At 65.0% G+C, this 114435-nt stretch carries 104 protein-coding genes and 1 other RNA gene (2 of these 105 running past the window's edge); 43 read left to right on the plus strand and 62 right to left on the minus strand.

What is annotated here, in order from left to right:
* From J2S32_RS05950 to J2S32_RS05990, 9 genes are all read right to left on the minus strand, one after another.
* Positions 1-867: the 5' portion of a UDP-N-acetylmuramoyl-L-alanyl-D-glutamate--2,6-diaminopimelate ligase gene (locus J2S32_RS05950; protein WP_253518161.1), read on the minus strand. The gene continues 606 nt to the left of window position 1, outside the view; 867 of the gene's 1473 nt are visible here — the first part of the coding sequence; the start codon lies at positions 865-867; the stop codon falls past the left edge of the window.
* Positions 864-2567 (minus strand): peptidoglycan D,D-transpeptidase FtsI family protein, encoded by a 1704-nt coding sequence (locus J2S32_RS05955; RefSeq protein WP_253522971.1) that lies wholly within the window; start codon positions 2565-2567, stop codon positions 864-866. Before J2S32_RS05955 ends, J2S32_RS05950 begins: the two co-directional genes overlap by 4 nt.
* A 65-nt stretch (positions 2568-2632) precedes the next feature.
* Positions 2633-3136 (minus strand): hypothetical protein, encoded by a 504-nt coding sequence (locus J2S32_RS05960; protein WP_253518165.1) that lies wholly within the window; start codon positions 3134-3136, stop codon positions 2633-2635.
* Entirely contained in the window at positions 3136-4074 is a 939-nt protein-coding gene (gene rsmH, locus J2S32_RS05965) for a 16S rRNA (cytosine(1402)-N(4))-methyltransferase RsmH (RefSeq protein WP_253518169.1), read from the minus strand. The genes J2S32_RS05960 and rsmH overlap by 1 nt, the downstream gene beginning before the upstream one ends.
* The gene (locus J2S32_RS05970) at positions 4071-4496 is read right to left on the minus strand and encodes a division/cell wall cluster transcriptional repressor MraZ (RefSeq protein ID WP_253518174.1); all 426 of its coding nucleotides are present in this window, start codon (positions 4494-4496) and stop codon (positions 4071-4073) included. Before J2S32_RS05970 ends, rsmH begins: the two co-directional genes overlap by 4 nt.
* 406 nt (positions 4497-4902) lie before the next feature.
* Positions 4903-5661, minus strand: a complete 759-nt coding sequence (locus J2S32_RS05975) for a GldG family protein (RefSeq protein WP_253518177.1) — start codon at positions 5659-5661, stop codon at positions 4903-4905.
* The gene (locus tag J2S32_RS05980; RefSeq protein ID WP_253518179.1) at positions 5636-6001 is read right to left on the minus strand and encodes a hypothetical protein; all 366 of its coding nucleotides are present in this window, start codon (positions 5999-6001) and stop codon (positions 5636-5638) included. Before J2S32_RS05980 ends, J2S32_RS05975 begins: the two co-directional genes overlap by 26 nt.
* Before the next feature lie 31 nt (positions 6002-6032).
* Positions 6033-7049 (minus strand): cysteine synthase A, encoded by a 1017-nt coding sequence (locus J2S32_RS05985; RefSeq protein WP_253518183.1) that lies wholly within the window; start codon positions 7047-7049, stop codon positions 6033-6035.
* A gap of 42 nt (positions 7050-7091) precedes the next feature.
* Positions 7092-7409 (minus strand): 2Fe-2S iron-sulfur cluster-binding protein, encoded by a 318-nt coding sequence (locus J2S32_RS05990; RefSeq protein ID WP_253518186.1) that lies wholly within the window; start codon positions 7407-7409, stop codon positions 7092-7094.
* Positions 7410-7499: 90 nt separating this feature from the next.
* Here J2S32_RS05990 and J2S32_RS05995 point away from each other — a divergent pair, with 90 nt between their 5' ends.
* Together J2S32_RS05995 and J2S32_RS06000 are read left to right on the plus strand one after the other, a co-directional pair.
* Positions 7500-8117, plus strand: a complete 618-nt coding sequence (locus J2S32_RS05995; protein ID WP_253518189.1) for a DNA-3-methyladenine glycosylase family protein — start codon at positions 7500-7502, stop codon at positions 8115-8117.
* A 23-nt stretch (positions 8118-8140) separates the two neighbouring features.
* Complete coding sequence (locus J2S32_RS06000; protein WP_253518192.1) at positions 8141-8947, plus strand: SDR family oxidoreductase; 807 nt, start codon at positions 8141-8143, stop codon at positions 8945-8947.
* 3 nt (positions 8948-8950) lie between these two features.
* On the opposite strand, the gene J2S32_RS06005 is transcribed toward J2S32_RS06000, so the two are convergent.
* Positions 8951-9244: a 4a-hydroxytetrahydrobiopterin dehydratase gene (locus tag J2S32_RS06005; protein ID WP_253518197.1), complete on the minus strand. Its 294-nt coding sequence runs from the start codon at positions 9242-9244 to the stop codon at positions 8951-8953.
* Between the two features lie 56 nt (positions 9245-9300).
* Between J2S32_RS06005 and ccmA the strand changes: the two genes are divergently transcribed.
* The gene (ccmA, locus tag J2S32_RS06010) at positions 9301-9882 is read left to right on the plus strand and encodes a heme ABC exporter ATP-binding protein CcmA (RefSeq protein WP_253518200.1); all 582 of its coding nucleotides are present in this window, start codon (positions 9301-9303) and stop codon (positions 9880-9882) included.
* The gene (locus tag J2S32_RS06015; RefSeq protein WP_253518204.1) at positions 9879-10532 is read left to right on the plus strand and encodes a heme exporter protein CcmB; all 654 of its coding nucleotides are present in this window, start codon (positions 9879-9881) and stop codon (positions 10530-10532) included. Before ccmA ends, J2S32_RS06015 begins: the two co-directional genes overlap by 4 nt.
* On the opposite strand, the gene map is transcribed toward J2S32_RS06015, so the two are convergent.
* Positions 10529-11356, minus strand: a complete 828-nt coding sequence (map, locus tag J2S32_RS06020) for a type I methionyl aminopeptidase (RefSeq protein ID WP_253518208.1) — start codon at positions 11354-11356, stop codon at positions 10529-10531. The two genes, J2S32_RS06015 and map, sit on opposite strands and share 4 nt — an antisense overlap.
* Positions 11357-11396: 40 nt before the next feature.
* Entirely contained in the window at positions 11397-12203 is an 807-nt protein-coding gene (locus J2S32_RS06025) for a DUF3298 and DUF4163 domain-containing protein (protein ID WP_253518211.1), read from the minus strand.
* 46 nt (positions 12204-12249) lie between these two features.
* On the opposite strand from J2S32_RS06025, the gene J2S32_RS06030 reads away from it, so the two are divergent.
* From J2S32_RS06030 to J2S32_RS06070, 9 genes are all read left to right on the plus strand, one after another.
* Positions 12250-13638, plus strand: a complete 1389-nt coding sequence (locus tag J2S32_RS06030) for a leucyl aminopeptidase family protein (protein WP_253518214.1) — start codon at positions 12250-12252, stop codon at positions 13636-13638.
* Between the two features lie 75 nt (positions 13639-13713).
* Positions 13714-14061 carry a hypothetical protein gene (locus J2S32_RS06035; protein WP_253518217.1) on the plus strand — a complete coding sequence of 116 codons (348 nt, stop codon included), beginning with the start codon at positions 13714-13716 and terminating at the stop codon, positions 14059-14061.
* Entirely contained in the window at positions 14058-14996 is a 939-nt protein-coding gene (gene argC / locus J2S32_RS06040; RefSeq protein ID WP_253518221.1) for an N-acetyl-gamma-glutamyl-phosphate reductase, read from the plus strand. The genes J2S32_RS06035 and argC overlap by 4 nt, the downstream gene beginning before the upstream one ends.
* 170 nt (positions 14997-15166) lie before the next feature.
* Positions 15167-15505 (plus strand): P-II family nitrogen regulator, encoded by a 339-nt coding sequence (locus J2S32_RS06045; RefSeq protein ID WP_067462894.1) that lies wholly within the window; start codon positions 15167-15169, stop codon positions 15503-15505.
* 55 nt (positions 15506-15560) lie between these two features.
* Positions 15561-16970 (plus strand): type I glutamate--ammonia ligase, encoded by a 1410-nt coding sequence (glnA, locus tag J2S32_RS06050; RefSeq protein WP_253518226.1) that lies wholly within the window; start codon positions 15561-15563, stop codon positions 16968-16970.
* A 231-nt stretch (positions 16971-17201) separates the two neighbouring features.
* Positions 17202-20654, plus strand: coding sequence for an autotransporter domain-containing protein (locus tag J2S32_RS06055; protein WP_253518231.1), 3453 nt, complete (start codon positions 17202-17204; stop codon positions 20652-20654).
* Positions 20655-20920: 266 nt separating this feature from the next.
* Positions 20921-21373: a lysozyme gene (locus J2S32_RS06060; protein ID WP_253518246.1), complete on the plus strand. Its 453-nt coding sequence runs from the start codon at positions 20921-20923 to the stop codon at positions 21371-21373.
* A gap of 88 nt (positions 21374-21461) precedes the next feature.
* Positions 21462-22325 carry a hypothetical protein gene (locus tag J2S32_RS06065; RefSeq protein WP_253518249.1) on the plus strand — a complete coding sequence of 288 codons (864 nt, stop codon included), beginning with the start codon at positions 21462-21464 and terminating at the stop codon, positions 22323-22325.
* A 22-nt stretch (positions 22326-22347) separates the two neighbouring features.
* Positions 22348-22902 carry a fasciclin domain-containing protein gene (locus tag J2S32_RS06070; RefSeq protein WP_253518252.1) on the plus strand — a complete coding sequence of 185 codons (555 nt, stop codon included), beginning with the start codon at positions 22348-22350 and terminating at the stop codon, positions 22900-22902.
* A 7-nt stretch (positions 22903-22909) separates the two neighbouring features.
* On the opposite strand, the gene J2S32_RS06075 is transcribed toward J2S32_RS06070, so the two are convergent.
* The 4 genes from J2S32_RS06075 to J2S32_RS06090 form a co-directional block, all read right to left on the minus strand.
* Positions 22910-27106 carry a translocation/assembly module TamB domain-containing protein gene (locus tag J2S32_RS06075; protein ID WP_253518256.1) on the minus strand — a complete coding sequence of 1399 codons (4197 nt, stop codon included), beginning with the start codon at positions 27104-27106 and terminating at the stop codon, positions 22910-22912.
* On the minus strand, positions 27106-29259 hold the full coding sequence (locus tag J2S32_RS06080; RefSeq protein WP_253518259.1) for an autotransporter assembly complex protein TamA: 2154 nt from the start codon (positions 29257-29259) through the stop codon (positions 27106-27108). Before J2S32_RS06080 ends, J2S32_RS06075 begins: the two co-directional genes overlap by 1 nt.
* Positions 29249-30091, minus strand: a complete 843-nt coding sequence (locus J2S32_RS06085; protein ID WP_253518262.1) for an arginyltransferase — start codon at positions 30089-30091, stop codon at positions 29249-29251. The genes J2S32_RS06080 and J2S32_RS06085 overlap by 11 nt, the downstream gene beginning before the upstream one ends.
* A gap of 172 nt (positions 30092-30263) precedes the next feature.
* Entirely contained in the window at positions 30264-31517 is a 1254-nt protein-coding gene (locus tag J2S32_RS06090; RefSeq protein ID WP_253518281.1) for a threonine ammonia-lyase, read from the minus strand.
* A 109-nt stretch (positions 31518-31626) separates the two neighbouring features.
* Here J2S32_RS06090 and J2S32_RS06095 point away from each other — a divergent pair, with 109 nt between their 5' ends.
* Complete coding sequence (locus J2S32_RS06095) at positions 31627-33276, plus strand: amidohydrolase (RefSeq protein ID WP_253518284.1); 1650 nt, start codon at positions 31627-31629, stop codon at positions 33274-33276.
* On the opposite strand, the gene tatC is transcribed toward J2S32_RS06095, so the two are convergent.
* The 9 genes from tatC to J2S32_RS06140 all read right to left on the minus strand — a co-directional run bounded on the left by tatC (position 33261) and on the right by J2S32_RS06140 (position 40483).
* The gene (gene tatC / locus J2S32_RS06100) at positions 33261-34055 is read right to left on the minus strand and encodes a twin-arginine translocase subunit TatC (RefSeq protein WP_253518288.1); all 795 of its coding nucleotides are present in this window, start codon (positions 34053-34055) and stop codon (positions 33261-33263) included. The two genes, J2S32_RS06095 and tatC, sit on opposite strands and share 16 nt — an antisense overlap.
* Before the next feature lies 1 nt (position 34056).
* Entirely contained in the window at positions 34057-34509 is a 453-nt protein-coding gene (gene tatB / locus J2S32_RS06105; RefSeq protein ID WP_253518291.1) for a Sec-independent protein translocase protein TatB, read from the minus strand.
* Between the two features lie 24 nt (positions 34510-34533).
* Positions 34534-34761: a twin-arginine translocase TatA/TatE family subunit gene (locus J2S32_RS06110; protein ID WP_253518294.1), complete on the minus strand. Its 228-nt coding sequence runs from the start codon at positions 34759-34761 to the stop codon at positions 34534-34536.
* A 61-nt stretch (positions 34762-34822) separates the two neighbouring features.
* A complete protein-coding gene (gene scpB, locus J2S32_RS06115; protein ID WP_253518297.1) occupies positions 34823-35440 on the minus strand; it encodes an SMC-Scp complex subunit ScpB in 618 nt (205 codons plus the stop codon).
* On the minus strand, positions 35440-36249 hold the full coding sequence (locus tag J2S32_RS06120; protein WP_253518300.1) for a segregation and condensation protein A: 810 nt from the start codon (positions 36247-36249) through the stop codon (positions 35440-35442). The genes scpB and J2S32_RS06120 overlap by 1 nt, the downstream gene beginning before the upstream one ends.
* The gene (nagZ, locus tag J2S32_RS06125; protein ID WP_253518303.1) at positions 36246-37268 is read right to left on the minus strand and encodes a beta-N-acetylhexosaminidase; all 1023 of its coding nucleotides are present in this window, start codon (positions 37266-37268) and stop codon (positions 36246-36248) included. The genes J2S32_RS06120 and nagZ overlap by 4 nt, the downstream gene beginning before the upstream one ends.
* Before the next feature lie 79 nt (positions 37269-37347).
* Positions 37348-38043 (minus strand): SPOR domain-containing protein, encoded by a 696-nt coding sequence (locus tag J2S32_RS06130; protein WP_253518307.1) that lies wholly within the window; start codon positions 38041-38043, stop codon positions 37348-37350.
* A gap of 2 nt (positions 38044-38045) precedes the next feature.
* The gene (gene argS, locus J2S32_RS06135; protein WP_253518310.1) at positions 38046-39785 is read right to left on the minus strand and encodes an arginine--tRNA ligase; all 1740 of its coding nucleotides are present in this window, start codon (positions 39783-39785) and stop codon (positions 38046-38048) included.
* A 47-nt stretch (positions 39786-39832) separates the two neighbouring features.
* A complete protein-coding gene (locus tag J2S32_RS06140) occupies positions 39833-40483 on the minus strand; it encodes a hypothetical protein (RefSeq protein WP_253518313.1) in 651 nt (216 codons plus the stop codon).
* 96 nt (positions 40484-40579) lie between these two features.
* Here J2S32_RS06140 and ispH point away from each other — a divergent pair, with 96 nt between their 5' ends.
* From ispH to rnhA, 3 genes are read left to right on the plus strand one after another with little or no spacing between them, the layout of a single operon-like run.
* On the plus strand, positions 40580-41563 hold the full coding sequence (ispH, locus tag J2S32_RS06145; RefSeq protein WP_253518317.1) for a 4-hydroxy-3-methylbut-2-enyl diphosphate reductase: 984 nt from the start codon (positions 40580-40582) through the stop codon (positions 41561-41563).
* Between the two features lies 1 nt (position 41564).
* On the plus strand, positions 41565-42521 hold the full coding sequence (gene thrB / locus J2S32_RS06150) for a homoserine kinase (protein ID WP_253518320.1): 957 nt from the start codon (positions 41565-41567) through the stop codon (positions 42519-42521).
* The gene (gene rnhA / locus J2S32_RS06155; RefSeq protein ID WP_253518338.1) at positions 42518-42961 is read left to right on the plus strand and encodes a ribonuclease HI; all 444 of its coding nucleotides are present in this window, start codon (positions 42518-42520) and stop codon (positions 42959-42961) included. The genes thrB and rnhA overlap by 4 nt, the downstream gene beginning before the upstream one ends.
* Here the strand turns inward: rnhA and J2S32_RS06160 are convergent, their stop codons facing one another.
* The 3 genes from J2S32_RS06160 to J2S32_RS06170 form a co-directional block, all read right to left on the minus strand.
* On the minus strand, positions 42962-43138 hold the full coding sequence (locus J2S32_RS06160) for a YegP family protein (RefSeq protein ID WP_253518342.1): 177 nt from the start codon (positions 43136-43138) through the stop codon (positions 42962-42964).
* 84 nt (positions 43139-43222) lie between these two features.
* Positions 43223-44320, minus strand: coding sequence for an NAD(P)/FAD-dependent oxidoreductase (locus J2S32_RS06165; protein ID WP_253518346.1), 1098 nt, complete (start codon positions 44318-44320; stop codon positions 43223-43225).
* Positions 44317-45282: an alpha/beta fold hydrolase gene (locus J2S32_RS06170; protein WP_253522974.1), complete on the minus strand. Its 966-nt coding sequence runs from the start codon at positions 45280-45282 to the stop codon at positions 44317-44319. The genes J2S32_RS06165 and J2S32_RS06170 overlap by 4 nt, the downstream gene beginning before the upstream one ends.
* Before the next feature lie 87 nt (positions 45283-45369).
* On the opposite strand from J2S32_RS06170, the gene J2S32_RS06175 reads away from it, so the two are divergent.
* The 7 genes from J2S32_RS06175 (at position 45370) to J2S32_RS06205 (ending at position 52828) form a co-directional block, all read left to right on the plus strand.
* The gene (locus J2S32_RS06175; RefSeq protein WP_253518360.1) at positions 45370-46086 is read left to right on the plus strand and encodes an A24 family peptidase; all 717 of its coding nucleotides are present in this window, start codon (positions 45370-45372) and stop codon (positions 46084-46086) included.
* A 91-nt stretch (positions 46087-46177) separates the two neighbouring features.
* Positions 46178-47272 carry a Flp pilus assembly protein CpaB gene (gene cpaB, locus J2S32_RS06180; RefSeq protein WP_253518363.1) on the plus strand — a complete coding sequence of 365 codons (1095 nt, stop codon included), beginning with the start codon at positions 46178-46180 and terminating at the stop codon, positions 47270-47272.
* 41 nt (positions 47273-47313) lie between these two features.
* Positions 47314-48825 carry a type II and III secretion system protein family protein gene (locus J2S32_RS06185; RefSeq protein ID WP_253518366.1) on the plus strand — a complete coding sequence of 504 codons (1512 nt, stop codon included), beginning with the start codon at positions 47314-47316 and terminating at the stop codon, positions 48823-48825.
* Between the two features lie 14 nt (positions 48826-48839).
* Positions 48840-49490 carry a CpaD family pilus assembly protein gene (locus tag J2S32_RS06190; RefSeq protein WP_253518370.1) on the plus strand — a complete coding sequence of 217 codons (651 nt, stop codon included), beginning with the start codon at positions 48840-48842 and terminating at the stop codon, positions 49488-49490.
* 6 nt (positions 49491-49496) lie between these two features.
* Positions 49497-50786 (plus strand): AAA family ATPase, encoded by a 1290-nt coding sequence (locus tag J2S32_RS06195; RefSeq protein ID WP_253518373.1) that lies wholly within the window; start codon positions 49497-49499, stop codon positions 50784-50786.
* 51 nt (positions 50787-50837) lie between these two features.
* A complete protein-coding gene (locus J2S32_RS06200; RefSeq protein WP_253518376.1) occupies positions 50838-51809 on the plus strand; it encodes a type II secretion system F family protein in 972 nt (323 codons plus the stop codon).
* A gap of 20 nt (positions 51810-51829) precedes the next feature.
* Positions 51830-52828 carry a type II secretion system F family protein gene (locus tag J2S32_RS06205; protein ID WP_253518388.1) on the plus strand — a complete coding sequence of 333 codons (999 nt, stop codon included), beginning with the start codon at positions 51830-51832 and terminating at the stop codon, positions 52826-52828.
* Between the two features lie 48 nt (positions 52829-52876).
* Here J2S32_RS06205 and J2S32_RS06210 read toward each other — a convergent pair whose 3' ends face one another.
* The 4 genes from J2S32_RS06210 to J2S32_RS06225 form a co-directional block, all read right to left on the minus strand.
* Entirely contained in the window at positions 52877-53347 is a 471-nt protein-coding gene (locus tag J2S32_RS06210) for a MarR family winged helix-turn-helix transcriptional regulator (protein ID WP_253518407.1), read from the minus strand.
* A 66-nt stretch (positions 53348-53413) separates the two neighbouring features.
* Positions 53414-54283, minus strand: a complete 870-nt coding sequence (locus J2S32_RS06215; protein ID WP_253518410.1) for a crotonase/enoyl-CoA hydratase family protein — start codon at positions 54281-54283, stop codon at positions 53414-53416.
* Positions 54284-54458: 175 nt separating this feature from the next.
* Positions 54459-55244 carry an SDR family NAD(P)-dependent oxidoreductase gene (locus J2S32_RS06220; RefSeq protein ID WP_253518413.1) on the minus strand — a complete coding sequence of 262 codons (786 nt, stop codon included), beginning with the start codon at positions 55242-55244 and terminating at the stop codon, positions 54459-54461.
* Positions 55245-55271: 27 nt separating this feature from the next.
* Positions 55272-56444 carry an acetyl-CoA C-acetyltransferase gene (locus J2S32_RS06225; RefSeq protein WP_253522978.1) on the minus strand — a complete coding sequence of 391 codons (1173 nt, stop codon included), beginning with the start codon at positions 56442-56444 and terminating at the stop codon, positions 55272-55274.
* A 355-nt stretch (positions 56445-56799) separates the two neighbouring features.
* Between J2S32_RS06225 and J2S32_RS06230 the strand changes: the two genes are divergently transcribed.
* Complete coding sequence (locus J2S32_RS06230; RefSeq protein ID WP_253518416.1) at positions 56800-59802, plus strand: TonB-dependent receptor domain-containing protein; 3003 nt, start codon at positions 56800-56802, stop codon at positions 59800-59802.
* A 137-nt stretch (positions 59803-59939) separates the two neighbouring features.
* On the opposite strand, the gene J2S32_RS06235 is transcribed toward J2S32_RS06230, so the two are convergent.
* On the minus strand, positions 59940-61724 hold the full coding sequence (locus J2S32_RS06235) for a putative 2OG-Fe(II) oxygenase (RefSeq protein WP_253518419.1): 1785 nt from the start codon (positions 61722-61724) through the stop codon (positions 59940-59942).
* Positions 61724-62197, minus strand: a complete 474-nt coding sequence (locus tag J2S32_RS06240; RefSeq protein ID WP_253518422.1) for a hypothetical protein — start codon at positions 62195-62197, stop codon at positions 61724-61726. Before J2S32_RS06240 ends, J2S32_RS06235 begins: the two co-directional genes overlap by 1 nt.
* Before the next feature lie 247 nt (positions 62198-62444).
* On the opposite strand from J2S32_RS06240, the gene J2S32_RS06245 reads away from it, so the two are divergent.
* Entirely contained in the window at positions 62445-65447 is a 3003-nt protein-coding gene (locus J2S32_RS06245; protein WP_253518425.1) for a TonB-dependent receptor plug domain-containing protein, read from the plus strand.
* Positions 65448-65527: 80 nt separating this feature from the next.
* On the opposite strand, the gene clpB is transcribed toward J2S32_RS06245, so the two are convergent.
* From clpB to J2S32_RS06260, 3 genes are all read right to left on the minus strand, one after another.
* Positions 65528-68104: an ATP-dependent chaperone ClpB gene (gene clpB / locus J2S32_RS06250; RefSeq protein ID WP_253518428.1), complete on the minus strand. Its 2577-nt coding sequence runs from the start codon at positions 68102-68104 to the stop codon at positions 65528-65530.
* 139 nt (positions 68105-68243) lie between these two features.
* Entirely contained in the window at positions 68244-68582 is a 339-nt protein-coding gene (locus tag J2S32_RS06255) for a tRNA-binding protein (RefSeq protein WP_253518432.1), read from the minus strand.
* A 31-nt stretch (positions 68583-68613) separates the two neighbouring features.
* Positions 68614-70062, minus strand: a complete 1449-nt coding sequence (locus tag J2S32_RS06260; RefSeq protein ID WP_253518465.1) for an ATP-binding protein — start codon at positions 70060-70062, stop codon at positions 68614-68616.
* A 119-nt stretch (positions 70063-70181) separates the two neighbouring features.
* Between J2S32_RS06260 and J2S32_RS06265 the strand changes: the two genes are divergently transcribed.
* The 3 genes from J2S32_RS06265 (at position 70182) to J2S32_RS06275 (ending at position 75698) form a co-directional block, all read left to right on the plus strand.
* Positions 70182-72410, plus strand: a complete 2229-nt coding sequence (locus J2S32_RS06265) for a penicillin acylase family protein (RefSeq protein WP_253518468.1) — start codon at positions 70182-70184, stop codon at positions 72408-72410.
* A gap of 49 nt (positions 72411-72459) precedes the next feature.
* Positions 72460-75324: a M16 family metallopeptidase gene (locus J2S32_RS06270; protein WP_253518472.1), complete on the plus strand. Its 2865-nt coding sequence runs from the start codon at positions 72460-72462 to the stop codon at positions 75322-75324.
* A 68-nt stretch (positions 75325-75392) separates the two neighbouring features.
* Positions 75393-75698, plus strand: a complete 306-nt coding sequence (locus J2S32_RS06275) for a hypothetical protein (protein WP_253518475.1) — start codon at positions 75393-75395, stop codon at positions 75696-75698.
* A gap of 77 nt (positions 75699-75775) precedes the next feature.
* Here J2S32_RS06275 and J2S32_RS06280 read toward each other — a convergent pair whose 3' ends face one another.
* The 8 genes from J2S32_RS06280 to rpsU all read right to left on the minus strand — a co-directional run bounded on the left by J2S32_RS06280 (position 75776) and on the right by rpsU (position 84248).
* Complete coding sequence (locus J2S32_RS06280) at positions 75776-77938, minus strand: S46 family peptidase (RefSeq protein ID WP_253518478.1); 2163 nt, start codon at positions 77936-77938, stop codon at positions 75776-75778.
* A gap of 141 nt (positions 77939-78079) precedes the next feature.
* Positions 78080-79579, minus strand: coding sequence for an Asp-tRNA(Asn)/Glu-tRNA(Gln) amidotransferase subunit GatB (gatB, locus tag J2S32_RS06285; protein WP_253518481.1), 1500 nt, complete (start codon positions 79577-79579; stop codon positions 78080-78082).
* Between the two features lie 96 nt (positions 79580-79675).
* The gene (gene gatA, locus J2S32_RS06290; RefSeq protein ID WP_253518483.1) at positions 79676-81157 is read right to left on the minus strand and encodes an Asp-tRNA(Asn)/Glu-tRNA(Gln) amidotransferase subunit GatA; all 1482 of its coding nucleotides are present in this window, start codon (positions 81155-81157) and stop codon (positions 79676-79678) included.
* Positions 81154-81306, minus strand: a complete 153-nt coding sequence (locus J2S32_RS06295) for a hypothetical protein (RefSeq protein ID WP_253518486.1) — start codon at positions 81304-81306, stop codon at positions 81154-81156. The genes gatA and J2S32_RS06295 overlap by 4 nt, the downstream gene beginning before the upstream one ends.
* A complete protein-coding gene (gatC, locus tag J2S32_RS06300) occupies positions 81303-81605 on the minus strand; it encodes an Asp-tRNA(Asn)/Glu-tRNA(Gln) amidotransferase subunit GatC (RefSeq protein WP_253518489.1) in 303 nt (100 codons plus the stop codon). Before gatC ends, J2S32_RS06295 begins: the two co-directional genes overlap by 4 nt.
* Before the next feature lie 57 nt (positions 81606-81662).
* Positions 81663-83378: a DUF4153 domain-containing protein gene (locus tag J2S32_RS06305; RefSeq protein WP_253518503.1), complete on the minus strand. Its 1716-nt coding sequence runs from the start codon at positions 83376-83378 to the stop codon at positions 81663-81665.
* 24 nt (positions 83379-83402) lie between these two features.
* Positions 83403-83963 (minus strand): FKBP-type peptidyl-prolyl cis-trans isomerase, encoded by a 561-nt coding sequence (locus tag J2S32_RS06310; RefSeq protein ID WP_253518506.1) that lies wholly within the window; start codon positions 83961-83963, stop codon positions 83403-83405.
* A gap of 78 nt (positions 83964-84041) precedes the next feature.
* The gene (rpsU, locus tag J2S32_RS06315; RefSeq protein ID WP_007011585.1) at positions 84042-84248 is read right to left on the minus strand and encodes a 30S ribosomal protein S21; all 207 of its coding nucleotides are present in this window, start codon (positions 84246-84248) and stop codon (positions 84042-84044) included.
* A gap of 220 nt (positions 84249-84468) precedes the next feature.
* On the opposite strand from rpsU, the gene crcB reads away from it, so the two are divergent.
* The 6 genes from crcB to J2S32_RS06345 are packed head-to-tail and all read left to right on the plus strand — an operon-like array spanning position 84469 to position 88143.
* The gene (gene crcB, locus J2S32_RS06320; protein ID WP_253518522.1) at positions 84469-84879 is read left to right on the plus strand and encodes a fluoride efflux transporter CrcB; all 411 of its coding nucleotides are present in this window, start codon (positions 84469-84471) and stop codon (positions 84877-84879) included.
* Positions 84876-86000 (plus strand): RluA family pseudouridine synthase, encoded by a 1125-nt coding sequence (locus J2S32_RS06325; RefSeq protein WP_253518525.1) that lies wholly within the window; start codon positions 84876-84878, stop codon positions 85998-86000. Before crcB ends, J2S32_RS06325 begins: the two co-directional genes overlap by 4 nt.
* A complete protein-coding gene (locus J2S32_RS06330) occupies positions 86000-86599 on the plus strand; it encodes an FMN-binding negative transcriptional regulator (RefSeq protein ID WP_253518528.1) in 600 nt (199 codons plus the stop codon). Before J2S32_RS06325 ends, J2S32_RS06330 begins: the two co-directional genes overlap by 1 nt.
* The gene (locus tag J2S32_RS06335) at positions 86596-87255 is read left to right on the plus strand and encodes an HAD-IA family hydrolase (protein ID WP_253518531.1); all 660 of its coding nucleotides are present in this window, start codon (positions 86596-86598) and stop codon (positions 87253-87255) included. The genes J2S32_RS06330 and J2S32_RS06335 overlap by 4 nt, the downstream gene beginning before the upstream one ends.
* Complete coding sequence (locus tag J2S32_RS06340) at positions 87242-87451, plus strand: hypothetical protein (protein WP_253518534.1); 210 nt, start codon at positions 87242-87244, stop codon at positions 87449-87451. Before J2S32_RS06335 ends, J2S32_RS06340 begins: the two co-directional genes overlap by 14 nt.
* The gene (locus tag J2S32_RS06345; protein WP_253518538.1) at positions 87448-88143 is read left to right on the plus strand and encodes an ATP12 family chaperone protein; all 696 of its coding nucleotides are present in this window, start codon (positions 87448-87450) and stop codon (positions 88141-88143) included. The genes J2S32_RS06340 and J2S32_RS06345 overlap by 4 nt, the downstream gene beginning before the upstream one ends.
* Before the next feature lie 6 nt (positions 88144-88149).
* On the opposite strand, the gene J2S32_RS06350 is transcribed toward J2S32_RS06345, so the two are convergent.
* Genes J2S32_RS06350 through J2S32_RS06365 form a run of 4 tightly spaced genes read right to left on the minus strand, consistent with a single transcriptional unit; the run spans position 88150 to position 91721 of the window.
* Complete coding sequence (locus J2S32_RS06350; RefSeq protein WP_253518543.1) at positions 88150-88734, minus strand: ABC-type transport auxiliary lipoprotein family protein; 585 nt, start codon at positions 88732-88734, stop codon at positions 88150-88152.
* A gap of 11 nt (positions 88735-88745) precedes the next feature.
* Positions 88746-89696, minus strand: coding sequence for an MlaD family protein (locus J2S32_RS06355; RefSeq protein ID WP_253518579.1), 951 nt, complete (start codon positions 89694-89696; stop codon positions 88746-88748).
* 10 nt (positions 89697-89706) lie between these two features.
* On the minus strand, positions 89707-90609 hold the full coding sequence (locus J2S32_RS06360) for an ABC transporter ATP-binding protein (RefSeq protein WP_253518582.1): 903 nt from the start codon (positions 90607-90609) through the stop codon (positions 89707-89709).
* On the minus strand, positions 90609-91721 hold the full coding sequence (locus J2S32_RS06365; RefSeq protein ID WP_253518585.1) for an MlaE family ABC transporter permease: 1113 nt from the start codon (positions 91719-91721) through the stop codon (positions 90609-90611). Before J2S32_RS06365 ends, J2S32_RS06360 begins: the two co-directional genes overlap by 1 nt.
* 103 nt (positions 91722-91824) lie before the next feature.
* Between J2S32_RS06365 and J2S32_RS06370 the strand changes: the two genes are divergently transcribed.
* Together J2S32_RS06370 and J2S32_RS06375 are read left to right on the plus strand one after the other, a co-directional pair.
* On the plus strand, positions 91825-94653 hold the full coding sequence (locus tag J2S32_RS06370) for a valine--tRNA ligase (RefSeq protein ID WP_253518597.1): 2829 nt from the start codon (positions 91825-91827) through the stop codon (positions 94651-94653).
* A 318-nt stretch (positions 94654-94971) separates the two neighbouring features.
* A complete protein-coding gene (locus J2S32_RS06375) occupies positions 94972-95706 on the plus strand; it encodes a 7-carboxy-7-deazaguanine synthase QueE (RefSeq protein ID WP_253518601.1) in 735 nt (244 codons plus the stop codon).
* Between the two features lie 116 nt (positions 95707-95822).
* Here the strand turns inward: J2S32_RS06375 and J2S32_RS06380 are convergent, their stop codons facing one another.
* The 6 genes from J2S32_RS06380 to J2S32_RS06405 all read right to left on the minus strand — a co-directional run bounded on the left by J2S32_RS06380 (position 95823) and on the right by J2S32_RS06405 (position 104143).
* Positions 95823-97796 carry an ATP-binding protein gene (locus J2S32_RS06380; protein WP_253518604.1) on the minus strand — a complete coding sequence of 658 codons (1974 nt, stop codon included), beginning with the start codon at positions 97794-97796 and terminating at the stop codon, positions 95823-95825.
* A 99-nt stretch (positions 97797-97895) separates the two neighbouring features.
* The gene (locus J2S32_RS06385; protein ID WP_437181918.1) at positions 97896-98648 is read right to left on the minus strand and encodes a TIGR02186 family protein; all 753 of its coding nucleotides are present in this window, start codon (positions 98646-98648) and stop codon (positions 97896-97898) included.
* The gene (locus tag J2S32_RS06390; protein ID WP_253518607.1) at positions 98645-99550 is read right to left on the minus strand and encodes a sulfite exporter TauE/SafE family protein; all 906 of its coding nucleotides are present in this window, start codon (positions 99548-99550) and stop codon (positions 98645-98647) included. The genes J2S32_RS06385 and J2S32_RS06390 overlap by 4 nt, the downstream gene beginning before the upstream one ends.
* A gap of 143 nt (positions 99551-99693) precedes the next feature.
* Positions 99694-101100, minus strand: coding sequence for a hypothetical protein (locus J2S32_RS06395; protein WP_253518610.1), 1407 nt, complete (start codon positions 101098-101100; stop codon positions 99694-99696).
* A gap of 542 nt (positions 101101-101642) precedes the next feature.
* Positions 101643-102779 carry a hypothetical protein gene (locus tag J2S32_RS06400; RefSeq protein WP_253518613.1) on the minus strand — a complete coding sequence of 379 codons (1137 nt, stop codon included), beginning with the start codon at positions 102777-102779 and terminating at the stop codon, positions 101643-101645.
* Positions 102776-104143 carry a glycosyl transferase family protein gene (locus J2S32_RS06405; protein WP_253518616.1) on the minus strand — a complete coding sequence of 456 codons (1368 nt, stop codon included), beginning with the start codon at positions 104141-104143 and terminating at the stop codon, positions 102776-102778. Before J2S32_RS06405 ends, J2S32_RS06400 begins: the two co-directional genes overlap by 4 nt.
* Before the next feature lie 117 nt (positions 104144-104260).
* On the opposite strand from J2S32_RS06405, the gene nhaA reads away from it, so the two are divergent.
* Complete coding sequence (gene nhaA / locus J2S32_RS06410) at positions 104261-105472, plus strand: Na+/H+ antiporter NhaA (protein ID WP_253518619.1); 1212 nt, start codon at positions 104261-104263, stop codon at positions 105470-105472.
* Positions 105473-105496: 24 nt separating this feature from the next.
* Here the strand turns inward: nhaA and J2S32_RS06415 are convergent, their stop codons facing one another.
* Positions 105497-105934: a VOC family protein gene (locus tag J2S32_RS06415; protein WP_253518622.1), complete on the minus strand. Its 438-nt coding sequence runs from the start codon at positions 105932-105934 to the stop codon at positions 105497-105499.
* A 91-nt stretch (positions 105935-106025) separates the two neighbouring features.
* Here J2S32_RS06415 and J2S32_RS06420 point away from each other — a divergent pair, with 91 nt between their 5' ends.
* Positions 106026-106778 (plus strand): SIMPL domain-containing protein, encoded by a 753-nt coding sequence (locus tag J2S32_RS06420; protein ID WP_253518634.1) that lies wholly within the window; start codon positions 106026-106028, stop codon positions 106776-106778.
* A 60-nt stretch (positions 106779-106838) separates the two neighbouring features.
* Here the strand turns inward: J2S32_RS06420 and J2S32_RS06425 are convergent, their stop codons facing one another.
* Positions 106839-107513 carry a TorF family putative porin gene (locus J2S32_RS06425; RefSeq protein ID WP_330768074.1) on the minus strand — a complete coding sequence of 225 codons (675 nt, stop codon included), beginning with the start codon at positions 107511-107513 and terminating at the stop codon, positions 106839-106841.
* Between the two features lie 344 nt (positions 107514-107857).
* Between J2S32_RS06425 and J2S32_RS06430 the strand changes: the two genes are divergently transcribed.
* Positions 107858-108658, plus strand: a complete 801-nt coding sequence (locus tag J2S32_RS06430; RefSeq protein WP_253518654.1) for a metallophosphoesterase — start codon at positions 107858-107860, stop codon at positions 108656-108658.
* Here J2S32_RS06430 and J2S32_RS06435 read toward each other — a convergent pair.
* A complete protein-coding gene (locus tag J2S32_RS06435; protein WP_253518657.1) occupies positions 108655-109161 on the minus strand; it encodes a hypothetical protein in 507 nt (168 codons plus the stop codon). The two genes, J2S32_RS06430 and J2S32_RS06435, sit on opposite strands and share 4 nt — an antisense overlap.
* A 50-nt stretch (positions 109162-109211) precedes the next feature.
* An RNA gene (gene rnpB, locus J2S32_RS06440) (RNase P RNA component class A) lies at positions 109212-109626 on the minus strand.
* A 165-nt stretch (positions 109627-109791) separates the two neighbouring features.
* Between rnpB and J2S32_RS06445 the strand changes: the two genes are divergently transcribed.
* Both J2S32_RS06445 and J2S32_RS06450 read left to right on the plus strand, forming a co-directional pair.
* On the plus strand, positions 109792-111855 hold the full coding sequence (locus tag J2S32_RS06445; RefSeq protein ID WP_253518659.1) for a putative bifunctional diguanylate cyclase/phosphodiesterase: 2064 nt from the start codon (positions 109792-109794) through the stop codon (positions 111853-111855).
* A 15-nt stretch (positions 111856-111870) separates the two neighbouring features.
* A complete protein-coding gene (locus J2S32_RS06450; protein WP_253518663.1) occupies positions 111871-112317 on the plus strand; it encodes a BLUF domain-containing protein in 447 nt (148 codons plus the stop codon).
* A 21-nt stretch (positions 112318-112338) separates the two neighbouring features.
* On the opposite strand, the gene J2S32_RS06455 is transcribed toward J2S32_RS06450, so the two are convergent.
* The 3 genes from J2S32_RS06455 to J2S32_RS06465 form a co-directional block, all read right to left on the minus strand.
* Entirely contained in the window at positions 112339-112989 is a 651-nt protein-coding gene (locus tag J2S32_RS06455; protein WP_253522984.1) for an N-acetylmuramoyl-L-alanine amidase, read from the minus strand.
* A 95-nt stretch (positions 112990-113084) separates the two neighbouring features.
* Positions 113085-113744, minus strand: a complete 660-nt coding sequence (locus tag J2S32_RS06460; protein ID WP_253518666.1) for a histidine phosphotransferase family protein — start codon at positions 113742-113744, stop codon at positions 113085-113087.
* Between the two features lie 34 nt (positions 113745-113778).
* Entirely contained in the window at positions 113779-114174 is a 396-nt protein-coding gene (locus J2S32_RS06465) for a M67 family metallopeptidase (RefSeq protein WP_253518669.1), read from the minus strand.
* Between the two features lie 16 nt (positions 114175-114190).
* Here J2S32_RS06465 and J2S32_RS06470 point away from each other — a divergent pair, with 16 nt between their 5' ends.
* Positions 114191-114435, plus strand: the 5' portion of a protein-coding gene (locus J2S32_RS06470; protein WP_253518672.1) for an RluA family pseudouridine synthase. 700 nt of this gene lie beyond the right edge of the window; only the first 245 of its 945 coding nucleotides appear in the window; its start codon is at positions 114191-114193; its stop codon lies off the right edge, out of view.

Below are 114435 nucleotides of genomic sequence, written 5' to 3' on the forward strand. Positions count from 1 at the left end.
GTTGATCGTCCGGCTCTGCCCCGCATGCTCGACCGTCAGCGACTGGCCCAGCTGGGTCGGTTCGCGGCGGGTAAGGCGAATGGCATCGCCCTGCTCGCCGACGGTCATCACCGCAAGACCGCGCCGTGTCGCATGGTCGACCACGCGCGCATTCCAGCCGCAATCGCCCGCGCCCATCCAGATCACTGCCGTCGCGCCATCCGAAACGACTTCGTCGAACAGCCGCATCTTGGCGGCGAAATAGTCTTCCATGTCGGCATGGTAGTCGAGGTGGTCGCGGCTGAAATTGGTGAAGCCTGCGGCCTCGACGGGCACGCCTTCGTTGCGAAATTGCGAGAGGCCGTGGCTCGACGCTTCATAGGCGACATGCGTCACGCCTTCGCGGGCCAGCCCGGCGAGGTTCGAGAGGAAGGTGACGATGTCGGGTGTGGTCAGCCCGGTGGAAACGCTTTCGTCGGGCGTGGTGACGCCCAGCGTGCCGATGCTCGCCGCGCGCTCGCCCGCCATGCGCCAGATCTGGCGCGTCATCTCGACGGTGGAGGTTTTCCCATTGGTGCCCGTGACCGCAACGATATGGTCAGGCACGGGGGTGAAGAACCGTGCTGCCAGCGCAGCGAAGGCCCGGCGCGGCGTATCGTCGGCGATGTGGATCGCGCCTTCCACCGTCGCTTCGGGCCGCGCGACCACCGCCACCGCACCGCTTTCGATCGCGGCGGGGATGAAATCCTCGCCATTGACCTGCGCGCCCTGGAAAGCGCCGAACACGGTGCCCGGTGCAACCTTGCGATTGTCGATGGCGAAGCCGGTCACCATAACGTCGGCATCGCAAGCGACCCCTGCCGCGGTGCAGAGCTTGGCGAGCTTCACTTGTTCGCCTCCGGGATCAGCGGCTTGATATCCGAAATGTCTACATCGCGCGTATCGTCGGGGCGCACGCCGATCAAAGGCCCGATGCGCGGTACCAGCCGCCCGACGATAGGCGCCGCGTTCCATGCGGCAGTGCGCTGGTAGGAGCTGGCCAGCGTCCCGCGCGGCTCGTCGAGCATGGCGATCACGACATAGCGCGGGCGGTCCATCGGGAAGGCAGCGGCGAAGGTCGAAACCAGCGCGGTCTTGCGATAACCGGCGCTCCCGCCGGGCTTTTCGGCCGAGCCGGTCTTGCCGCCGACGCGGTAGCCCGGGGCATCGGCATTCTTGCCGGTGCCATAAACGGCGATCGCGCGCAGTAGCTGGCGCATCCGGCTCGAGGTCGAGGCCTTGAAGACGCGGCGGCCCTTGGGTGCTTCGCCCGGGCCGAGCTTCTTCAGCGTCGCGGGGCGCCAGATGCCGCCATTGACCATCGCCGCATAGGCACTGGCAAGATGCAGCGGCGTGACCGCGATACCGTGGCCATAGCCGACAGTCATCGAGCGCAGCCGCGGCCATTTCTCGCCCGGCCAGATCGGGAAGCCCTTGGCGGGCAGTTCGATATAGGGCCGCTCGTTCATGCCGAGGTCCATCATCGTGCGGCGCATGCGGTCGGGGCCGAGTTCGTCGACCAGTCGCGCGGTGACCGTGTTGGACGAATGGATCAGCGCCTCGACCGCGTTGAGATCGGCGCCCAGATCGTGGCTGTCCTTGATGCTGAACCGTCCAACCCTGACCGGGCTGGCGTCCCAGCGCTTGCCCAGATTGCGGACGACGCCGGCATCGATCGCAGCGGCGACCGACAGCGGCTTGAAGGTCGAGCCCAGTTCATAAACCTGATTGGTCACGCGGTTGAACATCAGCTTTTCGCCGCGCGCATCGATCTTGTTGGGATCGAATTCGGGGAGCGATGCCAGCGCCAGCACTTCGCCGGTGTCGACATCGAGCACGATGCCCGCGCCGCCCTGCGCCTGGACCAACTTCATCCCGCGGCGCAGTTCGTCCTCGAGCGCGCCCTGCACGCGGGAATCGATCGACAGCGCAATCGGCGTACCGCGGGTCGAAGGGTTGGACAGGTGATCGTTGAGCACCTGCTCCATGCCGACCCGGCCATTACCGTCGGCAGCGACATAGCCGAGCACATGCGCGGCCATCGAACCCTGCGGATAGTGGCGGTCGTTTTCCATCGGCATTTCAAGCGCGAGCTCGCCGATTTCCTGCACCCGGTTGGCTTCCTCGGGCAGCACGCGGCGGCGGATATAGCCCTGCTTGCCCGCGGCGAATTGCGCAGCAACTGCCTGTTCGTCGAGATCGGGGAAGATCGCTTTCAGCTTGCCGATGACCGTCGCGGGATCGCGCACCAGCGGCGCTCCGTCTTCGCCCAATGCTTCCGGGTTGAACCACAGCGCATAGGCGGGAAAGGCGCGCGCCAGCGGCACGCCATTGCGATCGGTAATCTCGCCGCGCGGCGGCAGGAGGGCTTCCTCGAGCGAGGTGCCGCGCAGGCCATCGTCGGACATGCCGAGATAGCCGATCCGCACAAGCGCGAGCAGCGCGACAAAGGCAAAGCTAAGCGCGATCCACAAGACCCGCCAGCGGGCGAGCGTGAGCGATTGCTGGCGAATGGTGACGAGCTGGACGCGACCCGAAGCGACCGCCATGCTCACCGCCCCCTGCCCGCTCCTGCTGCCCGCGGCGATGGCGGGGCCGAAGCCGGAAAAGGCGTTCACTGGCTCACCTCGGCGACCGCGGCCATGCCGACCGCGGGACTGGCCAGCCGTTCGGCAAGACCGCCGGCAGCAGCAAGCTCGCGGCGTTCGGGACGCGAGGCGCTGTCCGCGCCCTCGTCATCCATCCACTCGGCAAACAGGCTCTCGCTTTCGGGCGCGGGCCGGTTGAGCGCGACGCGGACCGGCGCGGGGGCATCGATCCCGCGCGGCGTCCCGAGCACGGCAAGTTGGCGCTCGCTTTCGAGATATTGGTCGGCGCGCGGGGCGGCATAACCGAATTCGACCGCATTCCAGTCGGACAGCTGCTGCTGGCTGGCGCGGGTCTCGAATTCGGTGTCGAGCATGAGCTTGGCCTGCTGCGCGGCAATGATCTGGCGCTCGGCGAGGCGCACGTCGCTTTTCACCGCATTGACCTTGAAGGTCAGCGCGAGCAGCAGCGCGAAGCAGATGCCCAGCACCAGTGCCCAGCCGATCTGACGGATGCGCGAGCCCCCGACCATCACGCGGCTTCCCGCGCCGGTGTGGCGGTACGCGTGGCATGGCGCAGCACGGACGAGCGCGAGCGCGGATTGCGCGCGATTTCGGCTTCGCCCGGCTTGATTGCCTTGCTGACATTGGAAAAGACCGGATCATCCTGCGCCGCCAAGGGGACATGACGCGAGGCACTCGGGGTTGAGGACGCCTCGCGCAGGAAGCGCTTGACGATCCGGTCTTCGAGGCTGTGGAAGCTGACCACCGCGAGGCGGCCCCCTTCGCGCAGCAAATGCTCGGCCGCCGACAGGCCATGAGCCAGTTCGTCGAGTTCGCCGTTCACATGAATCCTGACCGCCTGGAAGGTCCGCGTGGCGGGGTCCTTCTTGTCATGCGGCTTGTAGCCGAGCGCCTTGCGCACGACCCGCGCCAGCGCGCCGGTCGTCTCCAGCGGACGCGCGGCAACGATGGCGCGCGCGACGCGGCGCGACTGGCGCTCCTCGCCATAGAGATAGAGCACGTCGGCAATCGCTTTTTCGTCCGCCGAATTGAGGAAATCAGCCGCGCTTTCGCCGTCCTGGCTCATGCGCATGTCGAGCGGTCCATCGGCCGAAAAGGCAAAGCCGCGCTCCGCCTGGTCGAGCTGCATCGAGGAGACGCCGATATCCATCACCACCCCATCGACCCGCGCGACGCCTGCCGACGTCATGACGTCAAGCATTTCGGAGAAGCGATGCGGGTGGAGAACGAGGCGCGGCGGGCTCTCGCCCGTTTCGTCCCAGTTGCGACCCGAAGCGATGGCATCGGGATCGCGGTCGAAGGCATGCACGATGGCGCCGCGCTCGAGCAGCGCGCGCGTATAGCCGCCCGCCCCGAAGGTCGCGTCGACGATCACGTCGCCCGGCTGCGGATCGAGCGCGTCGATCACCTCGTCGAGGAGCACGGGAATATGCGGCGCGGCGCTCATTTGCCCTTCGCCTTCGCATCGGCGAGGAAGCTTTCGCAGGCCGCCTTCGCGCCCGCCCAATCGTCGCCCATCTGAGCGAGTTCACCCGGGTTCCACAGCGTGAAGAACCGGCCACCGCCCTGGAAGTAGAGCCCGTCCTCGATCTTGCCGAGCATCCGCAGATGGTCGGGCATGACAAAGCGGCCGCTGTCGTCGAACGGCATTTCCTGGAAGCCGAAAAGCTGGCTGGAGCGCGTATCGCGGTCGAATTCCTTGCCCAGGCGGACGGCGAGTTCCTCCTCGCGGTCGAGCTGGGCTTCGAGTTCGGGTTTGCGCGAGAGGCCGAAGCCGACGAGGCAGTTCCAGCCGGGGTGCTTCATCAGGCACAGCACGCGGCCATCGCTGCTGTCCTTCACCGCCTTGCGAAACAGGGGCGGAAGCACAAAGCGGCCCTTATCGCCTGCTGGCGAATAGGCCTGACCGCTGTACCCTCCGAACGACACTGTCTCCAAACCCCAATACCGGTTTAATTTGCCTCCTCACCGGGCAAAACCTTCCTCCCTCGCCCAAGCATGGGGGCGAGCCGCTTGGCCCACGGGCCGAGCGCGCAGAGACAGTCCTTGTCCGATGTGATTGCGGTTTATCGCGGGTCAGCCGGGGATGGAAGGGAAAATTGCGGGATTTCACGGGATAAGCCCGTAGGATATTGTTTTACCGTCATATTTTTCCCGCGTCCGGCCTCGAATTCGTTACCAGTTCCTTAACGAAGGGACTGGAAACGCGTGGCTTTGTGCGGAGTCGAGCGAAGAATCCCGCAATTTCCCCGGGCCTCACCCGTGAAATCCCCGGTCAGTCGGTATCGGCTGGTTGGTCGAGGCTCACTGGCCCGAGCACGGCCCACAAGGCGTCCTTGCGCTCCTGCGGAACGGGGCTGCTGCCGTCCCAGTCGAGCACCGCCGCATCGGCGAACAGGACCGCCACCCCGCTGCCGCGCGCGCAGCGGGCGAGCAGTCCGTCGGCAAGAACCGCGCAGGAACTGCTTTCCTGGCGCACAAAACGGCCGCGCAGCGCCACCGGGACGGCTTGCCCCTGCACTTCGGCCATCCGCTCCCCGCCGGGCTGGCTGTCGTCGAACAGCAGTTCGACCCCCCAATGCGAGAAGATCGGCGACAAGAGCACGACATCCTGTGGCCGGCGCCGGTCGCCGATCGGGTAGCGCGAGTGGCGCGTCAGCATCGGATCGGCGAGGATCACCGCCTGTCCGCCCTGCGTCACCCATTGATCGAAAGAGACATTCTCCGATGGTGACAGCGCGCGTGGCTGCGCCAGGATCACGCGGTCGAGCCCGGCCAGCGCCTCGGGTTCAAGCGTATCGAGCGGGACCAGTTCGAAGCGCGTCTCGAGTTCCTCGCGCACCCAGTCCTTCTGGTCCCCGCCTTCCAGCATCGCGCCGAACTCGCCCTCGCCCCAATAGAGCGGCAGGCTTGAGAACAGCCCCACGCGCGGCTTGGAAACCGCATCATGTCGCGCCTCCCCCGAAGAGCAGGCCGCGGCGAGCAGCGCCATGAGCAGGGAAAGCGTGCTAGTTAGCAGCGGGAGGCGGCGCATCGGTCGTGGTCTGCGGCCCGGAGGTCGGCGCGGCATTGGGCGTCGCGCTGGGTTCGGCCGGGAGATCGGGAACCACGCCCGCCTCGACCAGCGGGTCGTTCTGCGGCGCGGCCTGCGTCGGTTCGGTGGTCGGCGCGGCAGCGGGCACGGTCGTCGCATCGGTTTCCGCGGCGCGGTTCTGGATGATGCTCGCCAGCCCGACGAGCAGGATCATCATGACGATGCCGGTGATCCCGATCTGCAGGCGCTGCACGGTGCGCTCGCGCCGGGCATCGCTACCCGGCACTTCGGGCAGCTCGCCCACCGGCGGCTTGCGGCTCATGTCGAAAAATTGGTGCACGCGCATAAGCGTAGGGACCCGTGGCGGGCAGTCAATCGCCGCTTTGCAACCAATCGAACACCGGCAGGCCCTTCGCGGCCAGCCATTCGGCGCTGTAGAGCGTCGAGAGATAGCGGAAGCCGGTGTCGCACAGGATGGTGGCGACACGCGGGTTCTCGCGCCCTTCGGCCACCAATTGCTTGCCCAGCGCAATCGCGCCGGCCACGTTGATGCCCGAGGACAGGCCGAGGCACAGACCTTCTTCGCGAAGCAGGCGGGCGACCCAGGTCAGGCCTTCCTCGTCCGAAATGCGGAACTGCGTATCGATCGGCGCACCTTCGAGATTGCCGGTGATACGCCCCTGCCCGATGCCTTCGGCAACCGAAGACCCTTCGGCCTTCAGCTCGCCATTGGCGAAGTAGTTATACAGCGCCGCGCCATGCGGGTCGGTCAGCGCGATGGTGACGGTTTCGTCCAGTTCCTTCAGCCCCATGCCGACGCCGGCGATAGTGCCGCCCGTGCCCGCCGCGCAGGTAAAGCCGTCGATCCGGCCCTCGAGCTGGTCCCACAGTTCCTTCGCCGTGGTTTCGATATGTGCCTTGCGGTTGGCGGTATTGTCGAACTGGCCCGCCCAGACCGCGCCGTCGAGCTCTTCCGCCATGCGGCGCGAGACGTGCTGGAAATGGTTGCAATCGGCATATTTGGTCGGCGGAACCGTGACCAGTTCCGCACCCAGGGCGCGGAGCGTGTCCATCTTTTCCTTCGACTGGTTGTCGGGCATCACGATAATCGTGCGATAGCCCAGCGCATTGGCCACCAGCGCGATGCCGATCCCGGTATTGCCGGCGGTCCCTTCGACCACCGTGCCACCGGGTTTCAGTTCGCCGCGTTCTTCCGCATCACGGATGATGTAGAGCGCCGCGCGATCCTTCACGCTGGCGCCGGGATTGGCGAATTCGCATTTACCAAAGATGTCGCAGCCGGCTTCCTCGCTCGGTCCTTGGAGGCGGACCAGCGGAGTGTTGCCGATGAGGTCGAGCGTATGCTCGCGTACGGGAATTGCAGTCATGGGTCGGGAATTAGGCGCGCCGGCCCGAACCTGCAAACAACATCAGTCTTCAGGCGCGATAGTAACCTTCAACCCGTCGAGTTCCGCAGTGAAGGGGATCTGGCACGACAGGCGCGAAGTCGGCTGGCGGTGATCGGTGGATTCGAGCAGGTCGTCCTCGTCCTCGCTCAGTTCGGGCAGCTTGTCGGCAAACGCCGGATCGACATGCACATGACAGGTCGCGCAGGAACAGCAGCCGCCGCACAGCGCCAGCAGCTCGTCGAAGCCATTGTCGCGGATCGCTTCCATCACGGTCAGGCCGTCGGCGACGTCGATCTCGCTGGTTTCGCCTTCGCGGGTGGTCACGGTCAGTTTCGGCATTGCGTGTTTCCTCGGTTGCAAAGGGCTACTGGTCGACCCTATGCGTCGCGCTGCTATTCAATCGCGACGGGGAAGGCAAGCGCACTCGCCATGGGGCTGACCAACGCACAATTGCGCACGCACCTCGATACGGTCGCTGCATCCGACCCCGTTGTGGCCGGGGCGCTGGAGCGCTGCGGCTATCCCGAAGAACGCATTCGCCCCACCGGCTACCGCACGCTGCTGCGGACGATCGTCGGCCAGCAGGTCAGCGTCGCATCCGCGAATGCAGTGTGGACCAAGCTCGAAGCCGAACTGGGCGAAGCCATGCCCGCGCACGAAGTGCTGGCGCGCGATTTCGACACGCTGCGCGCCTGCGGCCTGTCGCGCCAGAAACAGGGCTATGCCCGCAGCCTGTGCGAACTGGTGGCCAGCGGCGAACTCGACCTCGCGAGCCTTCCCCAAGACGATGAGGAAGCGATTGCCGAGCTGACCCGGATCAAGGGGATCGGGCGCTGGTCGGCGGAAATCTATCTGCTGTTTGCCGAAGGGCGGCCCGATATCTGGCCCGCGGGCGATCTGGCGGTCCAGGAAGCGGTTGGCCGTATGCTCGAACTGGCGGCGCGGCCGAGCGAGAAGGAAACCCGTACCATCGGCGAAGACTGGCGGCCCCATCGCGGCGCAATGGCCATCTTCACCTGGCACGCATACACCAATGCCGCGCTGTAGCGCGCACGAGGGAGAGAGAGACAGTGAGCGAGCGCAAGGCGATTTTCATCACCGGCGGCGGGTCGGGTATCGGGCGTGCGGTCGCGCTGTATTTCGGTCAGCGCGGCTGGTTCGTCGGCCTGGGCGATATCGACAAGGCGGGCATGCGCGAAACCGAGGACATGATCGGCAACGGCTTCGTCTATGGCCACGTCCTCGACGTGCGCGAGCGCGCGGCATGGGACGAAGCGCTCGAGGCGTTCTCGGTGGCGGCGGGCGGCCGGATCGACGTGGTCTTCAACAATGCGGGCATCCCGCTTGGCGGCTCGCTGCTCGAAAATAGCGCCGAGGAAATCGAGCGCTGCCTCGATATCAATCTCAAGGGCGTGCTGTTCGGCGCGCAGGCGGCGCATCCGCATCTGGCGAAGACTGCGCCAGGATCGTGCCTGCTCAACACCGCCAGCGCGGCGGGCATCTATGGCACACCGGGCGCGAGCGTCTATTCGGCGACCAAGTTCGGGGTGCGCGCGGTGACCGAGAGCCTCGATGGCGAATGGGCCGAAGACGGCATCAATGTCCGCTCGCTGATGCCCAGCTTCATCGACACGCCGCTGCTCGATCACAATCCCAACGCCCGGTCCAATGAAGGCATCCGCCAGCGCGTGACCGATTCCGGCCTCGAGATCACGCCGGTAGACGACGTGGCGGCGGCGGCTTGGGCCGCGGTGCATGGCGAAAGGCTGCACACCACCGTCGGCAAGACCGCCAAACGCATGGCCTTTGCCGCGCGTTGGTTGCCGGGTCGGGTGCGCAAGGGAACCCGCGCTGGCGGGCGCCCGATGGGCCGGTAAGTCCTAGCCGAGCAGCGCGTCGATCTTGCGCGCCATTTTGACGTCGCGCAGCGACAGCCCGCTGGCGTCATGCGTGGTCAGGGTGATCTCCACGCGGTTGTAGACATTCGACCATTCGGGATGGTGGTCGCGCGTCTCGGCGATCATCGCGACGCGGGTCATAAAGGCGAAGGCTTCGGAAAAGTCGGCAAATTCGAAGTTCCGCACGATTGCCTTGCCATCACGGGCGAGGCTCCAGCCGGTCAGCCCGCGCAGCCAGCTGCCACGCTCTTCCTCGGTCAGCTGTTCAACGGTCATGGCTGCGATTCTCCTCTACTTGTCGGTGGCGCGCCTTTTGCCTATCGCCACCGCCCATGCAACCTCGCCTCGTCGCAAAGGATATTGCCTGCCGCCGCGGCGAAAGGCTGCTGTTTCGCGGGTTTTCGCTGACCTGCGATGAAGGCGCTGCCGTGCATGTGACGGGCGCGAACGGGATCGGCAAATCGAGCCTGATCCGCATTCTCGCCGGATTGCTGCATCCGTTGACCGGCTCGGTGGACCACGCCGGGGCGATGGGACTGGTCGACGAACGGCTCGCGCTCGATGCCAATTTGCCGCTGGGCAAGGCGCTGGCATTCTGGGAAGCGCTCGACGGATGCACCCAGCCGGGCCGCGCGCTCGAACTCCTCCAGCTCGACCCGCTGATGGAGGTACCGGTGCGCTACCTCTCGACCGGGCAGAAGAAGCGCGGCGCGCTCGCGCGATTGCTCAACCGCAACTGCCCGATCTGGCTGCTCGACGAACCGCTCAACGGTCTCGACAGCCAGGCACAGGCGGCTTTCGAGGCACTGATCGCGCAGCATTGCGCGGGCGGCGGGATCGCCGTGGTCGCCTCGCACCAGCCGATCGCCCTGCCCGCGCCGCAAGTCATCCAGCTTGCCGGGTATGCCGCATGATCGGCACGCTGCTCAGGCGCGATCTCGGGCTGCTGCTACCCGGCGGGCGCGGCGGCGGCGGGGTGCTGCCGCTGCTGTTCTTCCTCGCAGTGGCGATGCTCTATCCGTTCGCGGTCGGGCCCGACGCGCAATTGCTCGCGCACACCGGCGGCGGCGTGATTTGGGTGGCGGCGCTGCTTGCCGCGATCCTGCCGCTGGACAAGCTGGTTTCTGCCGATCTCGACGCGGGCATGTTCGACCAGCTGCACTTGCGCGGGGTGAGCGAAGAAGCGGCGATGGCGGTGCGGCTGCTCGCGCACTGGCTGGCCTTTGCGCCGCTGCTGCTGCTCGCCACGCTTCCTGCGGCGGCTTTGCTGGGCCTGTCTGGAGAGACGGTGCGCACCGTCCTGCTGGGCCTGCTGGCGGGCACCCCCGGCCTCGCCGCGGTCGGCCTTGCGGTGGCCGCGCTCACCGCGAGCCTGCGTGGCGGTGCGGCGCTCGCGGGCCTGATGGTCATTCCGCTGGCAGTGCCGATCCTGATCTTCGGTGCAGGCGCACTGTCACGCCCCGATCCGGGCGCGTTGCTGCTTACCGGCGCAATCAGCCTGGGGCTGTGCGCGGTGACACCCTTTGCCGCCGGGGCGGCGATACGCGCCGCGCGCGAAGGCTAGTAAGGCGGCTTGTGCAGCCCCTTGGGGCTTTCGGTGAAGATCTCGACGCCGTCATCGGTAATGCCGATCGAATGTTCGAACTGCGCCGAGAGCGACTTGTCACGCGTCACCGCGGTCCAGCCGTCGCCCAGCACCTTGGCATGCGCGCGCCCGGCATTGATCATCGGTTCGATGGTGAAGAACATGCCCGGCTTCATTTCCGGCCCCGTCCCGGCGCGCGCCGCATGGATCACCTCCGGCGCATCGTGGAACAGCCGGCCCAGACCGTGGCCGCAAAATTCCTGCACCACGCCATAGCGGAACTGGCGCGCATGCGCTTCGATCGCCGCGCCGATATCGCCCAGCCGCGCGCCCGGCTTGCTCGCCGCATCGATCCCCAGCATCAGGCATTCATAGGTCACCTCGACCAGCCGCTTGGCCTTGATCGAAGGTTCGCCGGCGAAGAACATGCGGCTGGTATCGCCATGCCAGCCGTCGAGCAGCGGGGTCACGTCGATATTGACGATGTCGCCGTCCTTCAGCGCCTTGTCGGACGGAATGCCGTGGCAAATCACATGGTTGATCGAGGTGCAGCAGCTGTGTTCATAGCCGCGGTAGCCCATCGTCGCGGGCACCGATCCGGCATCGAGCATCATGGTGCGGACATAATCGTCGATCGCGCCGGTGGTTACGCCCGGCTGCACGAAAGTGGTCAGCTCGTCGAGAATTTCGGCAGCCAGCCGCCCCGCCTTGCGCATGCCCTCGAAACCTTCGGGGCCATGCAGCTTGATCGTGCCGTCGCGATAGACGGTCTCGACCGCCTCGATTACCTGATATTCAGTCATGCGGCCCACATAGGCGCTTTGCGCGGCAATTGCGAGATGCCTAGCGGCTCACGCTGAAAGCCCTGGCATGCGCGGGCTTCACTGCATCGACGACCGAGGCGGTGACGGGGAAATCAAGCTCGTAATCGCCCTCGGCATAGGCGCCCGCGACATAGGGGCCGAAATACACCGTGATCCGGTCGAAGGTCTTGCCGTTGGACGACCCGACCAGCACGCTGGCCTCGTCGAGCCCGGGGCATTTGTCGAACATGTCGTCGCTGCCCTCCTCGATCTCCATGCCGCGCCGTTCTTCGCGCGCGGTGTTGAGCGTGTCGCACAATCGGTTGCCCAGCGCCTGTTCGAGCGCGACGGGCGAGTTGAACAGGTCGATCCCCTTCATCGCCGCGCCCGCTTCGCGGTCCCAGACCAGCGATTGCATGCCGTACATGCCATGCGCCCCGCCCGAATAGGTCGCCAGATGCCCTGACAGGCTCAGGTAACCGGGCAGATCCGCCACCACTTGCCATTCCTCGCTGGCGCTGTGCTGGCGCGGCGTCCACTCGCTCCCCTGCGACGAGTTCCAGTCCTCGTCGGCTTCCTGCTCGAGTTCGGCGCGCATCGCGTCGGCCTTCTGCCCGAGAAACGCCGCCAGCGCCGGTTCGGCGGCGACTTGGGCGGGCCAGGAATAGGCGAACTGGTACCGCTCGGTTTCCTGCTCGACCGCATAAGCTTCTGCCGCCGGCGCAGCGGTGGCCGCGGCACTTGCGGTCGCACGCTCGCTGACTCCCGCCTTGTCGGCATACTCGGCGCTGTCGGAACAGGCCGCACTCGACAGCGCGAGGGAAATCAGGAACAGGGGCGCACGCATCGCGGTTTCCTTTGCGAAAGACGAATTCATTAGAGGCACCTCCGATATGGCCGACAAACAGCCACTGATCCAGCCCGACCGCGGGCAGGATGCGATTTCCATTCACCTCGTCAACCGCGACGGCCTGGGCGACTGGCTCAAGCAGCTTTCGACCAGCCAGCGGGCCGCGCTCGAGGCGCAGAAATTCGACGGCGGCGGCTACCAGACCGCGATCGTGCCCGACGGTGATAGCTGGTTCGCTGTGGGCGGCGTGGCCGATCCCGAAAACCTCTCGAGCTGGTGCATGGCGAAGCTGGCAGAGAGCCTGCCTGCGGGCACCTATCGCCGCGCGAAGGGCGCACCCGGTCCCGCGGTACACGGCTGGCAGACCGCGCAATATGTCTTCGACCGCTACAAGCGGCCCGAACGCCCGGTCGGCCCGCGGGTGCTGCTGACACAGGATGTCGGCGCGATCGACGGCGCAATCGCCGAGGCGCAGGCCGTGTGCCTCGTCCGCGATCTCGTCAATACGCCTGCCGAGGATATGGGCCCCGCCGCGCTGGAAGAGCAGTGCGAGACGCTCGCCAAGCAGCATTCGGCCACGCTCAAGGTGACCATGGGCGATACGCTGGAGCAGGAATATCCGATGATCCACGCGGTCGGCCGCGCCGCCGCGCGCCATCATGCCCCGCGGCTGCTGCATCTGACCTGGGGCAAGGAAGGCGACCCGGTCCTTGCCATCGTCGGCAAGGGCGTCTGCTTCGACAGCGGCGGGCTCGATGTGAAAAGCTCGACCGGCATGCTGTTGATGAAGAAGGACATGGGCGGCGCGGCGCATGCGATTGCGCTGGCCGGCCTGGTCATGGGCAGCGGGCTGCCGGTACGGCTGCACCTGCTGGTCCCTGCGGTCGAGAACGCGATCAGCAGCAACAGCTTCCGCCCCGGCGACGTGCTGCGCTCGCGCAAGGGTCTGAGCGTCGAAATCGGCAATACCGATGCCGAGGGCCGGCTGGTGCTTGGCGATGCGCTTCAGCGCGCCAGCGAGGAAGGGCCCGCGCTGATCCTCGACTTCGCCACGCTGACCGGTGCCGCCCGCGTCGCGCTCGGCCCCGATTACCCCGCGCTGATGGCCCGCGAGGACGCGACCGCCGCGGCGCTGATCGACGCCGGCCGCGCGCATGACGACGAGCCGTGGCGCCTGCCGCTGCCCGATGCCTATCGCGAATGGCTCAATTCGGACATCGCCGATACCAACAACGCGCATGGCAATGCCTTTGCCGGGGCGAGTGTCGCGGGCCTGTTCCTCGACAAGTTCGTCGGCGACGGCATCGACTGGGCGCATTTCGATACCTTCGCCTGGCGCCCGCAGGCCAAGCCGGGCCGTCCCAAGGGCGGCGATGCCTATGGCCTGCGCGCTGCATGGCACATGCTGAAGGGCCGTTTCGGTGGAGCCTGAGGCCCCGCCGTCTTGCGGGAAAGCGCGCGCGGGGTTAAGCGCCCGCAACGTTCACAACCGGATTTTGCACACAGCGTGACTGCCCCTGCCCGTTACTCCCTCCCCGAAGGTATCGTCGGACTGAAGGGCCCGGTCGACAAGCCCGCCCCCGGAACGCTGCCGCTGCGCGGCGATCTGGCGCATGTCGCATTGGCGGATCGGTATCTCGCCGCGCACTATGTGATCCCGCATGTGCGGACCATCGGCAGCGCGCCTGCCACGCTCAAGCTGACCATGCGCGACGATGCCGACGACGGCGCGACCCTCGCTGCCGGTGAGGAGATCGAACTGCTCGACTGCGCGGGCGATTGGGCATGGATCGCCTGCGGTCCCGAGGGGCCGAGCGGCTATGTCCGGCTTGGCATGCTCGCGCCCGGCCAGTGACGCACACTGTCTTCATCGACGGTGCCGCGGGCACCACCGGCCTCGAAATCGCCGAGCGGCTCGAAGGGCGCAGCGAGTTCACCCTCATCCGGCTCGACGATGCGCAGCGCAAGAATGCCGAAGCGCGGCGTGAAGCGCTGAACGAAGCCGATATCGCCATCCTCTGCCTGCCCGACGATGCCGCCCGCGAGGCGGTGGAACTGATCGATCCGGCCAATGGCACGCGCGTCATCGACGCTTCCAGCGCGCATCGCACCACCGAGGGCTGGTGCTATGGTTTTCCCGAACTGGTCGGCAGCGAGCGGGTCGCCGATGCGCGGCGGGTGAGCAATCCGGGGTGCTATCCCACAGGCTTTCTCGCGCTGGTCGCGCCGCTGGTACGCGCAGGTCTCCTCCCCGCGGACTGGCCCTATACCGTCAATGCCGTCAGCGGGTATTCGGGTGGCGGCAAGGCATTGATCGAACGGTTCGAGACCGAAGGCGCGCCGGCATTTCGCGCCTATGGCTATGATCTTGCCCATAAACACCTCCCCGAAATGAAAGCGCATGCCGAGCTTGCGCATCCGGTGTTGTTCGCGCCTTCGGTCGCCGCGGCCTATCGCGGGATGATAGTGGAAGTCCCGCTACATCTCGGTGCGATGGAAAACGATCCGCATGCCGACAGCCTGCGGGATGCGCTCGCCAGCTTCTACGAAAATTCGCCAGTAGTGGCGGTGCACGGCAACGCTCCGGTCGGGGAACTCCTGCTCGACAGGCAAGCCCCACCGTCGGACGACATGGAACTGTTCGTGTTCGGCAACGAAGGTGGCTGGAACGCTCGCCTCGTCGCGCGGCTCGACAATCTCGGCAAGGGAGCCAGCGGAGCCGCAGTGCAGAACCTCAATCTGATGTGCGGCCTGCCCGAAACCGCCGGCTTGCGCTTGCCCGTTGCCTAAAAAACAGGCATCGCCTGTCTGCGCTTCGGGCACGATTGCCCGGACGCGATGCTCGAACCTGCGCACTTACGCCCTGCCGCCCAATTGGCACGGTTCTTGGAACACGGGCGAGCGCGACGCGTAAATTACGTGCATTACGGCTAGCAGAACTCTCGGGGGGACACCGCCAGGTGAAAAAGATCGAAGCGATCATCAAGCCATTCAAGCTCGACGAGGTGAAGGAAGCCCTGCACGAAATCGGCGTGTCGGGGATCACGGTCACCGAGGCCAAAGGCTTCGGGCGGCAGAAAGGCCATACCGAGCTTTATCGCGGCGCCGAATATGTCGTCGATTTCCTGCCCAAGGTGAAACTCGAGGTGGTCGTGCCCGAAGGCATTGCCGACCGCACCGTCGAAGCCATCGCCGCCGCCGCCCAGACCGGGCGCATCGGCGACGGCAAGATTTTCATTTCGTCGATCGAAGGCGCGCTGCGGATCCGCACGGGCGAGCGAGACGACGACGCCATCTGAATAATCGCGGGATCAACCCGCTCCAGCAGTTCCAGTTCAAACGGAGGCAATACCAATGGCAAGTGCAAGCGACGTCCTGAAACAGATCAAGGACGAAGGCATCGAGTGGGTCGACCTGCGGTTCACCGACCCCAAGGGCAAGTGGCAGCATTTGACCATGGTCGCGGGCGTGCTCGGCGAAGACGAACTGGAAGACGGGCTGATGTTCGACGGCTCGTCGATCGCCGGCTGGAAGGTCATCAATGAAAGCGACATGATCCTCAAGCCCGACCTCGAGCGGGTCTATGTCGATCCCTTCAGCGCCGAACCGATGCTGATCGTCTTCTGCGACATCGTCGAGCCCTCGACCGGCGAATGGTATGCGCGCGACCCGCGCTCCACCGCCAAGCGCGCCGAAGCCTATCTCAAATCGACCGGCGTCGGCGACACGATCTATGTCGGCCCCGAAGCCGAATTCTTCATGTTCGATGATGTCCGTTTCGAAGACGGCTATGCCGGATCGGGCTTCACCCTCGACGATGTCGAACTGCCGACCAACAGCGGCCGCGAATATGAAAGCGGCAACCTCGCCCACCGGCCGCGCGCCAAGGGCGGCTATTTCCCCGTCGCCCCGGTCGACAGCGCCGTCGACATCCGCGGCGAAATGGTTTCGACCATGATCGAAATGGGCCTGCCCTGCGACAAGCACCATCACGAAGTGGCCGCCGCGCAGCACGAGCTCGGCCTGACCTTCGGCACGCTGGTCGAAACCGCCGACAACATGCAGATCTACAAATATGTCGTGCACCAGGTCGCGCATATCTACGGCAAGACCGCGACCTTCATGCCCAAGCCGATCAAGGACGACAACGGCTCGGGCATGCACACGCATATGTCGATCTGGGAGGAAGGCAAGCCGACCTTCGCCGGCAACCAGTATGGCGGGCTGAGCGAGAATTGCCTCTATTACATCGGCGGGGTCATCAAGCACGCCAAGGCACTCAACGCCTTCACCAACCCGACCACCAACAGCTACAAGCGTCTGGTGCCGGGCTTCGAGGCGCCCGTGCTGCTCGCCTATTCGGCACGTAACCGCTCGGCCTCGTGCCGCATTCCCTATGGTGCGGGCGACAAGGCCAAGCGCGTCGAGTTCCGCTTCCCCGATGCGATGGCCAACCCCTATCTCGCCTATGCCGCGCTGCTGATGGCCGGTCTCGACGGGATCACCAACAAGATCCATCCGGGCGAAGCGATGGACAAGAACCTCTACGATCTGCCGCCCGCCGAACTGGCCGACGTGCCGACCGTCTGCGGCAGCCTGCGCGAAGCGCTCGAGGCGCTGATGGCCGACCACGAGTTCCTGCTCAAGGGCGACGTCTTCACCAAGGACCAGATCGAAGCCTATTGCGAGTTGAAATGGGAAGAAGTCCTGCGTGTCGAAACCACGCCCTGCGCGGCCGAATTCGACATGTACTATAGCTCGTGATCCGATTCCGCCGGTAACGGCAGAATGATTTTGACTGGGCGGCTGGAGCGATCCGGCCGCCCTTGTCTTTGAACTAAATCAAAAAGTGCGTCCCTTAAGCAACAATAAACCATAAAACATGACGGGAGGGGAGCGCAAAGCCCTTCCCTTTTCGTCCCCCCCGGTTCTAGAACATTCGCATTGCGCGGCTTGGGCGCGCCTTAACGAATATTTCCTGGAGGGACACTCGGAATGAAATCCACGTTCAATCGCACCGGAAGCCGCCTTTTGGCTGGCGCCGCAACCATCGCCTTGTCGACAGTCGCGCTGAGCACGCCGGCTCACGCCATCGTCCCCAACGACAATTATACGCCCGACGATATCGTCGATAACGACGAAGACTTCAGCGGCGTTGGCATGTTCTTCCGCAACGACGGCTTCGTCTGCTCGGGTACGCTGATCAATCCGCGGACGGTGCTGTTCGCCGCGCACTGCGTTAACGATGTGGCCGAAACAGATTTTCGCGACGATGCGCTCCGGGCGGCGTGGTCATTCAACGTCAATGCGCTGCCGGGCTTCCAGAACTGGATCGGCAACGCCTTCACAAGCAATCCCGATCTCGCAGTCTTCGACGTCAACCGTATCTATTACGATCCGAGGTCGGTCGCGCGTCCCGACGGCCAAGGCTTCCTAGAAGGTGATATCGCCCTCGCCAGCCTCGACACGCCAGCAGCCGACCTGCCGACCTGGTCGCTGCTGTTCTCGCCCTTGCCGACGCCCGAGGAAATCGACGACACCGATGGCACTGGCTATCACGTCAACATCACCGGCTACGGCCGCACCGGCTCGGGAACCGCGGGCGACAATCTCGGCATCGACTGGCGCCGCAAATCGGCCGAAAACATGCTCGGCTCGCTGACCTCGTTCGACGACCGCAACACTTTCCTGTTCGGCGCGGCCTTCGGCGATCTGCCGCAGGTCCTCTACCGGCTCGACTTCGACGATCCCAACAAGACCAATCCGTTCGACTTCAACCTCTACAAGGATGAACCGCGCGAACGCGAAGGCACGACCGCAGGCGGCGACTCGGGTGGCCCGCTGATCCTCGATGCCGCGAACAACACGCTGAGCGACGAAGACCTCGTCATCGCGGTGCTGTCGGGTGGTTCGCGCTTCTTCGGCCCGCAGGTCTTCTCCAGCTACGGCACCGAAAGCTTCTACCAGCCGCTTTACCTGTTCTGGGATTATATCGTCGCCACCAACCCCTATCGCTATGTCTCGGCGGTCGAAGGGGACGGCAATTGGGAAAATGCCGATCACTGGGTCACCACGCTTGATCCCGTCTACCGCATTATCGACGAGAACGGCGATGTGGTGAACGGCCTGCCGACCACGCCGGGCAACGGCGTCACCGGCGATGCGCCGCAATTCGGCGAAGTCTGCTTCGATCCCGAAGGCGACAACCCGGGCGACGGCTGCGAAGACTTGTCCACCGGCGATCCCACCCCGCCCGCGCGCACCGCCGACGGTACGGTCAATTCGGGAATCGGTGAAGCCGATGGCGACATGCTGGATGCGCTGGGCGGCGGGGAAACCCAGGCCTCGCCCGAAGCTGCGGGTGGCCGCGGCGCGCTGGCGCGCAACGGGCTGATCAATGCCAATGAAGCACAGAACGGCGCTCCCGAATTCGCCGAGGAAAACCCGCATGCCAGCGATGGCGGCAGCCCCGAATTCTCGGACGATGCGCTGCCCGATCCCACGCTCGACAACGGCCTGCCCGGGGCGACCGATTTCGTCCCCGACAACATCGATCCGGTCGTAAGCGCGGATGCTGCGGTCAATGTCGACCCGCGCTATTTCGATGTGACGCTGGCCAACGCGGGCACCACCACGCTGAGCAGCGACGTCACCATCGACCGGCTCACCGTACGGAGCACTGCGGGGCTCAACATTACCGCAGACGCCAGCCTGACCTCGCTGATCGACGTCACCCAGTTCGGCGGCACGATCACCGTTGATGGCGGCCTTACCTCGGTTGGCGACTACACCCTCTTCGGCGGCGCGCTGCAGGGCGGCGGGACGATTACCGCGCCCTTCGTGACGGCCTTCATGGGCGCAATCTCTCCTGGGAGGATTGGGACCATCGATACGCTGACTATCGATGGATCGCTGATCATGACTACGGCGTCGACGCTGATGATCGACATCGGACCGAATGGCACTTCCGACCTCGTCGCAGTCACAGGAGAGGCGGCGTTTGGCGCCCCGGCTGACCCTGACGCGGAGGAAGACGAAGAACCGACCGGTCCCATCGTGGCTGTTGGTGCAGGGATACTCGGCCAAGTTAACGGCCTTGGCCAAGTCTATACGATCGTGACTGCTGAGGGGGGCGTGATCGGGGAATTCGTACCCGACGATATTTCGCCGATCCTTCGCCAGTCGTTCACCTACACCGACAACGCCGTGCTGATGGAAATCCTCGCGGCCAGCTATCGTACGGCGGTAACAGCGAATCCGGTGCAGCGCAGCTATGCCCGGCTCTTCGACCAGAACCGTGGCAACGCCGCGCTGGCCGAGCTCTACCAGCTCGATTTCGCAGATGCGGCGACGATCCAGTCGACCTTCGACGGGCTGGCTCCGGTGGCCGAAACCGCGGTCCAGCAATTGGCGACGCAGTCCTTCCACAACCTCCAGTCGTTCAATGCTTCGCGCCTGCGCGAATCGGATCTCGCCAGTTCGGGCGGGACGATCGCCACGCTCGGCAGCCCGATCCAGACCGCCCAGATGTCGGTCTCGCGCGGAAGCCAGCCGATCACGGCGGGTGCGCTCGGGCTCGACCAGAGTGACGAGCCGACGCGGGTACAGGAAGGCGCCATCCGCGAGGATATGGCGATCTACATCGCCGGCGGCCTGCTCCGGGGCAGCGGGGCATCGATGCCCGGCTACACCCAGAGCGATACCGACGTCGATGGCTACTTCTTCGGCGGCGGGATCGAGTACTTCCCCAGCGAACGGTCGATGATCGGCCTGTCGGGCTTCTACTCGGACCTCGAGGCGGATGTGGCGCTCAACCAGCAGGCCGATGCGAAAGCGCTGGCGGTGTCGCTCTATGGCAGCGCCAAGACCGTCGACGGCTTCGTCGTCGATGGCCAGGTCAGCCTGATCGATCTCGATATCGATACCGAGCGGACCGTGTCGTTCCTCGGTGGTTCGCAGACGCTGACCAGCGAAAGCAGCAACCGCGGCTTTGCCGCCGCACTGGGCCTGGCCTACGATTTCGAAGGCCCGCTGGGCACGATCTCGCCGGGCATCGAACTTCGCTACGTCGATCATTCCTTCGATCCGGTGAGCGAAACGGGCGGTTCGCTGGCCCTGACGATCAACCGCGAGGACGTGGAAAGCCTGCAGGGCCGTATCGGGCTCGATTACCAGAGCGCGGGTGGCCCGATCCAGATCGATGCCAATATCGACTTCGTGCATGAGTATGAGGACGGACCCTCGGTCTTTACGGCGCAGTTCGCCAGCGGGACCGGACCGGCCGTTCCATTCCTTCTTGCCGACCAGGCCAAGGACTGGGGCGAAGCAGGCTTCTCGCTGCAATATGTCAGCGGGGGCGCACAGTTCGGCGTCGGCTTCGACACCACGATCGGACGCGACAACGCCGATGCGCAAACCTACCGCGCGATGGCGAGCTTCAAGTTCTAAGCGAAGCCGGACTTTCAGTTCCGACAAGATGGGCCGTCCGGGAAACCGGGCGGCCCTTCTCTTTGGATGAAAGCGTTTTCCTACTCCGTCCGCTTGTGCCTACTCGGTCGGCCTCATTCATCATGGAGGCCGTAGATGAACCGCAAACCGCTATTCGATGCCATCCGCAAGCTTCTGGGCCGCGGATTCCGGCCAGCCGAGGTAGAAGCGCTGGACAAGGCGATCGATACCGTCGCCGGACGCGCTCAAAGGGAGGGGCACGCAGCATGGGCCCCCAGGGGCTCGCGCTTATCCGGCAATTCGAAGGCTGCGCGCGCCTGCGCCCCGACGGAATGGTCGAAGCCTATCCCGATCCGGGCACGGGCGGCGAGCCATGGACCATCGGCTGGGGCGCGACCGGGCCCGGCATCGGTCCGGGCAGCGTATGGACACAGCAGCAATGCGATGCGCGGCTCGAGAGCGACGTCGCACGGCATGCACGGGATGTCGCATTTGTGCTGGGCGATGCACCGACCACGCAGGCCCAATTCGATGCCATGGTCAGCTTCCATTACAACACCGGCGCGATTGCGCGATCGACGTTGCTGCGCTGCCATTTGGCGGGCGATTACAGGGCGGCGGAGGAGGAATTTGCGCGGTGGAACCGGGCCGGCGGACGGGTACTCAAGGGCCTCGTCCGTCGCCGTGCAGCCGAAGCGCGCCTCTATCGCTCACGCTGAAATCCGCGGAATTCTGCCATCCACGCCGAACGATTAGCCGGAACCCGAATGCTCCCGCCGCCGTTAGGCGAGCAAAGGAGTATCCCAAATGCGTATCTTGGTCGCAGGAGCGGCCGCCATCGCACTCGCGACGAGCGGCGCTTACGCCGCGCCCGGCAAGGGGCAGGGAAACGACAAGCCGAATAACGACCGCGGGGCCGCCCAGTTGGAACGGGTCCAGCCAGACCTCGGGCGAGCGAACAGCGTCCGCCAGCGCGCAAAGCCCGATACCGAGCGACGCGAAAACCGCACACCCGGCAAGCCCATCGCACGCGATCGCGGCAATGGCGCGCGCGCCTTCCTCGATCGCGACCGCAACCGCACACTGATCGCCGGATGCCCACCAGGGCTTACGCGCAAGAACACCGATTGTGTTGCACCGGATCAGGCCGGCACCTCCCCGGTCCGCAACCGGCGGTGGAACGGCTACGCCTACGATCCGGGCCTGTTCGGGTTGAGCCATTACGATGCGGGTCGCTATCACTACGAAAGCGGTTACCTGCTGCGCCGCACGAGCGAAGGCCGGGTGACCGGCTATCTCCCCGTGCTTGGCGGGGCGCTGGCGATCGGCAATGTCTGGCCAGCGAGTTACGAGAGTTATGCGGTCCCCGACTATTTCGTCGACTATTACGACCTCGGCCCGATGACGTCCTATCGCTATGCCGAGAACGTCCTCTACCGGGTCGATCCGGAGGATTCCGCGATCACCTCGGTGGCGGGGCTGCTGACCGGCGACACATTCGCCGTCGGGCAGCCGCTACCGGCAGGCTACGATGTCTACAACGTGCCCTATTCCTACCGCGCGCGTTACGCCGATACGGCGGATGCCTGGTACCGCTATTCGGACGGGCATGTGTACCGGATCGATCCCGCAACACAGCTGGTCGCGGCTGTGATCGACCTGCTGGTCTGAAAGTGCACCCATGACACCCTTGGTGAGAACAGGTTTTGCAGCGCTGGCGCTGGCGGCGCTGTCGCTCGTGGGCGGTTGCAGCGAGGCCGAGGACAAGACATCCGCGCCGGTCACGCAAAATGACGCGACGCTGACGCTGGCCGCGGCATTGGGCGCGAACAAGGCGCTCGGCACCTTGCAGAGCGCGATCGAGCAATCGGAGCTTTCGGGCGTCCTCGACGGGCGGGCGAGCTACACGGTGCTTGCCCCCAAGGATCGGGCGTTCGCCGCGCTGGGCGAGGACGGCGCGGCGCTGCTGGAAGACGAGCAGCGCCCAGTACTGATTGCGATATTGCGCGACCACATGCTGCCCGGTCACCTGACACTCGAAGCGATCGGCGCAGCGATCGACCGGCGCGGCGGCCCGGTCACCATGACGACGCTCGGCCAGACCGAGGTCCAGTTCGCCAGATCGGGCGAAACGCTGACGGTTACCATGGACGGCGGCGCTAGCGCGCGTGTTTCCGGCACCGCCATTGCCGCCAATAACGGGGTGCTGATCCCGATCGACACCGTGTTGCTCCCGCCCCGCGGCTGAGCGGCGCCTAATAGTCGCGGCTGATTTCCGCGACCACGCTTTCCCGGCCCACCGTCGAAACCGCCGCCAGCAGCGATAGCCAGCTGGTCACGCGGAACTCCAGCTCGGTCGCGCTATACCCGCGTCCGTCGGTGATGATCTCCGCATAGAAGCGGCGTCCGAAGTTCTTGCCCAGCGCCACGCCGGTGCCGCGGCCCAGCGCCGGGTCGGCACTGACGATCCGCAGGCGATCGAGGCCGATGGCGCTGCGCAGCTGGTTGATCGGATCGAGCCCGCCGCCGCCGCGCAGGCTGGCAACCGCCGCCCCCAATTGCAGTGCATCGGTGGCCGACAGGCTGGTGACCGATCCGCCGAACAGTAGCCGCGCCAGCAATTCCTCTTCGGGCAAGGAGGGGTTCGAGCTGAAGGCGATTTCGGGCTGGGTCGCGCTGCCCTGCACCGTGGCTTCGACGGTCAATCCGTCGCGTTCGGTCTCCGCCACGATATCGAGCCGCGGATCGACCGGCACATTGGCATCGAATTCGATCTCGCCGCGGGTCAGCTCGAATTGCGTTCCGGCAAAGGTGTAGTCGCCGCGCACCACTTCGGCGCTGCCGCCAATGCGGGGGTCGTCGGTGGTCCCGCGCAGGATCACATCGGCCGACCATTCGCTGTCGAGACCCATGCCATCGACATTGATCCGGCTCGCCGCCGTGGCATCGATCAGATAGCGCCACGGCCGAGATGGGGCGACCTGCGGGGCGCGGTTGGCGGGGGCGTTGATCTCGCGCGTGGCAATCTGCGGCAGGCGCAGATCGTCGGACGCGGTGCCCAGCCGCCAGCTCGCCTCATTGACGCGTACGCGGCCCGCAATCGTCCCGCCGAGCCCGTTGGAAACAATCCGCAGCGGTCCGGTGATGGTGGCGCTGAGCCCGCCGGTATCGAGCAGGCGGGCATTGCGCGCCGAGGCACGCAGATCGATGATCGGTCCGCGGATTTCGAGCACCCGGCCTTCCACCGCTTCGCCCAGCGTGCGCAAATCGACGATCCCGCTGCCGCTCACGCTCCCACCGTTCACCGCAGTGCCGGCAAAGCGCGCGATCTGCAGGCGCGATCCGCGGAACCGCCCGCGCAGCGTGATGTCGCGAATATCGGTGCCCGACAGCGAGCTGCGTAATTGCAGCGTGTCGCCCGAGATCGAGCCGCGCACGGTGGGGTCCTGCAAGGTCCCGCTGGCATCGGCAGCGATCGCGATCGGGCCGGTGATATCGAAGGTGTCGAGCGCCGCCAGCCGCCACAGGCTTTCTGCCGCGCCGCGATAACGCAATTGGGCCAGCAGGCTACCGGCACGCAGCCGGTCGATCAGCATCCCCTGCGCGGGCAATCCGGTAATCTGCGCCTGTACACGGCCGCGCTGGATATCCTCATTCTGCAGCAGTGCGCGGGCCTCGAGCTCGCTTTCGGTCAACCGCGCAACCAGCGCCACATTGACCGGACGCGAAGTCAGCACGAGTCCCGAACGGGTGAGCCCGTCGATCTTCACCTTGGCGTCGCTGACTGGCAGACGGTTGGCGCCGATGCGATAGTCCACCGTACCCGAGATCATCCCGCCCAGTCCGGTATCGGGCCGCACGATATCGATCAGCGACAGCGGCATGCGTGCAAGCTTGAAGTCGAAATCGAGATCGCCGCCGCCAAAGCTGCCCGAAGCGATCATCCCGCCATCGCCATAGGACAATTGCGTTGGCGCAAGACGCCAACCGCCATTGTCGAGGCTGGTAAGCACCGCGCCGCGCGGCATGGAAATGCGGCGTCCGGCAAACTCGCCCTGTGCGGCCAGCGCGATCTGGTCGGGGCGGATGCCCGCGTTTACATCGAGGACGAACCGGCCGCTGCGCCGCCCCGAAAGCGATGCATCGACGCTGCCTACGCCGTTCTCGATCTCGCCCTGCGCCGCCAGCCGTCCGATAAACAGCGTGCCATAGGAGAGCCCGACCGCAGTGCCCGTGCCGGAAAAGCTCGTATGGCCTTTGCGGATCAGTCCCGAGGCGTCGATATCCGCGCGTGCGATCCGCAGCGGCGTCTCACCGCCAAAGCGCGCATTGCGGGCCTTGAGCGCGATATCCAGTCCCTGTCCGCCGCCACGCGGTGCCAGCGCGACAGTGCCGTCGAGCCCGCCCCCGGCGAAGGCGAGCGTTCCGTCGGAGCCGCCATCGACCAGCGTCAGCCCGCCGGTGACATTCGTTTCGGATACGCGCATGCTCTCGATCGCGATCCGGGTCGGCCCACCCTCGGGCGCCAGCAGCGCCAGCTGTCCGGCGAAAGGCCCGAGGAGCGACTCGCCCTCGGTATCGATCGCAAAGCCTTCCTCGCTTGGCGCGATTGTCAGGCGAACATTCTCGAGCCCGGTCGCGGGGCTGGCGAAGACCAGCGCGGCGCTGGGCCCAGCGTCGGTCACGCTGGCTTCGACGGTGAAGGGGCCGTAATCGACATGCGTGCCGCTGCCCGCCACCTGGGTGGTACCATCGCGGACGCTGCCGTCGAGCGCGAGGCTCAGCTTGCTGGCATCGACGCGCAAACGGTTGAAGTCGAGCGGCGCATTGCCGCCGACCGCGACACCGCCGCGAACGCGGATCGGTGTCCCGGCGAGATTGGCCAGCGTGGCATTGGTTACCGGCGCGATCCGCGCGTCGAGATCGGCCGCCAGCCGCCAGGGTGCCCCCGACGCCAGCACGAAGTCGATCACGGCGGTCCCGCCCAGCGTACCGACATTGTCGAGCGCTAGCCGCTCCGCGCGGACCGGACCGCGCAGCTCGTAACGGCCGCTCGCCAGATCGCCGCGCAGCGCGAGATTCGCCGACGTGCCGGGGAAGGCTACGCTCAGATCGTCGGACAGCAGCGTCGAACCGCTGAGCACCAGAGTGCCGCGGCCCACGCCGTCGACCAGCCGCGGATCGACCCAGGCATTGCCGCTGGTGACCTTTGCGACCGCGACATCGAGCGGCAGCGTCCAGCGCGTCCCGTCATACCCCGCAGTGCCCTGTTGCCGCAGCCCTGCCAGCACGGTGCCTTCGAGGTCCAGTTCGCCGATGCGCAAATCATGGACCACCGCCAGATCGTCGAACGCGCCGTCGAGCGTGGCCGAAAGGCGCGTGTTGCGGAGCGCCATACCTTCACCCAGCACATTCGGATCGCGCACGCGGGCGACAAGCTCCAGCTGCTCGGCGCGGTTGGCTGCGAGGTCGACCAGTCCATTTGCATCGAGGCTCAGCCCGCGCCCGATCAGGGTCGTCCGGCCATCGAAAGCGCGGTCGTCGATCGCCAGATCGGCCTTCAGCGCGACATCATCGCCCAGCGCGCGCGCGGGGATACCCGAGAGGAAATCGGACGGATCGAACTTGCCCAGCAGGCCGAAGCGGCCCGCCTGGTTGGTGACACGCATGGCCGCCACGCGCTCGTTCTCGCTACGCACCAGCAGCCCGCCAGTCCATTGCGACCAGGTTCCATCGCCGCGCAGCCGCGCGGTGTAGGCGCGGTCGAGCCTGGCCAACGCTGCCAGCGGGCCATCGGCGGCCGCAGCAAGATCGAAGGAGAGATCGAAATCGTCGCCATCGGGTTCGGCGTCGAGCAGCAGCGCCAGCCGGTCCCGCTCGCCCAGCGCGCCGTCCACATCGAGCAGCAGGCGCCGGTCGGTGACCGTCGCATTCCCGCTCAGATCGACCCGCTGCGCCTGATCCCCGGCAATGCCGGGTGCGAGCGTGAGCCGGTCGATCGTGAAGTCTTCTACCGCGATGTCGAAACCGGGCAGGATCGGTCCTTCTTCCTCGCTCGGCAGGAATTCGGGGATCCGCGCCAGCGTCGCGCGGCGCGCGGCGAAGGTGTCGATCTCCAGCCGGTTCGACAGCCAGGCGCCGGGGTTCCAGTCGACCTCCGCGCGCGGGATCGTCAGGAACACGCCCTGCGGATCGGACAGCCGCACATCGTGCAGCACCGCTGCGCCGTAAAGATTGCCCTCGATCCGCCCGATCTGGACGTTCAGGCCGTTGGGGAAAGTCCGCTCGGCGATCCGGTTGGCAAGGAAACGTTCGCCCAGCGGGGTGTTGAGCATGGCCAGCGCGCCGACGATGACCAGCACCAATGCGCCGACAATGCCCAGCAGCCATTTGCGACCACGCGGCCGGCGGCGGGCGGCGGGCTCGGTTTCGCTCAACGCGTCCTCGCTCATCAGAAGGCCTGTCCGAGCGAGATATAGACCCCGACCGCGGAGTCTTCGGGTTCGGGATTGAGCGGTATGCCCACGTCGAAGCGGATCGGGCCGAAGCCGGTCGCGTACCGCAAGCCTATGCCCGCGCCCATCTTGATCTCGGCGAAATCGGGCGTGGTCGAGGTGGACACGCTGCCCAGATCGAAGAACGGCACGACCGACACCGCGCCATCGAAGAAGCCGGTCCCGATCCGCGCCTCGAGCGAGGCTTCGACCAGGCTGCGCCCGCCGGTCGGCTCCATGAATTCGTTCTTGGGTCCGATCGCCTGATAGCCATAGCCGCGCACCGAGCCCCCGCCGCCCGCATAGAGCCGCCGCGACGGCGCGATGCCGACGAGGTCGGCGCCCTGGATGCTGGCGAAGGCCCCGCGCGCCGCGATCACCGTGCGCGCGCCGACCGACTGGTAGAACGCGCCGTCAACGCGGTTACGCAGGTAATAATACTGCTCGCCCTCGGTGCGCGAGGTTTCGGGGGCGAGGAACCCGGTCACCCGGAACCCGCGCGTCGGGTCGAGCAGCGAGTCGCTGGTATCGATCGTCGCTCGGCCGAACAGCGAGGCGACGAAATAGGTCTGGCGGGGCCGCGCCACGCCATCGACGATGCGGTTACGTTCGTCGGTCGCAAGCACTTCGGCGCCGATGCCCCAGGCGAGCGGTTTCTGGAACAATAGCGTCGAGGTGCGTTCATAGGTCCCGGTCAGCGCCACCGTGCGCGCATCATAGGCGGTGGTATCGATGCTCGACGCATAGGCATCGACGGTGAGCACCTTGTCGCGGCCGCCGAAATTGTTCTTGCGGAAGGTCACCCCGGCCAGCTGTTCGCGCGTGCCGAGGATGCCGCGCAGCCGCAGCGCGCCTTCGGGCGGGAAGAAGTTGCGGTGTTCCCAGCTTGCCTGGATACGTACGCCCTCTTCGGAGCCATAGCCGATCGCGCCCGCGATCGTCCGCAGTTTGGCGCGTTCGAGCGTGACGTCCATTGCCACCACGCCGGGTTCGTCACCCTGCGGCGGCGACACTTCGCGCGCTTCGACGCCGACGGTCGATACCAGCCCCGTGGCGGTCACCGCGCGGCGCAGGTCGAAAGCGAGGCTGCGCTGGTAAACATCGCCTGCATCGAACCGCGCGATGCTGGCAAGATGGCGGCTGGAGAGAAACGCCTCGTCGCTGCTGACGACCTCGCCGAAGACATATTTGCCGTTCGGGCGAACCGGCATGGTCAGGTCACCCTCGACCCGCTCGTGATCGATCAGCAGTTCGGGATTGTCGATCTCGGCAAAGGCGTAACCGGTCTCGCCCAGAGCGCGATCGAGATCGAACCGTTCGGCGAGGATATCGTCCGATTGGAGATAATCACCCGGGCGGATTTCGAAGGCGTCGCGCAGATCGCCGGCATCGGGCGCCGCGGCCAGATCGCCCAGCGCAATCGCGCCATAGGTGTAGCGCGGCCCCGGAATGACATCGAACCGCACGCGCGGGCGCTGGTCGGCCGCCTCCTCGCCCGCATTGCGCGTGGCGATGGTGCGGACGATCTCGCCGTCGTAATAGCCATAGACGCGCAGCAGCGTGCGCAGCAGTTCCTCGTCCTTGCGCGCGCGTGCGGCAAGCTGGGCGACATTCTCGTCACCATCATCGAGTTCCTCGATCGTCGACAGCGCCTCGAACCGGTCGATGAAATCCCCGCGCTCGCTGAACGGCGGTTCCTTCTGCGGGAAGCCCAGCACCAGCGTATCGGACAGTTCTTCCAGATCCGCTTCGTCGAAAGCGATCTGCGGCACATCGGCCAGCAGGTCGGCAAAGACGATATCGGTTTCGGGTTCGAGCGGCTCGAGCGGTTCGAAGACGATATCTTCGGGCCATGCCACCGACATGCCCGGAATTTCGGAGACCGCGGTCTCGGCCCGGAGGTCGCTCGCGCTGTCGTCCACGGCCATTTCGGTAGGCGCGTCAGTGCCTTGCTGCGCCCAGGCCTCGGGATCGCTGACCGCGCTGTCGGGGATCAGGTCTTCGAGCGAAGGCGGAGCATCGGCATCCTGCGCCGCGAGCGGCTGGACGCCCGCGATTGCAATCGCGGCAAGACAGGTAGCCAGCGCGTGACGCGCCAGGTCAGTCGGCAATCCGGTACTCGGCCGCGAGCCCGTCCTTGGCCGGCAGCGCTTCGTCGCGGCGGCTGGTGCGCGGGGCGGTAGCAGCGGCGATGAGGCGCTTCTGCTCGTCATCGGACATGCGCTCCCATCCGCCGCGGGTAAGTCGTTCGAGCGGACGATAGCGGACTTTGTATTGCATCCGCTCAGCCCCATCGACCCAATAGCCGAGATAGACATAGGGCAGGCCGCTGGCGGCAGCACGGCGAATATGGTCGAGGATAATGTAGTTCCCAAGCCCGGCGCGATCCCCATGCTCAGAGTTGTAGAAGCTGTAGATCATCGACAGCCCATCACCCTGATAATCTGTTAGGCACGCCCCCACGAGGCGGCCCGGTTCGGTGCCGATGCCCGGCTCCCGATATTCAATGACATAGCTGGTGACACTGGTGTGTTCCACCATGTCGGCAAAGTCACTTTCCTCCATCTGCGTCATCCCGCCACCGGGGTGGCGGGCTGCAAGGTAACTCTGCAACAGCTCGAATTGTTCCGCAGTTGCCCAGGGACGGCATTCGGTGGCGATCAGATCGTCATTGGCCTTGAGCGTGCGCTTCTGCGACGAGGACGGCTTGAACTCGTCTGCTACCACCCGCACCGAGACGCAGGCCTGGCAATCGAGGCAGGACGGGCGGTAGGCGACAGTCTGGCTGCGACGGAAGCCGATCCGGCCAAGCGCTTCGTTCAGTTCGTCGGCATTGTCGCCGCGCAGTTCGGTAAAGACCTTACGCTCGCTCTTGCCCGGCAGATACGGACACGGCGCAGGGCTGGTCACGAAGAAGCGGGGGAAGCGAATCGGTGCGGTCACTTTGGGTTGCATCCTCTCAGAGGTTAACAATTCCTTACCTGTCGCAGACATTAATGACAGAGCGGGTCTCTGGTTAAAACCCTCTTAACCATGAAAAGCGCAAACCGCCCGTCGAACGGTCTCTTCGAGACTGGGATATCGGGCCGCGCCGAGCGCTGGCCCGCGACCGGGATCAGGCCAGTTCGGCCAGTTCCACGGTGTAGCCTTTTTCGCGCAGGTTGCGCACCAGCCGGTCGATCTGCTCGCCATCGCGTGCTTCGCATTCGATCTCGGCAGTCAGCCCCTTGGCCGGCAGCGTGGTGAAGATGCGCTGGTGATAGATTTCGATGATGTTGACGTTATGCGCGTTGAATTCGCGCATCACCTTGAACAGCGCGCCGGGGCGATCCTGCAAGACGACCTGCAACCGCGCCAGGCGGCCCGACCGCGCGAGATCGCGCAGCAGCACATTGGCGAGCAGGCGGGTGTCGATATTGCCGCCGCACAGCACCAGGCCGATGGTCTTGCCGGCGAATTTCTCCGGGTTGGACAGGACCGCCGCAAGCCCTGCCGCGCCCGCCCCTTCGACCACCGTCTTCTCGATCTGCAGCAGCAGCGACACCGAATGTTCGAGCGTGGATTCCTTGACCAGCAACACCTCATCCACCAGTTCGGCGATGATCTGGCGGGTGAATGCACCCGGCGCCTTGACCGCGATCCCTTCGGCCAGCGTATCGCCCCCGCAGGGGCGATCATCGCCGGTGACGGCGGAATACATCGAGGGGTAAAGCTCGGCCTGCACCCCGACCATCTCGATCTCGGGCTTGAGCGCCTTGGCCACGGTTGCCATCCCGCTCATCAGCCCGCCGCCGCCGATCGGCACGACGAGGCAATCGAAATCGTCCTTCTCGGCCAGCATTTCGAGCGCCACCGTACCCTGCCCCGCAGCGACCAGCGGATCGTCGAAGGGATGGACGAAGGTTAGCCCGCGTTCCTGCTCGAGTTCGAGCGCATGGGCATAGGCTTCGTCGAAAGTCTCGCCGAACAGCACCACATTGCCGCCAACGCTCTGCGTCTGCATCACTTTCACGCTGGGCGTGGTTTCGGGCATCACGATGGTCACCGGCACGCCCAGACGGCGGCCATGATAGCTCAGCCCCTGCGAGTGATTGCCGGCCGAGGCGGCGATGACGCCGCGTGCACGCTGCTCCTCGTCGAGATGCAGTAGCGCATTGAGCGCGCCGCGTTCCTTGTAGGCGGCGGTGAACTGGTGGTTCTCGAACTTGAGCCAGATGTCGGCTCCGGTAATTTCCGACAAGGTCTGCGAGCGCAGCATCGGCGTGCGCACCACCGCGCCTTCGATCCGTGCCGCGGCAGCGCGGACATCGTCGAGGGTGAGGAGGTCGGTGGCCTTGGTCGCGGCCCGCACGGGAGATGCCTTTGTCATCCTTCGCCCCTACGGCGCGCGGCCACAGGGCGCAATCGCCGAAAGGGTTTGCCTCAACCAAGCTTTGCCTTATCGCGAACCATCGAATTCGAGACGGGACCGCAGTGAAATGACACGCAAATTCCTCGCCGCCATGATCGCCCTGACGCTCGCCGCACCGGCGCAGGCCGATGTGCTGATCGACAATGTCGAAGGTATCACCATCGGCGAAGACGGCACGATCCAGCGCTTCACCGCAATGGTCATCGACGACGACGGCAAGGTCGCGCAGATCCTTTCCGCCAAGGACAAGAAGCCGCAGACCGATTACCGCGAAGATGGCGAAGGCGCGGTGATGATCCCGGGGCTGGTCGATGCGCATGCGCATGTCATGGGGATCGGGATCGGCGCGCTGACGCTCGACCTGTCGGACACCACTTCGCTCGAAGAGGCGCTCGACAAGATCCGCCGCTTCGCCGCCGAAAACGAGGCCCGGCCGTGGATCCTCGGGCGCGGCTGGAACCAGGAAAAATGGGGCCTTGGCCGGTTCCCGACCGCCGCCGAACTCGACCGCGCGGTATCCGACCGTCCGGTCTATCTCCAGCGGGTCGACGGCCATGCCGGCTGGGCCAATAGCCTCGCAATGCAGGCAGCAGGCATCGACGCGAACACCAAGAGCCCGGCGGGCGGGCGCGTCGAACGGCTTCCCGGTTCGCAAGCCCCCGCAGGCGTGTTCGTCGATGCCGCCGAAGCGCTGATGATACGCGCGATCCCCGCACCGCGCCCCAACGAGCGCGATCTCGCCTTTGCCGAGGCGCAGAAGGTGCTGCACAGTTTCGGGATCACCGCCGTGGCCGACATGGGCACGTCGATCGAGGATTGGCAGGCGTTCCGCCGCGCAGGGGACACAGGCGCGCTGACGCTGCGCATCATGGCCTATGCCGCAGGGCCCGACCAAATGGAGCTGATCGCGGGCGCACGTCCTTCGCCGTGGCTGTACGACGACAAGCTGCGGCTGAACGGGGTCAAGATCTACCTCGATGGCGCATTGGGCAGCCGCGGGGCGTGGCTCAAGCGGCCCTATGCCGACGATCCGGGCAATACGGGCCTGCCGCTGACCGGTCCGGCCAAGCTGCGCAATATCCTCGTGCGCGCCGCACAGGGCAATTTCCAGCCCGCGATCCACGCGATCGGCACCGCCGCCAATGAAGACGCGCTCAACGCGATTGCCGAACTCGCCGAAAGCTTCCCCGGCGATCGCCGCTGGCGGATCGAGCATGCGCAAATCGTCGATCCCGTCGACCTGCCCAAGTTCGGGCAGCACGGCATCATCGCCTCGATGCAGCCCGTCCACCAGACCAGCGACCGCGTGATGGCCGAAGCCCGGCTGGGCGCCGACCGCCTCGACGGCGCCTATGCCTGGAACACCATCCTCGGGCTTGGCGGACGGCTGGCTTTCGGGTCGGACGCCCCGGTGGAATCGCCCGATCCCTTTGCCGGCCTGGCCGCCGCGGTTACGCGGATGGATGCCGCTGGCGAGCCCTTCGGCGGCTGGCGCGCGCAGGACCGGGTCAATCGCGAACAGGCGCTGGCGGGGTTCACCAGCGAAGCCGCCTATTCCGGTTTCGCCGAAGGCCGCTTCGGGCGGCTACTGCCCGGCGAACGCGCCGATTTCGTGCTGATCGACCGCGATCCGATGCTCGCTTCACCCGGCGAATTGCGCGCCACCAAGGTGCTCGAGACCTGGGTCGGCGGGCGTAAGGTTTACGACGCCGACTGAGTTTCCTCGGCCTGCTCGTCTTCCGCCTTGCGGCGCTTTTCGGTCAGCCGCATCAGCAGCAGCGAGCCTTCGAACAGCAGCAGCAGCGGGATGGCCAGCAGCAGCTGCGATCCCGGGTCGGGCGGCGTGATGATCGCCGCCACGGCCACGATCAGCACGATCACGTAGCGCCGCGCGGATACCAGTTGCGCGCGCGTGACGATCCCTGCGCGGTGCAGCAGCAACAGCAGCACGGGGAGCAGGAAGCTCATCCCGAAGGCGAGGATGAACTGCATCACCAGCCCGAGATATTCGTTCGCGGTCGGCAGCGCCTGGATCTCGAGCCCGCCGGCCGTCCCCTCGAAACCGAGGAACCACTCGAAAGCGGTCGGCATGACGACGTAATAGGCGAGCGAGGCGCCCATCAGGAACAGCACCGGCGTGGCCAGCAGGAAAGGCAGGAAGGCCTTCTTTTCCTTCGCATAAAGCCCCGGCGCGACGAACGCCCACAGCTGGTTGGCGATGACCGGGAAGCTCAGGCAGAAGCCGGCAAACAGCGCGACCTTCAGCTCGACGAAGAACACTTCGTAGAGCTTGGTGAAGATCAGCTGCCCCTCGCCCGCGGGAAAGGCGTTCTTGAGCGGCTGGATCAGGAAGCCGAGGATCGGATCGGCGAAATAGAGGCACCCGCCGAAGGCCAGCGCCAGCGCCAGCACGCAGCGGACCAGCCGCGCGCGCAGTTCGATCAGGTGGTCGAGCAGCGGGGCCTGGCTTTCGTCGATATCCTTGATCACCGCCATCTCAGCCGTCCTTGCCCGGCGGGGGCGGATCGAGTGGCGGCGAGCCCGGCGGCGGGGACGACGGTTCGTCCGCATGTTCGGGTGCCTTCACCGGGGCGGCGCGCTTGATCGCGGCTTCGGCGGCGGCGTCGGCATCGGGCACGTCATCGGCTGCGGCAAGCGGTTCCATTTTGCCCTCGAGCAAATTCTCGGGCGCCCCCCCTTCGGGGGCCGAGCCATCGGGATATTCGGCCATGATCTGCTTGTTACGCGCGGCCCACTTCTCTTCCATTTCCTCGATCTCGGCCTGGCGGACGACCTCGTCCAGCCCGGCGCGGAAATGGCTCGACATGCGGCGCAGCTTGCCGATCCAGCGACCGGCATGTTTCAGCGCCTTAGGCATGTCACTGGGACCGATCACGAGGATCGCCACAATGACGATCACCAGCAATTCGCTGGCGCCGATATCGAACATGGCCTGCCTCCGCCTGCTAGCGGATCACTTGGTGTCGGAGGTCTGCTTGACCTGGTCGGGGGTCAGCCCCTCGTCGGCCGGCTTGGCGTCATGCCCAAGCTGCTTCGCGGGCGCTTCTTCCTCGTTCATGCCTTGCTTGAAGCTTTTGATGCCCTTGCCGAAATCACCCATCATTTCGGAAATGCGACCCCGGCCGAACAGGACGAGGACGACGACGGCGATGATGGCGAGCTGCCAGACACTGAGACCCATGGGACCTTCTCTTTCAGATTGCTTGGCACCGAATATAGGCGTTGCGGCGGGTTAGCGCCAGTCAGGCTTCGTCGGCAGGCTCATCAACCTCTTCGGCGGCGCTCTGCCCCTCTTCGGTGCCCTCCTCGCCGATCAGTTCTTCATAGGCATCGTCGACGGGGTCGAGCAGTCCCGTAGCGCGCAATTCCGCGATTCCGGGCAGGTCGCGGCGGCTCGAAAGGCCGAAATGGTCGAGGAAATCGGGGGTCGTCGCGTAGATCGTCGGCCGTCCCGGAACCTCGCGCCTGCCGGCGATCTTCACCCATCCCGCTTCCATCAGCACGTCGAGCGTCCCGCCGCTGGTCTGCACACCGCGGATCGATTCGATCTCCGCGCGGCTGACCGGCTCGTGATAGGCGATGATCGCGAGCACTTCGGTGGCGGCGCGGCTGAGGCGGCGCACCTGTTCCTTCTCGCGCCGCAGCAGATGCGCCAGATCGGGTGCGGTTTCGAAATGCCAGCGCTTCGCGCGTTCGACCAGATGCACGCCGCGCTTCTCGTAATCCGCCGCCACGCTGCGCAGCGCCTCGCGCACATCGCCCACTGCAGCGCCGCCGAGAAATCCCGCCAGCGCCTCGGCCGTCATCGGTTCCTCCGCCGCGAACAGCGCGGCTTCGACGGCGCGGGCGAGCTCGTCCATCAGGCGGGCACCCGCCGCAGGTGGAGCGGTCCGAAGGTATCCTCCTGTTGCAATTCGGCCCGGCCCAGCCGCGCCAGTTCGAGCGCGGCGACAAAGCTCGAGGCCAGCGCCGAACGTTTGAGCCGCGGCTCGGCATGCGGCGGAAGGAAATCGCGCAATTCCATCCAGTCGAGCGTCACCCCGAGCATGTTGGAAACCCGGTCGAGCGCCGATTCGAGCGTCATCACGGGGCGTTCGCGCACCATGTGGATGGCGGGCGCCGTGCGCGCCTTCACGCGTCCATAGGCCTCGATCAGCGCGAACTGGTCGCAGTGCCACAAGGTCTTGCGCGCAATTTCCAGCCCCTCGGGCGTGCCGCGCAGGAAAACGTCGCGCCCGATCCGGTCGCCGCCCATCAGCCGCGCCGCCGCATCGCGCATCGCGCCGAGCCGCTGGAGCCGCAATTGCAGCTTGAGCGCCAGTTCCTCGGGGCTGGGATCTTCCTGCTCTTCCTTGGGCAGAAGCATGGCCGATTTGAGATAGGCCAGCCACGCGGCCATCACGAGATAGTCGGCGGCCAGTTCGAGCTTCAGCGCCTCTGCCTGGTCGATATAGCCGAGATACTGATCGACCAGCGAGAGGATCGAAATCGAGCGCAGGTCGACCTTCTGCCGCCGTGCGAGGTCGAGCAGCAGGTCGAGCGGCCCTTCCCACCCGTCAAGTTCGAGATAGAGCGTGTTCTCGTCGACCGGCGCCTCGGCGGCAATCCCGTCCCACTCTTCCTGAGCGTCGTCGGCCGGATCGGCGAAGAGCAGTCCGTCGCTGGTCACGCCGCCGGCTCCTCCGCCAGCGCGAGCAGCGCATCGCGCTTGGCCAGCAATTCGGCCGTCTCGGGGCCGTCCTGCGGTGCCCGCATTGCCGCATGGACACGGTCGAGCCGCGCGGCGGATTTTTCCGCCAGCGTTCCGCCAAGCGCGGCGATGGCTTGCTGGTCGGCCATCTTCGCCCAGCAGTTGAGCACGATATCGCAGCCCGCTGCGAGGGCGCGCTCGGCGCGTTCGGGGATCGTCCCGTCGAGCGCTTCCATATCGATATCGTCGGACAACAGCAGGCCATCGAAGCCGATCCTGCCGCGGATCACATCGTTTATGACCTTCTGCGACAGCGTGGCGGGCGCTTCGGCATCCCACGCTTCGAACACGATATGCGCGCTCATCCCCAGAGGATGCGCTGCCAGCGTGCGGAAGGGTTCGATATCGGCTTCGAGCTCGGCGTCGCTCGCAGTGACGACGGGCAATTCCTTATGCGTGTCGCAGGTGGCGCGGCCATGCCCCGGCATGTGCTTGAGGCAGCCGACCACGCCTGCGCGGCCCATCCCGTCGAGCACGGCGCGGCCCAGCGCCGCCACCTGCAAGGGATCGCTGCCGAGGGCGCGGTCGCCGATCACATCGTCGGTCTCGGGGCGGCGCACATCCAGCGGGGCATGATAATCGACCGTGATCCCCATCTCGGCCAGCTCGCGCCCCATCGCTTCCGCATTGGCACGCGCGGCCTCGATCGCCGAAGCGGGCGCGATATCCCACAGCCGCGCGAACGCCTCGCCCGCCGGATAGCGCTGCCATTCGGGCGGTTTCATCCGCGCGACACGCCCGCCTTCCTGGTCGATCGAGACGATCAGCTGCTCGCGCCCGTGGATCGCACGCAGATCGTCGGTCAGCCTGCGCAGCTGCGTACGATCGGCGCAATTGCGCGCAAACAGGATGTAACCCGCAGGGTCCGCCTCGGTGAAGAAGGCGCGCTCGTCGGCCGTCAGTGCGAGACCGGAGATGCCGAATATGGCGGGTGTCATCGCCCGAAAGTGGAACCTTGGCCCGAGTCCCGCAAGCTAAGCCCCTGCGGGAGGTGTGGAAATCAGTTTGGAGACGCGCCTATTTGACGAAACAGGCGAGCCCGTCGGCCTTGAGCGCGGCGCACAACCGGCTTGCGCTGGCGCGGTCGCCCGTGATCGCCTGCAGGCGATAGACCGTGCCGATATCGACCTGTGCCTCGACCACGCGGTGGCTGACGCCGTTGAGCGCTTCGGTCTGCCGCATCAGGTTCGACCACGCGGCTTCGGCATCGGCGCGGCGCGGATAGGCGCTGACCTGCACCGAAGTGCCCGCCACCGGGGTCGCGCGGGTGCCTTCATTGACCGTCGAGGCGATGGTCGGGCCGGAAGATGTGCCCGCGTCGACCGGCTGTTTGGTGGTGGTCTCGGCCAGCTTGCCTTCGCGCGTCTGCCCCTCGCCCACGGCAAAACTGGTGTCGCCGGTGCCGGCAAAGGTCTTGCCGCCCGGGTCCTCCGGCTTGGTCTTGTAGGGTTCTTCGGGGGCCGCGATCACGCTGCCATCGGGTTCGGGTTCGTCCGAGGCCTGGTTGGTGAGGAACCAGATGCCGCCGACAACCGCGCCGAGCAGCACCAGCGCGAGCACGCCGAGCAGGATCAGGCGCGAGGTATCGAAACCCGCGGCGTGGTCATCGTCCTCGGCCGCTTCGAGCCAGGGCAGGCTGTCGTCTTCGGCAAGGTCGAGCTGGTCCTCGGCCCCGCGATCCCCGCCCATGTCATACGGTGTCGATCCCACCATGCTCACATCTCCTCGACCGCTTCGACCCCCAGGATGGCGAGGCCGTTGCGGATTACCTGCCCGACTTGCGCCGCCAGGAACAGGCGCGCGGCGGTCAGTTCGGCGTCGCCTTCCTGGATGATCCGTTTTGCCGGATCGTCGTTACCCGTATTCCAGAAGCTGTGGAAGGCAGCGGCCAGGTCGCCGAGGAAAAACGCGATGCGGTGCGGCTCGCGCGCCTTGGCCGCGGCTTCGACCACACGCGGGAATTGCGCCGCTTCGCGCACCAGCGCCAGTTCGTCGTCACCCAGCCGGTCGAGATGCTCGTCGCTCGGCGTCACCCCCGCCTTGCGTAGCGTCGAATGGATCCGCGCATTGGCATATTGGAGGTAGAAGACCGGATTGTCCTTCGACGCCTCGACCACCTTAGCAAAGTCGAACTCCATCTGCGCGTCGGGTTTGCGCGTAAGCATGGTGAAGCGCACGACATCCTTGCCCACTTCCTCGACCACTTCGGCCAGCGTGACGAAGGTGCCCGAGCGCTTGGACATCTTCACCGGTTCGCCATCGCGCAGCAATTTGACCATCTGGACCAGCTTGACGTCGAACGGCACATCGCGCCCCGCGCCCTTGGTCAGCGCCGCGACGGCCGCGCGGATCCGCTTGACCGTACCAGCATGGTCGGCGCCCCAGATGTCGATCAGCGCATCGGCCTTTTCGGCCTTCTGGAAATGATAGGCGAGATCGGCACCGAAATAGGTCCACGCGCCATTCGATTTCTTGATCGGGCGGTCCTGGTCGTCGCCAAACTCGGTCGAGCGGAACAACGGCAGTTCGACCGGCTCCCAGTCCTCGGGCGGCGCCTTGCCTTTGGGCGCTTCGAGCACGCCGTCATAGACGAGACCCTTCTCGCGCAGCCACGCCTCGGCGGCTTCGGGCTTCTTCGCGGCCTGCAATTCGGCTTCCGATGAAAACAGGTCGTGATGGATGCCGAGCAAGGCGAGATCGGCACGGATCATCTCCATCATCGCAGCGACCGAACGCTCGCGGAACAGGGCGAGCCATTCGTTTTCGGCAGCATCCTTGTAGGCAGGGCCGAATTCCTGCGCGAGCCGCTCGCCTACCGGCTTGAGATAATCGCCGGGATACAGCCCTTCGGGAATGGCACCGATATCGTCGCCCAGCGCCTCGCGGTAGCGCAGATGCGCCGAGCGGGCGAGGACATCGACCTGCCCCCCGGCATCGTTGACGTAATATTCGCGCACGACCCGGTAGCCCGCCCATTCGAGCAGGCCGCACAGCGCGTCGCCGACGACCGCGCCGCGGCAATGGCCCATGTGCATCGGGCCGGTCGGATTGGCGGAGACATATTCGACATTGACCGTCCGCCCGTCGCCCAGCGCCGAGCGGCCATAGTCGTCGCCCTGAGCGGCGATCGCCAGCAGTTCGCGGCGCCACGCATCGGGCGACAGGCGCAGATTGATAAAGCCGGGACCGGCGATTTCGGCGGCGTCGATGTCGGGTTCACGCTGCAGATGCTCGACGATCTTCTCGGCGAGTGCGCGCGGATTGGTCTTGGCCTGCTTGGCCAGCACCATCGCGGCATTGGTCGCCAGATCGCCGTGCGAGGGATCGCGCGGCGGTTCCACGGTCACATTGGCGCGCGGCGTATCGGCGGGCAGTACGCCCTCCATTTCGAGAGCGTTGAGAACGGCATCGATCCGGGCCGCAAAAGCCGCGTGAAGTGTCTGCATGTCAGCCATGCCGCGCGCCTAGCCTATCGGCGCAAAATGGCAAGACACGAGCGCTGCTAGCGCGTGGCGTTGTAGCGCAGCTGCGCTTCGGTCAGCTGGAAACCGACCAGCAGTTCGAAGGTCGCGCGCTGCACCGCGGCACGCACCGCCGGATCGGCCAGCGGATCGAGCGCGGCATCGGGATCGCCAGGTTCGCGCTTGCGCGTGATCTGCTCGCGGATTTCGGCGGGCAGCGTAGCATCGGCGCGATTGACATAGGCGCCGGCGGTACCGCGTGCCTGCGCGCGTTCCTGCCCGTCGGCGAATTGCAGCGTTACATTGCCGACGCGCTTGGTGACGACCGACGAACCGCCGCGCAGCACGGTGGAGAAATAGGGCAGCGTGACCGTGCGGCTGCCGCGCGTATCGCTGCGGCGCGCAACGACGTCGAAGCTCGCTTCCGTATAGACCCGGTCGCCCGCTTCTTCATTGCAGGTGGAGCGCAGATTGGTGATTGCCGCGGTCACGTCGAGATCGGCCATGGTCGCCCCCGCAGTGCGGAAAGTAGTGATATCGCCCGTGTAATCGGGGATGCCGACCGCCGGGCAAGTGCTGCGAACCGCGGAAATGCCGACGCCCTGGTCGACAATCAGGTCGCCTTCCCTGGCGCAACCGGCCAACGCCAGGCCAAGGGCAAGCGCGGGAAGAAGACGGTTACGGATGTTCATGCGGCTAAATTCCCTTTTGCGGTCATTCGAAATCGTAGCCCGGCGGGCTGCGGGATGCCCTAGCTTGGCCTGCACGAAAGCGCTAGAGGGCGGGACATGAACGCCCCCTTTCAATCCTCGCCCGGTTCGCCCGGCAGCGACCCGCGCCAGCCGCTCAAGCTCCTCATCGCTGCGCCGCGCGGCTTTTGCGCAGGCGTCGACCGCGCGATCGAAATCGTCGAGCGCGCGCTGCAGAAATACGGCGCACCGGTCTATGTCCGGCACGAAATCGTGCACAATCGCTATGTGGTAGATAGCCTCAAGGCCAAGGGCGCGATCTTCATCGAGGAACTGGACGAAGTGCCTGACGATGCGCCGGTGGTCTTCAGCGCACACGGTGTGCCCAAGACCATCCCGGCAGAGGCCGAGCGGCGCAAGATGCTGTATGTCGATGCGACCTGCCCGCTGGTGAGCAAGGTCCACCGCCAGGCCGAACGCCAGATCGAAAAGGGCCAGCACATCCTGTTCATCGGCCATGCGGGCCATCCCGAGGTGATCGGGACGATGGGCCAGGTGCCGGAAGGCCGGATCACGCTGGTCGAAACGATCGACGATGTGGCGACACTCGACTTCGCGCCGACCGATGATCTGTCCTATCTTTCGCAGACGACGCTATCGGTGGACGACACGCGCGACATCATCAATGCGCTCGAAGCCCGCTTCCCGCAGATCATCGCGCCCAAGGCGGAAGACATCTGCTACGCCACCAGCAATCGCCAGGCCGCGGTCAAACAGATCGCCGCGAACTGCGACCTGGTGCTGGTGATCGGCGCGCCAAACTCTTCCAACTCGCTACGGCTCGTCGAGGTTGCCGAACGGCTCGGGACCAATGCCCGGCTGATCCAGCGCGCCGACGAGATCGATCCGGCATGGCTTGAGGGGGTTGGCACCATCGGACTCACGGCAGGCGCCTCGGCACCCGAAAAGCTGGTCCGCGAAGTGGTTGACCGGCTGTGCGACTGGCGGCTGGTCGACGAGGAGGTGATAACCGCCACCGAAGAGAACATGGTCTTCAAGCTGCCGCGCCAGCTGACCGACTAACGTGGCCGTCTATACCCATCTCGGGGCCGAGGAACTTGCGCGACTCATCGCGCATTACGATGTCGGCGAACTCGTCTCGTCCAAGGGCATTGCCGAAGGGGTGTCGAACTCCAACTGGCTGGTCGAAACTACGCGCGGGCGCTTCATCCTGACGATGTACGAACGGCGGATCGAGACCGCCGACCTGCCCTTCTTTCTCGGCCTGCTCGACCATCTTTCCGCGGCGCGATGCGCGGTGCCGCGCACGATCCATGACCGCGACGGCGCCGCATGGCGCATGGTCGGCGACAAAGCAGTCGCGCTGATCGAATTCCTGCCGGGTGTCTCGCCGAGCAACCCGACACCGGCGCAGGCACGCGCTGTCGGGGTCGCGCTGGCGCAGGCACACCTCGCCGCGCATGATTTCCCCATGGCACGCGAAAACACGCTCGCCCCGTCCGATACGCTGGCGATCCTCACGCAGTGCGGAGCGGCGGCACTCGCGACGATCGACCCGCATCTGCCTGCGATGCTGGAAAGCGGCGAGGCGATCGTGCGCGAATGGCCGGAAGATCTGCCGCGATCGATTATCCATTCGGACCTTTTCCCGGATAACGTCCTGATGCTGGACGACCGGGTCACCGGGATGATCGACTTCTATTTCGCCTGCACCGGCGCGATGGCCTATGACCTGGCGGTGACGCACGCCGCCTGGTGTTTCGACGATGCGGGCGAGACTTGCGATCACGCGCTGGGTCGCGCGCTGATCGAGGGCTACGAGAGCGTGCGGGTGCTGAGCGAGCCGGAGCGCACCGCGCTGCCGCTGCTGGCGGAGGGCGCCTGCCTGCGCTTCATTGCCAGCCGCGCGCAGGACTGGCTCGATACGCCCGAAGAAGCGCTGGTCCGCCGCAAGGATCCGATGGATTTCACGCGGCGGCTGGAATTCTATCGCGCAAACGGCCAGAGGGCGTTCGCATGAAGAAGGTCGAAATGTTCACCGATGGCGCCTGCAAGGGCAATCCCGGCCCCGGAGGCTGGGGCGCGCTGCTGCGGATGGGCCAGCATGAGAAGGAACTGTCGGGCGGCGAACCCGATACGACCAACAACCGCATGGAAATGACGGCGGCGATCAAGGGGTTGAGCGTGTTGATCGAACCCTGCGAGGTCGATCTCCATACCGACAGCAAGTACCTGATCGACGGGATCACCAAGTGGGTCCACGGCTGGAAGAAGCGGGGCTGGATCAATGCCAGCAAGAAGCCCGTGCGTAATGCCGAGCTATGGCATGAGCTGATCGAACTGACCGCGCACCACCGGGTCCACTGGCACTGGGTTAAGGGCCATTCGGGTCACCCCGAAAACGACCGCGTCGACCAGCTTGCCAGCGATGCAGCGGAACAGTTCGCCCGCGCGGATTGATCAGCTGTTGTCGACGGTTTCCGCGCCGGGGCCGTTCTTCTTGATCGAATCGATGGCGTTCTGCGCACTTGCCTTCGAGGCATATCCTTCGGTCGAGAACATCACTTCCGAATTGTATTTGAAACGGGCGCGAAATTCGCCGGCCTTGTCCTTGTATATCTCGAAGTGGTGGCTCATCGATTTGTCTCCGTCATAAGCTTGGATTGGGGGCGCACCCTAACAAATGATGCCGGCTTTCCCTAACAAATGATGCCGGCTTTGCTAGCCAAAGCGGGCCGCTGAATAGAGTTCGGGATCGAGACCCGCAGTCATCGCATCGGGTTTTTCGTCCAGCAACAGCTGGCGCCCGAGCCGCGCGGCGGCGGGCGAAGTCTGGATCCCGAAGCCCCCCTGCCCCGCGAACCAGGCGAAACCATCGACCTTGGGATCGGGGCCGTAAACCGGCCGGCGGTCCGGCGTGAAGCTGCGCAGGCCGGCCCATTTGTGCTCGACCGCCTCGACCCGCCAGTCGACCACTTCCTCGAGCCGCGCGATCGCTTCGGCCACTGCCAGTTCTTCGGGCGCGGCATCGCAGGGCGCGCTCGGTTCCTCGTCATGCGGGCTCACCCACAGCCGTCCGGCTTCGGGTTTGAAATAGAACCGCCCGCGGATGTCGAGCACCAGCGGAAGGTTCTCGGGTACCGGGGGATCGACACGCACCTGCACCACCGTTCGGCGATAGGGGCTGATCGCGGCAGGCTGCGCGCCGGCCAGCCGGGCGACCTCGTCCACCCATGCCCCGGCCGCATTGACCAGTACTGCGGCGTGATGGGTGTCGCCGCGCTTGGTCGTCAGCGCCCACTGCCCCTCGGCGCGGGTGGCCTTGGCAAGCCGCGCGCGGCATTCCAGGCGGGCACCGCCGCGCTGCGCTTGGGCAAGAAAATGCGCGTGGAGGCGGGCCACGTCGATATCGGCGCACATCGGCTCCCAGATCGCATCCGACCAGTCGTGCCGGATACCGCCGATCCGCCGCTGCAATTCCGCGCGGCCGAGATGCTGGATCGTCGCCCCGGTCGGAACGAAGCGCTGCATGAACTGCGTCACCAGCTCCTCGTCGCCCTCGCGCCCGATATACAGCGCACCGCGCTGGTGGAGGAACCCGCCGTCGCGCAGATAGGCACCCGATGCGAGCGTCAGCGGCACGATCTCCGGACCGCCGTAGCATTCTTCCCAAAACGCGGCGGAACGCCCCGTGGCGTGATAGCCGGGCCGCTCCTCGGCCTCGAGCATCAGCACGCTTGCCCCGCCATCGGTCAGCTCGGCGGCGAGACTGGCGCCGGCGATTCCGGCGCCGATGATGGCAAAGTCATAGCTGGTCACGGGTTCTCCTGCGGAGCCACGCGATCGAGGAATTCGGCCATGCCCGCAAGGGCCCGCTCGCGCACCGGATCGACTTCGCGCAGGATTTCGTGGCGTGCCTCGTCACCGAAGGCGATCAATTCGCCCTTGGGCAGGCGCTGCACCGCGCGCACGGCGGATGCGTGGCTCACCAGCCGATCCGCCGCAGTGCTCACCACCAGCACGGGCACCTGGACCTTTTCCATCGCTCCGCGTTCCTCGAGCCGCCGGCTCGAGGCATAGGCGCGTTCCACCCAGCCCCAGCTACCCGGCCCCATGACCAGTTCGGGGCGCTGCTCGCGCCACCACAGCTCGTCGGCATAGCGTGCGCCGTCATGGGTGAGCAGGTCGCTGCGATCGGCGGGCATTTCGCCCGGCTTCTCGCTCCATTTCCAGGCCGGACGCGTTGGCTTGCCGATCTTCGTCATCAGCCGCGCTGCCGCATGCAGTACGCCGAGCGGCAATGGCGGCCCGGCCATCCCGACCATCGGCGCGCTGAGAATTGCGGCATCGGGCGCGACCAGGCCATCGACCAGCGCGCGCAGGACCAGATGCCCGCCCATCGAATGGCCGGCCAGGATATGGGGCCCCGGTGTGGCCGCCTTCCATGCGGTCCAGAGATGCGCAAGATCCGCGGCCCAGTCGGAAAAATCATCCACATGGCCGGTCACCGCGTCATTGCCGAGCCGCCCCGACCCCGCCTGTCCGCGCCAGTCGGCAGCGGTGACGCGCCAGCCTGCACGATGCCATTGCTCCAGCGTCTCGAGATACTTCTCGTAGAAGTCGCCGCGACCGGGAAGGAACAGGATCGAACCGCGCTGGCCGCCGTCTGCGCCGGGCCAATCGATCCGCCGAATCGCGTGGCCATCGGCCAGTGCGAAGGTGGATTCGCGCGCTGCCGGCGGGATCGCGCGGCGATCGATGGGTTCCTGCGGCGCTGGCATGTCGGCGATCACGACCTCCTCTATGGTTACTTTTTGGTAAGCACGTTCCTGTAGCACCCCATCCCGAAGGGTTGCCCGGGGAGCGTCATGCAAAGCCAGATTTTCACCTACGTATTGCTTGCCGGATTGGCAATCGCACTCCTCTGGGTGATCGTGACCGACCTCAAGAGCCGGACGATCAGCAACCGGCTGACCATGACGGTGGCCCTCGGGGCGCCGCTCTACTGGCTCTCGATCGGGCTGCCACTATGGCCCGGCGTCGCGTTCCAGATCGGACTGGCGCTGCTGGTCTTCGCCGTGTGCTGCGTGCTGTTCGCGATCCGCCAGATGGGCGGCGGCGATGTCAAACTGCTCACGGCGCTCGCGTTGTGGGTCCCGCCATCGCAATTCACGCTGCTGCTGGTCGCCATGGCGATGCTCGGCTGGGTGCTGACCATGGCCATCGGCGCATGGCGGGTGGCGCATTCGAAGACGATCAAGACCAAGCCCGCGCGCGATACCGTGGTGCTCATCATCGGCACCGCCATTGCGGCGCTGTTCGCCAGCGCAGTGCTGGGCGGGCCCAAGCTGCCGATGCCGCCGGGTCTCGCCGGGATGGGCACGACCAGTCCGGCCGCCGCGATCGCGCTGATGCTCGCCCCCTTCACGATATTGCTCATCGTCACGCTCGGTTCGATCCGAATCATCCGCCGCCACGACCGCGATCTGTGGGTCCCCTACGGGCCAGCCATATCGCTCGCCGGCATCTGGATCGTGGTCAGCGGGCAGTTGCTCGCAGGCCACGTCGCCGCGGCGGGCGGTTGAAAACGCGATCTTAACCAATTCGCCCTTAGAGCGTGAAACCATACTTGCCCGCGATAGGATTTGCCGGGCTGAACTAGGGGGCTAGATAGCCATGGATAGGAAGAAGCTGGTTCTGCTGATTGCCGCACTGGTCGTTGCGGTCGGAACGGCGCTTGTCGCGCGGAGCATGTTCGCCGGGGCGAGCGCACCGCAGGCCGAAGCCGCACAGGCCCAGGCGCAAGGACCCAAGGTCCTCGTCGCACAACGCGCGCTGCCGGTCGGCACGATCATCACGGCCGACGCAATCGGCTTCCAGATGTGGCCCGAAGAGCTGGTCCAGGACGCCTACTTCCTCGATGGCGAAGCCGATATGAGCAAGCTGCTCGGTACCGTCGTGCGCCATCCGATTACTGCGGGTGAACCGGTCACCCAGGGCTCGCTCGTCGCACCTGGCGACCGCGGCTTCCTCGCCGCCGCGCTGGCCCCGGGTATGCGCGCCATCACCGTTCCCGTTAACGCCCAATCGGGCGTCGGCGGCTTTGTCTTCCCGGGCGACCGGGTGGACATGGTCCTGACCCAGCAGGTCGAAGGCAATGAAGGCACCAGCCTGAAAGCGTCGGAAACCATCCTTCGTAACCTTCGCGTGCTGGCGACCGACCAGTCGACCGTATCGGAAAAGGCCGAAGACGGTTCGACCGTGGTCAAGGAATTCCGCACCGTGACGCTCGAAGTGACGCCGGTGATCGCGGAAAAGGTCGCCGTCGCGCAGACCATTGGCTCGCTGAGCCTGTCGCTGCGTTCGCTCGCCGACAACCAGACCGAGCTCGAACGCGCGATCGCTGCCGGTGACGTCACCATTCCCGACGATGCCACGCCCGAAGAGGAAGAGCGCCTGCTGCGCCAGGCAATGGCCCGCCCCGACGATGGCAAGAGCAGCTATGTGACCGGCGGCGATGTCTCGCGCTTCCAGCGCCGTACCATGCCCTCGCAAGGCACCGTCGCTCCGGCTGCACCGGGAGGTGCGCCTGCGGGCATCGGCGGACAGCCGGTCCGCCAGGGTCCGAGCGTGCGCGTCACCCGCGGCAAGGACACCGAAGAGGTCCCGGTCGGCAAGACCGGCGTGACTGCCTTCGTCGGCCAGCAGGCCGCCGGAACCGCGCAAGCCGCGAGGACGGTACCCGTCGCCCAGGCGGCCATGATCAAATGAGCCCGATACAAAATACGGAACGCCATTCAGGGGGCAATTCCATGAAACGTCGTCTTACTACCAAATTGCTGCTCGCCAGCCTGGCCATCGCGCCGCTGGCAGCCGCGCCGACGACCGTTGCGACGGCCCAGTCGGTCGTCAGCCCCGGTTCGGAGATCGTCCTTTCGATCGGTCGCGGCGAATTGGTCAATGTGCCGGGCACGATGGCCGACATCTTCGTCGCCGACGACAATGTCGCCGACGTGCAGGTCAAATCGCAGCGCCAGCTCTATGTGTTCGGCAAGGCCGGCGGCGAAACCACGATCTACGCCAGCAACCGCGCCGGCGATATCATCTGGTCCGCCAATGTCCGCGTCGGTTCGAATATCGGCAGCATCGACCAGCTGATGGCGCTCGCCATGCCCGATGCCAACATCTCGGTCGCGACGATGGGCACCAACGTCATCCTCCTGACCGGCACGGTTGCCGCACCCGAGGATGCCGAAGAGGCGCAGCGCCTCGTCGAAGCCTATGTCGGCGAAGACGCGAATGTCATCAGCCGGCTGCGCATGGCGACGCCGTTGCAGGTCAATCTGCAGGTGCGCATCGTCGAGGTTAGCCGCAGCTTCGTTCGGGCTGTCGGTGTCAATCTGACCAGCGTCGACTCGACCGGCGGTTTCCAGTTCGGCGTGGGCCAGGGCCGCGAAGGCGCGGTGACGATCGGATCCGCAGGCGAAGGCAGCAATTTTACTGCCATCAGCCCGGGCACGACTCTCGCCGGGTTTGGCAAGTTCCTCGGTCTCGACCTCGGTGCTGCACTCGATCTGGCTGAAACCGAAGGCTTCGCAACCACGCTGTCGCAGCCCAATCTGACGGCTCTGTCGGGCGAAACCGCAGAATTCCTTGCCGGCGGCGAATTTCCGATCCCGCTCAGCCAGGGACTTGGCGCGACGAGCATTGAATATAAGAACTATGGCGTCAGCCTCGCCTACACCCCGACCGTCCTTGCCAATGGCCGCATCTCGATGCGCGTTCGCCCGGAAGTGTCGGAACTGACCAGTCAGGGCGCAATCACGCTCGAAGGTTTCCAGGTGCCGGCGCTGACTACGCGCCGCGCGGAAACCACCGTCGAACTCGGTTCGGGCCAGAGCTTCATGATTGCCGGGCTGCTGTCGAACAATGCGACCAATTCGGTCGACAAGGCCCCGGGTCTCGGCGACGTGCCGATCCTCGGCAATCTGTTCCGCTCGACCACCTACCGCAAGGGCGAAACCGAGCTGGTGATCGTGGTCACGCCCTATCTGGTGAAGCCGGTCGATGCCAATGACATCAAGCTGCCGACCGACGGGTTCCGCAAGCCGACCGAATTCCAGCGCCTGCTGGGTCTTCAGCAGAGCGACGGCGTAACCGGCGGCGACCGCCCCAAGCCGCGCGCGGTCGAGACCGCTCCGGCAGCCCCGGGCATTTCCTACGGAACCCCGGGCGACAGTGACGAGCAGCAGGCGGCTGCCAAGCCCGATGCGCGCCGTAACGAACGTACCGCGTCGGCGCAGCCCGGCTTCAGCTTCGAATAAGAGGGACGAGTACCATGGCAAAGGCAATCACTCGCAAGCTCACCGGTTCGCTGGCCGTCTCGCTCAGCCTCGTGCTCGGTGCCTGTGGCGGTTTCCCGACCGAGAACCGCTCGCTTTACAGCGCGCGTCAGCCGGTAGTGGAACGGACCAATTTCACGCTCGATGTGAACACTGTCGGCGATGGCCTGGCGGTCAGCGAGCAGCAGCGCGTGTCGGGCTGGTTCGAGGCCATGGGCCTCGGCTATGGCGACCGCGTCTCGCTCGACGATCCCACCGCCAATCCGGCGTTGAAAGACGACCTTGCGGCGCTTGCGGGGCGGCACGGGCTGCTGGTTACCGAGGGTTCGCCGGTCACCGCCGGCTATGTCGAACCGGGCCAGGCCCGGATCGTCGTGACCCGTTCGACCGCCAGCGTTCCGGGTTGTCCCGACTGGTCGGCCAATAACGAGGCCAACGAGTATAACGCGACCTATCCCGGCTACGGCTGTGCCGTGAACGGCAATCTCGCCGCCATGGTCGCCAATCCCGAAGACCTGATTTCCGGTCAGCAGGGCACCGGCCAGACCGTCGTCACGACTTCGACGAAAGCCATCCGGAGCTATCGCGAGAAGGCGCCGACCGGCGCGGGCGATCTGACTGAAGTCAGCACCAATGAAGGAGGCTAAGCAGCCATGAGCGCTTCACTTAAATCGAGCATGGCGGGCAACCGCGACGCCTTTGCCGCCTATATCTGCGACGAGACCGCCCTCGACGTGCTGCGTCCTGTGGTGATCGAACTCGGCTGGCAGCCCGAAAAATGCAACAAGGGCGGTCTGCGCAATGCGATCCAGTCGCTGTCGGTGGCGGCCAGCCCGAACATCCTCATGGTCGACCTGTCGGAAAGCGGCGACCCGCTGAACGACATCAACGCGCTGGCGGAAGTCTGCGAGCCGGGCACGGTGGTGATCGCCATCGGCCAGGTCAACGATGTCCGCCTTTACCGCGACCTGCTCGCGAGCGGCATTCACGACTACCTGCTCAAGCCGCTGTCGGCCAGCGCAGTGCGCGATTCGCTCAATCAGGCGCAAGCGGTGTTCCTGGCCCCGCGCAGCGGCGAGGACGAGGGCGTCAAGCGTCACATCTCGGCGGCCGTGATCGGTACGCGCGGCGGCGTGGGCGCATCGACTTTGGTGACTTCGCTGGCATGGATCTTCTCGGTCGACCAGCGCATGCCGACCGCCCTGCTCGACCTCGACGTGCATTTCGGGACCGGTGCGCTCGCGCTCGATCTCGAACCGGGCCGCGGCCTGACCGACGCGATCGACAACCCCGGCCGGATCGATGGCCTGTTCATCGAACGCGCGATGATCCGTGCGAACGAAAACCTTGCCATCCTGTCGGCGGAAGCGCCGATCAGCCAGCCGCTGATGACCGATGGCGCGGCCTTCCTGCAGTTGCAGGAGGAATTCAAGCACCAGTTCGAAATGACCGTGGTCGATATGCCGCGCAACATGATGATCAATTTCCCGCACCTGCTCAACGACGTGAACGTCGTCGTGCTGGCGACGGAAATGTCGCTCGCTTCGGCGCGCGACACCATCCGCATCCTGTCGTGGCTCAAGACCCATGCGCCGCAAGCGCAGCCGCTGATCGTCGCCAACAAGGTGCAGCCGGGCGTCGCGGAAATCAGCAAGGCCGATTTCGAGGCCTCGATCGAACGCAAGATCGATGTAACGATCCCGTTTGACCAGAAGGCGGCGGCCAATGCCGCCAAGCTGGGCAAGACCTTCGTCGATGCCAATGCCGGTGCCAAGGCCACCTCGGCGATCAAGCAGCTCTCTTCGCGCATCATCGGCATGGGCGACGAGGAAGCCGAGAAAGCCGCGGAAGCAGGGGCCAAGAAGTCGCTGCTCGGCGGGCTCGATTTCAAGAACCTGCTGGCGAAGAAGAAAGACCCGCGGACCGCAGTGCCCGCGGAATGACGGCTTCCGGGGGCGACCCCGGATCCGCGATCGGATAATCGGAGAGTACGCATGAACATCTTCCAGCTGGTGCTGTTGGCCTTCGGGGTCCTGGCTTTGCTGGCGATCGGCTACGCTTTGTTTTCCGGTCCGAACACGGCCAAGGCGAGCCAGCGCCGCCTCCAGCAGGTACGTTTCCGGCATTCGGAAAGCACCGACACCAAGGTCGAGTCGCAGCTCAAGAAAGCCATTGCGGCGCGCAGGCCCAAGATGCGCGGCGTTGCCGGATCGTCTTCGCGCGTGGAGGCCCTGGCCATCCGGCTCGACCGGACCGGCAAGGGCTGGACGCTGAGCCAGTATGCCTATGCCTCGCTCGGTCTCGGGGTCGCGGTCGCGCTGCTGATGTATCTGCGCAGCGGATCGCTGGCCTTTTCGCTGGGTCTCGGCGTACTGGTCGGCGCAGGCCTGCCACACTTCCTTGTCAGCCGGGCGATCAAGAAGCGCACCAATGCCTTCAATGCCAAGTTTCCCGACGCGATCGAACTGCTCGTTCGCGGCCTGCGTTCGGGTCTGCCGGTAACCGAAACCCTGTCGGTGGTATCGCAGGAAGTCCCCGGCCCTGTCGGGGCCGAATTCAAGGGCATCGTCGAGCGCATCAAGATCGGCCGGACCATGGAGGATTCGCTCCAGGAAGCCGCCAACCGGCTCGAGATTTCCGAATTCAACTTCTTCTGCATCACGCTCGCCATCCAGCGCGAAACCGGCGGTAACCTCGCCGAAACGCTGTCGAACCTGGCGGACGTCTTGCGCAAGCGCGCGCAGATGAAGCTCAAGATCAAGGCGATGAGCTCGGAATCCAAGGCCTCGGCCTATATCGTCGGCGCGCTGCCCTTCATCGTGTTCTTCATGATCTGGTGGATCAATCCCACCTATATCGGCGGTTTCTTCGAAGATGACCGCCTGATCGTCACCGGCCTCGGCGGCCTCGTCTGGATGAGCATCGGCGCCTTTATCATGGCCAAGATGGTCAGCTTCGAAATCTGAGCTGGGGAAGGACTAGCGTAATGGATCCCGCAACCGGCCCCACCCTCTTGGGCTTCGACATCTTCGTGATCGGCTCGATCCTGTCCGGGGTCGCAGCACTCGCCGTGCTGTTCGCCATCTACACCGCGATCACGATCAAGGATCCGATGAGCAAGCGCGTGAAGGCCCTCGAAGGGCGCCGCGAGGAGCTCAAGATGGGCCTCGTCACCGCGAGCGCGAAGAAGCGCCAGAGCCTCGTCCGCAACAGCGACACGACCGACAAGATCAAGGACACGCTCGGCAGCATGAAAGTGTTGCAGCAGAGCCAGATCCTGACGGTCCAACAGAAGCTCGCCCATGCCGGTATCCGCAACAAGGAACTGGCGATCGTCGTCATCGGCCTGCGCGCCGTGCTGCCGATCCTCCTGGGCGGCTTCGCTTTCGTCATGCTGTATCTGGTCGAGGTCTATCCCGAATGGGAGATGAAGCGTGTGGCGGCGCTCGCCCTGGCCGTGTTCGTCGGCTACAAGGGTCCCGAAATCTACCTCGGCAACCTTGCCAAGAAGCGCTCCGACGCGATCCGCAAGGGCCTGCCCGACGCGCTCGACCTGCTGGTGATCTGCGCCGAGGCCGGCCTGACCGTCGATGCCGCGTTCAACCGCGTCGCCAAGGAACTGGGCCGCGCCTATCCCGAGCTGGGCGACGAGTTCACCCTGACCGCGATCGAGCTGTCCTTCCTCAACGAACGGCGCCAGGCGTTCAACAACCTCGCCTATCGCGTCAATCTCGACGCGGTGAAGGGCGTGGTTACCACCATGGTCCAGACCGAACGCTATGGTACGCCGCTGGCCTCCGCGCTGCGCGTGCTGTCGGCCGAGTTCCGCAACGAGCGCATGATGCGCGCCGAGGAAAAGGCCGCCCGCCTGCCCGCGATCATGACCGTGCCGCTGATCATGTTCATCCTGCCGGTGCTGTTCATCGTCATTCTCGGCCCGGCAGCCTGTTCGATCGCCGACGCCTTCAGTGGCGGTATCGGCTAGCACACGACTCCTGCGACCAGTCGCAAACCCGGGAGCCTGGCCGACAGCCTAGTCGGCCAGGCTTTCCGCGTCGAAGTCGCCCGCCTGGTCGCGCACCCGCGCAAGCATGTCGAGCAGGCTGGCCCGCTCGTCCTCGCTCAGCACGGCGAACAGCTGCCGTTCGATCTTGAGCGCCAGCGGCATGATCCCCGCATGCACCGCCCGCCCTTCGGCTGTCAGTTCGAGCAGATGCGAACGCCCGTCGCTCGCATTGGGCGAACGCTGCGCCAACCCGCGCTCCTCCAGCCGCTTGCACGCGCGGTTGACGGGCACCTTGTCCATCAGCGTCTGCTGCGACAATTGCCGCTGGGTCAGCGCACCATGGTCGCCCAGCACCGCCATGATCCGCCATTCGGTGGTCTTGAGCGCAAACCGCTTGCGATACTGCTCGGCAATCCGGGTCGAGACCGCATTCGAGGCGATCGACAGTTGATAGGGCAGGAATTCTGCAAGGCGTTGGGCGGGCTGGCGTCTGGACATGCGGTTACATTTAGATGACGGCCCCGACTTGGCAAGGCCGTTGCGATTGTAACCTTTTGCTGGGACTCAGCTGTAGCCCGGTTCGTCCCACCACGGGTAGAAATCGGGCATGTTGCCGCTCACCGTATCGGGATATTCGGGCGCGCGCTTTTCGAGGAAGCTGGCGATGCCTTCCTTCGCATCCTCGCTGCGACTGAGGCGGTAAATCGCGCGGCTGTCGATCCGGTGCGCGTCCATCGGATGGCCCCCGGCACCCAGCCGCCAGAGCATTGCCCGGGTCATCGCCACCGAAACCGCGGAAGTGTTGTCGGCAATCTCGCGCGCAATGCCGCGAGCCGCGTCCATCAACTCGCCCTGCGGATGGACCGAGCGCACTAGCCCGCGATCGAGCGCTTCGCCGGCATTGAATATCCGCCCCGTCATGCACCATTCGAGCGCGGTCTGCATGCCGACCAGCCGCGGCAGGAACCAGCTCGAGGCGGCTTCGGGCGTGATCCCGCGGCGTGCGAAGACGAAGCCGAAGCGCGCATTGTCGCTCGCCAGCCGGATATCGAACGGCAGCTGCATGGTCGCACCCACCCCCACGGCCACGCCATTGCATGCCCCGATGAGCGGCTTCTTCGAATTGAACAGCCGCAGCGTCAATCGCCCGCCGCCATCGCGCACGCGTTCGTCGGACAGGTCATCGACCGGATTGGGATCGGAGAAGACGTGTCCCCCGCCCTCGGGCGTAAGGTCCGCACCGGCACAGAAAGCCCGGTCGCCATGCCCGGTTACGATCACCGCGCGGACGCTGTCATCGGCATCGGTGGTGTCGATCGCGTCGATCACTTCATCCATCATCATGCGGGTGAAGGCGTTCATCTTCTCGGGACGATGCAGCGTGATGGTAGCCACGCCGTCGGCGATATCGAGCTTGATCTGCGTGTAGGACATGGTTTGGGTTTCCTCTCCGGTCATTCCGTCAGGATGGAACACATGGAACACGGTCCTGCGGGTAAAAGCAAAGCGCCCCCGCCCGCGCCGTTTTCGGCATGCGGACGGAGGCGCTGGAATAATTCATGCAAGCGAGGCTAGGTCTCCCGCCTGCAATGGGAAAGCCGTCTGACGATCACCGCGGCGCCATACGGATGGCACCGTCGAGACGCACGTCCTCGCCGTTGAAATAGCCGGTTTCGATCATGCACATGGCGAGCTTGGCATATTCGCCTGGCAGGCCGAGACGCTTGGGGAACGGCACCGAAGCAGCGAGCGCTTCCTTCACCTGCGGCGGCGCGGCGTTCATCAGCGGGGTTTCGAAAATGCCCGGCAGGATGGTGTTCACTCGGATGCCTTCGCGCATCAGGTCGCGCGCGATCGGCAGGGTCATGCCGACGACGCCGCCCTTGGACGCGGAATAAGCGGCCTGGCCCATCTGGCCGTCTTCGGCCGCGACCGAAGCGGTGTTGACGATCGCGCCGCGATCCCCGTCTTCGCTCAACGCGTCGAGCGTCATCATGCCGGCGGCCGATTTGGCGATACAGCGGAAGGTGCCGATCAGATTGACCTGGATGACGAAATCGAAGGCCGACAGCGGGAAATGCTTGATCTCGCCGCTCTGCTTGTCGCGGCTGGCGGTCTTGATCGCATTGCCGATGCCTGCGCAATTGACGAGGATGCGTTCCTGGCCATGCGCTTCACGCGCCTTGGCGAAACCGGCGTCGACGTCGTCGTCGCTGGTCACGTTCACCTTGCAGAAGATGCCGCCGATGTCCTTGGCGACCGCTTCGCCTTTCTCTTCGTTCATGTCGAAGATGGCGACCTTGGCGCCCTTGGCGGCGAGCCCACGCGCAGTGGCTTCGCCGAGACCCGATGCACCGCCGGTGACGACGGCGGGGGTTTTGCTACTTACTTCCATGGATTGTCCTCTCAGATTTCAAGTGAATTAGAGCGCCTCGACGATGGTGACATTGGCGACGCCGCCGCCTTCGCACATCGTCTGCAGGCCGTATTTCTTGCCGCGCGCCTTGAGCGCGTGAACCAGCGTTGCCATCAGCTTGGTGCCCGACGCGCCGAGCGGGTGGCCCAGCGCAATCGCGCCGCCGTTGACGTTGAGCTTGGCGGGATCTGCATCGAGGTGCTTGAGCCATGCCAGCGGCACCGGGGCGAAGGCCTCGTTGACCTCATACAGGTCGATATCGCCGATGTTCATGCCCGCGCGCTGAAGCGCACGCTCGGTGGCGAACAGCGGTTCTTCGAGCATGATCACCGGATCGCCCGCGGTCACGGTCAGATTGTGGATCCGCGCGAGCGGGGTCAGGCCGTAATCCTTCAGCGCCTGCTCGCTGACCACCAGCACCGCGCTCGATCCGTCGCAGATCTGGCTGCTGCTGGCAGCGGTGATCTTGCCTTCGGGGCTGAGCAGCTTGACGCCCGCGATGCTGTCCAGCGTCGCGTCGAAGCGGATGCCCTCGTCGACCGTGTGGCATTCCTCGCCTTCGGGGGTTTCGATCTCGACGCCGACGATCTCGTTTTCGAAGGCGCCCGACTTGGTCGCTTCGATCGCCTTCTGGTGGCTCGACAGCGCAAAGCGGTCGAGGTCATCCTTCGAGAAGCCGTGTTTCTGCGCGATCATTTCCGCGCCCATGAACTGGCTCCACTGGATGCCGGGATATTTCTCTTCCAGCCCGGGCGACTTATAATTGCCCAGCCCTTCCTTCATGTGGAACATCGCGGTCGAGCCCATCGGCACGCGGCTCATGCTTTCGACACCCGCGGCAATCACGACATCCTGCGTGCCGCTCATCACCGCCTGCGCGGCGAACTGGATCGCCTGCTGGCTGGAGCCGCACTGCCGGTCGATAGTGACCGCGGGGACGCCCTCGCCCAGATGCTTGCTGGCGAGCACCGCGTGGCGCCCGACCTGCATGGCCTGTTCGCCGCCCTGGCTGACACAGCCCATCACCACATCGTCGACCGCCTTGGCCTCGAGACCGCTGCGCTCCATGATCGCATCGAGCGACCTGGCGGCGAGATCGACCGGGTGCACACCGGCCAGGCGGCCACCGCGCCGTCCACCGGCGGTCCGGACGGCTTCGACTATATAGGCTTCGGGCATCGGCTTCCTCATACGGTTATAGGTTTTGAAACGGGACCGTTTGCCTAGTCCCGCCTTACGTAAACGTCAAGCAAGCTGGAAATGGGGTCGTTTGCGACTATTGCCGAGCCGGCCATCCCCGGTGAAACTTTCACATACTCCGGTGTGACATCGACGTCACACCCGTTACGCCAAACCCCCGAAGGTGTAACAAATGCTTTGCATTGGGCGCGTCCCTAAAGGCACATGCCGTGTTCCACTGGAGGGACTGCACATACGTATGGCTGTTTAGGTCATGCGAATTCTTTAGTTCCTCCCAGGGGTTCCTTGGAGATCCGACCTCAGGGGTCGGTCGATCAATAGAGGGATTATCAGAGTGAAACTTCAAACCTACTTCAAAGCCAGCGCGGCACCCGCCGTTCTCGGTCTTGCGCTTCTCGCGCAGCCGGCGATGGCACAGGTCGGCCCGGCCGACGAAAGCACGGTTGGCGACGTCGGTGAAACGGCGACTCCCACCGGCGCGATCGTCGTTACCGGTTCGCGTATCGCACGTCCCGACGTCGACAGCGCCAGCCCGGTTACCGTTATCGGTGCCGGTGAAGTCGCCGACACGGGTACGGTCCGCGTCGAAGACCTGGTCAACTCGCTGCCGCAGGTTGTCGGCGGCCAGAACGCCTTCATCGCCAACGGTGCATCGGGTACCGCCACGGTCGACCTTCGCGGTCTCGGCACGTCGCGTACGCTCGTCCTCATCAACGGTCGCCGCCTGCAGCCGGGTGACCCGGCTGCGCCCGCAGCCGATCTTAACCAGATCCCGGCGTCGCTCATCGAGCGTGTCGAAGTTCTGACCGGTGGTGCTTCGGCTACCTACGGTGCCGACGCTGTGGCCGGTGTTGTCAACTTCGTCATGGACACCGACTTCGAAGGCGTCCGCCTCGATGCGACCTATGGTTTCTACCAGCACGACAACGGCACCAGCCAGATCGTCAACGACAATGGTTCGACCATTGGCGACCTCAACGATGCCCGCGGCTTCACACCGCCGAGCGGCAACGATGTCGGTGGTTCGCAGTACAATGTCGAACTGACCCTCGGCTCGTCGTTCGACGATGGCCGTGGCCACGTCACTGCCTATGCAGGTTATCGCGAAGTCGATGCCCTGCTGCTCGGCGACCGTGACTATTCGTTCTGCGCCCTGACCGGGTTCGGCGGTTGCGGTGGTTCGTCGAACGCGATCAACGCAACCATCACCGACGCCTTCTTCAACTACACCTTCACCACGGGTCCGACCCTGGTGGCGGACGGTTCGGATGACTTCGGTGCACCGTTCCAGGCGTACAACTACAACCCGATCAACCACTTCCAGCGTCCGGATACGCGTTACACCGCAGGCTTCTTCGGTGATTACGAAATCTCGCCGGCAGTCACGGCCTATGCCGAGTTCATGTTCATGGACGACCGCTCGCAGGCCCAGATCGCTCAGTCGGGTACCTTCTTCGCCGAAGCCTACGACATCTCGTGCGACAGCCCGCTGTTCAACGCGGCACAGGGCGACTACCTGTGCGGCCTGATCGACGGCAATGCCGACTCGGGTGACACGGTCGTCGACCGTGTCATCCCGCTGTACATCGGTAAGCGTAACGTTGAAGGCGGTCCGCGCTTCGATGACCTGCGTCACACGGCCTATCGCCTTGTCGCCGGTCTGCGGGGCCCGATCAGCGATTCGATCAGCTACGATGCATCGATCCAGTACGGCACGACGATCTTCCAGCAGAAGTACAATAACGACTTCTCGGTGTCGCGTCTGCGCAATGCCCTTCAGGCAACCACTGATGCCGACGGCAATGTGGTCTGTCAGTCGGTCGTCGACGGTTCGGATCCGAACTGCCAGGTGTACAACCCGTTCCAGGGTGCTGGCATCGTGGCCAGTGGCGACCCGCGTGACGGTATCACCCAGGCAGCGATCGACTATGTCAGCATCCCGCTGCTTTCGACCGGTGAAACCGAAGAAGTCATCGCCAATGCGTATATCTCGGGCGACCTCGTTTCGCTCGGCAACGCAAGCCCGGTTGGCTTCGTCCTCGGCGCCGAATATCGTGAAGAGTTGATCTCGACTTCCAACGATGCCGGTTTCCAGACCCAGGACGGTGCCGGACAGGGTAGCCCGCAGCTCGACGTGTACGGTCGCTTCGACGTGAAGGAAGTCTTCGGCGAACTTCGCGTTCCGATCATCGAAAACGGCTTCGTGGACCTTCTGGCTCTCGAACTCGCTTATCGCTATTCGGACTATAGCACTGGCGCTTCCACCGATACCTACAAGATCATCGGTGAACTGGCTCCGGTCGACTGGGTCCGTTTCCGTGGTGGCTACAACCGCGCAGTCCGCGCCCCGAACATTCTCAACCTGTTCGCTCCGAACCGGATTGCGCTGTTCACGGGTAACGATCCCTGCGCCGGCGCTACCCCGGTTTACTCGGAAGCACAGTGTGCGAACCTGGGTGTCCCCAACGCTCGCTACGGTAGCGTGCCGGTCAGCCCCGCTGGCCAGTACAACCAGTTCATCGGCGGTAACCCCGACGCTGAACCGGAAAAAGCCGACACCTACACCGTGGGTCTGGTTCTCGAACCCGACGCGATTGTCCCGGGCTTCGTGATGGCGGTCGATTACTACGACATCAGCATCGAGAACGCGATCTCGACGATTGGTGCGCAGACGACCATCAACCAGTGCGGCATCACCGGTGATGCGCTGTTCTGTGACAACGTCAACCGTGCCCCCGGCAGCCTCGCGCTGTGGGTGAACGGTGGCTTCGTCAACAACACCACGCTGAACATCGGTGGTGTGGAGACGAGCGGCGTCGACATCACGGCTTCGTACAACCGTTCGATCGGCGCTGGTCGACTGAGCCTGTCGTTCAATGGTTCGTGGCTCAACGACTTCACCATCGACACGGGCATCGCTACCGCCAACACCGATGGTCGTTACGACTGCACCGGCCTCCACGGTAACAACTGTGGCACGCCGCTGCCGGAATGGCGTCACCAGGCGCGTCTGGGTTACACCTTCGACTTCGGTTTCGGTGCCTCGATCCGCTGGCGTCACTTCGGTGCCGTCGATTGGGATCAGACCAGCACGGATGACGATCTCGGCACGGGTGCAGATGCCTCGGTTGGCGACATCGGTGCGCAGAACTACTTCGACCTGACCCTGTCGTATGACCTGGATCCGGTGAATCTGCGCCTCGGCGTCAACAACATCTTCGACAAGGAACCTCCGATCATCGCTTCCAACTATGGTGGCTCGAACGGCAACACCTATGTCGAAACCTACGACCCCGTTGGTCGTCGCATCTTCCTCAGTGCCTCGCTTCAGTTCTAAACTTTAGCGCTCTGAGAAAACAGGAAAGGCGGGCTTCGGCCCGCCTTTCTTTTTGCCTGGCCGAGATTTGCCCGGACGCCAGACGCGGGCATACACCCGCGGCTAAACCGTCCGATCAAGCCAGTCTGAATTTGGAATCAGCGCAGCGCGGCGTCGAAGGCGACGGTCAGCCGCTCGCCCGCCGAAAACGGCCGGGTCCCATGCCATGTCCACGAGGGGAACAGCGCCAACCGGCCCTTCGCCGGCTCGATCAGCCGCAGGGGTGCCCAGTCGAGTCCGAACTCGCGCGGCGGTTCGCCCAGCGCCAGCCAGCCATCCTGACCCGCCTCGCCTGCCCCCAGCGTATCGGGCAAGGCGAAATAACACGCCGAACTGATGTCCCCGAGATTGTGGAAGTGCGCGACGTGAAAGCCGGCATCCTGCAGCCGGACCGACCAGGCCCCGGTGAAGCGGCGGACTTCGCGCGGCAGCGACAGCCAGGGGTGGGCCGCATCGCGCGGCGGCAGTGTCGCAAGATATTCGCTCACGGCATCGACCAGCGCGGCCTTGAGTTCCGCAATTTCGGGCGCGGTCCGCGCAAACAGCATGCCATCGGTCTGGGTTCCGCCCCGCAAGGATTGTTCCAGCGGTTGGCGCTGCGACGTGTGGATGCTGCGCAAATGCTCCGCCAGCGCATCGACGTCCCTGATCCGCGACGCGATATCGGCCGTTCCGACCAGCTCGCCATCGCGTTCCAGCCAGTGCCAGCGGTCGGGATCGCTTCCCCGCCATGCCAGCGAGAGATAGGGCAGCACGTCGCGGGCATAGCCGGCGCGCAGCAGGCGTTTGCCAAGTTTCGCCAATTCATCCCAGCGATGCATCCGCGCCAGCCAGCGCGCGCGCAGCATGTCCGCGCGGGGATCTTGCCATGACGCCACAGCCGCGAGATCATGCTCGCGTTCGGCAAAATCCTCTGCCTCGCATGCGGCCTGTGCGGCCATGAATGCGACCTCGCGCGTGTCACCCAGCGCAGTCCGCGCGCGATCGACGATCGCCAGCGCCGCCTGCGCGCCCGAGTGGCGCTCGGCCAGACGCGCATATTCCGCCCAGACTTGCGGCGGGCAGCCGGGCCGGGCCACCGCCTGTTCGAACCCCTCCATCGGGTCCTCGCCCGTGGCTGCCTCCCAGCGCAGCTGCGCGCGGGTCCGCAGCGCATCGAGCCGGAATGGCTGCGCGGCGATCACTTCGCCCAGCAGGCGATCCCCCTCGGCGCTGCGGCGTTCGGCATGCAGCGCGGCGGCGTGCTTGATCGCCAGCACGGCATTGCCCGGATCGGCAGCGCTGGCGCGCGCGAAATGCGCCGCGCTCGGCGCGCCCGTATCGAACTGCGCCAGCGCGCGTATCCGCAAGGCGGAAGGATCGCCCGGCGCCGCTGCCAGAACGTGCTCGCTGGCCGCAATCGCGCGGTCGGTTTCGAGCGCGTCGCGCTCGAGCATGGCAAGGTTGCGCCAGCCGCGCAGATGCGCGGGATTGTCGCGGGCAATCTGCCGCAGGTCCTCCAGCGCCGCCGCGCGGTCGAGCTTCTGCGCTTGCAACACCGCCCGATCGACCGCGGCATCGACCAGCCGCGGTTCGAGCTGCAGCGCGCGATCATAGGCCTTCACCGCCTCGTCGGGGCGCCCCGCATCATCCAGCGTGCTGGCATATTCGGCCCATAGCGGCGCCTCGCGCGGAGATAGCCGCAGCGCCTTCTCGAGCAATTTTGCGGCGCCGCGCGCATCGCCTTCGGCGCGTGCCAGCCGCGACGCCAGGTAAAGCACCGCCTTTTCACGGGGCATCGCCTTGCGCACGGGGGCGAGGAACGCCCTGGCTTCGGCCAGCTGCCCCCGCTGTAGTGCCTGCTGCGCCGCCTGAAGCGCCCGCTGCGCGGCTGCGGCATCCATCAGTCGATACGCTTGACGCCGCGCCAGCCGCGCTTGCCGGCAATCGACAGCCTGAGTGTGCCCAGAACGCCCTTCTCGATCGTCACCTTCTCGCCCGGCTGGAAAAATCCGTAGCGCAGCGAGCCCGAAGACTTGGCTTCCCAAACGCTCCCATTGTCGAGCTGGAAACGCAGGATGTTGTAGGTCTGGTTGAAATCGACATGGGTGATCGTGCCGTCATAGCGGTCGGCCCGGTCCTGTTCGTCCGCAACGGGGTTGCCGAAATTGTCGCGGCGCAATTCTTCACGCTCGGCTTCGGCGACCTCGTCGACCCCGAAGATGGTGTTCATCGCATCGTCGAAACAGTCGAGACGCTGCGCGTTCTTCTCCATCGCGCGGCATTCGAGCAGCAAGGCGTCGTTACCCGTTTCCTGCGCGCTGAGGCCGACGGGTGTGGCTACGAGAATGGCAGCAAGGCCGAAGAGACGCAGCATCTGGGAGTTTCCTCTCTCGAATATGGTTCGTGACATCGCTCGCGAACCTAACAGATTGCCCTTCGGTCACAAGATGATGCGTAACCGGGAGCGATCTTTACGCCAGCATGATTGTTGCAGATTTGCGACAGTTTCAAACAGGATCACTTTTTGGTTCGAAATTCGACGAACGGCCATTGCTAGCGTGCGGGTCTCAAGTTCAATGGGCGCTGTGCACTAATGCACGGTCGCAAATCAGGGAATACAGATGACCCATACAACCCCGCTTCTGCGGGGCCGGCGTCTTGCGCTCTTCACAAGCGCAGGGATCGCAGCCCTCGCCATTACCACCCCCGTTTTCGCTCAGGATGCTGATGACAGCATCGTCGACGAGCAGGTCGAAGCCGCCCCCACACCCGGCAACGCCATCATCGTCACCGGTTCGCGTATCGCCTCGCCCACGGTCGAGTCGCCCGCGCCGCTCCAGATCGTCGATAGCCAGGTTATCGATGATGCCGGGGTTACCAACATTCAGGAAGTGCTGCTCGAAAACCCCGTTTTCGGCACGCCCGCCCTCAGCCGCACCAACTCGGCTTTCCTTACCTCGGGTACCGGTGTCGCCACGGTCGACCTTCGCGACCTCGGCTCCGACCGTACGCTGGTTCTGATCAACGGCCGTCGGGTCGTCGGCAGCGTTGCAGGTTCGGCCACGGTCGACCTTAACGTGATCCCGACGCAGTTCATCGAACGCGTTGACATCCTTACCGGTGGCGCTTCGTCGCTGTACGGTTCGGACGCGATCGCCGGTGTTGTGAACTTCGTTTACAAGACCGATTTCGAAGGCGTCGAAGCCAACGCCCAGTATGGCATCACCGAAGAAGGTGACGACGCGCGGTACCAGGCCAACCTCACCGCGGGTACCAACCTCGCCGGCGGCGATGGCAACATCATGGTCCACTTCGGCTATTCGAACGAAGAAGGCCTGCTGTCGAACAAGCGCGCCAACACCCGCGTCGACGATCTCGATTCGATCTATTTCGGCGGCGAGTTCGGCGTTCCGACGGAACCCTATTACTCGAGCTTCCCTCCGCAGGGCCGCTTCGTCACCCCCGGCGGGACGTTCACCTACGATCCGGACGGAAACCTGCAGGACTGCTTCACCACCAATGGCCCGACCTGTGCGTCGACCATCGGATCGGGTACTGGTCCGAACGGCTTCAACCGCCAGGACTTCCGCACGCTGGCCGTTCCGGTTGAGCGTTACCTGTTCGCCGCCCGCGCCAATTACGCGCTGTCGGACAACGTCAGTGTCTTCGCTGAAGGTACCTTCAACAAGACCACCTCGTCGCGCATCATCGAGCCGTTCCCGCTTGAATCGGGCGGCGCCAACGGGATCTACCCGACCGATGGTGGCTACAACATCGAGAACTACCTTCCCGGCACCAGCACGATCGTAGCCAACCCGTTCGTTCCGGCGGAAATTCTCGCTGCTGCGACCGATTCGAATGGCGACGGACTGCGTGACATCGGCTTTGCCCGTCGCCTGTCTGAATTCGGCGGCCGCACCGGCTCGACCTCGCGCGATTTCTATCGCTTCGTGGTCGGTCTCGAAGGTGGCCTGTTCGACGACAAGTTCAGCTGGGACATCAGCTACAACTACGGCGACGTCAGCGAAAACCAGGTCTCGTCGGGTCAGGTCAATGTGATCAACTTCCGCGATGCACTCGCCGTGCGTTCGGAAGTCGGTGACGAGAACGGTAACGGTATCGCTGGTGAAGCGATCTGTATCGACCCCGAAGCGCGTGCAAACGGTTGTGCTCCGGCCAACATCTTCGGCGCAGGCAGCATGTCGCAGGATGCCGTGAACTACATCCAGGCGCAGGGCACCTACCAGACCGGGATCACCCAGCAGGTCGTGCAGGCCAACCTTTCGGGCTCGCTCTTCGAGCTTCCCGCAGGTTCGGTCGGCATCGCTGTCGGTGCGGAATACCGCAAGGAAAGCTCGTTCTCTGACAATGATGCGCTGACCAATGCCGGCCTCAACGCCGGTAACGTCCTGCCCGACACCAGCGGTTCGTTCGACGTGAAGGAAGCCTACGGCGAAATTCGCGTTCCGATCCTTGCCGATACCCCGTTCTTCGAAATCCTCGAAGTCGGTGCAGCGGCGCGTGTATCGGACTACTCGACCGTCGGTACCACGTTCAGCTGGAACGTGACCGGCACCTGGGCGCCGATCGAAGACGTCCGTTTCCGCGGCACCTACGCCAAGGCGGTTCGTGCGCCTAACGTGGGCGAGCTGTTCTCGGGTCTGTCGCAGACCTTCCCGAGCGGCCTGACCGATCCCTGCGAAGGCATCGGTGCCACCGGCGGCGGCGCACTGGGCGACAATTGTCGTGCAGCTCCGGGCGTAGCGGCAAACATCGCTGCAAACGGTACGTTCACGCTGAACCAGTCGGATATCCAGGGTATTTCCGGCTTCAACGGCGGCAACCCGGACCTGCAGGAAGAAACTGCAACGTCGTGGACTGCGGGTGTGATCATCAACCCGCGCTCGTTCGACGCTCTGCGCAACCTCACGATCACCGGCGACTACTACAATATCGAAGTAGAAGACGTGATTTCGGGCTTCCCGCGGCAGTTCAGCCTCGACCAGTGCTATGGCCAGGGCAATGCTACGTTCTGTGACCTGATCACGCGCCGTCCGACGGCGACCGCGGTCAACAGCGCGGGTTCGATCGATCTGATCAACTCGCTGTCGGTCAATGCTTCGGTCCTCAAGACCTCGGGCATCGACGTGACCGCGAACTGGTTCACCGGTCTCGGCCTGATGGAAAACGATCGTCTGACGATCCGTGGTGCATACACGCACATCCTCGAGAACGACTTCTTCTCGCTTCCGGGTGGCGACGCCGACCGGACCGATGGTGAAGTTGGCACCTCGAAGGATCGTTTCACTGCAAATGTTGCATATGGAACGGGCGATTTCCGCACGACGTTCACCGGTACCTTCATCGGCAGCGCCTACATCGACGACCAGTTCGATGGCTCGCGCGTCTATGAAATCCCGGCTGAATTCTACCTCGACATGCAGACGACGTTCTTCGCTGGCGACCGGTACGAATTCTATCTCGGCGTCGACAACCTGCTCGACAACGATGCCCCGAACATCCTCAGCGGTGTGACCGGCAACGTTACCGGGTCGGACACTGCCGCAGACGTCTACGATGTCTTCGGTCGTCGCTATTACGCTGGTGTTCGCCTCACCTTCTGAGGCCTCGGCAGCTAACGACACAAAAGAAAGGGCCCCGGGAAACCGGGGCCCTTTTTCGTGTCGGTACTAGGTCGGCGCGGTCAGGTGATCGTCATCGCCAGTTCGCCGTCGCCTTCGTCGATTGCGACCTTGGAGCCGTCGGGCACCTTGCCCGACAGGATCATGTCGGCCAGCGGGTCCTGCACATAGCGCTGGACCGCGCGCTTGAGCGGGCGCGCGCCATAGACGGGGTCGTAGCCCACGCGGCCGAGCCATTTCTTCGCTGCCTCGCTCAGTTCGAGCACGATCTTGCGATCCGTGAGCAGCTTCTGCACCCGCGCAACCTGGATCTCGACGATCGGCGCCATGTGTTCCTGCGCCAAGCGGTGGAACAGGATGATCTCGTCCAGCCGGTTGAGGAACTCGGGGCGGAAATGCCCGCGCACCACATCCATCACCTGCGGCTCGACATCCGCGACCTTCTGGTCATCGTCCATATTGGCGAGATACTGGCTGCCGAGATTGCTGGTCAGGATGATCAGCGTGTTGCTGAAATCGACCACGCGGCCTTGCCCGTCGGTCAGCCGCCCGTCGTCGAGCACCTGCAGCAGCACGTTGAACACGTCGCTATGCGCCTTCTCGACCTCGTCGAACAGCACCACCTGGTAGGGGCGCCGGCGGACCGCTTCGGTCAGCACGCCGCCTTCCTCGTAACCGACATAGCCCGGGGGCGCGCCGATCAGCCGGGCGACCGCGTGCTTCTCCATGAACTCGCTCATGTCGATGCGCACCATCGCGCTGTCGTCGTCGAACAGGAAGCCGGCGAGCGCCTTGGTCAGTTCGGTCTTGCCGACGCCGGTCGGGCCGAGGAACAGGAAGCTGCCCAGCGGCCGGCCGGGATCCTGCAGGCCTGCGCGCGCACGACGCACCGCCTTGGACACGGCATCGATCGCCTGGCTCTGGCCGATCACCCGCTTGGCGAGGATGTTCTCCATGTCGAGCAGCTTTTCGCGCTCGCCTTCCATCATGCGGTCGACCGGAATACCGGTCCAGCGGCTGACAACACCGGCGATATCGTCTTCGGTGACCTCTTCCTTGAGCAGCGCATTGTCGGTGTGGCCGGACGCTTCCGCGAGCTTCTTCTCCAGCTCGGGGATCCGCCCATATTGCAGTTCGCCCGCCTTCTGCAGGTCACCGCCGCGCTGCGCCTGTTCGAGTTCGATCCGCGCCTGGTCGAGATCTTCCTTGATCCGCGCTTCGGCGTGGATCTTGTCGCGCTCGTTCTGCCAGCGCGTGGTCAGTTCGCTCGATTGCTGTTCGAGTTCGGACAGTTCCTTGCGCAGGTTTTCGAGCCGGTCCTTCGAGGCGGTGTCGGTTTCCTTCTGCAGCGCCTGCTCCTCGATTCGCAGCTGGATGATGCGGCGGTCGAGGTTCTCGATTTCCTCGGGCTTGCTTTCCACTTCCATGCGGATGCGGCTGGCGGCCTCGTCCATCAGGTCGATCGCCTTGTCGGGGAGGAAGCGGTTCTGGATATAGCGGTTGGACAGCTGCGCCGCGGCAACGATCGCGCCATCGGTGATGCGCACACCGTGGTGCAGTTCGTATTTGTCCTTGATCCCGCGCAGGATGCTGATCGTGTCCTCGACGCTGGGCTCGTCGATGAAGACCGGCTGGAAGCGCCGCTGCAGCGCGGGGTCCTTCTCGACATATTTCTGGTATTCGTCGAGCGTGGTCGCGCCGATGCAATGCAACTCGCCGCGGCTGAGCGCGGGCTTGAGCAGATTGCTCGCATCCATGCTGCCCTCGCTTGCGCCCGCGCCGATCAGCGTGTGCATTTCGTCGATGAACAGGATGATCTGCCCTTCGGCACCCTTCACCTCGTCGAGTACGGCCTTGAGCCGTTCCTCGAACTCGCCGCGGTACTTCGCCCCGGCGATCAGCGAGCCCATGTCGAGCGCCATCAGCGTGCGGCCCTTGAGGCTGTCGGGCACATCGCCATTGGCGATACGCAGCGCGAGGCCTTCGGCGATCGCGGTCTTGCCGGTGCCGGGTTCGCCGATGAGCGCGGGATTGTTCTTGGTCCGGCGCGCGAGGATCTGCACGGTGCGGCGGATTTCCTCGTCGCGGCCGATCACCGGGTCGAGCTTGCCGTCGCGCGCTGCCTGCGTCAGGTCGCGGGCGTATTTCTTCATCGCGTCGTAGCTTTCTTCGGCGCCCGCGCTGTCGGCGGTGCGGCCACCGGTGACTTCCTGGATCGCGGCCTCGAGCGCCTTGGCGTCGATGCCCGCGGCAGTCAGCGCCTTGCCTGCCGAATTGTCGGCCAGCGCGAGCGCCTGCAACAGGCGCTGGACGGGGACGAAGCTGTCGCCCGCCTTCTCGGCGAGCTGTTCGGCCTGGTCGAGCGTGCGCACGGCGTCATTGTCGAGCCCCGGCGTCTGCTGCGCCCCGCCGCCCGAAACCGCCGGCACCTTGGCCAGCGCATTGTCGACTTCGGTGATGGCCACGCCGGGGTTGCCGCCGGCACGCTGGATCAGCTGCGCGGCCATGCCCTGCTCGTCGTCGAGCAGCGCCTTGAGCAGATGCGCGGGCGAAATCCGCTGGTGATTCAGGCGGATCGCAACGGTCTGTGCAGCCTGCAGGAAGCCCTTGGCGCGGTCGGTGAATTTCTCGAGATTCATGCAAACACCCCAGTTATGAATTGTCGCCCGGATATGGTGTTGCGATTATGCAACACAACCCCTCCCCGCGAATTTTCACGAGGTGTGTTAGCTACATATAGGGGTCGCGGGAGGCTTGTGAAGCCAGCCCGGGCGCAATTTAGGCCAGCCGCGCACCATCCGCGACACCCGGTTCGGGACGGGCGAGCAGGATCTCGCCGTCGCTGTCGGGGAAACCGAGCACCAGGATTTCGGACATGAAGGGGCCGATCTGGCGCGGGGCGAAATTGACCACCGCCATCACGCGCTGTCCGACCAGGGCGTCGGGCGTGTGATGCCCGGTGATCTGCGCCGAGCTTTTACGCTCGCCGATCTCGGGTCCGCAATCGACCCACAGCTTGATCGCCGGGCGGCGTGCCTCGGGGAAGGGTTCGGCGCGGGTTACCGTGCCGGCGCGAATGTCGAGAGCGGCGAAATGCGCGAAATCTGCATGGTCCATGACGCCGGTCTATGCCGAGCGCTAGCGTGCATCAACCTTCGGCCAGCGGCTCCAGCCCGGGAACCATCACCGTGCGGTCGCCGCCGAAATCCTCGCGCACCACGACCAGTCCCTGCCGCTCGAGATGGTCGAGCAGCCGCCGGATACGGCCGGGCGAACTGGTGCCATAGGCGCGTGCGAGCTCGGCCTCGTCGACCTGCGTCTCGCCCGCATGCGCGGCCTTGGCGATCACGAGGAACGGGCCGAGCAGGTCTTCTTCCACTGCACCGGCCAGCTGCATGATCCGCGCCTGCAGACCCTCGTCGAGATCTTCCAGACCGGCGCCGGCCACGGCGAACCGGCGGCGGAAGGCGCGCATGTCGGGCATCGGGCCGATCAACCGTTCGCGGCGGCAGCGGGTGAGGAAGGTCTGATATTGCGCGCTGGCGGACTGGAAGGCGATCCCTTCTTCCTGCGCCAGCTCGCTGATGATCTGCGCGATCCGCGTGGCGACCACATTGGTATCGACCGGCTCCGCGCGGGGCTCGACCTGGCGCTCCTCCGCGCGGGCGATGCTGTCCTCGATCTCGTCGACCGGCGGCGCGGGCGGCGGGGCAGGTGGCGGCGGCGCCTTGGCCACATCGGCCGCGAGGTCGGTGGTGAGCAGCGCCGCCATATCGGCGGGCGCGGTATCGGGTAGCGCCATCAGCCCTTCGCTGCGCGCCTGGTGGCCGGTCTTCACCGGGCCGATCTTCACCGCGAGTGGCAGCCGCGTGATCGCCGGGCCGAGCGCAAGGAAATGCCCGCGCTCGAGCTCGCGGATCCGCTCCGCCTGCCGTCGCTCCATCCCGAGCAGATCGGCTGCGCGTATCATGTCGATATCGAGGAATGTCCGCCCCATGAGGAAGTTCGACGCTTCGGCTGCGACGTTTTTCGCCAGCTTCGCCAGGCGCTGCGTGGCGACGACCCCCGCCAGACCGCGCTTGCGCCCGCGGCACATGAGGTTGGTCATCGCCGCCAAAGTCATCCGGCGCGTATCCTCGGCCATCTCGCCCGCGGCGGCGGGGGCGAACATCTGCGCTTCGTCGACCACCACCAGCGCCGGATACCAATGTTCGCGTGGGGCATCGAACAGCGCGGTCAGGAATTGCGCCGCACAGCGGATCTGCTGTTCGACCTCGAGCCCGTCGAGATCGAGCACCACGCTGGCGCGGTGTTCGCGAATGCGCCGCGCCAGTGCCTCGATCTCTCCCGGCGAATAGGCGGCGCCGTCGATCACCACATGGCCGAACTCGTCCGCCAGCGAGGGGAAATCGCCTTCGGGGTCGATGACCACCTGCTGCACCATCCCCGCGCTTTCTTCGAGCAGCCGCCGCAGCAAATGCGACTTGCCGCTGCCCGAATTGCCCTGGACGAGCAGACGGGTGGCGAGAAGCTCCTCGATATCGAACTCGACCGGCTTGCCGGACGATTCGTGGCCGATGGTGATCTGGGCTGTCACGCAACAGCGATTAGCCAGTCGAATCCGCAAGGGGGAACAGCGCCGCGGCGGTTTTGCCCAATCGCATTGCGTCACCCCGCTCCCCTCGCTAGTCGGGTTGCAAGAGAGGACGGAAATCTATGAGGAAATCGCTGGGGCGCATTGGTTTTGCGCTGCTTCTGCTCGTGCTGGTCGCATTCATCGCGCTGGCGACGTGGGAACCCTTCTGGGCCAAGCGCGACGATGTCGCCCTGCCCGACCGGACCTACACCGCCGAAATCAGCCGCGATGAATTCGGCGTACCGCATATCTACGCCGCCACCGATGCCGATGTCGCCTATGGCGTGGCCGTGGCGCATTCGGAGGATGATTTCTCCACCCTGCAGGATGTGATCGCGATGAGCCGCGGGCGCTATGGCGCGATCGCGGGCGAGGAGGGCGCGGCCTTCGACTATGCGTATCACCTGCTCGACGCGCGCGGCACGGCCGAGCGCGAATATCCGCTGCTTCCCGCAGACACGCGCGCGTTGTTCGATGCCTATGCCGTCGGCCTCAACGATTTCGCCGAAGCGCATCCCGGCGAAGTGAAGCTGGGCAACCTCTTCCCCGTCGACGGCGTCGATGTGGCTGCGGGTTTCGCGCTGCGCCAGCCGTTCTTCTTCGGCCTGGGCGGGATTATCGAACCGCTGGTGTCGGGCGAGCCGCTGCTGCCCGAATACGGCCCCGCGATCCCGCGTGATACCGGCGGGGCAGCCCCGGCCATCGAGCCTGCCGAAGTCATCCGGACGGAGGCCGCACCCGGCCCCGACTTGGCCCGCGCCGGGCCGCTCCCCAGGGGCGAAGAGGCCGCGCTGGCCGGGTCCAACGCATTTGCAGTCACGCCCGAGAAATCGGGCGGCCCGACGATCCTTGTGTCGAACAGCCACCAGCCCTGGCGTGGCGGCGTGGCGTGGTACGAACTGGTCGTCGAGAGCGAGGAAGGCTGGCATTATGCGGGGGCGAATTTCCCCGGCAGCCCGTTCCCCTTCCTCGGGCATAACGAACATCTCGGCTGGACCAATACGGTCAACACGCCCGACATGACTGATATCTACCGGCTCGAGATGAACGAGGACGAGACGCAATACCGCATCGGCGACCGGTGGCGCGAGCTCGAGGCGCGAACGGTCACCCTGCCCGTCAAGCTCGGCCCGGTCACCCTGCCGATCCGCCGCACGGTCTATCGCAGCGTCCATGGCCCGGTGATCAAGAACAACGAGGGCTTCTTCGCGGTGCGTTATGGCGGGATCGGCAATCTCGGCCAGCTCGATGCCTATTACCGGCTCAACAAGGCGAGTAGCCTCGAGGAATTCGAGCGAATCCTCGCGCGGATGGACATCCCTTCGACCAATTTCATCTATGGCGACGAGGCGGGCAACATCGCCTATGTCTACAACGCCGCCATCCCTGACCGCGCGAAGGGATATGACTGGCGCACGGTGCTGCCGGGCGACGATCCGCGGGCGATCTGGTCCGGTCCGGTCGCCTATCAGGAACTGCCGCGTTACGTGAACCCGGCCAGTGGCTGGCTCTACAACGCCAACAACACGCCCTATACCGCCGCGGGGGCCGGGAGCGATCTTTCGCCCGAAGATTTCGCCCCCGAACTCGGCATCGAGCTCAAGCAGACCAACCGCTCGCGCCGTGCGTGGAAATTGCTGAGCGAGGCGGGGCAGCTCGACCGCGCCACGCTCGAGGCGATCAAATACGACACGGGCTACGACCGCAGCGGCTATGTCGCCAAGCTGTGGGACGAACTCGAAGCGCTCGACCTGTCGGACGATGCCGAGCTCGCGCAGGCACGCGACATGCTGATGGGCTGGGACTTCACCGCCGACAGCATCGGCGAAGCCGATGCGCTGGCGCTGTTGATGATCCGCGAGTTCATGTCGTCCAGCTACCAGAACAAGCCGTGGCCCGATGCCCGCGCCGAGCTGGAGAAACAGGTCGCGCATCTCAACACCCATTTCGGGCGCATCGACCCGCCGATGGGTGATTTGCTGCGCCTGCGGCAGGGCACGGTCGATCTGCCGCTCGATGGCGGATCGGACACGCTGCGCGCCTCGACCCTGTGGGACATCGACGACGATGGACGCCTCTCGGTGCGGCATGGTGACAGCTTCATCCAGTGGGTCGAATGGCTGCCCGGCGAACGTGTTTCCTCGCGTTCGATCCAGCCGTTTGGCGCCGCCACCACGCGGCCCGATTCCCCGCATTACACCGATCAGGCTGCGCTGTTCGTCAAGCATCGCTTGAAGCCGGTGCATTTCTGGCGCGAGGATGTGCTGGCCAATGCAAAGTCGCGCACGACCGTGACCAATCGTCGCTGACGCGTTAGCATCGCCCAAACCCGGATTTCGAACACACCATCGAGGTATCATGCGTATCAAGCCCCTCCTGACCGCCAGCGTGCTGGCCCTCGCTCTCGGGGCCTGCGCGCCCGCCATGACCGCCAGCGCGCCGGAAACCGCACCCGCCGTGGCAACGGCCGATGCCGCCCCGGCAGAACTCGCCGCGCTGGTCGAACAGGTCGACATTCCGTTCGAGAAATTCACGCTCGACAACGGGCTCGACGTGATCGTCCATACCGACCGCAAGGCCCCGATCGTCGCGGTGGCGGTGTGGTACAATGTCGGTTCGAAGGACGAGCCGAAGGGCAAGTCGGGCTTCGCGCATCTGTTCGAGCATTTGATGTTCAACGGCAGCGAGAACGCCCCTCAGGACTATTTCCAGTACCTGCAGGAAATGGGCGCGACCGATTACAACGGCACGACCAATTTCGACCGCACGAACTATTTCCAGACCGTGCCCCGCCCCGCGCTCGAACGCGCGCTGTGGCTCGAAAGCGACCGCATGGGCTATCTGCTCGGCGCGGTCACGCAGCAGAAGCTCGATAACCAGCGCGGCGTGGTGCAGAACGAAAAGCGCCAAGGCGACAACCAGCCCGGCGGGCTGGTGTTCTACGAGATCGTCAACACGCTCTTCCCCGCGCCGCATCCCTACGACCACACGCCGATCGGCTCGATGGCCGACCTCGACAGCGCCAGCATGGACGATGTGCGCGACTGGTTCCGCGACAAATATGGTCCCAACAACGCCACCGTGGTGCTGGCCGGCGACATCTCGCCCGCAGAAGCCCGCCCGCTGGTCGAGAAATACTTCGGTCCGATCGCGCGTGGCCCGGTCAACAACCCGGCCGAAGCCGCCGTCCCCGAGCTTGCCGAAGACGTCCGCACGGTGATGCGCGACCAGGTCGCTGCGGTCAGCATCGACAAATACTGGACCGCGCCGGGCATCACCGATCGCGAACTCACGGCACTGACCGTGGGCGCGCGGATCCTCGGCGGGTTGTCGTCGAGCCGTCTCGACAATGCGCTGGTGCGCGACGAGCAGCTGGCGGTGAGCGTTTCGGCCGGAAACTACGCTTGGCAGCGCGTCGGCATCCTCAACGTCGCCGCCACTGCCCGTCCCGGCGTTGACGAGGCCGAAGTCGAGCGCCGTCTCGACGCGCTGATTGCCGAGTTCATCGCCGAAGGCCCGACCGAAGACGAGGTCCGCCGCGCGGCGACCAGCTCGGTCGCCAGTACGATCCGCGGTCTCGAACAGGTCGGCGGCTTCGGCGGCAAGGCCGTGACCCTGGCATCGGGCGAAGTGCTGGCGGGCGATCCGGGCTTCTATGCGCGCGAGTTCGAAATCCTCGCCACGCTGACCCCGGGTGAAGTCCAGGCGGCAATGCAGCGCTGGATGACCCGCCCCTCGATGACATTGATCCTCGAACCCGGCGAGCGCGGCGACGCTTATGAAGAAGCGGCCAGTGTCGCCGAGACCGACACGCAGGCGGACGAGGGTGCGGCCGAAGAGCTGACCGTCACCAAGGAACGTCCCGCCCCGCCGATCGACTCGATCGCGCAGCTCGACTTCCCCGACGTGCAGCACACCACGCTGGCGAACGGAATGACGCTGCATTACGCGCAGCGCGACGCGATCCCCGCGACCTATGTCACGCTCTCCTTCGATGCGGGCAGCAGTGCCGACCCGGCAGACAAGCGCGGGCTTGAAAGCCTCGCGCTCGGCCTGTTCGAGGAAGGCACCACCAGCATGAGCTCGCGCGAGATCGCCGAAACCAGCGAACGGCTGGGCGCAAATATCTCGCTTGGCGGCGGTGCCGATCGGTCGAGCTTCACGTTGTCCGCGCTGTCCGCCAATCTCGTGCCCTCGCTCGAACTCCTGTCCGACATCGTCCGCAACCCGGCCTTCGCGCAGTCCGAGATCGACCGCGTCCGCGCGCAGCGGATCACCAGCGTCGAACAGGAATTGCGCACCCCGGCCTCGATCGCGCAGCGCACCGCCGCCCCGCTGATCTATGGCGCGGACAGCCCCTATGCCGGACCCGAAAGCGGCACGGTGGAATCGCTCTCGGCGATCACCCGCGCCGACATCACCGGCTTCAAGGACCGCTGGATCCGGCCCGACAATGGCGAAATCTTCGTCGTCTCGGACCGCCCGCTGGACGAGATCGTCACGGCGCTCGATGCCGTTCTGGCCGACTGGGAAGCCCCCGCGAATGCGAAGGGCGAGAAGAGCTTTGCCGCAGCCCCCGCAGCGCCCGCCGAAAGCCGCATCGTGCTGGTCAACCGGCCCAATTCGCCGCAGAGCTACATCTATGGCGGCCAGCTGACCTCGGTCGATCCGCGCGGCGAAACCTATGTCGATTTCCTCAACGCCAACAACGCGCTGGGCGGCAATTTCCTCGCCCGGCTCAACATGAACCTGCGCGAGACCAAGGGCTGGAGCTACGGCGTGCGCGGGGCCCCGCTGACGAGTGAGAACGCGGTCGCCTATACCGTGCGCGCGCCCGTCCAGGCCGACCGCACCGGCGATGCGCTGGCCGAACTGATCCGCGAAACCGGCGAATTCCTCGACACGCGCGGCGTGACCGATGAGGAGCTGACCCGGATCGTCACCGCCGAGATCGGCGAACTGCCCGGTCAGTTCGAAACCTCGGGCGCTATTCTCGGCGCGATGCAGAGCAATGCGCTGTATGGCCGGCCCGACGATTACTACGAGATCATCGCCGACCATTACCGCGAACAGACCACCGCCAGCCTCGATGCCGCAGCCCGCGCAGCGATCGATACCGACCGCTTCGTCTGGGTCGTGGTAGGCGATGCGGCGGTGGTCGAACCGCAGCTCGAACAGCTCGGACTGCCGGTCGAACGCGTCGAAATGGCGGGAACCGACTAATTGACATTCGTGTCAGCAGGCCCGATTGAAATGGTACTTTGAACCCCCAAGCGAAGAGAGGAATTTCCATGTCCGTAGCAGGTACCTACGATACCGTCGTCAAGAGCCCGATGGGCGACCAGAAGGGCACTTTGACGGTCGTGCCGAGCGACGATGGCAACAGCTTCACCGGCTCGATGGCCGGTGGCATGGGCTCGATGGACATCACCGACGGCACGATCGAAGGCGATACGCTCAAGTGGAAGATGGACATGACCGTCCCGATGCCCATGACGCTCAACTGCACCGCCACCGTGACCGGTGACCAGATGACCGGCACCGTCAATGCGGGCGCTTTCGGCGACATGCCGCTGACCGGCGAACGCCAGGGCTAAGCCTCGCAGCTACCCAACACAAAGGGCCGCCGGAGCGATCCGGCGGCCCTTTCTATTTGCGGCGAGGCGAACGGGTCCTAGCGGACCACGTCCATTTCCTCGATCAGGGCGTGGGCGCCGTCGACCTTGTCCATCACCCACAGCATGTAGCGCGTGTCGACATGAATCGTGCGCGTGGTGCGCGGGTCGAAATCCCAGTCCGAATTGACGCTTTCGAAGGTTCCGTCGAACAGCAGGCCGACCAGTTCGGCGCGCGCGTTGAGCGTGGCCGAGCCGCTGTTGCCGCCGGTGCTGTCGAGATCCGACAGGAAGTTGACCGGCACCGAACCGATGCTGTCCAGCGCATAGGGGCCGTAATCGCCCGCACGGATGCTGGCGAGCTGGCCTTCGGGCGCATTGAACGGCTCTTCGCCGGTATCCTTTTCGAGGATGCCTTCGAGCGTGGTGAACGGCAGATAGGCCATCCCGTCGCGCGGGCTGCCGCCCAGCACCTTGCCATAGGTCACGCGCAGCGTGCTGTTGGCATCGGGATAGGTCGCCGCGCCCTGGCTGCGCTGCCATTGCGTGATCGCGTCCATATAGGCGGGACGCAGCGCCAGCGCGCGGCCTTCGCGTTCCTCGCTCTCGGCCTCGAGCTTGCGCTCGTAATCGTAGAGCGCGACCGCCAGCTGCATGAAGGGATCATGGCTCGCCTCGAGCTCGGCGGCGCTCGCTTCCATCAGCGCAAGCCGTGTCTCGCTCTCGTCCAGCGTGGTGCCCGCGTAATAGCCATCCACGATCGCATCGAGCTGCTTGGCATCATCGACGCCCGTCAGGCCCAGCGCCTCGTCGAACACCGCCACGCGTTCGGCTTCCGGCTGCGCGAGATAGCCCTCGAGGAACAACAGCCATTCGGCCTTGTCGACCGCCGCGTCATAGCGCCGGTCGAGCGCTTGCAGGCCCTGGCGGAAGAACGCCATGTCGCGTTCCTGGTAGCCGCTTTCGCGCTGCGCATCGGGCAGCTCGCGTTCCTTGGCGAGGCGATAGAGCCGCTGCGCCGCCGACAGCAGCTGCGCGCGCGTCGCATTGCCATACCAGAAATTGGTCCGCGCGGCGGTGGCGCTTTCACCGGTCAGCGTGTCGAGCGAAGCCAGCGCCTCGCCATAAGGGCTGCGCGCAGCATCGGCGGCGATCCACGCATCGAGCGCAGCCTCGCGCTGGCGCCGGCGATCGACGAGGCCCACCCGGCGCGCGCCATCGATCTGCCCGCGCAGGTTCTTTTCGTAATTGTTGAGCCCGGCAAGCCGCGATTCGTATTTCACGCGCGCGTCGGAGCCGACCGGCGCAGCCTCCTCGATCGTGTCGATCCAGTCGTTGAGCAGCGTGACGAAGGTCGGATAGGTCCATTCGAAGGTGTTCTCGACTTCGCCCAGCCGCGCATAGCGCTGGGTCGAACCGGGATAGCCCGCGGCCATCACGAAATCGCCGTCATCGAGCCCGGCTGCGCTCACCTTCAGATGGTGTTCGGGCCGGTAGGGGACATTGTCCTCGGCATATTCGGCGGAGGAGCCGTCGGGCGCGACATAGGCGCGGTAGAAGGCGAAATCGCCGGTGTGGCGCGGCCACATCCAGTTATCGATATCACCGCCATATTTACCGACCGCATCGGCGGGGGCATAGACCAGCCGCACATCCTTGACCTCGAGCCGCTTGATCAGCGTGTATTCCTTACCGCCATAGAAACCCGCGACGAGGCAGCGATAGCCCGCTTCCTGCTCGCATTCGGCGGTGATGTCCTTCACCCGCTGGTCGACCGTGTCATAACGCTCGGTCGGCGAAAGCGTGTCGATCCCGTCGCGCACGCGCGCGGTCACATCGCTGATTTCGGTGGTGACATAGACGCGCGATCCGGGCGCGGCGGGCAGTTCGTCGCCCTTCGCCTGCGCGAGGAAGCCATTCTCGAGATAATTGTTCTCGGCGGTGGAGTTGTACTGTACCGATCCGCGTGCGCAGTGATGGTTGGTGACCACCAGCCCCTCGGGCGAAACGAAGCTCGCCGAACAGCCCTGCAGCTGGACGATCGCGCCCATCGGGAAGCCGGTCAGGTCGGACAGCTTCTCGGGCGAAACTTCGAGCCCCATGGCGCGCAGATCGTCGGCGATTTCGGGCAGCTGGCCGGGGGTAAACATCCCCTCCTTGGCAGCCAGCGGAGCGGATGCGACGCAGGCCATCAGCGCTGCGAACACGGCAGTGTTTCTCATCGGGATACAGTCCTCATTCCAGATGCGCGATGACGCGCCAATGGCGCAGAGGCTAGGCCCCCGCCGACGGCGGAGCAAGCGCGCGCTCGGCAAGCTTCATCTGGGCTCGACCGGCGCCGCCGAAACGGCCCGGTCAGGCGGTCAGCCCAGCTTGTCCTTGAGGATCTGGTTGACCACCGCGGGATTGGCCTTGCCCTGCATCGCCTTCATCGTCTGACCGACGAAGAAGCCGAACAGCTTGTCCTTGCCGCCGCGGTACTGTTCGACCTTGTCCTCGTTATTGGCGAGGATCTCGTCGATCGCGGTCTCGATCGCGCCGGTGTCGGAGACCTGCTTGAGGCCCTTCTCATCCGCGATCTTTTCGGGCTCGCCGCCTTCCTTGAGGACGATTTCGTAGATTTCCTTGGCCTGGCCGCCCGAAATCTCGCCCTTGTCCTGCATCGCAAGGATGCCGGCCTGCGCTTCGGCGGTGGCATTGGCCATATTGGCCTCGTCGCCGAGCGACTTGACCACGCCCGGTGCGACCGAGAGCGCCCAATTGGCGACCTGCGTCGCGACCTTGGCCTCGCTCTTGCCGATCTTCGCAGCGGTGGCCGCAAGCAGCGTTTCGAACCGCGCGAAGGTTTCCACCTCGGCGGTCAGCTCGCGCGCATTGTAGGGCGTCAGGCCCAGCTCGTTTTCGTAGCGCGCGCGCTTGGCGTCGGGCAGCTCGGGCAGCGAGGCGCGGCATTCGTCGAGGAAGCCGTCCTCCAGCTCGAGCGGCAGCAGGTCGGGATCGGGGAAGTAGCGGTAATCATGCGCATCTTCCTTGCTGCGCATCGACCGGGTTTCGTTGCGGTCGGGATCGTAAAGCCGCGTTTCCTGGACCACCGTACCGCCATCCTCGATCAGATCGACCTGGCGGCGTGCTTCCTGTTCGATAACTGCCATGACGAAGCGGACCGAATTGACGTTCTTGGTCTCGGTGCGGGTGCCGAGTTTGCTGTCACCGACCTTGCGGACCGAGACGTTGACGTCGGCGCGCATCGATCCCTGCTCCATATTACCGTCGCACGATCCGACATAGCGCAGGATGCTGCGCAGCTTGCGGACATAGGCGCCGGCCTCTGCGGGCGAGGTCATATGCGGCATGGACACGATCTCCATCAGCGCGACACCGCAGCGGTTGAGATCGACATAGGACATGGTCGGATGCTGGTCGTGCATCAGCTTGCCCGCATCCTGCTCGACATGGATGCGTTCGATGCCGATGACCTTGTCTTCGGGGATGCCGGCCTTCTCGTCGGCTTCGATCAGCAACTGCCCCTCGCCCACGATGGGGTGGTAGAGCTGGCTGATCTGATAGCCCTGCGGCAGATCGGCGTAGAAGTAGTTCTTGCGGTCGAACCGGCTGTATTTGTTGATCTGCGCCTCGATCGCCATGCCGGTGCGCACCGCCTGGCGGATGCATTCGCGATTGGGCACGGGCAGCATGCCCGGCATCGCCGCATCGACAAGGCTGACCTGCGTGTTCGGCTCCGCCCCGAATTCCGTACTCGCGCCGCTGAACAGCTTGGCGTTGGAAGTGACCTGCGCATGGACCTCGAGGCCGATCACGACCTCCCATTCGCCCGTGGCGCCCTGGATGCGGTAAGTGCTCATATCAACTCTCACGTCATCCCAGCGAAAGCTGGGATCTTTCTCGGTCACGTCCGACCTGGCGGACAGCGATCCCAGCTTTCGCTGGGATGACGAAAATTACCACCACTTATCCGGCTGCGCGTCGAACCCGGCGCGCTGCTGGATCGCTAGTCCCGTGTTGAGCACGCCCTGCTCGTCGAAGGGCTTGCCGACGATCTGCAGGCCCAGCGGCAGGCCGTCCGCATTGACCGTGGCGGGCACGCTCATCGCGGGCAGGCCGGCCAGCGATGCCGGCACGGCGAAGACATCGTTGAGATACATCGTCAGCGGGTCTTCATTGAGCGAACCGAGCGGGAAGCTGGCGGTCGGCGTGGTGGGCGCGAGGATCGCGTCGCACTGGCCGAACGCCTTCTCGAAGTCCTGGCTCACCAGCGTGCGGATCTTCTGCGCCTGCGTGTAATAGGCATCGTAGAAGCCGGCGCTCAGCACATAGGTGCCGATCAGGATGCGGCGCTTGACCTCGTCGCCGAAACCGGCGGCGCGGGTGGCGGCATACATGTCCTGCAGGCCCGCCCCGTCGGGCAGGTCGCGCAGGCCGTAGCGCACGCCGTCATAGCGCGCGAGATTGCTCGAGGCTTCGGCGGGGGCGACGATGTAATAGGCGGGCAGCGCGTATTTGGTGTGCGGCAGCGAGATATCGACGATTTCGGCGCCCGCATCGCGCAGCCATTCCTTGCCCTGTTCCCAGCTCTTGAGGATTTCCTCGTCGGTCCCGTCCATCCGGTATTCCTTCGGGATACCGATCTTCTTGCCCTTGAGGTCTGCCGACAGGCCCGCTTCCCAATTGGGCACGTCCATCTGCAGGCTGGTCGCGTCCTTGGGATCGAAGCCGGCCATGGCTTCGAGCATGATCGCGCAATCCTCTACGCTGCGTGCCATCGGGCCCGCCTGGTCGAGGCTGGAGGCGAAGGCCACCACGCCCCAGCGGCTGCAGCGGCCATAGGTCGGCTTGATCCCGCAAATGCCGGTGAAGGCGGCGGGCTGGCGGATCGAACCGCCGGTGTCGGTGCCGGTGGCGGCGGGCGCGATCCGCGCGGCGACCGCGCTGGACGAACCGCCCGACGAACCACCCGGGCTCATCGCGGCATTGGTGCCGTCCTTGCGCCAGGGCGAATTGACGTTGCCGAAATAGCTGGTCTCGTTCGACGAACCCATCGCGAACTGGTCGAGATTGAGCTTGCCCAGCATGCCCGCACCCGCATCCCACAGCTTCTGCGAGACGGTGCTCTCGTAGTCGGGGGTGAAGCCTTCGAGAATATGGCTCGCGGCAGTGGTCTGCACACCCTTGGTGGCGAACAAATCCTTCATGCCGATCGGCACGCCGCCCATGGCGCCCAGATCCTCGCCCCTGGCGCGCTTGGCATCGGCCGCATCGGCCGCCGCCAGCGCATGGTCGGGCGTGGTCACGATAAAGGCATTGAGGTCGGCCGCTTCGGCGACGGCGGTGTTGAAAGCTTCCGCCACTTCGCGCGCGGTAAAGCTGCCGCTGGCTACGCCATCGCGGATCGCCTTGACGCCGAGTTTGGTTAGTTCGCTCATGCTTCGTCACCCTGGACTTGTTTCAGGGTCCATTTCGCCGCAATCACGGTGTCGTCCTCAAAAGAGCTGCGTTCCTGTTCTTGGATCCTGAAACACGCGCGGCTTCGCCGCTGTTCAGGATGATCGAATGAAAATGCGTGGCTTTTCATTCGATCACCTTGGGCACGCCGAAGAAGCCGTGTTCGGCGGCGGGGGCATTGGCCAGCACATCCTCGCGCCGTCCGCCAGCGGTCAGCGGGTCGGCGTCGACGACATCGTCGCGCAGGCGCAGCGTGTTGGGGATGACCGCGGTCATCGGCTCGACGCCGCTGGTATCGACCTCGCCCAGCTGTTCGACCCAGTCGAGGATGTTGTTGAGTTCGGGGACCATCGTATCGAGTTCGTCATCGCCCATCTTGATGCGGGCGAGCGAGGCGATCTTGGCCACTTCTTCGCGTGTGACTGACATGCTCGCGCACTAGCCGCGCCGGGGCCGCGCTTCAAGCAGCGATGCTGCGGTGCAATGCTATTCGAAGGGATCGCCCGCGGGCTGGCCGTCGATATAGACCCGCCGCCCGCTCCATTCGCGGATTTCGACCTGCGATCCCGCGCGCTGATCCGGCGCGTCGAACTCCCCCCTGATCGCCGCTTCGCGGGCTGCCGTTACCGCTGCCGGATCGGCAGGCTGGGCAAGATCGAACTCTTCCCACGCGATGCGCCCATCCTCGACCAGGGCAACGCGGCGCCGCCCATTGTCGCCGGGCCCGGCATCCAGCACCACGCAGGGGTTGTCGCAGCGCCACGGCGAGGCGCGCACATGGCTTTCAACGTGGCGGCGCAGCGTCTCGTCCTCGAACTGCATCCGCAAATTCGCGAGCCGTTCGTTGCGCTCGGTGCCTCTCTCGACATCCCGATAGGTGCGGGCTTCCTGCGCGAGGGCGCCGGCGGCAAGCTCTGCCGTCTCGGCATCGTCACTCTTCGCGAGCCGCTCCAGGGCTTCACGCCCCGCATCGCCGAAGTCCCAGCGCAGCCCGTCGAAATCGAACTCGTCCACCGTGACCTCGCCCGCATCGAGCCGCGCAATCTGGTTCCTTGCCGAAATCGCGCCGAAATCGAACAGCGGCAGCGCGAGGATGAAGGCGAGCACGCAGGTCGCCACCGCGAGATGCATGTTGGCGCTGCGCACGCGCTCCATCCACCCTGCCATGCGCCCGCGGATCGGTGCGGCGAAATAGGCGACGCCGTAGGCCACCGCGACCGCGACCGCGACGATGCCCCACAGCCGTTCGGGGCTGAGCCCGTATTCGGCAATCCGCGTGCCGGTCGAGATCGCCGCGAGCAGCGCCAGCGGGAAGATCGCCAGCGCCAGCACCAGCGAAGCCCAGCGCAGCGCGCGGTTGCCGCTGACCTCGTGGTCGGCATTGCGAATCACCGCATTGACCAGCACGAAGGCGACCACCGCCACCGAGAGCAGCAGCGGCGTGGGGCTTTCGGTCGCGTTCCACAGCACCGCTATGCCGCTCGCCAGCACGGCCAGCAGGAAGATCGCCAGCGCAGCCGCCAGCGGCACCGCGATGATCGAGAACACCAGCATCACCACCGATTGCAGCGTGCCAATGACCTTCAACTGGTTGCGCAGCACGCCCAAGGCGGCGCCAAATGCCGCACCCGAGAAGGTCCAGCCGAACCATGGTTCGTCGACCACGTTCTCGACGATATCGATATCGATGGCCGAGAACAGCGCCGCCAGCAGCACCACCAGCAGCCAAGAAACACCGGTGAAGACAAGCGCCCCGGCGCCGCTGATGGCATCGGTCCAGACATGGAAGTGGGTCTGGTCATAGGCCGTCCGCCAGCGCAGCCGGTGGAACCCCGCCTGGAACAGCGGCAAGGCCAGCGTGATCGCGACCAGCCCCGCGGCAAGCCAGAAAGATTCGTCGGCATAGCGGTCCCCCGCAGCCGTGACGCGCCAGGCGATCCCCGCCATGACCAGCGCGACCAGTCCGGCAAAGACCAGCGGCTCCTTCCAGCGGATGCGATCGACGGTAAAGGCCAGCGCCAGCGGACCAAAGGCAAATGCAGCGACCAGCGCGGCGCGCCACGGGGGCATGTTGTCCGCATTCCAGTCGGAGAACAGATGGACACAGAGCCCGGCGATGCCGAGCAGTGCCGCAAGAAGCCACGGGCGCAGCGGCCAGTCGGCATGGGTGGCGGGCGCGTGGGCCTGGGTCATCTCACTCATACGCCTCCCCCCTTTGTGGCTGGATTACTGACCCGGTGGCGGCCCCGCCTGGCCTTCGGCGCCCTGCTCGCCCATCATCTGCTGCAGGGCAGCGGCGCGGGCCTGGAAATCGTCGCGGCTCATGAAATCGACCACTTCGACCTCGAACACCAGGTCGGCATTGGCCGGGATCGGCGAGCCCGGGGGCGGTTCGGCGCCATAGGCCTGATCGGCGGGAATCGTCAGCACGTAGCTGCCGCCCTTCTGCATCTGCTGCAGGCCCTCGATAAAGCCGTCGATGATCGCGCCTTCCTCGAGCAGCAGCGGATTGCCTTCGGGGAACAGGCCCGGCGGCACCGGCAGCGGCTGCGAGCGGTCGAATTCGGTCCCGTCGGCGAGCTTGCCGACATAATTGACGAACACCACGTCGCCGACCTGGGGCGAATCGCCTGCACCCGCGGTCACCGTCTCGACATCGAGCCCCTTGGGCATGGCGGCCCAGGCCAGACCGGCGCCGATGAGGACGGCGAGGATCACCCCGAGCCACAGCTTGGTCAGCGAGCCCTTGGCGACGGGCTGGAGGGGAACGCGGGTAATCTCGGTCATGGGTAATTCTTCCGGATACGCAAAGGGCGCGGATTGCTCCGCGCCCTCATGGCTTAGCTTCGATATCGCATCAACGGCTTATTTGACGCCGTCGCGCTCCATCCGCTTACGCTCGAGCTTGCGCGCGCGGCGCACGGCAGCGGCCTTTTCGCGGGCGCGCTTCTCGCTCGGCTTCTCGTAGTGGCGGCGCAGCTTCATTTCGCGATACACACCTTCACGCTGCAGCTTCTTCTTGAGCGCGCGGAGGGCCTGGTCGACATTGTTATCGCGAACCATGATCTGCATAAACTTCAATACCTCGACTTTGCGGGCCAGAGCCCGCGCAAAAGCGGGGTATGCCTCCTTGAATAGGGTTTCGCTTGTTCAACGAAAAGCGCGCCGAATCCGTTCCGGACCGGCTCGAACGGAGGCGCACATACGGATTCTCGCGACTGAAAGCAAGTATTACTCGCTCGCTGCAGCATCGGGATGACGAACGCGCAATTGGCGGCTAAGGGCAGCGGCAATGTCCACCTTTACTCCATTTGTCGCCGCACTGCACGTCTTTGTCGGCGGCGGGTTCGGCGCAGTGCTGCGCTGGCAGCTCGGCCGCGCGATGACCGGCTGGCTTGGCGTGCCTATCGTCACCGCCTTTCCTTTCGCCACGCTCGCGGTCAATGCCGCGGGTAGCCTCGCCATGGGCCTGCTCGCCGGATGGCTGGCGCGCCACGGCGGCGGGGGCGGCGAACAATTGCGCCTGCTGCTGGGGGTCGGCCTGCTCGGCGGGTTCACCACCTTCAGCGCGTTCAGCCTCGAAATGGTAATGCTGCTCGAACGCGGCAATTATCTTTTCGCCCTGCTCTACGGGATCCTGTCGATCGCTATGGGCATCACCGGGCTGATGGTCGGGCTTGGCGTGATGAGGATGGCAGGATGAAAACCTCCGACGAAGTACGCAGCTTCACCGTGGACGCCGACGATGACGGGATTCGCGTCGATCGCTGGTTCAAGCGGCACCTGCCGCAGGTCGGTTTCGGTACGGTCAGCAAATGGGCGCGCACCGGGCAGGTCCGCGTCGACGGCAAGCGGGTGAAGCCCGACGACCGGCTGGCCGAGGGGCAGCAGATCCGTGTGCCCCCGGGCGGCGATGCGCCGCATAAGCAGCCCAAGACCAAGCGCGAGCTCAAGCCCGCCGAGATCGAGCAGGCCGAGGCCATGCTGATCGAGCAGACCAAGAGCGCGCTGGTGATCAACAAGCCGCCGGGCCTTGCGACGCAGGGCGGGACCAACACGTTCAACCATGTCGACGGTCTGCTCGACGCCTATGTCGAAGGCGAGGACGAACCGCGCCCGCGGCTGGTCCACCGGCTCGACAAGGATACCAGCGGCGTATTGCTGGTGGCGCGCACGCCGGGCAGCGCGGCCTATTTCTCGAAGCGCTTTTCGGGCCGTTCGGCGAAAAAGATCTACTGGGCGCTGGTAATCGGCGTACCCGATGTGAAGGAAGGCGTGATCGAGGCGCCGCTTGCCAAGCAGCCCGGATCGGGCGGCGAGAAAATGCATGTCGACCACGAGGGCGGCCAGCCGGCCAAGACCAAGTACCGGGTCGTCGATGCAGTGGGCAAGAAAGCCGCCTGGCTCGAACTGCAGCCGCTGACCGGTCGCACGCACCAGCTCCGCGTGCATTGCGCGGCGATGGACCACCCGATCGTCGGCGACGGCAAATATGGCGGCAAGGAAGCCTTCCTGACCGGCTCGATCAGCCGCAAGATGCACCTCCACGCGCGGCGGTTGATCATCGACAGCCCTGACGGCGGCAAGCTCGACGTGACTGCGGACCTGCCCGAACATTTCGCCGCTTCGATGGAGCAGCTCGGCTTCGATGTGAACCTGTCCGATGCCACCCCCATGCGCGACGATCCGCCGCCCAGGACTCGCGAGGAAAAGAAGCAGCAGGCGCGCCAGCATGCGAAGAACTATCGCAAGTCGCAGCGCTCGCCGCGGCGTGCGCGCGGTGCAGCGCCGACCAAGCCGAAGAAGCCCCGGGGCAAGGCCTGATGCATCCCAACCCGCTCTACCACGGTGACGATCGGCCAGCCATCGAAGCGATGATTGCCCAAATCGGCGTGGGGACCGTGTTCCTGCAGACCCCCGCCGGTCCGCGCGCGGCGCGCACCCCGCTCGTCATGGGCGGGCATAACCGCATTCACTTCCATCTGGCGAAAGCCAACGCGCTGTTCGAACATCTGGACGGGGCCAGCACGCTGGTCACCGTGGACGGGCCCGGCGGCTATGTCTCACCGCGCTGGTATGCCGATCGCGATACGGTCCCGACATGGAACTATGTCGCGGTCGAGGCGGTCGGAACGGTGCGCCGGATGGCCGACGACGAGCTCGAAACCTTCCTCCATCGCCTGATCGCGCTGCAGGAAGACCGCCTGGGCGCGGACCGCTGGAACGCCGACGAAGCCAGCGAAACCGTGTGGCAGCGCCTGTTTACAGGGATCGCGGGTTTCGAACTCGCGGTCGAGGAATACCGCCCCACGATCAAGCTGTCGCAGGACAAGCCCGCCCCCGTTCGCGCGGCCATCGCTGCGGGCCTCGAAAGCGCAGGCAATCGCGACCTCGCGGCGGCAATGCGCGAGCTGCCCGCATGAGCCGCTTCGTCGTATTCGATTGCGATGGCACGCTGGTCGACGGGCAGGCGGCGATTTGCGAGACGATGGAGCTCGCTTTCGCCAATGCGGGTCTGGTCGCCCCCGAACGCAACAAGGTGCGCCGGATCGTCGGGCTCAGCCTGCCCTATGCGCTGCGTGAACTGGCCCCCGAGGCCAGCGACGACCAGCGTCACGCGGTGGTCGAAGCCTACAAGCTGGGCTATCGCGACCTGCGCCTGTCGGGTGCGCTGCGCGAGCCCCTGTTCGAGGGCATCGCCGCGCTGATCGACGAGCTCGACGCCGAAGGGCGGCTGCTGGGTGTCGCCACGGGCAAGAGCGACCGCGGGCTGCACGCCTGTCTCGACACGCATGGCATCAAGCACCGGTTCGTGTCCTTGCAGACCGCCGACCGCCATCCGTCCAAGCCGCATCCCGCCATGCTGGAAGCCGCGCTGGACGATGCAGGCGTGTCCCCGGGCGATGCAGTAATGATCGGCGATACCAGTTTCGATATGGAGATGGCGGTCGCGGCCGGCGTACGCGCGATCGGGGTGTCGTGGGGCTATCACGAACCGCAGGAACTGTTCAATACGGGCGCCAGCGCCGTCGCCGAAACCGCACAGCAATTGGGAGATTTGATCCGTGGACCAGCATGATCCGGCCAAGGCGCGCTTCCTGACGATCCAGGCCGTCCGCCTGTCGGGCGTGGCGCTGGCGGTGCTCGGCGCGCTGGTGCTGGGGAAGGTCCTGCCCCTGCCCGAATTCGTCGGCTACATCTTCCTCGCGCTGGGCGCGGTCGACGTATTCATCCTGCCGATCTTCCTCGCCAAGCGCTGGAGAAGCGGCGAGTGAAGCGGTTCTACAAGGACGTCAGTGTCGAGCGGAGTGCAGCGGGCTATCACGTCGCGCTCGACGGTCGCCCGGTCAAGACGCAGCGCGGCGGGAGCCAGATCGTCGGCTCGAAGGCGCTGGCCGAGGAACTCGCCGCCGAATGGGCGGGCCAGGGCGAGACGATCGACCCCGCGCGCTTCGCCTTTCGCGACATGGCCGATTATGCGCTCGATGTCGTGTCCGCCGACCGCGCGGGGATAGCCGCCAAGCTGCTGCGCTACGCGGAAACCGACACGCTCTGCTATCGCGCCGATCCGGACGAGCCGCTGTGGCACCGCCAGCGCGAGGTTTGGGACCCGCTGGTCGATGCACTGGAAGCGCGCGAGGGTGTGACGCTCGAACGCGTCAGCGGCGTCGTCGCCCGCCCGCATCCGGCGGCAACGATGGAAACCCTCAAGGCGCGCATCGAAACCCACGACGACTTCACGCTCGCCGCGCTGGAGCAATTGACCGCGCTCGCCGCATCCTTGTGCATCGGCCTTGCCGCGCTGGATGACGATGCCGAGGGAGAAGCGCTGTGGGCCGCCGCCAATCTGGAAGAAGACTGGCAGATCGAGCAATGGGGCGCGGATGAAGAAGCCGCTGCGCGCCGCGCGAAGCGGCTGGAGGCGTTTCTGAAGGCGATGGCCTTCGTGCGGCTGGCGCGCGCCTGAACCGGTCTAGCCGACCCAGTCGGCGATTTCTCCGGCCACCTGGTTGGCCGCCTGATTGAGCGCCGGACCGACGAAGGCGGTTTCGGGCGCGGTAACGGGGACGCGCGCTTCGAAGCGGCGCGTCATCGGCTCCGCGTCATTGGTGTTGCGCACCGCATCGAAGGTCACCACGGCTTCGCGCGTGCGCGCGTCATAGCCGAAAGCGCGCAGCGAGCCGTGCAGGCGATCGGTCGCGTTCACGCCCGGATCGGCACCATCGATGACCACGCGGCCAGTGCGCGAACGGATCGTTTCCGCGACCAATTGCCCGAACAGCCGCGCAGGCCGATCGACCCAGACGGCGTCCTGCAGATAGGCGAGCTGCGTATCAGTGACCTGCACCGGCACGCGGGTGACATCGAGGGCGCGGGTCGCTTCGAATTCGACCATGGCCAGCGCGGTGCCCTGCGCGGCAACCGCGCCGGCGCCCGCGGGTGCAGTCGCGGTGGGCGTCAGCGTCAGCAGGCTGTCGGGTGCTTCGCCGCCGAAGCTGAGGCAGCCACCGAGCAGCAGGACCGGGGCCAAGGCGGCAAGTGTGATGGTGCGTGTCATGCTCTGGCCCCTTACGGCTTGTAGTCGGGCAGCGGCTGGCTCGAAAGCAGCGCGCCCGCGCCCTTCTCGTCGATCGTCTCGGTCACGTCGCGCAGCGCCTTGCTGGTCGCGCGCAGGTCGCGCAGCGTCGCTTCGGCGGCGGGCAGCGTGCTTTCGGTCAGCTGCCGGGTGGCCGGGCGTGCTTCGTTGAGCGTGTCTTCGAGCGCCTTGGCCGCGCCGCTGGCGGATTCGAGCGTCGAGCGCAGGTCGCGTGCGATCGCTTCGCCTTCCTGGTTGAGGATGCGATCGGTCGAGGCGGTGACCTTCTCGAACTGGTCGAGCGCTTCGCTTGCTTCGCGCAAGGTCACCTGCAGTTCGGCCATCGTACGTTCGAGCTGCGGCGCGGCGGCGGCAAAGCCCGCGCTGGCGGCATTGGTGTTGGCGAGGATCTGCGAGATTTCTTCCTGGTTGCGGTCGCTCAGCAGGACGGTCAGCCGCTCGGTCAGCGTGGCCAGCCGCTCGAGCAGCAGCGGCGCGCTGGCGAGCACGGCACCGAACCCGCCGCCGGTGGTGGGCGGAATGATCGGCACGCCTTCGGTGCAGGCGGTGGTCTCGCACGAAATCGGCGGCGCCCCGCTGCGCGCGCCATCGAGCGTGATCGTCGACACGCCGGTGAAACTGCCCTGGATCGTCGCGGTGGTGCCGACCAGGATGGGCACGCTTTCCTTCACCTTGATCCGCACGCGGACGAATTCGGGGTCCTTGTCCCACAGCACGATTTCATTGACCTGCCCCACGGGCACGCCGGCGAAATCGACCGAGCTGCCATTGGCGAGACCGGCGACCGACTGCTTGAAGAAGATGTCGTATTCGTTCTGCGCCCCGCCGCCGAGGCGCGCGAGCCAGACGATGAACAGCGCGAGCGCGCCGAGGATCAGCAGCGTTACCGCACCGACCCAAACGTGATTTGCCCGCGTTTCCATTGGTTTCGCCCTATGCCTTGCCCGCAGGCGGTTTGTCCAACGCTTTGACCGCATGCGCGGCCACCGGTTTGTCCATGTGCCGGCGCAATTCGTCGAGCGCCTGCGCGGTCAGCGCCGCGCGTCCGCGTGGACCGTTGAAATATTGCTGGATCCACGGATGGTCCAGCTCCATCAGATTGGGAACGGTGTCGACCGCGATCACCTGCTTGTCCGCCAGCACCGCCACGCGGTCGCAGATTTCGTGCAGCGTATCGAGATCGTGGGTGATCAGGAACACGGTCAGCCCGAGCGTTTCCTTCAACTCCAGCGTCAGCCGGTCGAAAGCCGCCGCACCGACCGGGTCGAGCCCCGCGGTCGGCTCGTCGAGGAACAGGAGTTCGGGGTCGAGCGCAAGCGCGCGGGCGAGCCCGGCGCGTTTCTTCATCCCGCCCGACAGTTCGGAGGGAAACTTGGCCACCGCTTCTTCGGCAAGGCCCGACAGCACCACCTTGTACCGCGCGATCTCGTGCCGCAAATCGGGTTCGATATCAGGGTAGAACTGCTTGAGCGGGACTTCGACATTCTCGCCCACGGTCAGTGTCGAGAACAGCGCCCCGCCCTGGAACAACACGCCCCAGCGGTTGCGGATGCCGATATGCACATTGGGATCGGTATCGATGATCGACTTGCCGAACACGCGAATATCGCCCGCAGTCGGCCGTTGCAGCCCGATGATCGAGCGCATCAGCACACTCTTGCCGGTGCCCGAGCCGCCGACCACGCCGAGGATCTCCCCGCGCCTGACCTTGAGATCGAGGTTCTCGTGGACGACCTGCGGGCCGAAAGCATTGGTCAGCCCCTCGACCACGATCGGGTAATCGCCGCGATAGCGTTCGTGGCGGCCCAGTTCGCGCCCGGTTTCGTCCTGCGCCATCAGCCCCACCCGATTTCGGTAAAGAACACGGCGAAGAAGGCGTCGATCACGATCACCGCGAAAATGCCCGTCACCACCGCCATGGTGGTGCGCAGGCCAACGTCTTCCGAATTCCCCTTGACCTGCATGCCGTGATAGCAGCCCGCCAGCGCGACGATCAGACCGAACACCGGCGCTTTGACCAGCCCGACCCACAAATCGTAGATCGGGACCACGTCCTGGATCCGGGTGAGGAAGGTCCAGAACGGAATGCCCAGCATGAACTGACCGACGAACGCGCCGCCGATAATCGCAACCCCGGAGGCATAGAAGCCGAGCAGCGGCATCATCAGTACCGCGGCAAGGATGCGCGGAACGACCAGCGCCTCCATCGGCGAAATGCCAATGGTCTGCATCGCGTCGACTTCCTCGGTCAGCCGCATGGTCCCGATCTGCGCGGCAAAGGCGCTGCCCGACCGGCCCGCGACCATGATCGCGGTCATCAGTACACCCAGTTCGCGCAAGGTGATGCGCCCGACGAGGTTAACCGTCAGCGTCTCGGCGCCGAATTGCTGCAATTGCACCGCGCCCTGCTGCGCGATGACGACGCCGATCAGGAAGCTCATCAGGCCGATGATCGGCAGCGCCGACACCCCCACCAGTTCAAGCTGGCGGACCAGCGCGAGCACGCGAAAGCGGCGCGGATGACGGATCAGGCTGCCGATGGAGATCAGCAGCGCACCCAGAAAGCCGATCACGCCGTATGCACCGTGGCGGGCGTTGAACAGCTTGTCGCCCACCGCCTGCGGCACGCGCTCCCACACGGGCAGGCGCGGGGCGGTAATGTCTTCCTCGACGCTCATGCCCTCGAGCGCGCCGACTAGCCGCTTGGCGCGATCGCTCGCACCGACGATCTCGGCATCGTGCGTCTTCGACAGGCTGCAGGCCACCCATGCGCCGACCGTATCGATTTCGCTGATGGCAGACAGGTCGATGGTGCCGATGGGCCCATCGAGGACCCGCAAATCCTGGTCGATCGCACCAATGGTCGAGACCAGATAGGGCCCGGAGAGCACGAGGACCGTAGCCCCGTCATCATCCTCGATCAGTTCGTATTCGGCGAAACCACCCATTGCGGCGTCGTATGCGAGCAAATCCTCCACTTGCCAAGCGGCTATCGCGCGAGTTCACCTGCAGCGTTGCATCGCACCAAGGGCGCTGGCAAAGGCCAGTCGCATGAGCACCGAGCTACCCACGACCTTCGACCCAGCCGAAATCGAGCAGCGCTGGTACGCGCATTGGGAACAGGAAGGCCTCTTCCGGCCCGACCGCCCCGACGCGCAGCCCTATACGATCGTCAATCCGCCGCCCAACGTCACCGGCAGCCTGCATATCGGCCATGCGCTCGACAATACGCTGCAGGACATCATGATCCGTTACGAACGGCTGCGCGGCAAGGACGCGTTGTGGGTGGTGGGCACCGACCATGCGGGCATTGCCACGCAGATGGTCGTCGAACGCCAATTGGAGGCGAAGCAGGACAAGCGCACCAATTACAGCCGCGAGGATTTCGTGGCCAAGGTGTGGGAGTGGAAAGAGGAAAGCGGCGGCACGATCACGCGCCAGCTGCGCCGCCTCGGCTGCTCGATGGACTGGTCACGCGAACAGTTCACCATGGACCCGCATTTCAGCGCGGCGGTGACCAAGACCTTCGTCGATCTTTATAACGACGGGCTGATCTACCGCGACAAGCGGCTGGTCAATTGGGACCCCAAGCTCAAGACCGCGATCAGCGATCTCGAGGTCGAAACGCAGGATGTGAAGGGTTCGTTCTGGCACTTCCGCTATCCGCTTGAAGACGGCGTCACGCTGGCCGACGGACGCGACTATATCGAGGTTGCAACCACGCGCCCCGAAACCATGCTGGCCGACATGGCGGTGGCGGTGCATCCCGAGGACGAGCGCTATGCCAGCGTGGTCGGCAAGCATGTCGTGCTGCCGATCACCGGGCGCCGCGTGCCGATCGTGGCCGACGAACATGCCGATCCCGAACTGGGCAGCGGCGCGGTGAAGATCACCCCCGGGCACGATTTCAACGATTTCGAAGTCGGCAAGCGCGCCGGGTTCAGGCCCGCCGAGATGCTCAACATGCTCGATGGGGAAGCCAATGTCTGCCAGACCGCCGACGGGCTGGTGCCGGAAGAATTCCTCGGCCAGCACCGGTTCAAGCGTGACGGGGTGGATGGCGCGCGCGAACTGGTGGTCCAGCGGCTCAAGGAAAGCGGCCACCTCATCCCGCATATCGCCAAGACCAAGAAGGGCGAGGAACAGGAACTCGACGCCGAACCGCGCACCATCGCGACGCCCTTCGGCGACCGCGGCGGCGTGGTGATCGAACCCTGGCTGACCGACCAGTGGTATGTCGATGCCGAGAAGCTGGCGGTAAAGCCGATCGAGGCAGTGAAGAACGGCGAGGTCGAGATCGTCCCCAAGAGCTGGGAGAAGACCTTCTTCAACTGGATGGAAAACATCCAGCCATGGTGCGTCAGCCGGCAGCTGTGGTGGGGGCACCGGATCCCGGCGTGGTACGATGCTGAAGGCAAGGCCTATGTCGCACTGAACGAGGAGGAAGCGCAGGCGCAGGCAGGCGAAGGCGCCGCACTGACCCGCGACGAGGACGTGCTCGACACGTGGTTCTCCTCCGCGCTCTGGCCCTTCGCCACGCTCGGCTGGCCGGAAAATCCCTCTCCCCCTGCGGGAGAGGGAGGAGCGCCGACAGGCGCGGAGGGTGAGGGGGCGGCGACCATGGTCGCCGCTGACACGGCGAACCCCTCTCCCAACCCTCTCCCGAACGGGGAGAGGGCTTCGCTGGTCGCCAAGCACTATCCCAACAATTTGCTGATTTCCGGCTTCGACATCCTGTTCTTCTGGGATGCCCGCATGATGATGATGGGGCAGTACACCACCGGGCAGAACCCATGGCCCAAGCTGTATCTGCACGGCCTCGTCCGCGCGGCGGATGGGCAGAAGATGTCCAAGTCGAAGGGCAATGTCGTCGACCCGCTGGGGCTGATCGACCAGTACGGCGCCGATGCGCTGCGCTTCTTCATGGCGGCGATGGAAAGCCAGGGCCGCGACATCAAGATGGATGACAAGCGGATCGAGGGATACCGCAACTTCGCCACCAAGCTTTGGAACGCGACGCGGTTCTGCCAGTCGAACGGCATCGGCGCGAGCAGCAGCATCGCGGCGCCCAAGGCGAGCCACGCAGTCAATCGCTGGATCATCGGTGAAGTCGTGGAAACCAAAGAGGCGCTCGACGCGGCGCTGGCCGAGCTGCGTTTCGATGCGGCGGCAAACACGATCTATCACTTCGTGTGGGACCGGTTCTGCGACTGGTATATCGAACTGGTCAAAGGCAATTTCGACGAGGAAACCAGGGCGGTCGCCGGCTGGGCGCTCGACCAGATCCTCGTGATGCTGCACCCCTTCATGCCCTTCATCACCGAAGAACTGTGGTCCAAGCAGGGCGACCGCGCCGATTATCCGCTGATCACTGCAAAGTGGGTCGATCCGCAGGCCGAAGTGGATGCCGAGGCTAAAGCGGAAATCGACTGGCTAATTGCGCTGACCAGCGCGATCCGCACCGCCAAGAACGAGCTGGGCATTGCGCCGGGCGCCAAGCTGGAAGCCTTCTGCCCCGCGCCCAGCGTGCTGGCGAAATCGGTGGTCGAGGCCAATGCCGGCGCCATCGAACGGCTGGCGCGGCTGACCGCGATCCACTTCGCCGAAGCGCCCGCTGGCGCGGCGATGCAGATCGCAGCGGGCGAGGATGCGCTTGTCATTCCGCTCGAAGGCGTGATCGACATCGAGGCGGAGAAGACCCGCCTGTCGAAGGCGCTGGAGGCTTCGGCCAAGGAAGCCAAGTCGCTCGAAGGCCGGCTCGGCAATGCGAACTTCGTCGAACGCGCCAAGCCCGAAGCGGTCGAGAAGGCGCGCGCCGACCATGCGCACCACACCGCCGAAGTCGCGCGGCTCGAAGCCGCCCTCGCGCGGCTCGGCTGACAAAACACGCCTAACCCTCTCGTCACCCCGGACTTGATCCGGGGTCAGGCTTCTTCGCTCGGCCTTGTGCCCGCAACGAAGAACAGCCCGACCCCGGCTCGGAGGCCGGGGTGACGCGTGGTGGCGATTTCCTACGCAGCCCGATTGTGTCATGAACGCGCCAATGGCCCACGCCCCTACCCCAACCTCCGACGCGCATCTTCAATCGACCCGCTCGATCAAACCCCGCATGACTGATCGGTTCGTTTTTCGCGCCTGGACCGTGGTCCATGCGGTCCATGTGTGCCCCGCGCACGACGAACCGAATGAGGGTGCCCGATGCCACTAGTCCTCGCCACCCAGGCTCCCGGTGAGCCGGAGATCTTCGCCAGCGTGCAGGGCGAAGGGCCGAGTGCGGGCATGCCCTGCACCTTCCTGCGGCTGTCGCGCTGCAATCTCGCCTGCGTGTGGTGCGATACCGCCTATACATGGCATTTCGCGGGCGACGAGCGGCCGCACCGCGACGGGGTCGAATTCGACCGCACGGCCAACCAGCTCACGCTGGGCGAGGAGGAGGTTGCCGCGCGTATCACCGCGCTGGGCCAGAAGCGTCTGGTGATCACCGGCGGCGAACCGCTGCTGCAGGCGCCCGCGCTCGCGCGGCTGCTGGGCCATCTGCCCGATGTCACGGTGGAGATCGAGACCAATGGCACGACCAAGGCAAGCCCCGCACTCGACATCCGCATCGATCAGTTCAACGTCAGCCCCAAGCTGGCGCATAGCGGCAATCCTGCGGAACTGGCGCTCATCCCCGAGCGGCTCGATGCCTATGCCACCGATCCGCGCGCCTGGTTCAAATTCGTGATCGCTGCGCCGGCGGATCTGGGCGAGGTGCTGGCGCTGCGCGATCGCTATCGGTTCAAGCCCGACCACGTCTTCCTGATGCCCGAAGGCACCGACAGCGAGACGCTGCGCGCCCGCGAACAATGGCTCGCGCCGCTATGCGTCGAACACGGTTTCCGGATGAGCGACCGGCTGCACATCCATTTGTTCGGCGATACACGGGGCACTTGAGACGTCAGTCATTGCGAGCGTAGCGAAGCAATCCCGTTCCAAGCGTTCGGGCCAGTGCCGAGTACTCTGGATTGCCGCGTCGCCGGCGGCTCCTCGCAATGACTCATATGGGCGGATTAGCCCTGCGAGCGCCAGCGCTGGACGGTGCGCTGGACCATGTCCTCTTCGCCGCCGGCATTGTTCCACAGTTCGACGAAGCTGGGGTCTTCCGACGCGGGCCGTTTCGATTCCTCGAGATTGTCGAAGCTCATGCGGATCGGGACGGCGACACCCTCGCCGCAGATGATGCACTCGCGGTTGCGCAGTGCGGGGATCGCATCGAGGAAGCCGCGCGCGCCTTCGGGCATCGCCGCGCGGACGAATTCCTGGTCGCGGTCGTTGTTGAGGCGCATCGAGAGGATCGTGCCGCATTGCGACAGCACGCCTTCGGCAAGGTCGGACGGACGCTGCGTGATCAGGCCCAGGCTGATGCCGTACTTACGGCCTTCCTTGGCGATGCGCGACAGGATGGTGCCGACCGAATTGCCATCGGCGTTCTTCTCGTTGGGGACGTAGCGGTGGGCTTCTTCGCAGACCAGCAGGATCGGCGAGGTCCGCTCGTCGCGGCCCCAGATGGCGAAATCGAACACCAGCCGGCTGAGCACCGCCACCACGGTCGAGGTGATGTCCGACGGGACGCCCGACACATCGATGATCGAGATCGGCTTGCCGTTCGACGGCATGCGGAAGATCTTGGCGATGAAATCGGCCATCGTGTCGGCCACCAGCATGCCCGAGAACATGAACTGGTAGCGCGGGTCGGCCTTGATCTCGTCGAGCTTGTTCTTGATCCGCATATAAGGCGCGGAATTGGTCGATTTGTCGAGCTTGCCCATCGCGTCCTGGATCTCGTTCGAGAGGTCCGAGAGCAGGTAGGGGATCGGCGAATCCACGGTGATCTTGCCCATATGCTCGGCCAGCCGGCTCTTCTGCCGCGCCTTGAGCAGGCACTTGGCGAGGATGTCGGCATCGACCTGGTGGTCATTGCCGGTGCTGGTAATCAGCACTTCGCAATGTTCCTCGAAATTCATGATCCAGTAGGGCATCTGCAGGTTCGAGACGTCGAGGATCACACCCGTGTTGCGAAACGCCGAGGCATATTCGCCATGCGGATCGATCATCACGATATGGCCTTCGGGCGCGGCCTCGCAGATGCGGTGCAGGATCAGCGCGGCGCTGGTCGATTTACCCGTACCGGTCGACCCGAGCAGCGCGAAGTGCTTGCCGAGCATGGCATCGACATAGATGCCGGCGCGGATGTCCTTGGTCGGATAGACCTTGCCGATGGTGATCGCGCTGCGCCCGTCGCTGGCATAGACCTGTTTCAGATCCGCGGTCGTCGCGGGATAGACCATCGCGCCGGGGACCGGATAGCGCGTCACACCGCGGCGGAAGCGGTGGAGCTTGCCGGTGAGCTTTTCTTCGGTGCCTTCGCCGAGGAAGTCGATATTGGCGAGGATCGACCCCGCCTTGCGGTCCTGGCGCTGGTTGCGCACGCTGGCGAGCAGCCAGCTGTTGCCCACGCGGATCTTGATCTGCGAGCCGACCTGGCCGGCCATGGCGACCGACGGATCGGTATCGTCGGCACATTCGTTCAGCCGCTGGAGGTCGATCGCGATCTGCGAGCTGGACCCGGCGATCTCGAGCACGACGCCGATCGGCTTGCCCGCGTTCTCGCCAATCTCCTCGGGTTCCTTGGCCGGCTCGGGTACCTCGCTGGTCTCGGGCGAAGCCGCAGGTTCGGGCGGGCGCGGCGGGGCTTCGCCGAGCGTCACAGGCGACGGCACGGGACGTTCCGCGGGGTCGTCCCCGCGGGGCACCGCGAGCGGCGCGGGCTGTGGCTCAGGTTCGGGTTCGGGCTGGCTTGTCTCGGCGGCGGGCTGCTGCGGCTGATGGACATAGCCCGAAGGCGACACCGCCGGAGTGGAGGATTGTTCGGCGCTGCGGCGGATGCGGTCGCGCAGCGAATTGCTGCGCGGCTGGGGCGGCTCCGCGCCGTCTTCCTGCGCGGGGTCGAAACTGCGGTAATCCGGATTGCCTGTGTCGTTCATCGATCTGGCTGTGCCCCAACGTCAAACGCGCCCATTGCGCTGGCAGCCTGCCTGACCGAAACTGCTTAAGATGTGGTCAACGATAGTGCCCGGGAAAGGTTAGATCAGCGCGAATAATCGCCCGGCCGCCCAGCCCATTCCGACCGACAGCGCAACCGCCAGAAGGCCGTAAACCAGTGCCCATTCCTGCGAGTAGACCGCGACGATCCGTTCGAAGCCGACTTTCTTGACCTCGACCTCTGCCAGCGCCGAGGCGATCACCCGGCCATCGCGCACTGCGAAGGTCTCTGCCGTATAGGTGCCGGTGGAGACATTGGACGGCAGCGAGATACGGGACTGGTAGAGCACCTGTTCGCTGATCTGGACCCCGCCGAAATCCTGCTTGTAGAGCTGCTGGCGGGTCTTGAGGTCGACCAGCCCGGCTTTGAACCGCGCCTGTTCCTCGGGGTCGATCACCCCGCTGGGCGACAGCTGGATGTAATCGGTCCCGAATTCGTAGATCGCGGCGGTTTTCTCGTCGACGATCGCGTCGATCGGCTGCGAGGATGCGACCGCGAAATAGGACGGGACCGAGCGGAAGTCGCTGGTCGCGGCATTGACCCACACGCCGACAAAGCGTTCCTTCTCGCGCAGCCGGACGGGTTCGGATGGCCCCTTGAGCACGACCACGATGTCGTAATCGCTACCAGCCGCGCGGCCCTGCGGATCGAGCACTGCGCCGAACAGCAGCAGTTCGGTGCCGGTGAACCCCTGCCGCACCTGCACCTCGTGCTGGCTGACTTCGGGCACGAGGATCGGATCGCGCTGGCCCATTAGCGCAAAGGCGAAGAGGAGGAGCAGCAGCGCCCTCACAGCGGATACAACGTGTAGATTTCCTCGGGCTGGTAGAACAGGCCGAGGAACATGCGGAAGGCGACCGCCAGGACGGTCGCGGCGAGGATCAGGCGCAGCACTTCGGGCTTCGCCTTGACCGCGATCTGCGAACCGATCTGCGCACCCGTGACCGAGCCGACCAGCAGCAGGAAGACCAGCACGATATCGACCGCCTTGGTGGTCAGCGAGTGCATGATCGTGGTCGCCATGGTCACGAACAGGATGTTGTAGAGCGAGGTGCCGACGACGACATTGGCGCTCATCCCGAGGATATAGAGCATCGCGGGCACGAGAATGAACCCGCCGCCCACGCCCATGAGCATGGTCAGCACGCCCACGACGACGCCCACCAGCAGCGGGGCGATCGGGGAGATATAGAGACCCGAGCGGTAGAAGCGCCAGCGCATCGGCAGGCTGGCGACAAGAGGGTGGTGCCGCCGCCGCGCGGCTTGCGAACCGCCCTTGCCCCAGATCGTCTGGACCGCTTCGCGCGCCATCAGCATCCCGATGGTACCGAGCAGGACGACGTAGAGCGCGCTGATAACCACATCGATCTGGCCGATCGCGCGGAAGAACCGGAACAAAAGCGCGCCGAAACCCGAACCGATCACGCCGCCCGCCACCATCACCGCACCCATGCGATAATCGACCCCGCCGCGCCCGCCATGCGCCAGCACGCCGGTTACGCTGGCCCCGGTGACCTGGGTCGAGGCCGAAGCCGCGGCCACGGTCGGCGGGATGCCGTAGAAGATCAGCAGCGGCGTGGTCAGGAAACCGCCACCCACGCCGAACAGACCCGACAGGATCCCGGTCAGTCCCCCCAGCGCGACGATCCATAGCCCGTTGACGGACAGGTTCGCGATGGGGAGGTAGACGTCCATGCCTGCGCCCTATCGCAGCCGGGTGACGGATAAAAGCTGAACTGTGTCAGAAACCGGTCGAAAGCGTCACGACCCCGGCACGGCGATGGGGAACTGCACCGTCGCAGATACCGCGCCATGATCGAAGCGGCAGAGGCGACAGCCTAAACTCCGCCCGCCTTTGATTCAACACGCAGGCTAATGGACTGCGCCTTGGCGAGCACGCTCAACGCGATCGCCAGACCCAACCAGTCTGCCGTGTCCAAATCACCCTGAGAAACCAGCTGCGTCAGCGTGATCGCATAGACCACACCCGAGAATGCGCCTAGGGCAAGACGCCTTACCGCTCGCGGCATTTGCTGGTTGATCATGAGCGCGAAGGCTTTGACTGCGAGCAGGCACAGCAGCCCAAACCAGATGAACGAGGCCAGCAGCCCGATCATCCCCGCCGACATGTAATTAAACAGGAATAGATTGTGCGGATAGAGATATCTGATGTCGTGGAATGACAGCGGGATGCCCATGCCGCCGCCCAGCATCCCGAGCTCGCCCAGCTTCACCAGCACGCGGTCGAGGTCGGCAAACCTCGGGTTGTTCGTGACCCGGTAGATGTATTCCTCGAAGGTCCCCTGCGCCGAGGCGCTAACTGCGATATACATGATCGCGCTCAAGCTCACCCAGATACCGGCGAAAGTGAGCCATGCGCCGAGCTTCCAATTCCCGTGCATGAAACCGAAATAGGAAAGGTGCGCAATTATCAGGAGCGCACCGTAGATTTGCACGCGGTCGCTGAAGGCGATCATGATCACGAACACCGCGTTTATAAGGGCAAGCCACACCGCCCAGTCCCGCTTGACACTGCGGTATCTGGTGAGCGCCCGGTCAGCGGCGACGACATGAACGGCCGCAATCGCTGTGGTGACGAAAGCGCTTCCGAATGAATTGGTTGCTTTCGGCGCAACAGTGGAGAAGAAAGTGGAAACTCCCTCGACCCCGAGGCCCTTCATGCCTCCTACGAAATAAAGCAACTTGAAATTGCGCATTTCGCCGCTCAGCGCCACATCGATGAGGATCGCAAGAGCATTCTGTCCACTGAGCGCGTGCCCGACGAATAAGGCGAGGTGAAACGCCACTGCGCCAGCGAAAGCTCCATAGGCCAGAAGATCTGCCAGGCGCGTCAGGCTGAGCCGCGACGCCATCAAGCAGAATGCCAGCGCTATTACGCAGTTCGTGAAGCTGATCATGAGGGAAAGCGCACCCGTCGCGACCAAGGGCGACCACGCCAGCGAAATCAGCAGCACCGCGAGTTGGGTGAAGAACGCGAATGCCACCATCCTCACGATGCTCATGCCCTGGGTCGACCCCGGAAGCATCGTCGGTGTCAGCAACAGCAGCGCAGCAGCGAAGATATGGATTGGCTTCAGGAAGGGTGTTCCGAGAAAGGCCAGCGGCAGAAACCCGAGGCCCACGAGCGCGATGCAAAAGAGTAGCACGAACCACAGAAGCTGGTCCTTGCTGCTCGGTTTACGAGCTGCCGTGCGTACCGGTACCGAAGGCGAGTGGGGCATCATGCCGCTGCAGCAAAGCCTGGCGCGATACTATGCGCACGCAACGTTGTAGCAGGAGGTAGGGTCATCGACGTTCAATTCGCTTCGTATATTCGCGGTACGGCAACCTGCTCAGTACCCATCACGGGTTGTGCATCCAAAAAATACAGGAAACGCGGCGCGACGATTGGACCTCAAAGGCACCTCCAACCCGTATCGCACGCATGGTATCTGCACAAGTGCATGTCGCTTCGGACTCAAGCCTCCCCGGGCGCCTGCGACGGAACTCGCGACGGATAATCTGTCAACCTGCCAGCATATGCCGTTCGCTGGCTAGCTAGTCGGTTGGTCTGCGAAGAAAAGGCTAGCGGCGCTTCCTCCAGCTCCTCGGCCGGTTCTTGCGGCGCTGATACGCTACGAATGCGCCGATTGCCGCACACATGAGAAGCGCAATGAGCGCGTATGCAAGGATAATTCGAAGTTCCATGACTCGGTCGTGATAATTGCTCTTCTACGGGATGGTTAATAGCAGAATAGCGCCGCCGAAGGCGAATTTTAAGACTGTGTCAGAAACCGGTCGAAAGCGTCACGACCCCGCCATTGCCGGGCTCGGCATTGCCCGCCACGCGCCAGCGATAATCGGCCTCGATCCGCGCGGGCGCCGCGCCGAGGTGCAGGTCGATGGTGAGGCTGGGGCCGATGTCGAGCCGCGCCGCACCCTGCTGCGCGCCGCCCCACGCACCGCCGCCCAGCGCCACGCGGCCAAGATCGAACTGCGCGACCTCGCGCTCGGCCACGAAAGCGCCATCGGCAAACGCGGTGGCGAATTCGCCGCCGACATAGCCGGCCTGGCCATATCCGCGCGCCACCAGCTGTGCGGGCAGGTCGATACGGTCGAAACCTCCGGCCACGAAGGCTGCGGGACGTATTTCGGGGCTGTCGCCCGGCCGGATGGTCAGACGGGCCTCCGCATGAACGGCAAGCGGGATGCGTCCGAACGGTTTTGCGCGCAGGCCCAGCGCGCCTTCGGACTCGCCGCCATCGACCAGCGCGCGGCTGGCGCGAAGATAGGCGGCGGGGGCGTGCGGCGTACCGGGTGCGAGGCGGTAGGACAGGACTGCGCCAAGCTGGCTTGCGCCATAGCTGGCTGGACGCGTGCCGCCCTCGGAAAGCTGGAGACCGTCCTCGCGCAGCACGACCCAGCCATCGAAGCGCCACGGGGATGATGCCCGGCGCGGGATCGACCGCGTCGCAGGCTGCAGCATGCCCTGCTCGCGGTCGAGCAGGGCGGCAACGCTGCGCGGTAGCGGCAGGCTTGCCATCCCGGCGGCGAACAACAGATTGTGGCCCGCGGCGCGCCGGTGCGTGTCGAAATGCTCGAGGGGATCGGATCGCTCGAAAGGCGGCCGCTCGGCAGTACTTGCCACCGGGCTAAGGAAAACAGGCAGCGGTGCGGAACGCCCTGCGGCTTCATCGGCGAGGCGATCATTGCTCGCAAGGAGAGCGATGATGCCGTCGTTCAGCCCGGCTGTGGTGCCTGGCTGGCGCAGGTCGGCGCTGGCGAAGTGGAGCGGCTCGGGCAGTCCGAGCGCCTGCGGCCACGGGCTTTCCCAGGTGAGCACGCGCAGCAGGCACCAGCCCGCCAGTAAAAGGCCGAGGAACAGCACAGGCTGACCCTGCCGCCGGGCGACCGCATGGGTCATGCAGCACCCCTACCCGGCAGGACGAGCGCCGGGTGATCGCGGTGCTCGGTCTTGTCCCAGACGATCGGCGCACCGCGCAAAGTGCCGACATAAGCGGCGAGCGCACGCCGCCCGGCCATGATCGAGACGATGTTCGACACCAGTGTCCGCGGGATCGCGAGCAGGCCCTGTCGCCAACCATACTCGCGCGCGGTGAAACAGGCCCGCGCCGCGAACCGTCCCGCCAGCCCGACGAAATTGATCCAGAACAGCACGCTTAACAGCGGCGTGGTCGGGGGCGGTTCGACCAGTCCCAACTGCTCTAGGATCAGGCCCACGGCGACGAGGCACACGAGCAAATAGGCCACGACCAGCAGGATCGCTGCCAGCGGGCCGCGCCGATCGCGCAACTGCATCCACAGTTCGACCGGCTCGCTGTCCCAACCCAGCCGGTCCCACCCCTGCAGGGCAATGCCATGCATCCAGCGCGTCTTCTGCCGGATCGATTGGTCGAGCCGCGAGGGAAAGAAGGCACGGGTCGCGATCAGCCGTCCATCGGCCCCGCGCACGCGCAGGAACCGGCCCTGTCCGCCCGCCTGCGCGATCTTCAGGCCAAGCTCGTAATCCTCGGTCAGCGAATCCTCGGCGAAGGGTTTGCCGCCCTGCCGATGCGCGAGCTGGCCGAGCGATCCGCGCGCGATGGCACAACCCACCCCTGCCCCCGGGATCGCCGCGCCCAGCGCATCGCGCACCACCAGCGTCTTGCCATGCGCTTCGGCAAATTCGTCCGAATAATGCGACCCGATCCACGGCGAATGACGCTGCGGCAGCGCGAGCACCGGAAGCTGGACGAAATGCGCGTGCCACTGCGCCTGGTCGAGCAGGTCGAGCGCGGCGGGATCGACCATGTCTTCCGCATCGTGCAGCACGACCATCCGTGCTCCCACGCCCGAGCGCTGCTCGTCTTCCGCCAAAGCGGCATAGAGCCGGTTCAGGCAATCGGCCTTGGACGTCGGCCCATCCTTGCCATGCACCACCAGCCGGACGCGCGGATCGCCACGCACTACAGCAACCACCGAAGCCATGGTCGAGACGTCGTTGCGATAGCAGCCGACATAGACCGTGAGTTCGTCCTGCGGCCAGGCATCGAGCATGTGCACCAGCGTGGGTCCGATGACATCGGCTTCCTCCCACGCGGGAATGAACACCGCAGCGCGTCCCGCCAGGCAATCGATTTCGGCGAATTCGGTTTTATCGAGCCGCGGGGTGCGGATGCGTCCGGTCAACCGGCACCAGAGATAGGTACAGTCGAGCGCAAATTCATCGATTATGCCGAGCGTGAAAAAGGCTGCCGCGAACAGCAGCAGCTCGTGCTGTACGACCAAAAACCATTCAGCGACCGTGAATGCCCCAGATACCAAGCGTACCCCCTGCCTTTCTGAATAACCGCGTGCTTCAAGACTTGCAACGCGGGCCGCTTTGCGAAAGAGAGCGTGCCCAAGATGACCGAACGCCCTTCAGCATTTCGCCTCGTGTTTGCCCCCGTCCGCGCGCTCTTCGTCAGCGACGCCTCTGCGGGCATCCTGCTCATCCTCGTCGCGGCCGCTGCAATGCTCGCGGCCAATTCGCCGCTGGCCGGCGAATACGAGCAATTGTTCTACGGTGAATTGCCCTGGACCCCGATCCCCAAGCTCGACGATCTGCACCTGTGGATCAACGACGGGTTGATGGCGGTGTTCTTCTTCGTCGTCGGGCTCGAGGTGAAGCGCGAATGGATCGAAGGGCAGCTGTCCACCGCGCAATCGCGTCGCCTGCCGATCCTGGCGGCGGCTGCGGGCATGGCGATCCCGGCGCTGGTCTATGTCGGCGTGGTCGGCGGCGATGCCGAACTGCTGCGCGGCTGGGCAATCCCTGCGGCAACCGACATCGCCTTCGCGATGGGCGTGCTCGGCTTGCTGGGCAATCGCTGCCCCGCATCGCTCCGGCTGTTCCTGCTGACCGTGGCGATCGTCGACGATATCGGCGCGGTCATGGTGATCGCGCTGTTCTACACGGCGAATATCAAGCTCGGCTGGCTGGCTGCCTCGGCGGGCGTGGTGGTCGCGATGATGGTGCTCAACCGGATGCGCGTGGCGCGTTACTGGCCCTATATCCTGCTAGCCTTGGCGCTGTGGTACTTCGTGCTCAATTCGGGCATCCACGCGACGATCGCTGGCGTGGTTGCTGCGCTGTGCATCCCGATGGTCGGTCCTGACGACCAGACGATGGTCGAACGCATGGAGCATGGCCTCGCCCCGTGGAGCGCCTATCTGGTGGTGCCCGTATTCGGGTTCGCCAATGCCGGCGTGCCGCTGGCCGGGATGGGGCTCGAGCACCTGCTCGCTCCGTTGCCACTGGCGATTGCCGCAGGCCTTGTCATCGGCAAGCAGGTGGGCATCTTCGCCGCCATCGTGGCCGCCGACAAGCTCGGTTTCGCACCCCGCCCCGACCAGGCCACCTGGCCCGAGATCTGGGGCGTCTCGATCCTGTGCGGGATCGGCTTTACCATGTCGCTGTTCATCAGCGGGCTGGCCTTTGCCGGGCAGCAATTGCTGATCAACGAGGCGAAGATCGGGATCCTGCTCGGATCGCTGATCTCCGCCATCGCCGGTTATGTCATCCTGCGACTGTCGGCGACGCATCCGGATGATGCGCGCTCCCCCTATATCGACTGACCTGGCCGATGAGGCACCGAGAGCTTACCAGCTCCCGGTGTTCTCCATGCTGGCCCAGGGTTCCTGCGGGTCGAGATAGCCGTCCTGCAGCAGTTCGACCGAAATCCCGTCGGGCGTCTTGACGAAGGCCATATGCCCGTCGCGCGGCGGGCGGTGGACCGTATGTCCCGCATCGAGGATCGCCTGGCAGGTCTGGTAGATGTCCTCGACCCGGTAGGCGAGGTGGCCGAAATTGCGCCCGCCCGCGTATTCTTCGGGCGCGCTGCCTTCTTCGGCAGGCCAGTTATAGGTCAGCTCGACCTCGGCCACGCCTTCCTGCCCCGGCGCGGCGAGAAAGATAAGCGTGAAGCGCCCGGCCTCGACATCGAAGCGGCGCACTTCCTCGAGTCCGATCAGCTTGAAGAACGCCACCGTCGCATCGGGGTCGCTCACGCGGATCATTGTGTGCAGATATTTGGTCAAGCAAAACTCCATTCATCGCTATTCAAACACGGTTCATCGCTCGAGCCCTATCGCCAGTCTTGGGAGACACAGGTCAGAGAGGAAGGCGAACATGCCCGAAGAAACCGAAAGCGTGCACAATGGTGCCACACCGCGACATGGCGATGCAACGCTGAAGCGCTGGCTGGGAAGCGCGAGCATTGTCGCGCTGGGCCTGATCGTCGGCGGCTTCGTACTTGGCGACGGGTTGGTGCGCATGAAAGCGGCCGAGCGCAGCGTGACCGTGCGCGGTCTGGCCGAGCGCGAGGTTACTGCGGATCTGGCAACATGGACGGTGTCGTTCGCTTCTACCGCAACCAATCTGCAAACCGCACAAGCCAATACCGATCGCGACGCCGAGGCAGTGCGGGCCTTTTTTGAAGAGCTAGGCTTTCCCGCAGAGGAGCTGACCCCGGCCGGGATCAATGTTTCGAGCTACACCAATGACGGGACCGTGTTCTACACCGTGCGCCAGCGCACCGTCTTGCGCACGCGCGATATCGACCGCGCCCAGCGCGCGGTTCGCCGGCAGGCCGAACTGGTGCGCGATGGCGTGGTGCTCGAAGACGGATCGGGGATCAGCTACACCTTCACCGGGCTCAATGACATCAAGCCCGAAATGGTGGCCGAGGCGACCAAGGACGCGCGCGCTGCGGCGGAGCAGTTCGCGCAGGACAGCGGCGCTGCGGTTGGCGGCATCCACAAGGCGACGCAGGGCTATTTCTCGATCGACGCCCGCGATGGCGAGGCGGGCGGATGGGGCATCGGCGATACGCCGTTCAAGAAGGTCCGTGTGGTGACTACGGTCGATTTTGCGCTCGACTGACGCGAAAAGGGGGGCGCGCTGGCATGCGCCCCCCTCCGGGGAATTCCCGCCAGTGAATTCTCAGAAACTGGCGGAAATCGTACCCACGATGGCATCGTCGGTGAAGTCGTTGATCGAAGGGCCTTCGACGCCGATATAGGCGACGCCTACTTCGAAATTGCCCTGGGCAACGCTCGCGCCGATCGACCAATCGAGACCGGTATCGTCGGTGTCACCGGCGAGCAGCGGCGGGGCCAGAGCACCGTCGGTGTAGCCGATGTGGCCCGAAATGCTGAACGGGCTGTCGGCGATGCCGAAGCCGACATCGGTATAAAGATAGAGGTTATCGTCCCCGCCAAGCGAATCCTGCTCGGGCGCATAAGCGACCCCGAAGGTGGCCTCGGCCGGTCCGAAACTGGTGCTGATCGAGGCATAGGGTTCGATATAATCGGTATCGAGCCCCAGATCCTCGGTCGGATAGATATAATACAGCACGCCGATATCGACGCTCACCGCATCGCTCAGATTGCCGCCCCAGCCGGCGTAGACATCGAATTCGAGATCGCCATAGGACGGGCCACCCTTGATCGATGACGCCCAGGTGCCGACGTAGAATCCGCTTTCATGTCCGACGTCGAAGCCGCCCTGGATGGCAGGTTCGCCGCCCGAGAGCGAGACGCCGCGGAAGCGGTAGTCGGTGGTCAGTGCCACATTGGCGGAGGTGGTGAACCCGCTGTCGTCTTCCGACTGAGCCATGGCGGGAGTTGCGAGAGAAAGGCCCGCGGTAGCGAGCGAAACGGCCATGAGGCCGCGAAAGGACGTGAGCATTACAAACTCCTGTACGAGTGTCGCTTCGTCCCACCTGCGAATCCGTCGGGGCCATTTTGTTAGGCTCCTCGTCCGGATACGGTCATAAACCTGCACACTTTGCCCGGTTGACGCAAGCTTCAGCCGCGAGGTTTTCGCATACGCAACAATAGCTGTGCTTTTCTCGCAACTGCAACAGTAGCGGTGCAAGCGCATTTGTTGCTCCCGCCGCAGCTTGCGCCTATCTGGTCGGCTTCAAACCAGAACCAGGCTCGAAGTCGCACAATCCTGACATGCTGAAACTCGCAAAACTGTTCAACAAGGGCGCGTCGGCCAAGCCCCTTCCGAGAGTCCCGGAGGGCGAGCGCTTCTACGTCATCGGCGATATTCACGGCCGCTGTGACCTGTTCGACGAACTGATCCTCGCTATCGAAAACGACGATAGGAAGGCCGGCGATGCGCGCAGTACGGTCGTTATGCTGGGCGATCTGATCGATCGCGGTCCCGAAAGCGCGCGCGTGATCGAAACCGCACGCCAATGGCGCGACCACCGCGCGGTCCGCTATATCGCCGGCAATCACGAGGAAATGTTCCTCGAGAGCTTCGAAGATAAGGAAATGCTCCGGCATTTCCTCAAGCATGGCGGGCGCGAGACCGTGCTGAGCTACGGCATCAAGAAAAAGCGCTACAACGAGCTCACCATGAAGGAACTGCAGGCCGAGCTGCACGAACTCGTGCCCGCGAAACATCGCAAGTTCCTCGCGGAGATGGAAGATATCATCGTGGCGGGCGACTATGTCTTCGTCCACGCCGGGATCAATCCCAAGCACAGCCTCGAAGACCAGAACCAGTCCGACCTTCGCTGGATTCGCGAACGGTTTCTCAAGCATCGCGAGCCGTTCAGCCATGTCGTGGTGCATGGGCACACGATCTTCGAGGACATCGAGCATACCGATTACCGGATCGGGATCGATACCGGCGCCTTTCGTACCGGCAAGCTGACCGCCCTGGTCCTCGAAGGCGACCAGCGCCGGGTGATCCAGACGCAGGACATCGATGGTACGATCGCAGTCACGGACAAAGAATTCGCCTAGCAATTGGTTTCGATCATTGGCGCGGTGCAGTGCGTGCGCCAGTCCCATTCCAGAATCCGGCATCCTGCCTTGAAGGAGTTCCCCGCGTGCCGATCGATCATCCCGAAGGTCTGGAAAATCCCGTCGCCAAATGGACCGTCGTCGCGACGATGGTCGCTCTGGTCCTGCTGATCGGCATTTCGATCTGGGCGGCGTTCTCGATCCGGCTCGATACCTTTGCCCGCATCGACGAGGGTACCGACCGCATCCATATCCGCGGCACGGAAACCAAGTTCGTCGGCTATGCGACGGCCCGCTATGCCGGACGCGACGTGCTGATCGAAGGCCTGCCGACCATCGAGCAATTGCAGGAGCTGCCGCTGGCATGGCGCGCGCTCTGCGTGGTGCGCGACGATCCGCGGACCGATTGGTCCAAGGCCGATCCGATGCTGAAAGTGCATTTGCATTCCGACGACATGAACGAGGCATGCCGCCCATTCGAAGGGCTCGAAGTCGATGGGCAACTGGTCCCCGAAGAGACCCCCACGCCCTCGCTATTGCCCGCAGTCGAAGATTTGCCAGGGGGCCTGTAAGCCGGGTTCTGTCCCGCACGCGGTATCCCGAGGGACCGGCCGTGCGGCGGCAGCCATTCGTCTAGGCTGCGGATTGCTCCGCAGCTCAAGCAGCCAACCCGGGCGGTCGATGCGAAACGCACCTGCCCGCTTGCGCGGACGCGCCGCCCCTATTCGGCCTTGCTCCGGGTGGGGTTTGCCGTGCGGGCCGCGTTGCCGAAGCCCCGGTGCGCTCTTACCGCACCCTTTCACCCTTGCCTGAGCCTGCAAGCAGGCCATCGGCGGTTTGCTCTCTGTGGCACTTTCCCTCGGCCGATCTCAGAAGAAACCGGCCGGGCGGGCGTTACCCGCCACCCTCGTTTCGTGGAGCCCGGACTTTCCTCGTACCTTGCGGCACGCGGCTGCCCGGCCCCCTGGCACCGTGGCAGATAGGGCAAGGGGTCGAGAGTGCAAAGTATAAATAGGGACGCTTGCCTTGGCGGCGGCATGGGTCCCCCACGCGGGACTCATCCATCACGCGTACCCGCTTCATGACGAATTCGTTAACCTCTACGACCTAGGCGGCCCGGCGGTCTGCAATCCATGCGGGCGCGCGCGCGAGGATTCATGCTGATAGTCGGCTGCATTATAAACGATCACAATCTCTGGTTCGTCCTCATGGCTGCGGTGATGTGCATCGCCGGGTCAATGGTTTCGGCGACCCTGTTCCGCCGCACGCTGTCCGAGGACGGGATTGCGCGGGTCCACTGGTGCTTCTTGTCCGCCGTAACGGCGGGTGCCGCCACCTGGGCAACTCACTTCATCGCCATGCTCGGCTATCAGCCGAACACGCCCGTCACGTTGGACGGGGCACTTACCGTTGTCTCTGCCTTGATCGCAGTCGCGGGCATCGGCGCCGGGCTTGCGCTGGCTTCTTCAAAATTCGCCCGGCTCGCTCCCCTCCTCGGCGGGTCGATCATCGGCCTTGCGATGGGGGCCATGCATTACGTGGGTATGTTTGCCTATCGCGTAGACGGGATCGTGCATTGGGACTGGCGATACGTGGTAGCATCGATGGTCATCGCCATCACCTGCTCCTCGCTAGCAATCCGTGTGTTGCGCCGTAGTTTCGGCGCTCTTGGCATCTGGCATGCTGGAACCCTGCTGATGCTGGCGATCATCGGACTGCATTTCGGCGGTATGGCGGGGTTCTCGGTCTCGGCGATGCCCGGCTTTTCGCAAGGAGCGAACAGCGAAGCCTTCGCCGCTCTGGCAACCGCAATCGCGATGGTCGCGCTGCTGATTGTCGGGACCGGTATTTCGACCTATCTTGTCGAACGCAAGACGAGTTCCGACGGCGAGAGCCGGATTGCGCACATCGCAATGCACGATGCGCTCACCAATCTCGCAAATCGTCACCAGTTCACCGAAGCATTACGTCTCGAATGCGACAAGATCGAGCTGTTCGGCCGCCCCTTCGCACTGATGATGGTCGATCTGGACCGCTTCAAACCGATCAACGACACGCTCGGCCATCCAGTCGGTGACGTGGTCCTCCAGCGCCTGGCGCACAGGCTTACTCTGGCGGTTCGGGACGGCGACATGGCGGCGCGCATCGGCGGCGATGAGTTCGCCGTCTTGTGCTTCGGCATTGGCGACCATCGCCAAGCCTCGATCATTGCCGAGCGAATCATCGAAATCCTGTCGCGGCCGATGATCATCGATGGCAACGTGGTCGAGCTCAGCGGGAGCGTCGGAGTGGCCTTGGCTCCGGACCATGGGGTCACCCCCGACGTCCTGATCCAGCATGCGGATATCGCGCTGTACTCGGCCAAACATAATGGCAAGCAGACCTATCGCGTGTTCGAACCCACGCTCATGGAAGCCATCCAACGTCGCCGGGCGCTGGAAGCCTCACTGCGCCGGGCGTGCATGCGGGACGAGTTCACGATCGTCTATCAACCTGTCTTCGCCTCGCAGAGCGGCGCGATATCGGGCGCCGAAGCCTTGCTGCGCTGGACCTGCCCCGATCAAGGAGAAATTTCGCCGACCGAGTTCATCCCGATTGCCGAAGATCTGGGCTTGGTCACGCGGATCGGAGCAGATGTCCTGCGGCAAGCATGCAAAGATGCAGCCTCCTGGCCCGGACACATCGATCTGGCGGTCAATGTTTCGCCGGTGCAGTTGCTCGATCCGCGACTGCCCCAGATCGTGACCCAATCACTGGCCGACTCGGGTCTGGCGCCGCATCGGCTCGAACTCGAAATCACCGAGACTGCACTGCTCAACAACGATCTGGCGGCGCTGCGTACGCTCACCCATATCCGCGACCTTGGGGTACGTATCTCGCTTGATGATTTCGGGACCGGATATTCCTCGCTGAGCTACCTGCACCGCTTTCCGATCAGCCGGATCAAAATCGACAAGAGCTTCATTCAGAAACTGCCCGACGATGTAGGCAGCGCGTCGATCGTGCGGGCGATCGCCCAATTGGGTGCCAGCCTGAACATGAAGATAACCGCGGAGGGCATTGAAACGGACTCGCAATTGTCCTTCATCCGCGATCACGGATGCGACGAGGTCCAGGGCTTCCTCACCGGCCGCCCAATACCGCCCGCAGCCTTCCTTGCCCTAGCCGGCACCCAAACCGATTTTGCCGAAGCCTAGGTCCGGGAGAAGATCATGCCCATCAGCAGGCTATTGTACACCAGCCGCTCCTGCCTCACTCCGGATGAACTCACGGTCGAACAGCAGGTCAGCAATATCGCGGCACGTGCCGCCATCCGGAACAAGGAGGTCGGTGTCACCGGGGTACTCGTCTTCGTCGAAAACCAGTTCATCCAACTGCTCGAGGGCGAAGGTGAGGTGGTCGCAGAAGTCTTCGAGCGGATCTGCTGCGATTTCGATCACGCTCAGTTGCGCCTGGTCGATCTGGTCGGGGTCAAGGACCGCATGTTCGCCCGCTGGCACATGGCCGAACTCTCAGGCGGAGAGGATCCAGCATCCCCGCTCGACGAGGAACTGCAGAACATCCGTTTCCTGATGGGCGTGAATGCACGCGTCGCGGTCGACAAGATGCAGGAATGCCTGCTCGACTGCGATGCAAAGGGATTGCTGCCACCGACCTGATCGGGCGGCGCGGTCGCCGGATTACCGGGCGTTCCCCCGGTCGCGATCGAGCAGAAGCTGGAACAGGATCGCGCGCACTTCGCCGTCGATTTCCCCGTCGATTTTCTCGGGGCGCCAACGACGCTGGAAGGCCTCGACCGCCTTGTGCCCATCGGTGATATCGTAGCCGAAGCGCTCGAGCGCGAGGTAGAACGAGGCGTCATTGTCGAACGGATCGCCGCGTTCGAGCTTCTTCGGGCGCGGCAGGCACAGGCCATACTCGGCCAGCCGCTCCCACGGGAACAGCTCGCCCGGATCGATCTTGCGCGCCGGGGCGACATCCGAATGGCCGACCACATTGGTGCGCGGGATATCGTATTGCTTCACGATCCGCGCAACCAGCGGCACCAGCGCTTCGAACTGCGCATCGTTGAACTCGCGATAGCCATATTTGTGGCCCGGATGGTCGAGCTCGATCCCGATGCTGGCCGAATTCACATCCTTGTGCCCGCGCCAGTAGGACTGGCCCGCATGCCAGGCGCGCTTTTCCTCGGGGACCAGCCGGACGACCTCGCCCCATTCGCCGATCAGGTAATGCGCCGAGACCTTGGCCTCGGGATCGCACAACCGTTCGATGGCGAAGCCCTTGTCCTCCATCTCGGTATAATGGATCACCAGCATGTCGATCGGCATGGCGCGTTCGTCGTGGTTGGGCGAAAGTACTTCGCGGTCGACGAGTTCGTCCTTGCTGGCGGGGAGCCCCTGGCCCAGCTTGCCGAAATCGGAGCTCACCCGATCAGCCCTTCACCCGCCGGCAGGACCGCGCCGAGCACCAGCGCATCGGGACCCTTGTGATATTGCAGCCCGCCCCCGCTTTCGGTGGCCAGCAGATTGATCATATGCGCAGCCGCCGTACGGCTGGTCAGGTCCGCGCGGTCGAGCGAACCGTCGAGCGCCTTGCCGATGGTGTCGTCGAAAGCGATCTTGGGCCCAATTGCGCGGACCACGATCTCGCACGCGCCGTCGCGCATTTCGGCCCCGATATCGAGCGTCCCGCCACGCACCAGCGCATCGATTGCGATCTGCGCGAAATTGAGCAGCACCTTGACCGCGGGCTTGCCCAGCGTGGGTTCGGCCAGCGCCCATTCGATCGTGATATTGGGCTTGTCGGCAATCAGCGCCGCGATCAGCGCCTTCGGTTCGGCAATCTCGACGCGTTCACCAAAACCGCCTGCGGCCCCGAAGGCGAGGCGGAAGAATTTGAGCTTGTTGGTGCTGATCAGCGCGCTCTGCTCGAGCAGTTGCATCACATTGGCACGCATTTCGGCATCGGATTCCATCGCCAGCAGCTCGAGCCCGTTGGACAGCGCCCCGACGGGGCTGAGCAGGTCATGGCACAAGCGCGAGCACAGCATCGCGGCAAGATCGATCGATTGGCGGTCGTCCATTGAGTTTCCGAGTGGTGAATATTCGATTACGGTCTTAGCGAGGGGCAAGCTCATAGGGAAGCTTCGCGAACCCTGCATCCCCCGAACGCCACAAGGTGATTCGCCCTGCCGCGATTATCGCCCAGATCGCCCCGTCGCCTGCCGCGAGCGAGCGATCGGTGGCCGAGGGCTCGGCCACGCCATTGGGGTGCGAATGGTAATAGCCCAGTACCTGCGGACCGCCCTCGCGGGCCTGGCGATAGGCATCGACCAGAGCCTGGGGGTCGATCTCGAACCGGCGCGCGGGTTCGGGGTGGACATTGCGCGCGGGCCGGATCGCAGTGATCGCTTCGCCGCTGCCCAGCAGGATGCCGCAGCATTCCTGCGGATGCGCTGAACGCGCCTCGGCGAGGAGGCGTTCGACGACATCGCTTGAGACTTGGGCCGGCATCGCGCATGGCCCTAGCATGGCCGATGCCGATATCATCACCGGAAAGCTGACCAGCAGCGGCCGCCTCGACAAGGCACTGGCCGAAGCGACCGAACTGTCGCGCGAACGGATCAAGGGCCTGATCGCCGAGGGCGCCGTGACCGTCGGTAAGACGGTGGCGCGCAGCGCATCGGCCAAGGTCCAGGGCGAGGAACGCTTTGCCATCGTCCTGCCCCCGCCCGAACCGCTGGCCGCCAAGCCGCAGGACATCCCGCTCGATGT

Source organism: Qipengyuania citrea (assembly GCF_024171405.1).
In the GTDB taxonomy this organism is placed as follows: Bacteria; Pseudomonadota; Alphaproteobacteria; order Sphingomonadales; family Sphingomonadaceae; genus Qipengyuania; species Qipengyuania profunda.

Bases quoted from the DNA above. Each gene is read 5' to 3' on its own strand.
- J2S32_RS06335 (WP_253518531.1), top strand. From the start codon at position 86,596: ATGAGCCGCTTCGTCGTATTCGATTGCGATGGCACGCTGGTCGACGGG.
- J2S32_RS06190 (WP_253518370.1), top strand. From the start codon at position 48,840: ATGGCAAAGGCAATCACTCGCAAGCTCACCGGTTCGCTGGCCGTCTCG.
- J2S32_RS06110 (WP_253518294.1), bottom strand. From the start codon at position 34,761: ATGGGTCTCAGTGTCTGGCAGCTCGCCATCATCGCCGTCGTCGTCCTC.
- J2S32_RS06075 (WP_253518256.1), bottom strand. From the start codon at position 27,106: ATGAGCGAGGACGCGTTGAGCGAAACCGAGCCCGCCGCCCGCCGCCGG.
- J2S32_RS06195 (WP_253518373.1), top strand. From the start codon at position 49,497: ATGAGCGCTTCACTTAAATCGAGCATGGCGGGCAACCGCGACGCCTTT.
- J2S32_RS06060 (WP_253518246.1), top strand. From the start codon at position 20,921: ATGGGCCCCCAGGGGCTCGCGCTTATCCGGCAATTCGAAGGCTGCGCG.
- J2S32_RS06220 (WP_253518413.1), bottom strand. From the start codon at position 55,244: ATGGAAGTAAGTAGCAAAACCCCCGCCGTCGTCACCGGCGGTGCATCG.
- J2S32_RS05975 (WP_253518177.1), bottom strand. From the start codon at position 5,661: ATGCGCCGCCTCCCGCTGCTAACTAGCACGCTTTCCCTGCTCATGGCG.
- J2S32_RS06450 (WP_253518663.1), top strand. From the start codon at position 111,871: ATGCCCATCAGCAGGCTATTGTACACCAGCCGCTCCTGCCTCACTCCG.
- J2S32_RS06295 (WP_253518486.1), bottom strand. From the start codon at position 81,306: ATGAAAAGCCACGCATTTTCATTCGATCATCCTGAACAGCGGCGAAGC.
- crcB (WP_253518522.1), top strand. From the start codon at position 84,469: ATGTCCACCTTTACTCCATTTGTCGCCGCACTGCACGTCTTTGTCGGC.
- J2S32_RS06430 (WP_253518654.1), top strand. From the start codon at position 107,858: ATGCTGAAACTCGCAAAACTGTTCAACAAGGGCGCGTCGGCCAAGCCC.
- J2S32_RS06245 (WP_253518425.1), top strand. From the start codon at position 62,445: ATGACCCATACAACCCCGCTTCTGCGGGGCCGGCGTCTTGCGCTCTTC.
- J2S32_RS06395 (WP_253518610.1), bottom strand. From the start codon at position 101,100: ATGATGCCCCACTCGCCTTCGGTACCGGTACGCACGGCAGCTCGTAAA.
- tatB (WP_253518291.1), bottom strand. From the start codon at position 34,509: ATGTTCGATATCGGCGCCAGCGAATTGCTGGTGATCGTCATTGTGGCG.
- J2S32_RS06365 (WP_253518585.1), bottom strand. From the start codon at position 91,721: ATGGGTGGTTTCGCCGAATACGAACTGATCGAGGATGATGACGGGGCT.
- J2S32_RS06095 (WP_253518284.1), top strand. From the start codon at position 31,627: ATGACACGCAAATTCCTCGCCGCCATGATCGCCCTGACGCTCGCCGCA.
- J2S32_RS06185 (WP_253518366.1), top strand. From the start codon at position 47,314: ATGAAACGTCGTCTTACTACCAAATTGCTGCTCGCCAGCCTGGCCATC.
- gatB (WP_253518481.1), bottom strand. From the start codon at position 79,579: ATGAGCACTTACCGCATCCAGGGCGCCACGGGCGAATGGGAGGTCGTG.
- gatC (WP_253518489.1), bottom strand. From the start codon at position 81,605: ATGTCAGTCACACGCGAAGAAGTGGCCAAGATCGCCTCGCTCGCCCGC.
- J2S32_RS06200 (WP_253518376.1), top strand. From the start codon at position 50,838: ATGAACATCTTCCAGCTGGTGCTGTTGGCCTTCGGGGTCCTGGCTTTG.
- J2S32_RS06015 (WP_253518204.1), top strand. From the start codon at position 9,879: ATGATCGGCACGCTGCTCAGGCGCGATCTCGGGCTGCTGCTACCCGGC.
- J2S32_RS06025 (WP_253518211.1), bottom strand. From the start codon at position 12,203: ATGCGTGCGCCCCTGTTCCTGATTTCCCTCGCGCTGTCGAGTGCGGCC.
- J2S32_RS06400 (WP_253518613.1), bottom strand. From the start codon at position 102,779: ATGACCCATGCGGTCGCCCGGCGGCAGGGTCAGCCTGTGCTGTTCCTC.
- J2S32_RS06140 (WP_253518313.1), bottom strand. From the start codon at position 40,483: ATGAACATCCGTAACCGTCTTCTTCCCGCGCTTGCCCTTGGCCTGGCG.
- J2S32_RS06380 (WP_253518604.1), bottom strand. From the start codon at position 97,796: ATGAACGACACAGGCAATCCGGATTACCGCAGTTTCGACCCCGCGCAG.
- J2S32_RS06360 (WP_253518582.1), bottom strand. From the start codon at position 90,609: ATGGCGCAGGACGAAACCGGGCGCGAACTGGGCCGCCACGAACGCTAT.
- J2S32_RS06370 (WP_253518597.1), top strand. From the start codon at position 91,825: ATGAGCACCGAGCTACCCACGACCTTCGACCCAGCCGAAATCGAGCAG.
- J2S32_RS06240 (WP_253518422.1), bottom strand. From the start codon at position 62,197: ATGCTGCGTCTCTTCGGCCTTGCTGCCATTCTCGTAGCCACACCCGTC.
- J2S32_RS06460 (WP_253518666.1), bottom strand. From the start codon at position 113,744: ATGGACGACCGCCAATCGATCGATCTTGCCGCGATGCTGTGCTCGCGC.
- J2S32_RS06065 (WP_253518249.1), top strand. From the start codon at position 21,462: ATGCGTATCTTGGTCGCAGGAGCGGCCGCCATCGCACTCGCGACGAGC.
- J2S32_RS05955 (WP_253522971.1), bottom strand. From the start codon at position 2,567: ATGGCGGTCGCTTCGGGTCGCGTCCAGCTCGTCACCATTCGCCAGCAA.
- J2S32_RS06090 (WP_253518281.1), bottom strand. From the start codon at position 31,517: ATGACAAAGGCATCTCCCGTGCGGGCCGCGACCAAGGCCACCGACCTC.
- J2S32_RS06355 (WP_253518579.1), bottom strand. From the start codon at position 89,696: ATGGAAACGCGGGCAAATCACGTTTGGGTCGGTGCGGTAACGCTGCTG.
- cpaB (WP_253518363.1), top strand. From the start codon at position 46,178: ATGGATAGGAAGAAGCTGGTTCTGCTGATTGCCGCACTGGTCGTTGCG.
- J2S32_RS06445 (WP_253518659.1), top strand. From the start codon at position 109,792: ATGCGGGCGCGCGCGCGAGGATTCATGCTGATAGTCGGCTGCATTATA.
- glnA (WP_253518226.1), top strand. From the start codon at position 15,561: ATGGCAAGTGCAAGCGACGTCCTGAAACAGATCAAGGACGAAGGCATC.
- J2S32_RS06205 (WP_253518388.1), top strand. From the start codon at position 51,830: ATGGATCCCGCAACCGGCCCCACCCTCTTGGGCTTCGACATCTTCGTG.
- J2S32_RS06170 (WP_253522974.1), bottom strand. From the start codon at position 45,282: ATGCCAGCGCCGCAGGAACCCATCGATCGCCGCGCGATCCCGCCGGCA.
- J2S32_RS06235 (WP_253518419.1), bottom strand. From the start codon at position 61,724: ATGGATGCCGCAGCCGCGCAGCGGGCGCTTCAGGCGGCGCAGCAGGCA.
- J2S32_RS06310 (WP_253518506.1), bottom strand. From the start codon at position 83,963: ATGACCGAGATTACCCGCGTTCCCCTCCAGCCCGTCGCCAAGGGCTCG.
- J2S32_RS06390 (WP_253518607.1), bottom strand. From the start codon at position 99,550: ATGGACGTCTACCTCCCCATCGCGAACCTGTCCGTCAACGGGCTATGG.
- J2S32_RS06280 (WP_253518478.1), bottom strand. From the start codon at position 77,938: ATGAGAAACACTGCCGTGTTCGCAGCGCTGATGGCCTGCGTCGCATCC.
- gatA (WP_253518483.1), bottom strand. From the start codon at position 81,157: ATGAGCGAACTAACCAAACTCGGCGTCAAGGCGATCCGCGATGGCGTA.
- J2S32_RS06055 (WP_253518231.1), top strand. From the start codon at position 17,202: ATGAAATCCACGTTCAATCGCACCGGAAGCCGCCTTTTGGCTGGCGCC.
- J2S32_RS06160 (WP_253518342.1), bottom strand. From the start codon at position 43,138: ATGAGCCACCACTTCGAGATATACAAGGACAAGGCCGGCGAATTTCGC.
- J2S32_RS06215 (WP_253518410.1), bottom strand. From the start codon at position 54,283: ATGTCCTACACGCAGATCAAGCTCGATATCGCCGACGGCGTGGCTACC.
- J2S32_RS06255 (WP_253518432.1), bottom strand. From the start codon at position 68,582: ATGGACCATGCAGATTTCGCGCATTTCGCCGCTCTCGACATTCGCGCC.
- J2S32_RS06225 (WP_253522978.1), bottom strand. From the start codon at position 56,444: ATGCCCGAAGCCTATATAGTCGAAGCCGTCCGGACCGCCGGTGGACGG.
- argS (WP_253518310.1), bottom strand. From the start codon at position 39,785: ATGGCTGACATGCAGACACTTCACGCGGCTTTTGCGGCCCGGATCGAT.
- J2S32_RS06305 (WP_253518503.1), bottom strand. From the start codon at position 83,378: ATGAGTGAGATGACCCAGGCCCACGCGCCCGCCACCCATGCCGACTGG.
- J2S32_RS06130 (WP_253518307.1), bottom strand. From the start codon at position 38,043: ATGGTGGGATCGACACCGTATGACATGGGCGGGGATCGCGGGGCCGAG.
- J2S32_RS06325 (WP_253518525.1), top strand. From the start codon at position 84,876: ATGAAAACCTCCGACGAAGTACGCAGCTTCACCGTGGACGCCGACGAT.
- rsmH (WP_253518169.1), bottom strand. From the start codon at position 4,074: ATGAGCGCCGCGCCGCATATTCCCGTGCTCCTCGACGAGGTGATCGAC.
- J2S32_RS05960 (WP_253518165.1), bottom strand. From the start codon at position 3,136: ATGGTCGGGGGCTCGCGCATCCGTCAGATCGGCTGGGCACTGGTGCTG.
- J2S32_RS06375 (WP_253518601.1), top strand. From the start codon at position 94,972: ATGCCACTAGTCCTCGCCACCCAGGCTCCCGGTGAGCCGGAGATCTTC.
- J2S32_RS06425 (WP_330768074.1), bottom strand. From the start codon at position 107,513: ATGGCTCAGTCGGAAGACGACAGCGGGTTCACCACCTCCGCCAATGTG.
- clpB (WP_253518428.1), bottom strand. From the start codon at position 68,104: ATGAATCTCGAGAAATTCACCGACCGCGCCAAGGGCTTCCTGCAGGCT.
- J2S32_RS06210 (WP_253518407.1), bottom strand. From the start codon at position 53,347: ATGTCCAGACGCCAGCCCGCCCAACGCCTTGCAGAATTCCTGCCCTAT.
- J2S32_RS05995 (WP_253518189.1), top strand. From the start codon at position 7,500: ATGGGGCTGACCAACGCACAATTGCGCACGCACCTCGATACGGTCGCT.
- ccmA (WP_253518200.1), top strand. From the start codon at position 9,301: ATGCAACCTCGCCTCGTCGCAAAGGATATTGCCTGCCGCCGCGGCGAA.
- rnhA (WP_253518338.1), top strand. From the start codon at position 42,518: ATGAAGAAGGTCGAAATGTTCACCGATGGCGCCTGCAAGGGCAATCCC.
- J2S32_RS06265 (WP_253518468.1), top strand. From the start codon at position 70,182: ATGAGGAAATCGCTGGGGCGCATTGGTTTTGCGCTGCTTCTGCTCGTG.
- J2S32_RS05985 (WP_253518183.1), bottom strand. From the start codon at position 7,049: ATGACTGCAATTCCCGTACGCGAGCATACGCTCGACCTCATCGGCAAC.
- J2S32_RS06455 (WP_253522984.1), bottom strand. From the start codon at position 112,989: ATGCCGATCGACATGCTGGTGATCCATTATACCGAGATGGAGGACAAG.
- J2S32_RS06330 (WP_253518528.1), top strand. From the start codon at position 86,000: ATGCATCCCAACCCGCTCTACCACGGTGACGATCGGCCAGCCATCGAA.
- J2S32_RS06420 (WP_253518634.1), top strand. From the start codon at position 106,026: ATGCCCGAAGAAACCGAAAGCGTGCACAATGGTGCCACACCGCGACAT.
- nhaA (WP_253518619.1), top strand. From the start codon at position 104,261: ATGACCGAACGCCCTTCAGCATTTCGCCTCGTGTTTGCCCCCGTCCGC.
- ispH (WP_253518317.1), top strand. From the start codon at position 40,580: ATGAACGCCCCCTTTCAATCCTCGCCCGGTTCGCCCGGCAGCGACCCG.
- nagZ (WP_253518303.1), bottom strand. From the start codon at position 37,268: ATGACACCCGCCATATTCGGCATCTCCGGTCTCGCACTGACGGCCGAC.
- J2S32_RS06270 (WP_253518472.1), top strand. From the start codon at position 72,460: ATGCGTATCAAGCCCCTCCTGACCGCCAGCGTGCTGGCCCTCGCTCTC.
- tatC (WP_253518288.1), bottom strand. From the start codon at position 34,055: ATGGCGGTGATCAAGGATATCGACGAAAGCCAGGCCCCGCTGCTCGAC.
- J2S32_RS06465 (WP_253518669.1), bottom strand. From the start codon at position 114,174: ATGCCGGCCCAAGTCTCAAGCGATGTCGTCGAACGCCTCCTCGCCGAG.
- map (WP_253518208.1), bottom strand. From the start codon at position 11,356: ATGACTGAATATCAGGTAATCGAGGCGGTCGAGACCGTCTATCGCGAC.
- J2S32_RS06275 (WP_253518475.1), top strand. From the start codon at position 75,393: ATGTCCGTAGCAGGTACCTACGATACCGTCGTCAAGAGCCCGATGGGC.
- J2S32_RS06030 (WP_253518214.1), top strand. From the start codon at position 12,250: ATGGCCGACAAACAGCCACTGATCCAGCCCGACCGCGGGCAGGATGCG.
- rpsU (WP_007011585.1), bottom strand. From the start codon at position 84,248: ATGCAGATCATGGTTCGCGATAACAATGTCGACCAGGCCCTCCGCGCG.
- J2S32_RS06175 (WP_253518360.1), top strand. From the start codon at position 45,370: ATGCAAAGCCAGATTTTCACCTACGTATTGCTTGCCGGATTGGCAATC.
- J2S32_RS05990 (WP_253518186.1), bottom strand. From the start codon at position 7,409: ATGCCGAAACTGACCGTGACCACCCGCGAAGGCGAAACCAGCGAGATC.
- J2S32_RS06350 (WP_253518543.1), bottom strand. From the start codon at position 88,734: ATGACACGCACCATCACACTTGCCGCCTTGGCCCCGGTCCTGCTGCTC.
- J2S32_RS06005 (WP_253518197.1), bottom strand. From the start codon at position 9,244: ATGACCGTTGAACAGCTGACCGAGGAAGAGCGTGGCAGCTGGCTGCGC.
- scpB (WP_253518297.1), bottom strand. From the start codon at position 35,440: ATGGACGAGCTCGCCCGCGCCGTCGAAGCCGCGCTGTTCGCGGCGGAG.